85 protein-coding genes and 1 riboswitch are annotated in these 102,735 nt (G+C 65.1%); of the genes, 53 read left to right on the top strand and 32 right to left on the bottom strand.

Annotated elements, in window-relative coordinates:
* Window positions 1-73 precede the first annotated feature (73 nt).
* From AC3WJM_RS09255 to nirB, 3 genes are read right to left on the bottom strand one after another with little or no spacing between them, the layout of a single operon-like run.
* Window positions 74-1,234 (bottom strand): uroporphyrinogen-III synthase, encoded by a 1,161-nt coding sequence (locus AC3WJM_RS09255; RefSeq protein ID WP_306961261.1) that lies wholly within the window; start codon window positions 1,232-1,234, stop codon window positions 74-76.
* 10 nt (window positions 1,235-1,244) lie between these two features.
* Window positions 1,245-2,279, bottom strand: coding sequence for a uroporphyrinogen-III C-methyltransferase (cobA, locus tag AC3WJM_RS09250; RefSeq protein ID WP_492271713.1), 1,035 nt, complete (start codon window positions 2,277-2,279; stop codon window positions 1,245-1,247).
* Between the two features lie 12 nt (window positions 2,280-2,291).
* A complete protein-coding gene (nirB, locus tag AC3WJM_RS09245) occupies window positions 2,292-4,922 on the bottom strand; it encodes a nitrite reductase large subunit NirB (protein WP_492271712.1) in 2,631 nt (876 codons plus the stop codon).
* A 279-nt stretch (window positions 4,923-5,201) separates the two neighbouring features.
* Between nirB and nirD the strand changes: the two genes are divergently transcribed.
* Entirely contained in the window at window positions 5,202-5,573 is a 372-nt protein-coding gene (nirD, locus tag AC3WJM_RS09240) for a nitrite reductase small subunit NirD (protein ID WP_492271711.1), read from the top strand.
* A 51-nt stretch (window positions 5,574-5,624) separates the two neighbouring features.
* On the opposite strand, the gene AC3WJM_RS09235 is transcribed toward nirD, so the two are convergent.
* The 6 genes from AC3WJM_RS09235 to AC3WJM_RS09210 form a co-directional block, all read right to left on the bottom strand.
* On the bottom strand, window positions 5,625-7,373 hold the full coding sequence (locus tag AC3WJM_RS09235) for a phospho-sugar mutase (protein ID WP_492259679.1): 1,749 nt from the start codon (window positions 7,371-7,373) through the stop codon (window positions 5,625-5,627).
* Window positions 7,374-7,526: 153 nt separating this feature from the next.
* A complete protein-coding gene (locus AC3WJM_RS09230) occupies window positions 7,527-9,182 on the bottom strand; it encodes a glycoside hydrolase family 32 protein (protein ID WP_492271710.1) in 1,656 nt (551 codons plus the stop codon).
* A gap of 105 nt (window positions 9,183-9,287) precedes the next feature.
* Complete coding sequence (locus AC3WJM_RS09225; protein ID WP_059387908.1) at window positions 9,288-10,892, bottom strand: glycoside hydrolase family 68 protein; 1,605 nt, start codon at window positions 10,890-10,892, stop codon at window positions 9,288-9,290.
* Window positions 10,893-11,397: 505 nt separating this feature from the next.
* Window positions 11,398-12,132, bottom strand: coding sequence for a YcnI family copper-binding membrane protein (locus AC3WJM_RS09220; RefSeq protein WP_492271709.1), 735 nt, complete (start codon window positions 12,130-12,132; stop codon window positions 11,398-11,400).
* 117 nt (window positions 12,133-12,249) lie between these two features.
* Window positions 12,250-12,852, bottom strand: a complete 603-nt coding sequence (locus AC3WJM_RS09215; protein WP_492271708.1) for a hypothetical protein — start codon at window positions 12,850-12,852, stop codon at window positions 12,250-12,252.
* Between the two features lie 105 nt (window positions 12,853-12,957).
* Window positions 12,958-13,758 (bottom strand): purine-nucleoside phosphorylase, encoded by an 801-nt coding sequence (locus AC3WJM_RS09210; RefSeq protein ID WP_306961275.1) that lies wholly within the window; start codon window positions 13,756-13,758, stop codon window positions 12,958-12,960.
* A gap of 145 nt (window positions 13,759-13,903) precedes the next feature.
* On the opposite strand from AC3WJM_RS09210, the gene AC3WJM_RS09205 reads away from it, so the two are divergent.
* Entirely contained in the window at window positions 13,904-15,319 is a 1,416-nt protein-coding gene (locus AC3WJM_RS09205) for an NAD(P)H-quinone dehydrogenase (protein WP_059387905.1), read from the top strand.
* Window positions 15,320-15,419: 100 nt separating this feature from the next.
* Here the strand turns inward: AC3WJM_RS09205 and AC3WJM_RS09200 are convergent, their stop codons facing one another.
* The gene (locus AC3WJM_RS09200; RefSeq protein WP_492271707.1) at window positions 15,420-15,668 is read right to left on the bottom strand and encodes a type II toxin-antitoxin system RelE family toxin; all 249 of its coding nucleotides are present in this window, start codon (window positions 15,666-15,668) and stop codon (window positions 15,420-15,422) included.
* 58 nt (window positions 15,669-15,726) lie between these two features.
* Here AC3WJM_RS09200 and AC3WJM_RS09195 point away from each other — a divergent pair, with 58 nt between their 5' ends.
* Both AC3WJM_RS09195 and AC3WJM_RS09190 read left to right on the top strand, forming a co-directional pair.
* Window positions 15,727-17,550, top strand: a complete 1,824-nt coding sequence (locus AC3WJM_RS09195; protein ID WP_492271706.1) for an HNH endonuclease signature motif containing protein — start codon at window positions 15,727-15,729, stop codon at window positions 17,548-17,550.
* A gap of 156 nt (window positions 17,551-17,706) precedes the next feature.
* Complete coding sequence (locus AC3WJM_RS09190) at window positions 17,707-18,480, top strand: tyrosine-protein phosphatase (protein ID WP_492271705.1); 774 nt, start codon at window positions 17,707-17,709, stop codon at window positions 18,478-18,480.
* Here the strand turns inward: AC3WJM_RS09190 and AC3WJM_RS09185 are convergent.
* Genes AC3WJM_RS09185 through AC3WJM_RS09175 form a run of 3 tightly spaced genes read right to left on the bottom strand, consistent with a single transcriptional unit; the run spans window position 18,446 to window position 23,641 of the window.
* The gene (locus AC3WJM_RS09185) at window positions 18,446-20,008 is read right to left on the bottom strand and encodes an FAD-dependent oxidoreductase (protein ID WP_332601487.1); all 1,563 of its coding nucleotides are present in this window, start codon (window positions 20,006-20,008) and stop codon (window positions 18,446-18,448) included. The two genes, AC3WJM_RS09190 and AC3WJM_RS09185, sit on opposite strands and share 35 nt — an antisense overlap.
* The gene (locus AC3WJM_RS09180; protein WP_332601486.1) at window positions 20,005-22,233 is read right to left on the bottom strand and encodes a molybdopterin oxidoreductase family protein; all 2,229 of its coding nucleotides are present in this window, start codon (window positions 22,231-22,233) and stop codon (window positions 20,005-20,007) included. Before AC3WJM_RS09180 ends, AC3WJM_RS09185 begins: the two co-directional genes overlap by 4 nt.
* 1 nt (window position 22,234) lies before the next feature.
* Window positions 22,235-23,641 (bottom strand): MFS transporter, encoded by a 1,407-nt coding sequence (locus AC3WJM_RS09175; RefSeq protein ID WP_370872196.1) that lies wholly within the window; start codon window positions 23,639-23,641, stop codon window positions 22,235-22,237.
* Window positions 23,642-23,931: 290 nt separating this feature from the next.
* Here AC3WJM_RS09175 and AC3WJM_RS09170 point away from each other — a divergent pair, with 290 nt between their 5' ends.
* Window positions 23,932-25,341 carry an MFS transporter gene (locus tag AC3WJM_RS09170; protein WP_492271704.1) on the top strand — a complete coding sequence of 470 codons (1,410 nt, stop codon included), beginning with the start codon at window positions 23,932-23,934 and terminating at the stop codon, window positions 25,339-25,341.
* A gap of 189 nt (window positions 25,342-25,530) precedes the next feature.
* On the opposite strand, the gene AC3WJM_RS09165 is transcribed toward AC3WJM_RS09170, so the two are convergent.
* The 9 genes from AC3WJM_RS09165 to AC3WJM_RS09125 all read right to left on the bottom strand — a co-directional run bounded on the left by AC3WJM_RS09165 (window position 25,531) and on the right by AC3WJM_RS09125 (window position 37,462).
* A complete protein-coding gene (locus tag AC3WJM_RS09165; protein ID WP_492271703.1) occupies window positions 25,531-27,339 on the bottom strand; it encodes an acetyl/propionyl/methylcrotonyl-CoA carboxylase subunit alpha in 1,809 nt (602 codons plus the stop codon).
* Window positions 27,340-27,488: 149 nt separating this feature from the next.
* Window positions 27,489-28,163 (bottom strand): Maf family protein, encoded by a 675-nt coding sequence (locus AC3WJM_RS09160; RefSeq protein ID WP_059387898.1) that lies wholly within the window; start codon window positions 28,161-28,163, stop codon window positions 27,489-27,491.
* A 170-nt stretch (window positions 28,164-28,333) separates the two neighbouring features.
* Entirely contained in the window at window positions 28,334-30,856 is a 2,523-nt protein-coding gene (locus AC3WJM_RS09155; RefSeq protein ID WP_492271702.1) for an MMPL family transporter, read from the bottom strand.
* A gap of 26 nt (window positions 30,857-30,882) precedes the next feature.
* Window positions 30,883-31,569 carry a TetR/AcrR family transcriptional regulator gene (locus AC3WJM_RS09150; protein ID WP_059390275.1) on the bottom strand — a complete coding sequence of 229 codons (687 nt, stop codon included), beginning with the start codon at window positions 31,567-31,569 and terminating at the stop codon, window positions 30,883-30,885.
* 37 nt (window positions 31,570-31,606) lie between these two features.
* Window positions 31,607-32,059 carry a YbjQ family protein gene (locus AC3WJM_RS09145; RefSeq protein ID WP_492271701.1) on the bottom strand — a complete coding sequence of 151 codons (453 nt, stop codon included), beginning with the start codon at window positions 32,057-32,059 and terminating at the stop codon, window positions 31,607-31,609.
* A 99-nt stretch (window positions 32,060-32,158) separates the two neighbouring features.
* Complete coding sequence (locus AC3WJM_RS09140) at window positions 32,159-33,571, bottom strand: dicarboxylate/amino acid:cation symporter (protein WP_492271700.1); 1,413 nt, start codon at window positions 33,569-33,571, stop codon at window positions 32,159-32,161.
* 231 nt (window positions 33,572-33,802) lie between these two features.
* Window positions 33,803-35,488: a DUF885 domain-containing protein gene (locus tag AC3WJM_RS09135; protein ID WP_492271699.1), complete on the bottom strand. Its 1,686-nt coding sequence runs from the start codon at window positions 35,486-35,488 to the stop codon at window positions 33,803-33,805.
* Between the two features lie 142 nt (window positions 35,489-35,630).
* Complete coding sequence (locus AC3WJM_RS09130; protein WP_059387894.1) at window positions 35,631-35,882, bottom strand: acyl-CoA carboxylase subunit epsilon; 252 nt, start codon at window positions 35,880-35,882, stop codon at window positions 35,631-35,633.
* Window positions 35,879-37,462, bottom strand: a complete 1,584-nt coding sequence (locus AC3WJM_RS09125) for an acyl-CoA carboxylase subunit beta (RefSeq protein WP_284989782.1) — start codon at window positions 37,460-37,462, stop codon at window positions 35,879-35,881. The genes AC3WJM_RS09130 and AC3WJM_RS09125 overlap by 4 nt, the downstream gene beginning before the upstream one ends.
* 211 nt (window positions 37,463-37,673) lie before the next feature.
* Between AC3WJM_RS09125 and AC3WJM_RS09120 the strand changes: the two genes are divergently transcribed.
* The 8 genes from AC3WJM_RS09120 to AC3WJM_RS09085 all read left to right on the top strand — a co-directional run bounded on the left by AC3WJM_RS09120 (window position 37,674) and on the right by AC3WJM_RS09085 (window position 46,001).
* Window positions 37,674-38,573, top strand: coding sequence for an SDR family oxidoreductase (locus AC3WJM_RS09120; RefSeq protein WP_306961297.1), 900 nt, complete (start codon window positions 37,674-37,676; stop codon window positions 38,571-38,573).
* Window positions 38,574-38,620: 47 nt separating this feature from the next.
* Window positions 38,621-39,529: a biotin--[acetyl-CoA-carboxylase] ligase gene (locus AC3WJM_RS09115; RefSeq protein ID WP_059387892.1), complete on the top strand. Its 909-nt coding sequence runs from the start codon at window positions 38,621-38,623 to the stop codon at window positions 39,527-39,529.
* A complete protein-coding gene (locus AC3WJM_RS09110) occupies window positions 39,522-40,157 on the top strand; it encodes a PH domain-containing protein (RefSeq protein ID WP_492271698.1) in 636 nt (211 codons plus the stop codon). The genes AC3WJM_RS09115 and AC3WJM_RS09110 overlap by 8 nt, the downstream gene beginning before the upstream one ends.
* The gene (locus AC3WJM_RS09105) at window positions 40,147-41,310 is read left to right on the top strand and encodes an adenylate/guanylate cyclase domain-containing protein (protein ID WP_284989780.1); all 1,164 of its coding nucleotides are present in this window, start codon (window positions 40,147-40,149) and stop codon (window positions 41,308-41,310) included. Before AC3WJM_RS09110 ends, AC3WJM_RS09105 begins: the two co-directional genes overlap by 11 nt.
* Window positions 41,310-42,104 carry a PP2C family protein-serine/threonine phosphatase gene (locus AC3WJM_RS09100; RefSeq protein ID WP_492271697.1) on the top strand — a complete coding sequence of 265 codons (795 nt, stop codon included), beginning with the start codon at window positions 41,310-41,312 and terminating at the stop codon, window positions 42,102-42,104. The genes AC3WJM_RS09105 and AC3WJM_RS09100 overlap by 1 nt, the downstream gene beginning before the upstream one ends.
* 107 nt (window positions 42,105-42,211) lie before the next feature.
* Entirely contained in the window at window positions 42,212-42,835 is a 624-nt protein-coding gene (locus AC3WJM_RS09095; RefSeq protein ID WP_284989778.1) for a hypothetical protein, read from the top strand.
* A 65-nt stretch (window positions 42,836-42,900) separates the two neighbouring features.
* Window positions 42,901-45,177 (top strand): NAD-dependent DNA ligase LigA, encoded by a 2,277-nt coding sequence (ligA, locus tag AC3WJM_RS09090; protein WP_441437990.1) that lies wholly within the window; start codon window positions 42,901-42,903, stop codon window positions 45,175-45,177.
* Window positions 45,174-46,001: an inositol monophosphatase family protein gene (locus AC3WJM_RS09085; protein ID WP_307052598.1), complete on the top strand. Its 828-nt coding sequence runs from the start codon at window positions 45,174-45,176 to the stop codon at window positions 45,999-46,001. The genes ligA and AC3WJM_RS09085 overlap by 4 nt, the downstream gene beginning before the upstream one ends.
* An 84-nt stretch (window positions 46,002-46,085) precedes the next feature.
* On the opposite strand, the gene AC3WJM_RS09080 is transcribed toward AC3WJM_RS09085, so the two are convergent.
* Window positions 46,086-47,441 carry an LLM class flavin-dependent oxidoreductase gene (locus AC3WJM_RS09080; RefSeq protein WP_306961308.1) on the bottom strand — a complete coding sequence of 452 codons (1,356 nt, stop codon included), beginning with the start codon at window positions 47,439-47,441 and terminating at the stop codon, window positions 46,086-46,088.
* Between the two features lie 473 nt (window positions 47,442-47,914).
* On the opposite strand from AC3WJM_RS09080, the gene AC3WJM_RS09075 reads away from it, so the two are divergent.
* A complete protein-coding gene (locus AC3WJM_RS09075; RefSeq protein ID WP_492259667.1) occupies window positions 47,915-48,427 on the top strand; it encodes a GNAT family N-acetyltransferase in 513 nt (170 codons plus the stop codon).
* A gap of 57 nt (window positions 48,428-48,484) precedes the next feature.
* Window positions 48,485-48,865, top strand: coding sequence for a RidA family protein (locus AC3WJM_RS09070; RefSeq protein WP_284989773.1), 381 nt, complete (start codon window positions 48,485-48,487; stop codon window positions 48,863-48,865).
* Between the two features lie 93 nt (window positions 48,866-48,958).
* Here the strand turns inward: AC3WJM_RS09070 and AC3WJM_RS09065 are convergent, their stop codons facing one another.
* Complete coding sequence (locus tag AC3WJM_RS09065; RefSeq protein WP_492271696.1) at window positions 48,959-49,633, bottom strand: response regulator; 675 nt, start codon at window positions 49,631-49,633, stop codon at window positions 48,959-48,961.
* Window positions 49,630-51,483, bottom strand: a complete 1,854-nt coding sequence (locus AC3WJM_RS09060) for a sensor histidine kinase (protein WP_492271695.1) — start codon at window positions 51,481-51,483, stop codon at window positions 49,630-49,632. The genes AC3WJM_RS09065 and AC3WJM_RS09060 overlap by 4 nt, the downstream gene beginning before the upstream one ends.
* A 226-nt stretch (window positions 51,484-51,709) precedes the next feature.
* Between AC3WJM_RS09060 and AC3WJM_RS09055 the strand changes: the two genes are divergently transcribed.
* From AC3WJM_RS09055 to AC3WJM_RS09005, 11 genes are all read left to right on the top strand, one after another.
* Window positions 51,710-53,158 (top strand): CitMHS family transporter, encoded by a 1,449-nt coding sequence (locus AC3WJM_RS09055; RefSeq protein ID WP_306961317.1) that lies wholly within the window; start codon window positions 51,710-51,712, stop codon window positions 53,156-53,158.
* A gap of 136 nt (window positions 53,159-53,294) precedes the next feature.
* The gene (gene gatC / locus AC3WJM_RS09050) at window positions 53,295-53,591 is read left to right on the top strand and encodes an Asp-tRNA(Asn)/Glu-tRNA(Gln) amidotransferase subunit GatC (RefSeq protein WP_184736130.1); all 297 of its coding nucleotides are present in this window, start codon (window positions 53,295-53,297) and stop codon (window positions 53,589-53,591) included.
* Window positions 53,592-53,595: 4 nt separating this feature from the next.
* Window positions 53,596-55,167, top strand: a complete 1,572-nt coding sequence (gene gatA, locus AC3WJM_RS09045) for an Asp-tRNA(Asn)/Glu-tRNA(Gln) amidotransferase subunit GatA (protein WP_306961319.1) — start codon at window positions 53,596-53,598, stop codon at window positions 55,165-55,167.
* Window positions 55,167-56,675, top strand: a complete 1,509-nt coding sequence (gene gatB, locus AC3WJM_RS09040) for an Asp-tRNA(Asn)/Glu-tRNA(Gln) amidotransferase subunit GatB (RefSeq protein ID WP_492271694.1) — start codon at window positions 55,167-55,169, stop codon at window positions 56,673-56,675. Before gatA ends, gatB begins: the two co-directional genes overlap by 1 nt.
* 244 nt (window positions 56,676-56,919) lie before the next feature.
* Window positions 56,920-57,507: a DUF5666 domain-containing protein gene (locus AC3WJM_RS09035; protein WP_492271693.1), complete on the top strand. Its 588-nt coding sequence runs from the start codon at window positions 56,920-56,922 to the stop codon at window positions 57,505-57,507.
* Window positions 57,508-57,605: 98 nt separating this feature from the next.
* A complete protein-coding gene (locus AC3WJM_RS09030) occupies window positions 57,606-58,610 on the top strand; it encodes a LacI family DNA-binding transcriptional regulator (RefSeq protein WP_306961324.1) in 1,005 nt (334 codons plus the stop codon).
* Window positions 58,611-58,890: 280 nt separating this feature from the next.
* A complete protein-coding gene (locus AC3WJM_RS09025) occupies window positions 58,891-60,213 on the top strand; it encodes an extracellular solute-binding protein (RefSeq protein ID WP_306961326.1) in 1,323 nt (440 codons plus the stop codon).
* The gene (locus AC3WJM_RS09020; protein WP_284989764.1) at window positions 60,210-61,160 is read left to right on the top strand and encodes a carbohydrate ABC transporter permease; all 951 of its coding nucleotides are present in this window, start codon (window positions 60,210-60,212) and stop codon (window positions 61,158-61,160) included. Before AC3WJM_RS09025 ends, AC3WJM_RS09020 begins: the two co-directional genes overlap by 4 nt.
* The gene (locus tag AC3WJM_RS09015; protein ID WP_492271692.1) at window positions 61,153-62,124 is read left to right on the top strand and encodes a carbohydrate ABC transporter permease; all 972 of its coding nucleotides are present in this window, start codon (window positions 61,153-61,155) and stop codon (window positions 62,122-62,124) included. Before AC3WJM_RS09020 ends, AC3WJM_RS09015 begins: the two co-directional genes overlap by 8 nt.
* A 51-nt stretch (window positions 62,125-62,175) precedes the next feature.
* Window positions 62,176-63,894, top strand: coding sequence for a DUF4091 domain-containing protein (locus AC3WJM_RS09010; protein WP_492271691.1), 1,719 nt, complete (start codon window positions 62,176-62,178; stop codon window positions 63,892-63,894).
* A gap of 14 nt (window positions 63,895-63,908) precedes the next feature.
* Window positions 63,909-65,093: a Gfo/Idh/MocA family protein gene (locus tag AC3WJM_RS09005; protein ID WP_492271690.1), complete on the top strand. Its 1,185-nt coding sequence runs from the start codon at window positions 63,909-63,911 to the stop codon at window positions 65,091-65,093.
* Here AC3WJM_RS09005 and AC3WJM_RS09000 read toward each other — a convergent pair.
* Entirely contained in the window at window positions 65,090-66,028 is a 939-nt protein-coding gene (locus tag AC3WJM_RS09000; RefSeq protein WP_492271689.1) for a LysR family transcriptional regulator, read from the bottom strand. The two genes, AC3WJM_RS09005 and AC3WJM_RS09000, sit on opposite strands and share 4 nt — an antisense overlap.
* A gap of 115 nt (window positions 66,029-66,143) precedes the next feature.
* Between AC3WJM_RS09000 and tdh the strand changes: the two genes are divergently transcribed.
* From tdh to AC3WJM_RS08945, 11 genes are all read left to right on the top strand, one after another.
* Window positions 66,144-67,190 carry an L-threonine 3-dehydrogenase gene (tdh, locus tag AC3WJM_RS08995; RefSeq protein WP_284989759.1) on the top strand — a complete coding sequence of 349 codons (1,047 nt, stop codon included), beginning with the start codon at window positions 66,144-66,146 and terminating at the stop codon, window positions 67,188-67,190.
* Between the two features lie 59 nt (window positions 67,191-67,249).
* Window positions 67,250-68,458 (top strand): glycine C-acetyltransferase, encoded by a 1,209-nt coding sequence (locus AC3WJM_RS08990; RefSeq protein ID WP_307052588.1) that lies wholly within the window; start codon window positions 67,250-67,252, stop codon window positions 68,456-68,458.
* A gap of 6 nt (window positions 68,459-68,464) precedes the next feature.
* Window positions 68,465-69,865: a 6-phospho-beta-glucosidase gene (locus tag AC3WJM_RS08985; protein WP_492271688.1), complete on the top strand. Its 1,401-nt coding sequence runs from the start codon at window positions 68,465-68,467 to the stop codon at window positions 69,863-69,865.
* 54 nt (window positions 69,866-69,919) lie between these two features.
* Window positions 69,920-70,390 carry a pyridoxamine 5'-phosphate oxidase family protein gene (locus AC3WJM_RS08980; protein ID WP_059387879.1) on the top strand — a complete coding sequence of 157 codons (471 nt, stop codon included), beginning with the start codon at window positions 69,920-69,922 and terminating at the stop codon, window positions 70,388-70,390.
* A 68-nt stretch (window positions 70,391-70,458) separates the two neighbouring features.
* On the top strand, window positions 70,459-71,571 hold the full coding sequence (locus AC3WJM_RS08975) for an NAD(P)/FAD-dependent oxidoreductase (RefSeq protein ID WP_492271687.1): 1,113 nt from the start codon (window positions 70,459-70,461) through the stop codon (window positions 71,569-71,571).
* 11 nt (window positions 71,572-71,582) lie between these two features.
* The gene (gene hutI, locus AC3WJM_RS08970) at window positions 71,583-72,806 is read left to right on the top strand and encodes an imidazolonepropionase (protein ID WP_492271686.1); all 1,224 of its coding nucleotides are present in this window, start codon (window positions 71,583-71,585) and stop codon (window positions 72,804-72,806) included.
* Window positions 72,807-73,021: 215 nt separating this feature from the next.
* Complete coding sequence (locus AC3WJM_RS08965; RefSeq protein ID WP_307052585.1) at window positions 73,022-73,939, top strand: SIS domain-containing protein; 918 nt, start codon at window positions 73,022-73,024, stop codon at window positions 73,937-73,939.
* A gap of 8 nt (window positions 73,940-73,947) precedes the next feature.
* Window positions 73,948-74,898 carry an ROK family protein gene (locus tag AC3WJM_RS08960; protein ID WP_492271685.1) on the top strand — a complete coding sequence of 317 codons (951 nt, stop codon included), beginning with the start codon at window positions 73,948-73,950 and terminating at the stop codon, window positions 74,896-74,898.
* A complete protein-coding gene (locus AC3WJM_RS08955; RefSeq protein WP_492271684.1) occupies window positions 74,895-75,863 on the top strand; it encodes a 1-phosphofructokinase family hexose kinase in 969 nt (322 codons plus the stop codon). The genes AC3WJM_RS08960 and AC3WJM_RS08955 overlap by 4 nt, the downstream gene beginning before the upstream one ends.
* Window positions 75,860-76,699, top strand: a complete 840-nt coding sequence (locus AC3WJM_RS08950; protein WP_059387876.1) for a class II fructose-bisphosphate aldolase — start codon at window positions 75,860-75,862, stop codon at window positions 76,697-76,699. The genes AC3WJM_RS08955 and AC3WJM_RS08950 overlap by 4 nt, the downstream gene beginning before the upstream one ends.
* Window positions 76,700-76,722: 23 nt before the next feature.
* The gene (locus AC3WJM_RS08945; RefSeq protein WP_059387875.1) at window positions 76,723-77,514 is read left to right on the top strand and encodes a DeoR/GlpR family DNA-binding transcription regulator; all 792 of its coding nucleotides are present in this window, start codon (window positions 76,723-76,725) and stop codon (window positions 77,512-77,514) included.
* Window positions 77,515-77,530: 16 nt separating this feature from the next.
* Here the strand turns inward: AC3WJM_RS08945 and AC3WJM_RS08940 are convergent, their stop codons facing one another.
* Window positions 77,531-78,211 (bottom strand): histidine phosphatase family protein, encoded by a 681-nt coding sequence (locus AC3WJM_RS08940; RefSeq protein WP_059387874.1) that lies wholly within the window; start codon window positions 78,209-78,211, stop codon window positions 77,531-77,533.
* Window positions 78,212-78,311: 100 nt separating this feature from the next.
* Between AC3WJM_RS08940 and AC3WJM_RS08935 the strand changes: the two genes are divergently transcribed.
* Window positions 78,312-79,076, top strand: coding sequence for a CPBP family intramembrane glutamic endopeptidase (locus AC3WJM_RS08935; RefSeq protein ID WP_284989751.1), 765 nt, complete (start codon window positions 78,312-78,314; stop codon window positions 79,074-79,076).
* A gap of 100 nt (window positions 79,077-79,176) precedes the next feature.
* Here the strand turns inward: AC3WJM_RS08935 and AC3WJM_RS08930 are convergent, their stop codons facing one another.
* The gene (locus AC3WJM_RS08930) at window positions 79,177-79,815 is read right to left on the bottom strand and encodes a VOC family protein (RefSeq protein WP_028266517.1); all 639 of its coding nucleotides are present in this window, start codon (window positions 79,813-79,815) and stop codon (window positions 79,177-79,179) included.
* A 246-nt stretch (window positions 79,816-80,061) separates the two neighbouring features.
* Between AC3WJM_RS08930 and AC3WJM_RS08925 the strand changes: the two genes are divergently transcribed.
* Window positions 80,062-81,378 (top strand): bifunctional o-acetylhomoserine/o-acetylserine sulfhydrylase, encoded by a 1,317-nt coding sequence (locus AC3WJM_RS08925; RefSeq protein WP_492271683.1) that lies wholly within the window; start codon window positions 80,062-80,064, stop codon window positions 81,376-81,378.
* A gap of 60 nt (window positions 81,379-81,438) precedes the next feature.
* Here AC3WJM_RS08925 and AC3WJM_RS08920 read toward each other — a convergent pair whose 3' ends face one another.
* Window positions 81,439-83,796, bottom strand: coding sequence for a S8 family peptidase (locus AC3WJM_RS08920; RefSeq protein ID WP_492271682.1), 2,358 nt, complete (start codon window positions 83,794-83,796; stop codon window positions 81,439-81,441).
* A 215-nt stretch (window positions 83,797-84,011) separates the two neighbouring features.
* Window positions 84,012-84,127, top strand: a riboswitch (SAM riboswitch).
* Window positions 84,128-84,140: 13 nt separating this feature from the next.
* Between AC3WJM_RS08920 and metX the strand changes: the two genes are divergently transcribed.
* On the top strand, window positions 84,141-85,262 hold the full coding sequence (metX, locus tag AC3WJM_RS08915) for a homoserine O-acetyltransferase MetX (RefSeq protein ID WP_284989748.1): 1,122 nt from the start codon (window positions 84,141-84,143) through the stop codon (window positions 85,260-85,262).
* Between the two features lies 1 nt (window position 85,263).
* Here metX and AC3WJM_RS08910 read toward each other — a convergent pair whose 3' ends face one another.
* Together AC3WJM_RS08910 and AC3WJM_RS08905 are read right to left on the bottom strand one after the other, a co-directional pair.
* Complete coding sequence (locus tag AC3WJM_RS08910; protein ID WP_306961359.1) at window positions 85,264-85,656, bottom strand: hypothetical protein; 393 nt, start codon at window positions 85,654-85,656, stop codon at window positions 85,264-85,266.
* Window positions 85,657-85,721: 65 nt separating this feature from the next.
* Window positions 85,722-86,564, bottom strand: coding sequence for an SGNH/GDSL hydrolase family protein (locus tag AC3WJM_RS08905; RefSeq protein ID WP_306961361.1), 843 nt, complete (start codon window positions 86,562-86,564; stop codon window positions 85,722-85,724).
* A gap of 69 nt (window positions 86,565-86,633) precedes the next feature.
* On the opposite strand from AC3WJM_RS08905, the gene AC3WJM_RS08900 reads away from it, so the two are divergent.
* Complete coding sequence (locus AC3WJM_RS08900) at window positions 86,634-87,281, top strand: alpha/beta hydrolase (RefSeq protein WP_492271681.1); 648 nt, start codon at window positions 86,634-86,636, stop codon at window positions 87,279-87,281.
* A 65-nt stretch (window positions 87,282-87,346) separates the two neighbouring features.
* Here the strand turns inward: AC3WJM_RS08900 and AC3WJM_RS08895 are convergent, their stop codons facing one another.
* The gene (locus AC3WJM_RS08895; RefSeq protein WP_059387868.1) at window positions 87,347-87,577 is read right to left on the bottom strand and encodes an RNA-binding S4 domain-containing protein; all 231 of its coding nucleotides are present in this window, start codon (window positions 87,575-87,577) and stop codon (window positions 87,347-87,349) included.
* A gap of 33 nt (window positions 87,578-87,610) precedes the next feature.
* Between AC3WJM_RS08895 and AC3WJM_RS08890 the strand changes: the two genes are divergently transcribed.
* From AC3WJM_RS08890 to dnaG, 12 genes are all read left to right on the top strand, one after another.
* Complete coding sequence (locus AC3WJM_RS08890) at window positions 87,611-88,663, top strand: DMT family transporter (RefSeq protein WP_492271680.1); 1,053 nt, start codon at window positions 87,611-87,613, stop codon at window positions 88,661-88,663.
* An 82-nt stretch (window positions 88,664-88,745) separates the two neighbouring features.
* On the top strand, window positions 88,746-90,131 hold the full coding sequence (locus tag AC3WJM_RS08885; protein WP_059387867.1) for a glycine--tRNA ligase: 1,386 nt from the start codon (window positions 88,746-88,748) through the stop codon (window positions 90,129-90,131).
* A 2-nt stretch (window positions 90,132-90,133) separates the two neighbouring features.
* Window positions 90,134-91,108, top strand: coding sequence for a GNAT family N-acetyltransferase (locus tag AC3WJM_RS08880; protein ID WP_306961368.1), 975 nt, complete (start codon window positions 90,134-90,136; stop codon window positions 91,106-91,108).
* A 202-nt stretch (window positions 91,109-91,310) separates the two neighbouring features.
* Entirely contained in the window at window positions 91,311-92,684 is a 1,374-nt protein-coding gene (locus AC3WJM_RS08875; RefSeq protein ID WP_306961369.1) for an FAD-binding oxidoreductase, read from the top strand.
* Between the two features lie 195 nt (window positions 92,685-92,879).
* Window positions 92,880-94,313, top strand: coding sequence for a YibE/F family protein (locus tag AC3WJM_RS08870; RefSeq protein WP_284989742.1), 1,434 nt, complete (start codon window positions 92,880-92,882; stop codon window positions 94,311-94,313).
* A 104-nt stretch (window positions 94,314-94,417) separates the two neighbouring features.
* Window positions 94,418-95,356: an ABC transporter ATP-binding protein gene (locus AC3WJM_RS08865; RefSeq protein ID WP_492271679.1), complete on the top strand. Its 939-nt coding sequence runs from the start codon at window positions 94,418-94,420 to the stop codon at window positions 95,354-95,356.
* Complete coding sequence (locus tag AC3WJM_RS08860; protein ID WP_492271678.1) at window positions 95,353-96,129, top strand: ABC transporter permease; 777 nt, start codon at window positions 95,353-95,355, stop codon at window positions 96,127-96,129. The genes AC3WJM_RS08865 and AC3WJM_RS08860 overlap by 4 nt, the downstream gene beginning before the upstream one ends.
* A 22-nt stretch (window positions 96,130-96,151) precedes the next feature.
* Window positions 96,152-97,309, top strand: a complete 1,158-nt coding sequence (locus tag AC3WJM_RS08855; RefSeq protein ID WP_492271677.1) for a sensor histidine kinase — start codon at window positions 96,152-96,154, stop codon at window positions 97,307-97,309.
* The gene (locus AC3WJM_RS08850; protein WP_492271676.1) at window positions 97,306-97,917 is read left to right on the top strand and encodes a response regulator transcription factor; all 612 of its coding nucleotides are present in this window, start codon (window positions 97,306-97,308) and stop codon (window positions 97,915-97,917) included. The genes AC3WJM_RS08855 and AC3WJM_RS08850 overlap by 4 nt, the downstream gene beginning before the upstream one ends.
* Before the next feature lie 58 nt (window positions 97,918-97,975).
* Window positions 97,976-99,157 carry a tRNA dihydrouridine synthase DusB gene (gene dusB / locus AC3WJM_RS08845; RefSeq protein WP_492271675.1) on the top strand — a complete coding sequence of 394 codons (1,182 nt, stop codon included), beginning with the start codon at window positions 97,976-97,978 and terminating at the stop codon, window positions 99,155-99,157.
* 113 nt (window positions 99,158-99,270) lie between these two features.
* Window positions 99,271-100,581: a deoxyguanosinetriphosphate triphosphohydrolase gene (locus AC3WJM_RS08840; protein WP_370872192.1), complete on the top strand. Its 1,311-nt coding sequence runs from the start codon at window positions 99,271-99,273 to the stop codon at window positions 100,579-100,581.
* Between the two features lie 61 nt (window positions 100,582-100,642).
* Entirely contained in the window at window positions 100,643-102,604 is a 1,962-nt protein-coding gene (dnaG, locus tag AC3WJM_RS08835; protein ID WP_284989738.1) for a DNA primase, read from the top strand.
* Window positions 102,605-102,735: the final 131 nt, after the last annotated feature.

The raw sequence follows: 102,735 nt of genomic DNA, 5'->3' as shown, positions 1-102,735 counted from the left end.
CAAGCTCCGCAGCAACTGCTGCAGAGCCGCCAAATCATGCCCGGAAACGCAGGATTGACAATCCTATAGCCAGCTAGACGCGCAACCGGTAACCCCGCTTGACGACGGTTTCCACGAGCTTTCCGTCCGGCAGCGAGGACCGCAAGCGGCTCACCGTCATGTCCAGGGCGTGGACCGAGCCACGCAATTCCAGAAGGTCGGAAAGGGCCTCTCGGGACAGCACCGCGCCCCCGGCTCCCAAAAGCGCGCGCAGCAGGAGCAGCGGAGCCGGGGCCAGTTCCACGACGGAACCATCGATCCTCAAACAGCGGCCGCGCAGCTCGATGTGCCCTGCGGGGGTGTCGAGCCGGCGGACATGGTTCAGGGCCAGATGTTCGGTGACGAGCCGGATGAGCGCACCCATGCGGTAGCGGTCCGGGATGAGGGGGCTGAGCCCGGCGTCGACCAACGGCTGTGCGGTGACAGGCCCGACGGCGGCGACTGTCACCTGGGTCTTGAGGGCCTCGATCAGCTGACGGTACAGGCCCATCTCGTGGGCCGTGCTCCACATGGCGTCTACTGCGGGCGCGCTCGTAAAGGTGAGCACATCCAAGTCCCCGGAGCAGGCGGCTTCGATGAGGCGCGGAAGCTTGTCTTCGCCGTCGGGCTTTACCCAGCGGTACGGGGTGACAGTGAGGACCGTCGCGCCGGACATGCGGAGGCGCTCCAACTGGCGGACGTCGGTGTAGCCGTGCAATTGCACGGCGACGGTCTTCCCGCGGACTCCTTCCTGAAGGAGCATATCCACCAGTGTGGCGGTGGTTTCGTCACTGCTGATCCCGACGTCGGCAAGGCCTGCCGCGCGGACTGCACCCCGGGCTTTTGGCCCGCGCACGAACATGCGGCAGGCCCCCAGCACATCGAGAAGTTGCTCGCCGATGCCGAAGGAGTCCGCGGCTTCGCACCAGCGCCGCATGCCGTAGGCGGTGGTGGCGATGCAGATATCCGGCTTGGCCGCGATGATCGTTTTCGTGTCCTCGATGAGGGTGATGTCTTCCTGGACCGGCGCGATCTTCAAAGCCGGAGCGTGCAGCACGGAAGCGCCGCGCCGCTCGAGCGCCTCGATCAGGTCACGTGAACGCCGGTGTGAAGTCACTCCGATCCGGAAACCGTCCAGCGGCGCATCGTCGTTTGGTCCAGGGGTGGCCAGCGGCGAGCCTGCATCGATGGAATCAAGGGCATTCAGCGTAGTCATGTGTGTTCTTTCAGGCTTCAAGGAGGGAAGCCGCGAGGAGGTCAAGGTCTGCGGTGGCTTCGGTGTGATCGCGGTTGGCTTCGGCCACGCGGACCACCTCGCCGATGACCAGGACGGCCGGGTTGGTGCAGCCTGCGGCCGCGGTTTCAATGGTGCCGAGTTCGGCGATGGTGGTGCGCTGCCCGGGGCGGTAGCCGCGTTCGACGACGGCCATGGGCATCGCTGGATCCATCCCGGCCCGCCGGAGCCCGGCAGCGAGTTGGGGGAGGGTGCCGATGCCCATGAGGACCACGATGGTCCCGCCGAGTCCGGCCAGGTGCGTGTGTTCCTTCTCGGTCAGCGGTGCATGGCCGGAAACCACGGTGAACATGTGGCTGACCTCGCGGTGAGTGACGGGAATGCCCGCGGCCGCCGGGACCGAGATGGCGCTCGTGACGCCCGAGATGACGCGGACCGGGACCCCAGCCTGCACGCAGGCGCTGACTTCTTCGCCGCCACGGCCGAATACATAAGGGTCGCCGCCTTTGAGCCGGACTACGTTCTTGCCGGTCAACGCGGCGTCCACCATGAGCTTTTCGATGTCGCATTGGGTGACCTTGTGGTGCCCGGGGCGTTTGCCGACGTCCACCAGTTCCGCCGACGTCAGTCGCGCCAGTTCCGCGTAGGGGGCGAGCCGGTCGTAGAAGACGACGTCGGCGTCCCGCAGCGCGTTGACCGCGCCTATGGTCAGCAACTCGAGGGTGCCGGGACCGCCGCCGACCAGGGTGACGTGCCCGGACTCGCCAGCAGCCGGTTCGCTGGCGACGGGGATCCCCGCTTCCCGGCAGCGTGCGAGCAAGGGCTCCCAGCCGGGCTGGCCGTCGTCGACGGCCGCGACCAGGAAGGGGCGTTCGGGCAGCGGGCCGTCAGAGTCGGCGCCGTCGGGAGTGCTGAGCCGATGGACGACGGCGCCCGCGGCTTCGAAGCGCCGTACGGCTTGCCGCGCGGCGTGGGTAGAGCCTGTGACCAGAACGTCGCGGCCTGTGAGGTCGATGGTGAGCTGCATGGTTTGTGCTCCTTAGTCCTGGCCGCGAACGGGGATCGTGCTGGCGATGAGGACGCCGCCTTTTTCCTCGTTGGTGGCGGGGCGGATTTGGCCGCGTTCGGGGACGAAGGCGATGGCCTCGTCCTTCTGGTCGGGTGCGTTCACGAAGGAACGGAAGCGGCGCAGGCGCTCGGGGTCCTTGAGGGTCTCTGCCCATTCGTCCTGGTAGGTGTCGATGTGCCGGGCCATGGCGGCTTCGAGGTCGTCCGCGATGCCAAGGGAGTCGTGGATGATGACGTCTTCGATGTGTTTGAGTCCGCCGTCGAGTTCTTCCTGCCAGCGGGCGGTGCGCTGGAGGCGGTCGGCGGTGCGGATGTAGTACATGAGGTAGCGGTCGATGTATTTGATCAGGGTGTCGTCGTCCAGGTCCTGGGCGAGGAGCTGGGCGTGGGCGGGCAGGAAGCCGCCGTTGCCGCCGACGTAAAGGTTCCAGCCCTTGTCGGTGGCGATGACGCCGACGTCCTTGCCGCGGGCTTCGGCGCATTCGCGGGCGCAGCCGGAGACGCCCATTTTGAGTTTGTGCGGGCTGCGCAGGCCGCGGTAGCGCAGTTCCAGGTTGATGGCCATGGCGACGGAGTCCTGGACACCGAAGCGGCACCACGTAGATCCGACGCAGGATTTCACGGTGCGCAGGCTCTTGCCGTACGCCTGGCCGGACTCGAAGCCGGCGTCGACGAGTTCCTTCCAGATCTCCGGGAGCTGCTCAAGGCGGGCCCCGAACATGTCGATCCGCTGCCCGCCGGTGATCTTCGTGTAGAGGCCGTACTTCTCGGCAACGCGGGCAATGACACCCAGGCCCTTCGGCGTGATTTCGCCGCCGGCGATGCGGGGGACCACGGAGTAGGTGCCGTCCTTTTGCATGTTTGCCAAGGCGCGGTCGTTGGTGTCCTGCAGGGTACCGCGCCCGGCACCGAGCACGTATTCACTGTTCTGTGAGGCGAGGATCGACGCGATCGTCGGCTTGCAGATGTCGCAGCCCGCGCCGGTGCCGTATTTGGCCAGGATGTCCTCGAAGGAGGTCAGCTCCAGCACGCGGATGGCGTCGAAGAGTTCCTGGCGGGAGAGGCTGAAGTGCTCGCACAGGGCCTTGGAGACTTCGATGCCGGACTTCTTCAGTTCCCCTTCGAGGAGCTTCTTGATCATCGGCACGCACGAACCGCACTGGGTGCCGGCCCGCGAACATGTCTTTAGTTCGCCGAGTTCCTGGACGGGGGCGTTGCCCTCGCAGGAACCGCAGCCGTTGATGGCATCGCGGACGCTGCCTGCGGCGACGTTGTTGCAGGAGCAGAGGATCGCGTCGTCCGGCAGTTCGGTCTCGGGGGCGTCCCCGCCGCCCGCGGCGGTGAGATAAGCGCCTGGTTCGGCGGGGAGTTCGCGGCCGAGCAGGGGGCGCAGGCTCATGTAGGGGGTGGCGTCGCCGACGAAGATCCCGCCGAGCAGGGTCTTGGCATCGTCGGTGGTGACGATCTTCTGGTAGACGCCGCGGGCGGGGTCGGCGTACACGATCTCCAGGGAGTGCTCGGTTGTGGCGAACGCATCGCCGAAGCTGGCCACGTCCACACCGGAGAGCTTGAGCTTGGTCGCGGTGTCGAAACCCGGGAACGTCGCTTGGCCGCCGTGTAGCCGGTCGGCCACGATCTCAGCCATGGTGTTCGCCGGAGCCACGAGCCCCAGGCACATGCCATCGAAGTTCGCGACTTCGCCGATGGCCCAAATGCCGGGGACCGGGGTGGCGCAATGGTCGTTGATGACCACGCCGCCCTTCTTGCCGAGTTCGAACAGCTGTTCAGCGGTGGGGCCGTCCGCGTCGCCTTCCGTTCCGCGGAACAGTTCATCGCGGGGGCGGATGCCGATGGACGCGATAACCATGTCGGCGGGGATGACGCGGCCGTCCTTCATGAGGACGCCGGTGACCTGGCCGTCGTCGGACAATACTTCGGCGGGGTACGTTCCCGTCAGGACTTCGAGTCCCTTGGCGGTGACCAGCCGGCCCAGTGCCTGGCCGGCGCCCTCGTCCAGCTGGGCGTTCATGAGCCAGCGTGAACCGTTGATGACGGTGGCCTGTGCGCCCAACTCCATGGTGCCGGCCGCAGCTTCCAAGCCGAGGAGGCCGCCGCCGATGGTCACGGTCCGGACGGTCCGGCCAAGCTTCTCCGTGAGTTCGGCGATGGCCTTGTTGATGGCCCAGACGTCGTCGAGGGTGCGGTAGACATGGGCGAGCTCGCCGCCGGGGAAGGGGAGCTGTGCCGCGTCCGAGCCGGTGGCCACCACCAGGTGGTCGTAGTCGTAAGTGTTGCCGGCCGCCGTTTCCACGGACTTGGCTTCGGGGTTGATCTTGACTACCCGCTCGCCAGTGCGCAGGTCCAGGGCTTCGTGCTCCCACATGGACATGTCGCCCAAGGTGAGGTCATAGTCCACATCGGTCAGCGCCTTGCTCAGGGTGACCCGGTCATACGGAACGTGGGCTTCCTCGGTCAGGACCGTGACGTGCCAGCCCTCGAGACCGCGGGTATGCATGGCATCGGCAAAACGGTGGGCCGCAGGGCCTCCGCCGGCGACAACAATACGGCGCTGGTTTTCTGGGGTGGAAGTGTGTCCGGTCACTGGTGGCCTTTCGCATACGCCGCAGAACGTGCTCCGCAACTTGTCACTTCAGACTACGGACGGGCAGTTTCTCCTCAGTTTCCCTTTTGTTTCGTGATCTTAACTTCTGGGTCACGATTGGATGTCGGGACCCGTGAGGTCTCTTTTACGCACCCGACACATTGACTGCATTCGAGTGAAACACTCCCCGCCTACCTTGAAGATATGGCCGCTCGGCGGCCACCGCCTGAAGGAAAGGACAGCATTTGTCCGGCTGCAGGCATAGCGAGAGGGGTTGGCATGACCGTCATTCTGGAACGGGAAGAACAACTGACGAGCGCGCCGACCGAGTCCGGCTGGCACCCTGTATGCCCGTTGGACGAGCTGGAACCGGCTTGGGGCGAGGCGGCGTTGATCGACGGCGTGCAGGTGGCGCTCTTCCGCCTCGATGCCGACAATGTCTACGCAGTCGCCCAGCAGGACCCTGCAACCCTGGCCAATGTCATGGCCCGGGGGATCACCGGCTCCCGGGGATCACGCCCCACTATCGCCTCGCCGTTGCACAAGGAGGTCTACGACCTGCAGACCGGTGAGTGCTATTCCAACCCCGGGCTCCGGCTTCCGGCATTCAAGACCCGCATGGTTGACGGCTTCATCGAAGTCGAACTGTAGCCCGGAGCCCCCAGCCGCGCACCGCCGTCGTCCGTCGTGGAGCCGAAGCGCTCAGAGCCCGAGCGCCTCGCGGACATCGGCAAGAATGTGGTCCAAAGTGGTCCGCGCGGCGTGCCGGGTTTCGGCGAGTTCCGCCGCCGAACCGACCGACTTGATGACCTCCAGGTAGCACTTGAGCTTTGGCTCGGTGCCACTGGGCCGGATGATGACGCGGCTTAGGTCCTTGGTCAGGTAGAGGAGGCCGTCCGTCGGCGGCAGTTGCTCGCTTCCCTGGGCCAAATCCACAAAGGTCTCGATGGCGGAACCGCCAAAGGACTCCGGCGGATCGGCCCGGAGCCGGTTCATCATGGCGTCCAGCAAACCAAGGTCCGCCACCCGGATGCTGAGCTGGTCGCTCGCATGCAATCCATGCACCAGGTAGATCTCATCCAAGGTGTCGAAGATCGTCTTTCCTTCGGCGTTGGCCGCCGCCGCCAGTTCGGCGATGAGCAAGGAGGCGGAAATGCCGTCCTTGTCCCTGACGAGTTCGGGTGCAACGCAGTAGCCCAGGGCTTCCTCGTAGCCGTACACAAGTCCCGGCACCCGGGAAATCCACTTGAATCCCGTGAGCGTTTCCTCGTGGGCGAAGCCGGCCGCCGCCGCGATGCGGGAAAGCAGCCGGGACGAGACGATTGAGTTGGCGAAAACGCCCCGTGTTGAATCGCCTTGCCGCACATCCGCGGCGTGCCGGGCCACCACATGTGCCCCAAGTAAGGCGCCCACTTCGTCGCCCCGCAACATCCGCCAAGCACCCGTATCCGGGTCCTGTGCCGCTACGGCCGCGCGGTCGGCGTCGGGGTCGTTCGCCAGCACGATATCGGCACCCAAACGCGCCGCTGCCGCCAAAGCCAGGTCCAGTGCGCCGGGCTCTTCCGGGTTCGGAAAACTGACGGTGGGGAAGTCCGGATCCGGTTCTGCTTGCTCTTCCACGAGTGAGACGTCGGTGAAGCCTGCCGCATTCAGCACAGACACCGCAGTCTCACCACCCACGCCATGCATGGGGGTCAAAACGATCTTCAGTTGACGGGCCGGGAAATTCTCGACGTCGGCGAGGCCGGCCATCGCGGCCTCATACTCCCCGGTGATGGAAGCGGGCAGTTCAGTCCAGCCGGACTCGGCCAGTTGGATGGAATCCAAAGGGCCCACGGCTTCGATGCTTGCCGCGATCTGCGAATCGTAGGGTGCCACGATCTGGGACCCGCGGCCGCTTTCCTCCACGGCCCGGCCGCCCAAGTACACCTTGTAACCGTTGTCCTGCGGCGGGTTATGGCTCGCTGTGACCATGACACCGCCGTCGCAATCAAGCGAACGGACCGCGTAAGCCAACAACGGGGTGGGAAGCGCCGAAGGCATCAGGAAGGTCTCGATTCCCGCGGCCGTGAAGATGGCTGCGGACTCCCGTGCGAAGACGTCCGAGTTGTGCCTAGCGTCATAGCCGACGACGGCGCGCGGCCGCGTTCCCGGGGCAGCCGCCTCAACGGCGTCCTTGAGGAAGGCCGCCAAACCTGCCGCTGCCCGGCGCACCACTACGCGGTTCATCCTGTTGGGACCAGGACCGAGGGCGGCACGGAGCCCAGCGGTACCGAACTGCAGCGTTCCGCTGAAGCTGTCTTCAAGCTGTTGACGGGCCGCGGCGACGCCATTGGAGGCGAGTCCGGCCAGCTCGGACAGCGCTGCCGCAGTGACCGGGTCCGGGTCCTGGGCAGCCCACTCGCCGGCGTCGGATATCAGCTTTTCAAATTCGGCATCGCTCGATGTCATAGGGATAAAGCTATCGTCAAAGGGAATGAATGCCGAGGTCACCGGCTATGTCAGCCGTCACAGTCCGGCCCACGCCACCCAACTGACTCGCATTAGTTGTCGTTATGAGGCGTCTAAACGACAACTAATGCGAGTCAGTTGGGCTCCCCAGCGTCAGGGTCGCTGCCGCGTGGTGGTGAGGACGAAGCTCGCCGGGCCGCCTGCACTGAACGCTGCCGCACCCGTGTTCCCCCATTGCGGGAAGAAGATGTCCGAGATGACTACCGAGCCGTCTTGTGTGAAGACCTCCACCGACGAGGAATCCAAGAGGATGCGGAGACGGACCTTGCCGTCCTTCAGGGGCACGGAGGCTTGGTGGTAGGGGCTGAATTTCGGCGAGAAGTTGGAGGTCCCGGCTGCAGAGCGGTCCACTTTCAGGGTCTGGCTTGCGCGGTTGTACGAGATCCGGAGGCCTGCCTTCCCGTCCGCCGAAGCCCGCAGCACCAATCCGGCCTCGGAGGCGCCCGCCACGTCCATCTCGGCGTCGATCAGCTGGGTTCGGGTTCCGAAATCGCCGCCGAGGGGTTCCGTTGAATCGGTGACGGTGAGGTTTTTGCCATGTACTTCACTGGTCTTGGTGTCCGTGAGCGCATCCGCGGCAGCCTGGGCGATGCTCGAATGGAGCTCGAAACGGCTTCCTGTGGCTGCGAGGGTGAGCTGGCGGGGGATGGCCATTGACCCGCGCCATGGCGTGCTCGGGACGGATTGCGCATAGTCCCAGTTCCCCATCCAGCCGAGAAGCACCGGCTTTCCACCAGGAGCCCCGGTGATGGTATTGGCCGCATAGAAGTCCGCACCATGGTCAAGCCATTGCGATTCCGTCAGCGGGTCGCCCGGCTTTGCCGCGTTTTCCGCCGTGAACCGTGTGCCGTCGAAATTGCCCACGAAGTACTGCATGCCGGAGCCTCCTGCGATGCCTCCCGGGTTGATGCTCAGGATCATGACCCACTTCTTCAGGCCGTTGCCGCCGTCGACGTCCATCTGGAGCAGCTCGGGAACTTCCCAGAGCCCGCCCTGGGCGCCCACTCCCGAGAAGTCGCTGAGGAAGTCCCAGTGCAGCAGGTCGGTGGATTTGAAGAGTTTCACCACCTGGGCGTCAGCTACCACCGTGGTCATGACCCAGTATTTGCCGGGCTCGTACCAGGTAATCTTCGGATCCCGGAAGTTGTTCGACGCCGGATTCAGGCTGAGCACCGGATTGCCCTTGTACTTGGTCCAGGGCGTTCCATGGTCCAGGCTGTAGGCCACGGACTGGGCCTGGCTGCCCTTGGGCAGCGCCCCGCCGTCGCCGTACGAGCTGGTGTAGAGGGCTACCAACGGCGGGTTTTCAGCGGTGCCCAGGCCGGATGCGTTCTTGGTGTCCGGAACGATGGCGCCGGAAAAGATTTCCTCGCTGGCGGTGCCCTCCAGGGCCACGGGCTTCTGGGTCCAGTGCACCAGATCCGTGCTGGTGGAATGACCCCACGACATGTCTCCCCAGAAGTTGCCGTGCGGATTGTGCTGGTAGAACGCGTGATAGGTGCCGTTTTCGTAAACAAGCCCGTTGGGATCGTTGATCCAGTTTTGCGACGCCGTGAGGTGCGCGGCGGGCCGCCATGGGTCCGATTCGGACGGTGCGGGGGCAGCGGTTCCGACGGCGGTGCCGCCGGCGGATGGCGACGCGTCCGGAGTCGGGGTGCAGGAACTCGCGAACATTGCGATGACGGCGGCGACGACGGCGAGTGCCGGCTTGCGAGCGGGCCGGAACGGGCGTTGGGGAGAGTGGAGCATGGGACTTCCTGGGTTGTGGAGCAGGGCGCCCGGGGTGAACCGGGCGCCCCATGTTGCCGGGCAGGCAGCAAATCCCCTGCCTGCCCGGCTGGTTTTGACTGTGGCCTACTTGTAGAGGCCTTCCCCGCCGACGCGGACGTTGGTGGGGAGGTAGCCGAACGGGCCGAGGCCGTTCTTGCCGAAGCTGCGGTCAACCTGCGTGACGCCACCGGCGAAGTTGATCTTTACCGTAGGGGAGAGGGACCCTCCACGGACTCCGTCAACGTTGTCGATGAACGACTGCACCAGGCCGCCCGGCTGCACGTAGTGCGAGTAGGCCTGGAACTGACGGCCGTTCTGCTGTGCCGACTGGGTGCCGCTCGGGTTGTTCGCCGGCAGGTTCAAGTCGGTCGGCGAGCCGAGCGCGAGGCCCGAGTTGTTCACCGGCTGGAAGTCCGAACGGACACCGTTGCCAACAAAGCCGTAGACGCCGTCGGGACCACGCATGCCATCGGCGTAGGTGAACTGGTGGCTGATCGTGAACAGGTAGTACTTGTTCTTGCCGTTTTCATTCTGGATGAAGATCTGAGGGCGCTCGGTCTGGTCGTTGACGCAGTTGGCGGACAGGATCGGCGGCAGGAAGTGCCACTGGGTCAGGTCCTTGTTGTCTGCGACGGCCAGGCCCACGCTCGCGGTCTGGAACCAGGAACCGGTGGTGGTGTTGACCGTGTTGGTGTTTTCGGCGTGGGGATCGCCTGCCTGGTAACCGAGATCAGCATCGGTGCACTTGTAGGAGCCGCGGTTTCCGGCGGTGTTGCCCTCAAAGACCATGAAGGTCTGGCCCGGGTGGGCCGGGTCTTCGAACGTGTACGGGTCACGGAAGGCGAAGCCGGCGTTCTGGGCCTTGGTCTGGTACAGCTTTCCGTCCGGTTCGAGCAGCTTGGTGTGCTGGAAGCCGTCGAAGGTCACGCCGTTCTGGTCGGCGTGGATGTTGCCGAGGGCCTTGGCAATGACTGCGTCCGGAGCGATCCCGCCTCCGCCCGCGTTGCGCTCTGCACGGTCGTAGAACGTGGTGGCCGTGTAGAACACGTTGACGTGGTCACCCTGCATGAGGCGCGTGGAACCGGACCATTCGGTGTTGCCGATGGAGGTGTTGTCCAGGAACAGGTGTCCGCCGTAGTTCCACTTGTCCTTCGCGGGGTCTGCGTTGGTCTTGCGGAAGAAGTAGCCGATGCGGGCGTTCCAGTGGCGCTGGTCGAAGCCGTAACCCGCGTGGCGGTCGGCGACGAGGGAGAAGATGACATCCCAGCCCTTGTAGCTGATCTGGTTGGCGTTCTGGTCGGTCAGGGACCACGTGTCCCAGACCCACACGTCGTCGTTCATGGCCGGGAAGTCCTTCGGGATCTCCGGCATGGTGACGTTGGGGCTCATGGAGTTCTGGCCGGCGGTCACGTTCGGGTTGCTCTGGGCCATGATCTGCTTGGCATCCGCCCGCGTCCACTTGGACGTGAAGTTTGCGGCGGGATCAAAGGCTTGTTGCGTGTGGACCGTCGGAAGCGGGAATCCCGGCGTGGGAGCCGGCATTGTGGTGGCCGGCTTGTCGGCAGGCAGGTTTGCCTGGGCTGCCGGGGATGCCATGAGCACCGTCGCGGCCACACTGGCAGCGGCCGCAAAAGCGGCTACAGACCGCAGGCGTCGGCGTGGCCTGTTGGGGGTTGAGTGAGATTTCATGCTTGCTCTTCTCGCGGAGGTTGGACTACGTGGAATTGGCGCAAGGCCTGGTCCGCACTCCGGCGTTCCCGTAACACCAATGGCGTCGTCGGGAACGCCATCGTGTCGGGTGGACGGGGGATTCTTAGGAAGCCCCCATCCTTCGGTCCGGCACGTCGACTTGCCGGGACCGTTCAAAGCTTGACGTGCGCTTGATGCGGTTGCAAGCCGTGTTTCGAGTGCCGTTCCGGGCTCTGGAGCACATGTCAGACATATGTGCGCAAGCGTTTACATTTTTACACCGCGCGCGTGCCATGGAAAGCGCGGCGGGTCAAATGTTTCTGAATAAATCTGATTTATTCGAAAAGTTCACATGCCATTAACGCGGGGGCGAATTGACTTGACAGGAGTCGGAAAATTGCCTGGGGACGGCTGTCGTTGGTGGGATTCGTGGTCCGGCTGGAGCGGGATACAAAACTGCCCGCGCCGGGGTCCGGCGCGGGCAGTTCGCTCGTTCGAGGTGGGGCTATTTGGCCTTCGTGGAGCGGGTTCGCACCAAGGCGGTGACGCCCGCGGCCAGGCCGATGAGGCCGGCCGCGAGTCCGAACCAGCCAGCCGTGGATGCCGCGTCGGTGGATGTCGTCGATGCCGCAGCCGACGGCGCCGGGGTCACGGACGGGGAGGACGTGGGAACCGCCGATGCGGCTGCGTCGCTCGCGGTGGTGACGAACGAGGGAGCCGGGTGCTCCGGTTCAGGCTGCCCCTCAACGGTCTTCTCGTCCCACTTCACCACCGTGCCGTCGGTGTAGCTCTGTGTGGCTGGCAGCGTCACGGTGGTGCCGGCGTCGGGCAGTACACCCACCGAGATCGAGAACGCCTGGTATTCGTTCTGCCCGATCTGGTGTGCGGCGTCCGCGGTCCAGACGACCGAACTGACCGCCTTGGTCACCGTTGCCCCTCCGACCGTGACGGGTTTTGGCAGGGTGGTGGTGACGAGCTCGGCCGTCCAGCCCTCGACCGGCTTCACGGACACAGAGTTGAAGGGCGTATCCGTGGGGAGTGATACTTCGAGCTTGTTGGTCTTGGCCGTCGGGGACTCGTTGGGAACGTTGAAGGTCAGGTGGGTGTAGCCGCCTGCTGCGGGGTCGTCGGGATTGACGTTGACGTGTGCGGACGCTGCGGAGACGCCGAAGGCGAGCAGCCCGGCGGCCATCGTCGCGGCGCAGGCGGTTTTGAGGGTACGGCGGGAGGAGGTCTTCATGGCAATGATGCCCTTTCACAAAAGAAAAGCGGTTTGGGGACCGGGGCGGACGGAGGTCCGGACCGGTGAAGGCAGCGAGGTGCCGCCTGTCCCTGGCTATATGTGAAAGGGAGAGTCTCAGGCGGCGGGCACCGGGGCTGGCGGGCCGCGCAGGGAAGGAAGCCGAAGGCCGGGAAGGCTGCGTGGATGCACAACCGGGGTCGGGCACGGAGCGGAGGTTCGGAGTGGCTGAATCGCTGTTGGAGCAGGCAGTTGGACCAGCGGCCGCAGCCACGCTGCCAGTGCCCACAGTGCTTGTTCGCCGCGCGCGAGGACCAGGGCCGTGCCCAGGGTTGCGACTGAGTGCGCCCCGAGCATGTGCCAGTCGCTGGCGGCAGCGTGGGCTGAGGCGATGGTGCTTACGGTTTCCGGGGTTGACGCCAAGGGAACATGTCCTGCATGCCCGGACTGCAACGATGCCGCGGTGGACGTTCCGGACAGGGCGCAGAATGCCCAGTGAAGGCAGAGCTGTCCGGCTCCCAGCAGCCCTGCGACGACGGGAAGCGAAAGCCGGGCGCGCGTCAGGATGGCGACAGGGAGGATTGTCAGGGCACAGAGCGCCGTCAAAATGCCTGGTGCCGGAAGGTTTCCGCCGCCGGCAAGGTGCCCACCCGCGGCCAATCCAAGAATGATCGAGCCGACCAGGCTGGTCCGCAAGAACCGGAAAGGCGCGGATGTCATGATCGGCGGTCCTTTCGGTTCGAGCGCTTAGGGCGGAGAATCACTCAAATTCTACTGCGCTACGAACTCCGGAATAGCCGGGAGCCCGGGCTCCCGGCTATTCGATCAAAGCTTGGCGATGATGTCCGCCAGGAGGCGCGAAATGCGTGCGCCCGCCGTCTGGCCCGCCTCGATGACTTCCTGGTGGCTGAGCGGTACCGGGCTGATGCCTGCGGCGAGATTGGTCACGAGGGAGATGCCGAAGACCTCCATACCTGCGTGCCGGGCGGCGATGGCTTCCAGAGCGGTGGACATGCCCACCAAGTCCGCGCCGATTCGCTTGGCGTATTGGACCTCGGCCGGAGTTTCGTAGTGCGGGCCGGTGAACTGGGCGTAGACGCCTTCGTCGAGCGTCGGATCCACTTCGCGGGCCAGTCCGCGGATGCGCGAGGAGTACAGGTCCGTGAGGTCCACGAACGTGGCGCCTTCAAGGGGAGAAGCCGCCGTCAGGTTGATGTGGTCGCTGATCAGCACGGGTGTGCCGGGGGTCCAGGCTTCGTTCAGGCCACCGCAGCCGTTGGTCACCACCAGGGTCTGGCATCCGGCTGCCGCGGCTGTGCGTACGCCGTGGACTACAGCGCGGACGCCTTTGCCTTCGTAGTAGTGGGTACGCGCGCCGAGAACGAGGGCCCGCTTGCCTTCCTTGGTCAGGACCGAGCGGATGGTGCCCACATGCCCCTCAACGGCAGGAGCGTGGAAGCCGGGAACTTCCGACGCCGTGAGGGTCGCCGTCGTTTCGCCTATGAGATCCGCAGCGGCGCCCCAGCCTGAGCCGAGCACGAGTGCGACGTCGTGGGTTTCGACGCCGGTCTCCGCCGCGATGTAGTCGGCCGCAGCTTTGGCGGCCTCGAATGGGTCTGTATTCATCAGCTCTGTGTTACTCACTGGTACAAACTACAGTGCCACGCGCGCTGTTGAACAGGGCGCAGTTGGGCAGGTAAGCGGCCTCTACAGGCGTTCTCAGGTGGGGCTTAGTGGCAGGTCCGCCCGCATTAAGTGAGAATGGAACATTGTGACCATGCATCCTGACTTCAGCTCACCACGAATCGCGATCCTGGGCGGAGGTCCAGGCGGATATGAAGCGGCCATGGTCGCGGCGCACTTGGGAGCGAGGGTAACCCTCATCGAGCGCGCCGGACTCGGCGGCTCAGCCGTCCTCACCGACGTCGTACCCTCCAAAACCCTGATCGCGACGGCGGATCTCATGACCCGCGTCGGCGAGGCCGGGGAGCTGGGAGTCAAGTTCGCCGTCGACGGCAGCGATGTGGCGCCGGGCATGCGCGCGGACCTGGGCCACATCAACGACCGTGTCCTGCACCTCGCGCGGGAGCAATCGGACGACATCCGGGTGGGCCTTGAGCACCTTGGCGTGGAGATCCTGATGGGCTCCGGAAAACTCCTGGACAACCACACCATCGAGGTCATTACCTCGGAGGGTGTCAAGACAATTACCGCCGATGCCATTCTTCTCGCCGTCGGCGCCCACCCCCGCGAACTGCCCACGGCAAAGCCCGACGGTGAGCGCATCCTGAACTGGGCACAGATCTACAACCTCGAGGAACTTCCGGAAGACCTGATCGTCGTCGGTTCCGGCGTCACCGGCGCCGAATTCGCTTCGGCCTACAACGGCCTTGGCTCGAACGTCACCCTGATTTCGAGCCGCGACCAGGTCCTGCCCGGCTCGGACACGGACGCGGCCCAGGTCCTTGAAGGTGTCTTCAAGCGCCGCGGCGTGCGCGTCTTGTCCCGCTCACGCGCGGAGGCCGTTGAAAGGACCGACGGCGGTGTTAAGGTGACGCTTGGCGACGGCACCACCGTCTCGGGCAGCCACTGCCTCGTCTGTGTTGGCTCCATCCCCAACACGGCCGGAATCGGACTCGAAGAGGCGGGCGTGGCTGTCACTGAGTCCGGCCACATCAAGGTCGACGGCGTCTCCCGCACCACGGCGCCGAACATCTATGCCGCCGGTGATTGCACCGGAATCCTGGCCCTCGCCTCGGTCGCTGCCATGCAGGGCCGCATCGCTGTTGCGCACTTCCTGGGCGACGCCGTCATGCCGATCAAGCTCCACCAAGTGGCTTCCAACATCTTCACTTCACCCGAAATCGCCTCTGTGGGCGTCTCCGAGGCCGACCTCGAATCGGGCAAGTACCAGGGTGATGTGGTCATGCTGTCCCTGCTGAGCAATGCCCGCGCCAAGATGCGCAACACCAAGGACGGCTTCGTGAAGATCATTGCGCGCAAGGGCTCGGGCACCGTGATCGGTGGCGTCGTCATCGGTCCGAATGCCTCCGAGCTCATCTATCCGATCGCCGTTGCCGTGAAGCAGAAACTGCACGTCGACGACCTCGCAAGCACCTTCACGGTGTACCCATCGCTGACCGGTTCCATCTCGGAAGCGGCGCGGCGGCTGCACGTGCATATGTAGGGCTTGGCTCTCGACTCGCATTCGATCCTGCGACACAGAAAATGCCCCACGACGCGCGAATTCGCGTGTCGTGGGGCATTTTCCGTCGCGTGAAACCAGATCAAGCACTTTGGACGACGATGACGAGTCGGCCGTCGTCGATCCGGTAGAGCACCCGATAACCTCCCGTTCGGACGCGCCACTCGACCCGCCCTGCCAGCTTCTTGGCGCCGGGTGGGCGCGGAGTCTCGGCCAGCAACTCGATGGCTGCTTGGACCCGGCGGCGGCCCTCGGGAGGGAGCTTGCGCAGTTGCCGAAGGGCCGCTGGCAGGACCGTGATGTTGTAGCTCACGTCAGGCCCAGATCGCATGTGCGTTCCAGATCAGTGGGTCGGCTATTTTGTCAGAGCCTCCTGAGATGCTTTGGGTATGGAAGCGATCGGACACCTCACTACCCGCCAGGCCGCTGCGCCCGGCGGCGGGTTCGTCGTGTTCCATAAGGTGCGCGAGCCGCGGATGGTGACGGCGGCTGCTCAAGCGGCGGGTCAAATGCCGGGGCCGCGTCGGCTCGCTCTGCTGGATCCGCCCGAGGATCGCGACAGCCGTCACGACGGCGGTCGCGGTGGTCCGCAGGGTGTTCTTGAGGGCGCACTCGCGGCGTTGCGCTCGCTGGCACGGACGGCTGTGGACGACGTCGGGACGCTGGGGTTGCAGGACTCCGCCGCGTTTGCCTCAGGCGTGGAGGAACTCTCCCGCACCCTGGACTACTTGCAGCTCGTCGCCGCGGGGCAGTTGCACCGGGTCCGGCAGCAGGAGCCGGCCTGGGGGACCGGCTGGACGACGGGCTGGGGAGCCGACGCCGGGGAGGGCGGCTCCAGCGATGGTCCCCGCAGCGCCGAACCTGAAGCTCGAGCAGCCGGGGCCAGGGTCGACGTCGACGGCGGCGGGCTCGCTGCCGGTGACGCCCGGGCCGCGGTCAGGGAGTTCCGGAACACGGGCGAGCACCTGCGCTCGCTGCTGCGGATCGGCTCGGCGGAGGCCCGTCGCCGCCTTGCCCTGGCGGAGGATCTGCTGCCGGGCCGCTCACTTACAGGTCAAAGGATCCAGCCGCGATATGGGGAAGTGGCCGCGGCCCTGGCCTGCGGGAGCATCGCGGCCCGGCCGGCGACCACCATTACGATGGCCCTGGACCGGGTCCGGCCACGGTGCAGCGCGGAGACAGCCGCGGACATGGAACACGCGCTGACCATGACGGCGGCCGAGAACGACGCCGATTTCCTGGCCAGGATCGCCCGCCGCTGGACCGACGCGATCGACCAGGACGGGGCCGAGCCCAGCGAAGAAGCCCTGCGCCACCTCCAGGGCGCTTTCCTACGTAAACCCAAACACGGTCTGCAGCATCTGGAAATCTTCGCCACCCAGGACCAGTACGAGCACCTGCTCACCGTCATGAACACCGCCACCAATCCCCGGACCCGCACGTCCGCGGAGCCCGGACCCGGGGACCATGCGGTGGACGCGGGCGGCGGAGACGGCGGGAGCGGGCCGGCAAACGCTCCGACGGACGGCCGGGCGGATGCTCTGCCGGGTGGTTCAGGTGATGATGCCGCGTCCCTGGACCGCCGCACGAGGGCGCAAAAACTCCTGGACGGGTTGCTGGGCGCCTGCAAGATTGCCCTCGCCACGGGTGCACTGCCTGCGGCCGGAGGCCAACGCCCCCAGATCATGGCCACCATCGATCACCGGGAGCTCCTGGCAGCGCTGAAAGACGCGGAGCAGCTCACGTTCCTCGGGCAATCTGGACAAGCCGGGCGCTCCGGCGGGTCGCAACGCGGCACGGGGAGCTTTACGTTCACAGGCCCGGTCCCGGCGGCCACGCTGCGGAAGATCGCCTGCGACGCCGACATCATTCCCGTCGTCCTCGGCGGTGACGGGCAGGTGCTGGACATCGGCCGGTCCTCCAGGATCTTCCCGGCGCACATCCGTAAGGCCATTACCACCCGGGACAAAGGCTGCGCGTTCCCTTCGTGCACGATGCCGGCCCCGTGGTGCGAAGCCCACCACATCGAGTACTGGTCGCGGGGTGGACCAAGCAGTGTCGACAATGGTGTCTTGCTGTGCAGCCACCACCACCATCTGATCCACAACGAAGAATGGCACATCCAAGTCCAAACAGGCGTGCCCTGGTTCATCCCGCCACCCCACATCGACCCACGCCAACAACCACGCAAGAACCGCTACTTCCATGTGTGATCGCGCGTGTCGGTGTTACCTGCCTTGAGAGTCTGATGTGCCGGGGCCGATCGACCAGAAGGCGACCACGCGCCCGCGAGGTGACCTAGCTGCAATGATGCGCGCGTGGGTGATTATCCAGAAGGGCGACTTGCACGCTCTGGTTTACTAGGGCACATGGGGGATCTGACAGAAAACAAGGATCGCACACTCAGAGTTGAAGGCCTGGTCAACGGACGTGACCTCGGTGGTCTACGGCGCGCAGACGGGGCACTTACTCCGCGAGGCGTGTTGTTCCGGAGCGAGAACGTCGATTGGATCACCGGGAACGGATGGCAACAGATCCATGATGCCGGGATCCGCACTGTGGTGGACCTCCGTCAGCAAGGCGAACGGGACACGGATACCAAGGAACGGCCCAGTTGGCTCACCACAATCCACGTTGATCTTGACGGCCTGGAAAACAAGGAATTCTGGGCCGACTACTGGGACAGCGGTCTGGTGGGCACAGCGATGTATTTCCAGCCGCACCTCGCCGCCATGCCCGAACGGGCCGGCGCCGCTATATCCGCCGTGATCAACGCGCCGGCAGGAGGGGTCCTCTTCCATTGCATGGGCGGCAGGGACCGGACTGGCCTGCTCGCCATGGCTCTGCTTCACGCAATCGGCACAGACCCCGAATGCATCGTCGATGACTATCTGGAAACCGTCAGGCTTGGCGATGCGCGGGCGGCCAGAGGCGAGCGAAACAACGTCGAACCTAGGCTTGAGGAACTATGCCGGCAACACGGCACAACAACTGAAGGCGCCTTCCGGGATGCCTTGGAAAAATTCGATCTCCACACCTTCCTCGACGCCGCGAAGCTCACCGACAGGGACCGGGAGGGCCTGTTCACGTGGCGCGGCGCGGCAACCCCTACGCCGCAACGCCCTGGAAATGCTTCTCGATAATCCCCTTGATGTCCCCATGGCACCCTCCGCACCCCGTCCCCGCGCGGGTCGCCTTGGAAACTTCCGGCACGGACGAGCAGCCATCCAACACGGCTTCCTCGATGCTCGCGCCGCTGACGCCTGCGCAGCGACACACTGTGCGCTGCGGATCATCATTCGAAGCGGAAGAGCCGAGCTGGTCCGGCCCGTCCAGGCGTAGGAGGAGTGAACGGTCTGCTGGCAACTCGGAGCCGCGTTCGAACAGCATCACGAGCTCCGCGGCCGTGCGCGGCATGCCTACGGTGACGAGTCCTTCGAGCGCGCCGCCCCGCGTCGTCATTTTGACGTAGCGGCCGTGTTCGGGATCGGCCCACTGGGCGACCTGGCGCCGGGGCGTTCCCTCGGAGACACCCACGGACAACAGCTCGTCATCCCACGGCTCAGCGCTGTTGTCGCCAGCGACCGCCAGGTTGATGCCTCGCGCCTTCAACACCACGACGCCGGGCTTCTCCTGCGGCAGCGGTGCCAAGGTGTCGGCAGCGTCCTGGCCGCCTTCGGCAAGAAGGATCAGGTACTCGGCAAGCCACTCGGCCTGCCGCCAACCCGGTCCCACAAGCCCGGAGGGGCCAAGTGCTGTGCGGCATTCGGCGCACTCGGCATCGGCGCAGCGGACTTCGGCGCAGTCCCCGATGGCGAACATGTGCGGCTCGTGATAGGTCCGCAAATGGTGATCCACAAGGATGCCGGTGGCCGCGGGCAGCCCGCAGCCTTCGGCCAGTTCGATCCGGGGGCGCACGCCGCAGGAAAGGACAAGAAGGTCGCCTTCGATCCGCGACCCGTCGTTGAGGACGAGGGCCGAAAACATGCCGTCGGGGCCATTGTGCTCCACCGCCGTGGAACGGGCGTTGCCCACCATGGTGATCCCGCTGTTGCGCAAGCTCGCCGCGAGAACGGCTCCACCGCCGCGGTCGATGTTGCGGCCCAGCGGGAAGGAACCGTTGTGCACCACCGTGGCCAGGGCGCCTTCTTCGGCTGCGGCCAAGGCCGTTTCAAGGCCGAGTACACCGCCACCGAGCACGATCACGCGCTTGCCGGCAGTCACGGCGTCGCGCAATTGAGCGGCGTCGCGGAGGTCCCGGAGGGCGGTCACCCCTGGAGGGAGGACAGGGTGTGAAGGGTCGGGGTTGATACCCGTGAGGTTCGGAATGACGGGTCGCGAACCCGTGGCGAACACCAAACGGTCGTAGCCAGGCGTGGTCCCGTCCGAAAGGACAAGCTGCTGGCGTGCGCGGTCGATGCGTTTGACGGTGACACCCAGCCGGACTTCGACGCCGTCCGCCGCCAAATCGGCAGCGTCCGCCATCGCGAGGGCTGCCGCGGTAGTACGACCCACGCCGAGTTCTGCCACCATGACACGGTTGTAGGCCGCTTCGCTTTCCTGCCCGACGACGAGCAGCTGGACAAGGCCGCCGCGCACGGCGGGCAACAGCTCGTCCACCAGCCGGGCTGCGACCGGTCCGAATCCGACCACCACAATTCGCTCGCTCACGATGCCTCCTTGACCTGCGTTGACAAGCCGGCGCCCGCTGGAACAGCCAACTGGCCAGCCAACGCCGATTCGATATTTGGTAGTGCTGCCTTCCGGACCCAGACCGTGCTGGTCTTGAACTCCGGCATGCCCGAGATGGGATCCGTGACCGCTTCCGTGAGCAGGTTGGCGCTGCCCAGTCCCGGGAAATGGAAGGGGAGGAAGACGGTGTCCGTCCGGATGCTGTTGCTGAGCTCCACCCTGCACAGGACCTCTCCGCGTTCGTTGGAGACCCGGACAAAGTCGCCGTCGGTGATGTCCCTGACGGCCGCCGTCGCGGGGTGGATCTGCAAGAGCGCCTCCGGCTGCGCGGCGGCGAGTTCGGCCACGCGGCGGGTCTGGGCGCCCGATTGGTAATGTTCCAGCAACCGCCCGGTGACAAGCGTCAGCGGGTCAGGATCAGAGCCGACGACGGCGGATCGCCGGGACCGCGTCCGCGGTGCCACCGGGACCATCACCGCGCGTCCGCTGGCGTGCGCGAAACCGTCGAGGAAGAGTCGCGGCGTTCCCGAACTACCGGTGGGATAAGGCCAGTAGGCAGCCTCTCCTCGATCCAGCATGGCGTAGTCGATTCCGGAGTAGTCGGCCAGGCCGCCCGCCGAGGCGAGCCGGAGCTCCTCGAAGACGGTCTCGGGATCGTCGCTGAACGTGGACGGAGCGTCGAGCGATTCGGCGAGCCGGGCCATGAGCCACAATTCGCTGCGGACGCCGGGGGGAGGGGTGAGCGCCTTACGACGGCGGAGCACGCGGCCCTCGAGGTTGGTCAGGGTACCTTCTTCCTCGGCCCACTGGGTGACCGGGAGGACCAGGTCGGCTTCCAGCGCCGTCTCGGACATGAAGAAGTCGCAGACAACCAGGAAGTCCAGGCTCCGCAGGCCCTCGATCACCGCGCCGGCGTCGGGGGCTGACACCGCAACATTGGCGCCGTGCACGAAGAGGCAACGGACGCCGTCGGGCTGTCCCAAAGACTTCAACAGCTCCACGGCGGGAAGACCGGGGCCGGGGATGAGTGATTCGTCGACGCCCCACACCTTGGCGACGTGGGCGCGGGCGGCGGGATCGGTGATCTTGCGGTAGCCGGGGAGCTGGTCGGCCTTTTGGCCGTGCTCGCGGCCGCCCTGGCCGTTTCCCTGGCCGGTCAGTGTGCCGTAGCCGCTGCGGGAGGATCCCGGCAGGCCGAGGAGGAGGCTGAGGTTGATGGCGGCGGTGGCGGTGTCCGTGCCGTCGACGTGCTGTTCGACGCCGCGGCCGGTGAGGATGTAGCTGCCGCCGCGCCGGGCGCCGTCGGCGAGGCGGCGGGCGGTTTCCCGGATAAGTGTGGCGGGCACGCCGGTGATTGACTGGACGCGCTCCGGCCAGAAAGCGGAGAGGCTACGAACTATCGCAGGGTACCCGGTGGTGCGATCCTCGAGGTATTCGGCGTCGGCGAGGCCTTCGTGGACCACCACGTGGGAGATACCCAACAGCAGGGCCAGGTCTGTTCCGGGGGTCGGCTGCAAGTGGATGCCGCCGCCGTCGCCGGTGAATGCGGCCGTCGCGGAACGGCGGGGATCGGCCACGATCAACCCGCCGGAATCGCGCGCGCCCTGCAGGTGCTGGACGAATGGTGGCATGGTCTCGGCGACGTTGGAGCCGAGAAGGAAAATGACGTTTGCCGAATCGAGGTCTTCCACGGGGAACGGGAGGCCGCGGTCCACACCGAACGCGCGGTTTCCGGCCGCCGCGGCGGAGGACATGCAGAAACGTCCGTTGTAGTCGATGCGCGAGGTTCCCAGCGCCAAGCGGGCGAACTTGCCCAACTGGTAGGCCTTCTCATTGGTGAGTCCGCCGCCGCCGAACACGCCGACGGCGTCGGGCCCGTACTGCTCGCGGGTCTGCTTGACGGCGCCGGTGACCAGCATGAGTGCCTGGTCCCACGTGACTGGCCGGTGGACGCCGTCGGACCCTTTGAGCATGGGTTCCGTGACGCGTCCGGTGTGGTTCAACAACGACGCCGATGTCCAGCCCTTGCGGCACAGCCCGCCCCGGTTGGTGGGGAAGTCGCGGCCGGACACGTCCAGGAGCGGAAGTGCCTTAGCCGCGGGAGCGGGGTCTGACCCCGGCTGCGCCGAGGGCGCCGCCGGGGTCAGGGTCATGGCGCACTGCAGCGCACAATACGGGCAGTGGGTGTTGGCGCCATTGGGCATATTAGATGTGTCCCATCGCGGTACGGTTGGCCTTCCGGAGGTAGCAGACCCAGCAAACGATGAGCATCAGCACGTAGGCGCCGACGAAGCCATAGAACGCGGGGGTGTAGGAGCCGGAAGCGCTGGATGCATTGAGTACCTGGGGGATGACGAATCCGCCGTAGGCGCCGATCGCGGAGATCAGGCCGAGGGAGGAAGACGCGAGGCGTGCCGTGCTGGCGGCGCTCGCACCGGAGCGAGCTGCGCGGCTGGAGGTGGCGAAGATGACCGGAATCATGCGGTACGTGGCGCCGTTTCCGAAGCCGCTCGCCGTGAAGAGGAACAGGAACAGGACCAGGAAGAGCCAGAAGTTCTTGAGCGGAAGGGTCCAGATCATGGTCAAGGTGATGACGGCCATCGCTGCGAACGCCGTGACGGTCATGCGGGCTCCGCCCATGCGGTCAGCCATGCGTCCACCGTAGGGGCGGGCGAGGGAACCGACCAGCGGGCCAAGGAAGGCGAGCGAGAGGACAACCGCGCCGAGGTGCATGGAGGAGAATGCCGGGAAGTAGTCCTTGATGAGCTTGGGGAAGACGCCGGAGAAGCCGATGAACGAGCCGAAGGTACCGATGTACAGGAAGGCCATGATCCACAGGTGCGGTTCCTTGAGCGCGGCGATGGAGCCTGCGACGTCACCCTTGGCGCTGGTGAGGTTGTTCATGTACTTCCAGGCGCCGAACGCGGCGACGAGGATGAGCGGAATCCAGATGAGGCCGGCCATGGGCAGGTTGACGGTGCCGGCGGCAAGGAGCGTGACGGCGATCGGGACGATGAGCTGCGCGACGGCGGCACCAAGGTTTCCGCCCGCGGCGTTCAGGCCCAGTGCCCAGCCCTTTTCACGGGCGGGGTAGAAGAAAGTGATGTTTGCCATCGAGCTGGCGAAGTTGCCGCCGCCGAAGCCTGCAAGGCCCGCAACCAGCAGCATGACGCCGAAGGGGGTGCCGGGGTTTGAGACACAGAGGGCGAGGCCCGCCGTCGGGATCAGCAGCAGGAGGGCCGAGACGATGGTCCAGTTGCGGCCGCCGAACCTCGGGACCATGAAGGTGTACGGGATGCGCAGTGTGGCACCGACCAGGCTGGGGATCGAGATGAGCCAGAAGATCTGGTTGGTGTCGAACTTGAAGCCTGCTGCCGGGAGCTGGACGACGACGATCGACCAGAGCTGCCAGACGACGAAGCCGAGGAACTCGGCGAAGATGGACCAGTACAGGTTGCGCTTGGCGATGGAACGGCCAACGGCGTCCCACTGCTCCTTGTTCTCTGCATCCCAGTTGGCAATCCAGCGGCCAGGGCGGTGTTCAAGCTCGGGGACGAGGGCGGTGGGCGCCTGCTCGTTGGTGAGGATTTCGGTGCTTCGGTCAACTGTCACGGAGTGCCTCCTTTGTGGGGACGTTGTCCTTACACGTTAGGTACGGCGCGTTTCGCGGACCGTCGCGGTTTGTAAACGTGCTGTGACATTCACCTATCGGAGGGGGTCACCACTGCGTGAGGCGATGGTGAGGTTGTTGTGGCGCGGACCACAGAGTGAGACTTTTCCGGGCGTCCGCATCTTGGACTTGATTGTCCATTTGGTGGATACCGGGAACTATTATTGAACTCTCAATAATCTGCCGGCAGGCTCAGCGACGCCGGGCCGGCGTGAACGAAAGCATCCACTACATGTCTTCCATCGCTGAATCCAAGGAAAGCGAGTCAGTCAAGCCGGTCAACTCGCGGGGCCGGGTGATCTTCGCCAGCCTCATCGGAACGTCCATCGAGTTCTACGATTTCTACGTTTACGCCACGGCAGCTGTGCTCGTCTTCCCTAAACTCTTCTTCCCGACGGCGGACGAGACCACCCAGCTGTTGAGCTCCTTCGCGGTGTTCGGTGTCGCCTTCGTCGCCCGACCGCTCGGCTCTATAGTTTTCGGCCACTTCGGTGACAAATTCGGTCGCAAGGGAACCCTGGTTGCGTCCCTCCTGACCATGGGTATTGCCACGTTCCTGATCGGTTGCCTCCCCACGGCACAGGTTCCGGGCTGGACCTTCCTGGCTCCCACATTGTTGGTTGTGCTGCGGTTCGCCCAGGGCCTGGCCCTCGGGGGAGAGTGGAGCGGCGCCGCGCTGCTCGCAACGGAGAACGCGCCGGCCAATAAACGCGCCATCTATGGAACATTCCCGCAGATGGGTGCGCCGATCGGCTTCATCCTGGCCAACATCATCTTCCTGGTCTTCAGCTACACCTTGACTCCCGAGGCCTTCGCCGCCTGGGGCTGGCGCGTGCCGTTCCTGCTCAGCGCCGTCATGGTGATCCTTGGCCTCTACGTGCGCCTCAAGCTCATTGAAACTCCCGCATTCACCAAGGTGCTGGAGTCCAACGAAGTGGCCAAGCTGCCCATCGGACGCGTGTTCAAGAAGAGCTGGCGCCCGCTGATCCTCGGTACCTTCATCATGCTTGCGACGTACGTGCTGTTCTACCTGATGACCACGTTCACCCTGAAGTACGGAACGCAACCCACCCTGACAGGCGCGCAGGCCGCGGCGGTCAAGGCCGGAAAGCCCATGACCGACGCTGCAGCCGCGGCGTTCGTCCCGGGCTTGGGGTTCAGCAACAGCGAGTTTCTCTGGATGTTGATTGCCGGCGTCGTCTTCTTCGGCATTTTCACCTTGGTTGCCGGTCCGCTGGCCGAAAAGTACGGCCGTCGCAAGATGCTCCTGGCCGTGACCGCGGGAATCCTGGTGTTCGGCTTGCTCTTCGTGCCGTTGTTCAGTGGCGGCTTTGTTGGCACCATGGCGTTGCTGATCATTGGCTTCACGCTGATGGGCCTTACCTTCGGCCCCATGGGTGCGCTGCTTCCGGAACTGTTCCCGACCAACGTCCGATACACCGGATCCGCCGTCAGTTACAACATGTCCAGCATCCTCGGTGCGGCTGTGGCTCCGTTCATCGCGGTCTGGCTCTGGGAGTCGGCCAAGGGCAGCACGGTCCTGGTGGGCGTCTACCTCAGCGCCATGGCGGTACTGACGCTCGTGGCACTATTCCTGTCCAGGGAAACCAAGGACTCGGACTACGAAAACAACGTAGCTTGAGCTTGAATTAACAGGCTCGGGTTAAATGGCTCCGGCCCCGCACCCATGGTGCGGGGCCGGAGCTCTCTAATTGGGCCCACGCTGCCCGGGTTCCCTGGCCGAGCGAAGCGAGGCTAGGGGGGCAGTGGGTGGGCCCACGCTGCCCGGGTTCCCTGGCCGAGCGAAGCGAGGCTAGGGGGGCAGTGGGGACTAGTCTTCGATCGTCGCGATGACGGCGCCCGCGGAGACGGTCTCGCCTGCCTTTGCCACCAAGCCATGAATGGTGCCGGCTTTGTGGGCGGTGAGGGGCTGTTCCATCTTCATGGCTTCGAGGACCACGATCAGATCGCCTTCTGCAACCACGTCGCCGGCGGCTACTGCCACCTTGACGATGGTGCCCTGCATCGGCGAGGTGAGGGCGTTGCCGCCCGCGACTGCGGCTGTGGCGCCCGCAGAGCGGGAACGCTTCTTGACCTTGGCGCCCTTGGTGCCCGCGTTGGCGACAGACGAAACCGAGCCGAGGGTCGCCGGAAGGACAACTTCCAGCCGCTTGCCGCCAACCTCGACGACGACGCGCTGGCGCTCAACGGCGTCGGCGGCTTCTGTTCCGGTTCCGGTAGGCGTCCACGCGGGGACGTTGTTGACGAACTCGGTCTCGATCCAGCGGGTGTGCACCTTGAACGGGCCTTCGGCCGGAGCGAACGCGGGATCGGTCACCACTGCGAGGTCGAAAGGAATGACGGTGGGGATGCCTTCAACCACCATTTCCTCAAGGGCGCGGCGGGAACGCTGGAGGGCCTGTTCGCGGGTAGCGCCGGTGACAATCAGCTTCGACAGCATGGAATCGAAGTTCCCGCTGACGACGTCGCCCTGCTCCACGCCGGAATCGATGCGGATGCCCGGACCCGTCGGGTTCTTCAGGGTGCTGATGGTTCCCGGTGCGGGCATGAAGTTGCGGCCCGGGTCTTCGCCGGTGATGCGGAATTCGAAGGAGTGGCCGCGGACCTCGGGATCGCCATAGCCGAGTTTCTCGCCACGGGCGATGCGGAACTGCTCGCGGACCAGGTCGAGGCCTGTGACTTCCTCCGAAACGCAGTGCTCCACCTGAAGACGCGTGTTGACTTCGAGGAATGAGATGATGCCGTCCTGGCCCACCAGGAATTCGCACGTTCCAGCGCCGAGGTAGCCTGCCTCTTTCAGGATGGCCTTGGAGGATTCGTAGAGGCGCTCGTTCTGCTCCGGGCTCAGGAACGGCGCGGGGGCCTCTTCCACAAGCTTCTGGTTGCGGCGCTGGAGGGAGCAGTCGCGAGTGGACACCACAACGACGTTTCCGTAGGCGTCAGCGAGGCACTGGGTCTCGACGTGGCGGGGGGAATCCAGGAAGCGCTCGATGAAGCACTCGCCGCGGCCGAAGGCGGCAATGGCTTCACGTACTGCGGACTCGAAAAGCTCGGGGATTTCCTCGATGGTGCGGGCCACCTTGATGCCGCGTCCGCCGCCGCCGTAGGCGGCTTTGATGGCGATCGGGAGCCCGAACTCCTTGGCGAAGGCCAGGATCTCGTCAGCGGACTCGACCGGGTCGGCCGTACCGGGAACCAAGGGGGCGCCGACCTTTTCGGCGATGTGGCGGGCCTGCACCTTGTCGCCCAATGCGGAGATGGCGTCCGGGGACGGGCCGATCCAGGTGATGCCGGCGTTGATGACCTTGGCGGCAAACTCGGCGTTCTCTGCGAGGAAGCCATAGCCCGGGTGGATGGCGTCCGCGCCCGACTGCTTGGCGACGTCGATCAACTTGTCCATCACGAGGTACGACTCGGCAGCGGTGTTGCCGCCCAGTGCGTAGGCCTCATCTGCCAGCCTGACGTGCAGTGCGTCGCGGTCGGGGTCCGCGTAGACGGCCACGGATGCGATGCCTTCGTCCCGGGCTGCGCGGATGATGCGGACCGCGATTTCGCCTCGGTTGGCGATCAAGACCTTGGTGAGAGGGCTGGAAATGGGCTGCGCCGGATTAGCTGACAAGTTGACTCCTTCTGTCCTTCAGGGAGCCTAGCGTGATTTTGAGGGTTCCGCCCATATTGATGGGGGATTCCGTGTGTGAGACGGCCTGTCTTTGTAGGGTTGCTACAAAGGCTGGAAATTGGCCGCCGGGCCGGCGACCCAGACCGCCGCTATTCGCTGCCCGCTTCGGAGCCGTTGTGGGTCCAGAGTTCGGTGATCCCGACGTTCGCTTGCCCGAGCAGATCGCGGAGGGTCGAGATGGAGAGCCCGACGACGGCGTGCGGGTCGCCGTCGACCTTGCGGATGAAGGCCCCGCCCAAGCCGTCGATCGTGAACGAACCGGCGCAGTGCAGGGGCTCGCCGGTTGCGATGTAGGCGTCGATGTCCTTCTCGCTCATCTCCGCAAAGTGGACCTCTGCGCTGGACACCGCACCGACCGTTGCTCCGGTGCCGACGGCCGTCTCGCCGTCGTTCATGTCCGCTGCGGTTTCGCGGCAGTCCACGAGCCAGTGCCCGGTGTGGAGGACGCCCTTGGAGCCGCTCATGCGCAGCATTCGTTCCTTGGCAATGTCTACTGTGTACGGCTTACCGTGCGATTCGCCGTCGAACTCGAACACGGAATCGCAGCCGATCACCAGGGCCCCCTCGGCGTCGGGCAGGGAAGCGACAGCCTCGGCCTTGGCGCGGGCGAGGAGGAGAGCGGTGTCATGCGCATCGGTGACGCCGTACCGGGCTTGCACGGCGTCCTCGTCCACGTCCGAGACGAGTACCTCGTGGTGGATGCCGGCCTCCGTGAGGAGCTTGGTGCGGGCGGGGGACTGGGAAGCCAGGATCAATCGGGTCACGGCTCAAGCGTAGTACGCGCTGCCTTCCCACGACGCTCGCTCACTTATATGGGTGTTTGGCCGGACGCTCGCTCACTTGGGTGAGCGGGCGTTTGGGGAAAGGGCCTTAAAGGTGAGCGGGGGTCGGTTCTGGACACAGAACCGACGCCCGCTGATAGGCAACCAGGCGCTTAGTGGACCAGCTCCTTGGCGCCGCCCGCCGCCGTCGTGCGCTGGAGATTTGCACCCTCGACGTCGACGTCGGGCAGGACCCGGGACAGCCACCGCGGCAGCCACCAGGCTTTCTCGCCCAACAGGTACATCACGGCCGGAACAATGGTCATCCGCACCACGAACGCATCCACGAGCACGCCGAACGCCATCGCGAAACCGAGAGGCCGGACCATAGTCAGGTGGCTGAAGATGAAGCCGGCGAACACGCTGACCATGATGATGGCGGCGGCCGTGACCACCGCTGCGGCATGGCTGAAGCCGCTTCGGACGGCCTGCTTCGCGTTCTCACCGTGCATGAACGATTCACGCATGCCTGAGGTGATGAACACCTGGTAGTCCATGGCCAGGCCGAACAGCACACCAATGAGGATGATTGGCAGGAAGCTCAGCACGGCTCCGGGGTTGGGCACGTCGAACACGGTGCCCAGCCAGCCCCACTGGTACACGGCCACCACGGCGCCGAACGCTGCCGCGAGCGAGAGCAGGAAACCGCCGGTGGCGAGCAGCGGGACGACGATCGAGCGGAACACCAGGAGCAGGAGGACCAGCGAGAGCCCGACGACGATCGCCAAGTACGGCGGCAAGGCGGCACCGAGCTTCGCGGAGACGTCGATGTTGCCGGCCGTCTGCCCCGTCAATCCGATGGTGGCGCCTGTGGCCTGCTGGATTTCGGAACCCTTGCCCCGCAGTTCCGAGACCACCTGGACGGTGCTGGCGCTCGCGGGCCCGTCCTTGGGGATGACCTGGAAAACGGCCGTGCGGTGATCCTGGCTGAGGGCTACCGGAACGGCCGCCACGACGTTGTCGACACTGCGCAGCTTGTCCGCGACGTCGAACTGCTTCGTCTTGGCCTGATCGTCGCTGAGCCCGTCCGGGAAGGTGCCGACAACCACGATGGGACCGGTCATTCCCTCGCCGAAGCTGGTCCGGGTGAGGTCGTACGCCTTGAACGCTTGCGAATCGACCGGCTCCGAACCGCCGTCGGGCAAAGCGAGGCGCAGCTGGGAGGCCGGGAGGGCCAGCACCCCGAGCAGCACGACGCCGGCAAGCAGCGAGACCACCGGATGCCGGGTCACAAGCCCGCCCCAACCACGGCTGCTTCGCTGCTGGTCCGCCGCGCGGTCCGCCGAGGCGTGGTCAGGCTCGGCGTTGTGGCGCTCTGCCTTGGCCCAGGCCCGCTTGGAGATCAGTTTGCGGCCCACCAACGAGAGGACTGCCGGAGTCAGAGTGAGGGAGACGACGACGGCGACTGCCACCGTCGCGGCGGCCGACAGACCCATGACCGCAAGGAATGGCAGCCCGGGAACCACCAGTGCCGCAAGCGCGATGACGACAGTGAGGCCGGCGAAAAGGACGGCGTTGCCTGAAGTGCCGGTGGCGAGGGCCACTGATTCCTCGGCGTCCATCCCCGAAAGCAATTGCCCGCGGTGGCGGTTGACGATGAAGAGCGAGTAGTCGATCCCGACGGCGAGTCCCAGCATGAGCGCGAGCATCGGGGAGATGGAACTCATGTCAATGACGCCGGTGAGGGCAAAGGTACCGCCGACGCCCACCGCCACGCCGACGATCGCCATCAGCAGGGGAAGGCCGGCGGCGACGAGCGTTCCCAGCATCACAATCAGGGCAATGGCCGCGACGGCGATACCGATGATTTCGGAGACACCGAACAATTGGGAGACGTCCTCGGTGATTTCCTTGCTGGCCAAGGCTGTGACGCCTGCCGAAGAGACCCCATGGACAATGTCCTGGACTTGCTGCCGGACGGCGGGGGTCAGGCCATTGATCGAGGTCTTGAACTGGACCTGCGCGATCGCCGCTTTACCGTCCGTGGAGACAAAGCGCATCCCTTGGGAAGCGGTCACTTGGCGTTTGGCCAGGGCGAGGGTGGCGGCGCCGTCGGCCGCTTGCTTCTGGCCGGCATCGAGCTTCTGGCGTCCGGCCAGGAGTTCGGCCTTTTGAGGGGCAAGCTGGGCCTGGATCTGCGCCGCGGGCATACCGACGGCGGTCATTTGCTGCTCGGCGGCCTTGAGTTGGGCATCGCCTGCGTCGAGCGTGGCCCGCGCCTTGTCCAGCTCAGCTTGCCCGGCGGCAGCTTTCTGTTCCCCGGCAGCAAGATCGGACGGTGCCTTGTCCAAGGCGGCTTGGGTCGTGAACGGGTTGACCGTGGACTGCACATCCGGCAGCTTTTCCAGCCGGGCGAGGGCCGACGCAATGGCGTCCTTGCCGGCTTGGTTGAATCCGGCGTCGCCGGCTTCGAAGACGATCCCTGCGGAACCGCCCGAGGAGGCAGGAAGGTCCTTCTTGAGTTTGTCCAGCATCTGCTGGGTCTCAGTGCCGGGGATCTGGAAATTGTTGGACATGGTGCCGTGGAAGGCGGCTGCAGAACCGCCGACGGCCACGAGCACAGCCAGCCAGAGGGAGATCACCAGCCAGCGGTGACGGTAGGAGAACTTGCCAAGGCGGTAGAGCAGGAGTGCCATATCGGAACCGATCTGTCGGTGTGTGGTTATGCCGAGTGTTGGGAGTCTGCCGCGGGCTGAGGGCTGTGCGCCGACGGGGTTTGAGGGGCGGGTGCCGTGAAGCCTGAACCGAGCAGGCCGATAGCGTCGATCAAGTGCTGCCGCAAGCTCGCGAGGGATTCAGCGGATAGATCCGGGCCGTGTTGTTCGAACCAGACGCTCATGGCTGCCTTGCCGCAGGAAATGATGGACCCTGCCAGAGCCCGCAGATAGAGCTCGTTGACATCCGGGCCGAGGCGACGACGGGCAGCGTCGATGATCTGAGTGGTGCAGTGGTCCCAGGCTTCCAGTTCGGAACGCACCAAGGCACGGTTGTCGTGGGTGAGGCTGAAGAGTTCGGCCATGGGGGAAACCGTCATAGGGTCAGCCAGCGCCGTGAGGGCGGCCCGGGCGGAATCGAGGATGGGTTCGTCCGAAGGGCGCAATCGGAACTGTTCCAAGGCATGGTCCAGGAAGCCTTCGGTCACGGACGCCAAGGCTGCTTCGAGGCTGGGGAAGTAGTTGAAGAAGGTGCGCCGGGATACGCCGGCTTCTTCCGCGATGTCTTCCACGGTGAAATTGCCGGCCCCCTTGCTGCGCAACACGGCGAGGGCCGCGTCGGCGATCGCTTGGCGGGTGGCCAGTTTGTTCTGTTCGCGGCGCGACGGGAGGGCGATAGTGTCGGAAGGCGTCACATAGTTACACTAAGTGCAACTTTGCACTCAGGGCAAGTTAAATCTCCGGTGGGGTCTCGTGTTCCTGGGGCGCGGCCGACGTCGCGGCCTGCGTGGATTGCTGGGTGGGCTGTTGGGCTGCCGCGCTGGTGAGGTAGATCGACTGGCCTGTGGCGCCTGGCTCGCCTTCGGCCAGGGGAATGGCGAAAACGGCAGTCCCGTAGGCGCACACTTCGGTCCAGTTGCCGCCCATCTCGGACGTGTCGAAGCGCATCGCGACGATTGCGTTGGCACCGCGCTGCTGTGCCTCGTTGACCATGCGGGCCATGACTTCCTGGCGGCTCTCATAGAGCGCCTTGGTCATTTCGGGCAGCTCGCCGCCGCCGAGGGAACGGAAGCCGGCCATTACCTGGGCGCCGATATCCCGTGAGCGGACGGTGAGGCCCATGACTTCGCCGAAGACGGCGTCGATCTTGTGGCCCGGAATCTTGTTTGAGGTGACTATGAGCATGGACAGAGCCTATCCAGAATCCACCCCGTTAAAAGGACAAATCCCCGGGGCATTTTGAACTGGCCCCCGGGGATTTGTCCGCGCGACGATGTGCCGTCGCTAGGCCTTGGCGCCAGCGAGCTCGCGGGTCTCCTCGGATGCCTCCGGGGACTCACCCTCGGCCGCGAATGCCGTTCCCTTGCGGGGCGCGTTGTAGAGCGATTCGTCCAGGATTCCCTGCCGCTTGGCGACGATGGCCGGAACCAGCGCCTGTCCTGCCACGTTGACGGCCGTGCGGCCCATGTCCAGGATGGGGTCGATCGCCAGGAGGAGTCCGACGCCGGCCAGCGGCAGTCCCAGCGTGGAAAGTGTCAGCGTGAGCATGACGACGGCGCCCGTGGTGCCTGCCGTTGCCGCGGAACCAAGGACGGAAACCACCACGATCAGCAAGTACTGGCTGAAGTCCAGGTTGATGCCGAAGAACTGGGCAACGAAGATCGCGGCGACGGCCGGGTAGATGGCGGCGCAACCGTCCATCTTGGTAGTCGCGCCGAGCGGCACGGCGAACGATGCGTAACCCTGGGGGACGCCCAGGTTGCGTTCGGTGACGCGCTGCGTGAGCGGCAGCGTGCCGATCGAGGAACGCGAGACGAATGCCAACTGCACGGCGGGCCACACGCCCGAGAAGTACTGCTTGACGGACAGTCCATGGGTCTTGACCAGGATGGGGTAGACGACGAACAGCACAAGGGCGAGGCCCGCGTAGATGGCCACCGTGAACTTGCCGAGCGAACCGATGGTATCCCACCCGTAGACGGCCACTGCGTTGCCGATCAGGCCGATGGTGCCCAGCGGGGCAATGCGGATGATCCACCAGAGGACCTTCTGGATGACGGCCAGGGCGGAAGCGTTGAGGTTCAGGAACGGTTCGGCCTGCTTGCCCACCTTGAGGGCTGCGACGCCGACGGCGATGGCGATCACCAGGATCTGCAGCACGTTGAAGGTGATCGACGTGCTGGCGACGCCGTCCGTGACGGTGGTGCTCGCTCCCAGGCCCAGGAAGTTCTTGGGGAAAAGACCTGTCAGGAACGCCCACCAGTCGCCGGTCTTTCCGGCGTACTCGGCCTTCTTGGTGATGCCGGTGCCGGAGCCTGGCTGCAAGAGCACTCCAAGTCCGATGCCGATCGTCACGGCGATGAGTGACGTGATGGCGAACCAGAGCAGAGTGTTCCACGCCAATTTCGCGGCATTGGACACTTGGCGCAGGTTCGCGATGGAGCTCACCACGGCTGTGAAGATCAAGGGCACGACGGCGGTCTGCAGCAGCGAGACGTAGCTCGAGCCGATGGTCTGCAGCGTGGCGCCGAGCCCGTTGGGAGCTTTCGTGGTGCTGCCGGTGGCTTTGGCCAGGAGGCCGAGGGCCAGGCCGATCACGAGGGCCGCGATGATCTGGACGCCGAAGGACGTTGCCCACTTGGGAAGCCGGGACGAAGTCTTTCCGGCGGAAGTCACAGTGTTGGATGAATTGCTCACCGGAACAAACTAGGCCCCGAAAAATACCACCGCGACCCGACGTTGAGAAATGTTACGGTCTCACATTCGACCCACTCCCAAAAAAGGCCCGCGAATTCGCCGCCAATCCACCCATTTATGAAGTTATTCCCGGACAGAATGTGGGGAATGTCTCGTACGTCTCAGCCCATCTGACTCGCATTTGTTGTCGTTATGAGCCTCCAAAACGACAACAAATGCGAGTCAGTTGGGTCACCCGAGCAGCGCCCGGCGAAGCGTATCCAGGCCGACAGAGCCGATGTTCAGGGCATCCGTGTGGAAGGACTTCAAGTCGAATCCGTCGCGGCGTTCGAGTTCAGCCCGGATTTCTTCCCACAGCCGTTGCCCCACCTTGTACGACGGAGCCTGCCCCGGCCATCCGAGGTAGCGGGTGAATTCGAACTGGAGCTGGCCCGCGCTGATGGGGAGGTTGGCCTTGAGGAATTCGAAGCCCTTCTCCGAGGTCCAGGTACCGCTGCCCCAGCGTTCCGGAACTTCCAGCTCGAGGTGGACGCCGATATCGAACACCACGCGGGCCGCGCGCATGCGCTGCATGTCCAGCATGCCCATGTGGTCGCCCGGGTCCTTGAGGTAGCCGAGCTCGAGCATGAGCTTTTCTGCATAGAGTGCCCAGCCTTCGCCGTGCCCGGACACCCAGCAGACGTTCCGCCGCCAGTTGTTGAGGAGCTCGCGGCGGTAGACGGCGGTGGCCACCTGGAGGTGGTGGCCGGGGACGCCTTCGTGGAACACTGTGGTGGTTTCGGCCCAGGTGGTGAAGGTGTCTTCGCCGGCGGGGACGGACCACCACATGCGGCCTGGCCGGGAGAAGTCGTCCGAAGGGCCCGTGTAGTAGATGCCGCCTTCGTCCGTGGGGGCGATGCGGCATTCGAGCGTCTTCATGATGTCCGGGATGTCGAAGTGGACGTCGGCCAATTCGGACACTGCCCGGTCTGAGAGTTCCTGCATCCAGGCTTTGAGGGCGTCGGTGCCCTTGATTTGCCGTGCGGGATCGTTGTCGAGGATGGCTTTGGCTTCCTCGATGGACGCGCTGGGCTTGATTTGCTCGGCCACCTGTTCCTGTTCGGCAATGAGCCGCTCGAGTTCCTGCACGCCCCAGGCGTATGTTTCCTCGAGGTCCACGGTTGCGCCAAGGAACAAGCGTGAGGCCAGGGCGTAGCGTTCGCGGCCCACGGCGTCCTTTTCGGGAGCAAAGGGCAGAAGTTCCGCTTCGAGGAAGGCGGCAAGACGCAAGTAAGCGGAGCGCGCGACGGCGGCACCGGCGTCGAGCTTTTCCTGCAGTTCCGCCGGCAGCGGCTGGCCGTCGATGGTGGCTTCGGCGGCGAGCTTGGCGAAGAAGCCGTCTTCGGCCGCGTATTTGCTGGTCTGTTCGATGACGATCTTGACTTGGCGGGCCGCGGAGACTTTCCCTGCGTCCTTCGCCGAGCGAAGGGAAACGATGTACCCGTCGATCGCTTCCGCAACGTTGGCAGCGCGGCCGGCGATGTGCTCCCAGTGTTCGGCCGTGTCGGTGGGCATAAGGTCGAAGATCGCGCGGATGGTTTGGGCGGGAGATTCGATATTGTTCAGGTCCGCGGCGTCCCAGCCGGACTCGTGGATCTCAATCGCCAGGCCGAGCCGTTCCCGCATCGCGTCCAGCGTGACGACGTCGGAGGCGTCCGTGGGTTCGAGGGTGGCGAGCTCGTCGAGGGTGTCCCGTGCTGCCTTGGCGAAGGCCGCGGCGCCTGAGGGCGAGAAATCCTGGTATTCGGTTTCGTGTCCGGGCAGGCCGAGGGTGGTGGCGAGGCTCGGGTTGAGGGCAAGAAGGGTGTCCGTGTAGGCATCGGCGACCGCGTCGATGGCAGTCTGGAGGCGTGCCGGAGCTGTGTTAGAGGTAGTCACCCCACGAGCCTAACCGCGTCCAGGCGCCTTATGAAAGGGTTGTTGCAGAAGATCCGGCCGCCAACCCAACTTGCTCGCATTTAATGTCGTTCCGGGCCTTCAAAACGGCATTAAATGCGAGTCGGTTGGGTGACCACAAAACTCAGCCCCGGCTGCGCTTCCAGGCGCCTGGACCCGGTGTGGGATCCATGCGCAGTTGCTGCCGGCGCAGCCAGTGCCGCGTGCTCGGTTTTGGAGCTTCGGCTTCCTCGGACGCTCCAAGGGAGGCGACGACGGCGGCAAGCGCCGCGAGCTCTTCCGGCGTCGGGTCTCCCTTGACCACCGAAAGCAAGGGCTCGGCGGGCACCGCGTCCGTGGAACCGGGCCCGGAGCCTGGGTTCTGTTCGACGCTCACAGGGGGATGTTTCCGTGCTTCTTGGTGGGCAGGCTGGCCCGCTTGTCGCGGAGGGCGCGGAGGCCCTTGATGATCTGCAAGCGGGTCTCCGACGGCGCGATGACGGCGTCGACGTAGCCCAGCTCGGCCGCCTGGTAGGGGTTGAGGAGTTCTTCCTCGTACTGGCGGATGATCTCGGCGCGCTTGGCTTCGACGTCGCCACCGGCCTCGGCGACCGCGGCAAGATCGCGGCGGTACAGGATGTTGACGGCACCTTGGGCGCCCATGACGCCGATTTGCGCCGTGGGCCAGGCCAGGTTGAGGTCGGCGCCGAGCTTCTTGGAGCCCATCACGATGTACGCTCCGCCGTAGGCCTTGCGCGTGATGACCGTCAGCTTGGGCACGGTGGCTTCGGCGTAGGCGTAAAGCAGCTTGGCTCCGCGGCGGATGATGCCCTGGAATTCCTGGTCCTTGCCGGGCAGGAAGCCGGGGACGTCCACCAAGGTGATGATGGGAACGTTGAAGGCGTCGCAGTGGCGGACAAAGCGGGCGGCCTTTTCCGAAGCCGAGATGTCCAGCGTGCCCGCGAACTGCATGGGCTGGTTGGCCACGATCCCGACCGTGTGGCCTTCAACCCGGCCATAGCCGATGATCACGTTGGGGGCGTAGAGCGACTGCATTTCGAGGAAATGGGCGTCATCCACGATCTGCTCGATGACCTTGCGCATGTCGTACGGCTGGTTGGCCGAGTCCGGGATGAGCGTGTCGAGGGCGAGGTCGTCGTCGTCGAGCTCCAGTTCCTGCTCGTGCTCCAGGACGGGCGCCTCGGACAGGTTGTTGGACGGCAGGAAGTCCAGGAGTTCGCGGACGAACTCGATCGCGTCGGCTTCGTCATTGGCGAGGTATGTTGCAGTACCGGTGGTGGCGTTGTGCTGGCGTGCGCCGCCAAGGGTTTCCATGTCCACGTCTTCGCCGGTGACGGTCTTGATGACGTCGGGGCCGGTGATGAACATGTGGGAGGTCTTGTCCACCATCACGATGTAGTCGGTGAGGGCGGGGGAGTAGGCCGCCCCGCCGGCGCACGGGCCCATGATGAGGGAAATCTGCGGGACGACGCCGGAAGAATGGACGTTGTTGCGGAAGATGTCAGCGAACATCGCCAGCGAGGCGACGCCTTCCTGGATACGCGCGCCGCCGCCGTCGTTGATGCCCACCATCGGGCAACCGTTGCGGAGGGCGAATTCCTGGACCTTGACGATCTTCTCGCCGTTGACTTGGCTCAGGGAGCCACCGTAGACGCTGAATTCCTGGCTGTAGATGGCTACGAGGCGGCCGTCGACGGTGCCGTAGCCTGAGACCACGCCGTCGCCGAGGGGCTTCTTCTTTTCCATGCCGAACGCGGTGGAGCGGTGGACGGCCAAAGCATCGAACTCTATGAAGGAGTCTTCGTCGAGGAGCATGTCGATGCGTTCGCGGGCGGTGTTCTTGCCGCGGGCATGTTGCTTCTCGATGGCTTCGGGGCCGGACGGTTGTTCTGCACGGGCCTGGCGGTCGCGGAAGTCGGCAATCTTTCCCGCTGTCGTTGTCAGATCGTGGCTCATCAAATGTCTCCGGCTCTGTAGCTGATTTACGCTGGCACTGCTTTGTTAGGCATGCGCTCTTAAGTAGCATCCGTACAAAGTGCGGGCCCTGTTGGCTAGTCTAATGACGCAAAAGCCACAGACCGCTGTAGAAACCCTACAATTTTCCGACTTCAAGTCGAGCATCGAGTGATGTTACTCGCCAGTAACATAGTTGGGCTACAGTGTCCTCATGACCTCAAGCAACGATGCTTCTGCAAGCCCTGCCCTTCCCTACCAGGCACGTGGATCACTGAAGGGCCGCACCATTCTGATGTCCGGCGGCAGCCGCGGCATCGGCCTGGCAATCGCTACCCGTGCGGCACGTGACGGCGCCAACATCGTCATCATGGCCAAGACCGGGGAGCCACACCCCAAGCTTGAAGGAACGGTCTTCACGGCCGCCGAACAACTGGAAGCGGCGGGCGGCCAAGCGCTGCCGCTGGTGGGTGATGTCCGCAACGACGGCGACGTTGCCGCGGCGGTTGCCGCCGCCGTCGAACACTTTGGCGGAATCGACGTCGTGGTCAACAACGCCTCGGCGATAGACCTCTCCCGCACTGACGCGATTGACATGAAACGCTATGACCTCATGCAGGACATCAACGTCCGAGGCACCTTCCTGCTGTCCAAGCTCGCGCTTCCGGCCCTGCGGACATCGAACAACGCCCACATCCTGACGCTCTCGCCGCCGCTGAACCTTGACCCGAAGTGGGCAGGCATGCATCTGGCCTACACCATGGCCAAGTACGGCATGAGCCTCACCACGCTGGGCCTGGCCGAAGAACTCAAGAACGACGGCGTGTCGGTCAACTCGCTGTGGCCCTGCACGCTGATCGACACTGCCGCCATTCGGAATATGCCCGGTGGGGCACAGATCGTCCAAGCGGCCAGGGGCCCGGAAATCATGGCCGATGCGGCCCACGCTGTCCTGACCGGGGCGAACCTGTCCGCAGACTCAGGCGCTTCAGCAAGCAATACAGGCAACTTCTATACGGACGAACAGGTGTTGAGGGCTGCCGGAGTTTCCGACTTCAGGCCCTACAGTCTGGGTGCCCCGGAGGAGAAGCTGGTACCGGATATCTTCCTCTAAGCGGACAACTTCTTCCCGGACCGGCCTGGCTGGATAGGATTCTGTCTATGGACGTCGAACAGCCTGCCAGCAGCGAACCACGTGCCCCGCGCTTGGGCCTGGACCGCGATGCCCTGCTTCACCCCGACTTCCTCGCGGCCGCCGGTATTTCGCAATTGAAGATCGTGGAGACCACAGGCTCCACGAACGCCGATCTGCTGCGCGCCGTCACCATCGAGCCTAAGGAATGGGCAGACCTCGCCGTCCTAACCGCCGAGCACCAGACGGCGGCCCGGGGCCGGCTCGACCGTCACTGGGAGTCTCCCGAACGTTCGGCGATTTCCGTTTCGATCGTCCTGCGTCCCGTGAATTCCCAAGGCCTCCCCGTTCCCACCCAGAGCTATTCCTGGCTGTCCCTCCTGGGCGCGCTGGCCTTGCGCGAGACCCTCCTGGAAACCGCCGGCCTGCCCGCCGAGATCAAGTGGCCCAACGATGTCCTGGTCCGAGGCAAGAAGATCGCCGGGATCCTGGCCCAGATGGGACCGATGGGGGATGGATCCGTTCCGGCCGTGATCCTGGGCACCGGCCTCAACGTGACGCTCAGCGAAGATGAGTTGCCTGTCCCGACAGCGACGTCCCTTGTGCTCGAGGGTGCCACGACCACGGACCGCACCGTGCTTCTGCGGAACTACCTGTCACGCTTCGCGGCGCTCTACCGCAGTTTCTGCAATGCCGACGGCGACCCCACCGCGGGATTGGCCGGCGGCTCGTCCCTGCACAAGCGGGTTGAAGCTGTCATGGTCACCTTGGGACGAGAAGTGAAGGCGCATTTGCCGGGCGACCACGAATTGGTGGGGCATGCGTCCAGGTTGGATGAGTATGGTTCCCTTTTGGTGGTGGACCATGGTGGCCGCGAGCACGTCGTGACTGCCGGCGACGTCGTCCATCTGAGGGCTACCGAAAGCGGTTATGCGTAAAGAGCTCCTGCGCGGGGAGCAAGTCATCGTGATTACGCGGCAGCAGCCCAGGGCGCTTTTCGGTCCCGTCCTGGCGTTCATCTTGGTCCCCGCCGCGGCCGCCTTCGCCTGTGCATGGATAGTCAAGGGCGGACCGGGTAACTTGCTTCCGGTCATCACGAGTGATTGGACCCAATGGTTGGTGGCCGCATGCCTGGCCATCGTGGCGATCGTGCTGCTTGGCTACAGCCTTCCGCGATTCATCCGCTGGCGCGGCGTACGGTACATCCTGACAAGCGGCCGGATAGTTGCCCGTTTCGGAATGCTTCGCCGGGGAGACTGGCAGGTCCCGCTGGCCGCGGTGCGCAGCGTGGGGATCAAACAATCGCTGCTCCAACGGATATTGCGCTCCGGGAATATATCCTTGGATACCGGGCACCCCGGCGAGGCCGTTCTCGCGGATGTTCCGGAGGTCGGCAAGTTTCGAAGTTTCATCCTGGATGCCATGGCCGAGCTTCCGACAAATGTCGGGTTCGGCCCGGGCGCCGTACCGGAGCATGGCGACTTTGACGGTTTTGTTGGACCAGTTGACTACTCTGGTGCCGCGTTGCCCTGGGATGTGAGAGAAGGTGGAAGAGATGAGCGTTGACGAGCAGGAGCCTGAGTACATGGACCACGAGCCCGACGCCGTGCCCGAACCTTCCGTGGACCAAGCACCTACGGGGGTCCTCCCCGTGGTGTCCCCGCCCACCGGCGCATTGTCAGCAGAACGGCTTGCCATCAAAGCGCTGGAAACGCGGCTCTTGGGCGGCGAACGCAAACTCCGGCGGCGCGAAGTGGCGGCCGGAGCAGGCGTCTCGCTGTTGTCAGCCCGCAAACTGTGGCGGGCGCTGGGATTCCCGAATTTCGGTGACCAGGATGTAGCGTTCACCGAGCGCGACCTCGCGGCGCTTTCCACCATCCTCGACCTGGTCCGCGCCGGAAAGCTCACCGAGGAAGCTGCCATCTCCGTGACGCGCGCCATCGGTCAGATGACCGACCGCATGGTGGTGTGGCAAGTCGAGGCGCTGATTGAAGACATGGTGGTGCAGCAAGGCATCCCCGATGCCGTTGCCCGCAAGCAGCTGGTCAATGAACTGCCCAACCTTGTGGACGCCATGGAAGAGATCCTGCTGTACTCATGGCGACGCCAGATGAACGCCGGTGTGCAGCGCCTGGCCGTCCGTGCAGAGGCAGGTTTGCAGGCGAGCGAAGCAGGCCGCGAAGGAGATGAAGACGACGCTCCTTTGCCTTTGGCGCGCGCCGTAGGTTTTGCCGACCTCGTCTCCTACACGAGCCTGTCCCGCCGCATGAACGAGAAAACCCTGGCCCAGTTGGTCCAGCGCTTCGAGAACAAGTGCGCGGAGATCATCTCCATCGGCGGCGGACGCCTGGTCAAGACCGTCGGCGACGAAGTCCTCTACATCGCCGAGACGCCAGCCGCTGGTGCCGAGATCTCCTTGGCGCTCGCCCAAGCCTTCACGGAAGACGAAATCCTCCCGGAAGCCCGCGTGGCCATGGTCTGGGGACGGATCCTTTCCCGTCTCGGCGATATTTACGGCCCCACCGTCAACCTGGCGGCCCGCCTCACGGCCTTGGCTGAACCCGGCACGGTCCTCGTGGACGAGATGACGGCGGCAGCGCTGGGCCAGGACGAACGCTTCGTCCTGGTTCCGCAGACGGCCGAAAACGTTCGTGGTTTCGGGGAAATCCTTCCCGTCCGGCTTGCCCGCGGACTTGGCAAGGGACTGGTCCTCGACTGATGAATTCACCGTCCGCAGCAACCGCCCCTGAGCCGGGATTCACGTTGAGCTATGGCTTCGGGACGGACCGTGGACTCAGCCGGGAACTCAACGAAGACTCGCTCATCGCAAAGGATCCGGTCTTCGCGGTGGCTGACGGCATGGGCGGGCATGAGGCAGGCGAGATTGCCAGCGCGTTGTGCGTGCGTACCCTCGGCAGCATGCCGCAATTGGCGCCGGGAGTCCGCTCGGCAACTGCCGTTGCCCTGCAAAGGTGCATCCTGGCTGCCGACTCCCAGATCCGGAATGCCACGGGTGGCCGCGCTGGAACAACGCTCACCGGCGTCGTCGTCGCCGAGCATATGGGCGTCCCGTATTGGCTGGTCATGAACATCGGCGATTCACGGACGTATCGGGTGAACGGGGGCGAATTCAGGCAGATCAGCGTGGACCATTCGGAAGTCCAGGAACTCGTGGAGGCCGGAAGCATCACGCGGGAAGAAGCCACGGTGCATCCGCGCCGCAATGTGGTGACCCGCGCCCTCGGCACAGGGGGCGAAAACGAAGCGGACTTCTGGTTGCTGCCCATCCAGGACGGGGATCGGATGCTGATCTGCTCGGACGGACTCACCGGGGAGCTGGGCGACGAGCACATGTTCCGGATCTTGAGCACGGTTGAGAAGCCCCAGGACGCGGTGGATGCCCTCATCCACGAGGCGTTGCTGAGTGGTGGGCGGGACAATGTGACCGCGATTGTGGTTGATGCCAGGATCGAGTTGAACGACGCCGCAAGGACCGGCCCCGGCTCTTCCTGATGGCCTTTGCAGGGAACGGGATTTGCGACATGCCCGGACTATGTAGGAAGATTCCGGTCAATACCACCCCAACTCCGGGCGGCCCGTGCCGTCCTGCAGAGGTAAACATGACCCAACGCTCCTCAGCGCGCTCTGGCGGCGCGACCCGTGCCGCCGTGCGACGCCCGTTCTCCGTTGCCCTCGCGGGCATTGCCATGGCCGTGGTGATGTGCGCCTTCCCGTTGCTTTCGGCCCATGCCGAGACCACTCTGGCTCCTCAGAATAGCCAATCGACCACTGCGCCGACCCCGGCCCCGGACCCAGCACCAACCGAGCCCACGCCAACCCAGCCGATAATCGTGGACCCGGCGCCCTCCAAGCCACCCGTCGTCGTGCCGGTGGCCCCGGCACCAGCCCCGGTGGCGCCCGCGCCCGCCGCGCCCGAACCGGCCCCCATGACTCAGGTGACCGTGGAACCGGAACCCAGCGTGGCGCCGTCGGAGGCTTCTGTCGCCTCCAGCCCGGCGACCCCGTCGAACAGCCCGACGGCGAGCGCCTCGCCGTCGGCATCGTCCAATTGGAATACCCCCATCCAGGACGGGCTCAAGGCCACGCAAGCTGCCTCGGTGAGCGGCACCAAAGGACCGGGCTCGGACATGTTCGCCGTGATCGCGATCATGGGCGGCGTGCTTTTGGTGGCGGCCGGAGGCATTGCCTTCGCCTTGTGGAGCCGCCATCGCTTTACGCACTGATACCCGCTTGTGATTCCTGCTTGTGATCCCTGCTTCCCGTCCGGGGGCCGTATTTTGTCGCGGCTTTGCGGCAAGATAGGTACGTGAGCACAGCAGAGAGCGAAACCGCAGTTCCAACGGAAGCCGTACGGGAAGAGTACGAAAACCTCGCAGACCTCGTCCGCAAGTACCGCTACGCGTACTACCAGGAAGATGCGCCGACGGTTTCGGATGCCGAGTTCGACTCCCTGTACCGCCGCCTCGAGGAGCTCGAGGCCCTGCATCCCGAGCTCGTGTCCAACGATTCGCCCACACAGGAAGTAGGCGGCGAGGTGTCGGCTGCTTTCGCCGCCGTCGAGCACCTCCAGAGGATGTACAGCCTGGAGGACGTCTTCTCGCTCGACGAGTTGGAAGCGTGGGTCCGCAAGGCCGAGGCTTCGGTCGAAAAGCTGGGCACGGCGGCTTCCCGCATTGCGTGGCTGACGGAGCTGAAGATCGACGGCCTGGCAGTGAACCTGCTGTACCGCGACGGCAAGCTGGTCCGTGCCGCCACGCGCGGAGACGGCACCACGGGCGAGGACATCACCCACAACGTGCTCACCATCAAGGAGATCCCGCGCCAGCTCAGCGGCAGCGGATATCCGTCCGAGGTGGAAATCCGGGGCGAAGTCTTCATTCCGTCCAAGGCATTCACCGAATTCAACGAAGCGCTGATCGAGGCCGGCAAGGCGCCGTTGGCCAACCCCCGCAACGCCGCCGCCGGCTCCCTGCGCCAGAAAGACCCCGCGGAAACCGCCAAGCGTCCGTTGCGGATGTTCGTCCACGGCATCGGGGCACGCGAAGGCCTCGACTCCACGAGCCAGTCGGAAACGTACAAGCTGCTGGAGGAATGGGGCTTGCCGGTCAGCCCCTACCTGAAGGTCCTGGACTCCTTCGAGGAGGTCCTCGACTTCATCAAGCACTTCGGCGAACACCGGCACGACCTCCTGCACGAGATCGACGGCATCGTGGTCAAAATCGACGACTTCGCCACGCAGCGTGCCCTCGGTTACACCTCGCGCGTGCCGCGATGGGCCGTTGCCTACAAATACCCGCCGGAGGAAGTCCACACCAAGCTGCTGGACATCCAAGTCAACGTCGGCCGCACCGGCCGCGTCACTCCCTACGGGGTAATGGAACCGGTCAAAGTGGCCGGATCCACTGTGGAGATGGCCACCCTGCACAACCAGGACGTGGTCAAGGCCAAGGGCGTCATGATCGGCGACATCGTGATTCTCCGGAAGGCCGGAGACGTCATTCCTGAGATCGTCGGGCCGGTATTGGCGCTGCGCGATCAGCAGGATCCTCCTGTGCGCGAGTTCGTGATGCCCACGGAATGCCCCTCCTGCCACACGCCCCTTGCTCCGGCGAAGGAGGGCGACGTCGATATCCGCTGCCCCAACGCGAAGTCGTGCCCCTCCCAGCTGCGCGAGCGTGTCTTCCACGTCGCGAGCAGGGGAGCCTTCGACATCGAGGCTCTCGGGTGGGAGGCAGCCATCGCACTCACCCAGCCTGCGGAACCGGAAACTCCGCCCCTGCGCAGCGAGGCGGCCTTGTTCAGCCTCACGCCGGAGGACCTCGCCGACGTCCGCATCCACCGCGAGAAGCGCTCCAAAGGCGTGGGCACGGGAACGTTCGAATTGGTGCCCTACTTCTATTCCAAGGCCACCGCCAAGACCCCTTCCAAACCCACCGCCACCACCGAGAAACTGTTCAAGGAACTTGAGAAAGCCAAGACGCAACCTCTCTGGCGCGTCCTGGTTGCCCTTTCCATCCGGCACGTCGGCCCCACTGCGTCCCGTGCCCTGGCCACGGCCCTCGGGAGCATGGACGCCATCCGGGCCGCCTCCGAGGAGGAACTGGCCAACGTTGACGGGGTGGGACCGACCATCGCCGCGGCACTCAAGGAATGGTTCGCCGTTGACTGGCACCAGGAAATCGTGGATAGCTGGGCAGCTGCCGGGGTGCGCATGGTTGACGAGCGCGACGCCGGCATCCAGCGGAACCTGGAAGGCCTCACCATCGTGGTGACAGGCTCTTTGCCCACCCTGAGCCGGGACGAAGCCAAGGAAGCCATCATCATCAGGGGCGGCAAAGCGGCGGGCTCGGTTTCCAAGAACACCAGTTACGTCGTGGCCGGCGAGAACGCAGGCTCCAAGCTGGACAAGGCTGAGCAACTCGGCATCCGGGTACTGGACGAGGACGGCTTCAAGGCATTGCTCGACGGCGTCCTGGAACCCGCCGGCGGCACGGCTCCGGATGATGAAGACGCAGCCGTTGCCCTGGCGGGCGCTGCGGCGGCGGAAGTGGACGCTGCCGAATGACGGCCGATGTCTTGGAGCTTCTCGCTGTTGCCCGCGTGGCGGCGGCGGCAGGAGCGGAGGTGCTCGCCGCCCGGCCAGCCGGCCCCGGCTCGGCGCGGAACCTCGGCGTCGTGAACAAGGGTGACGCCGGCGACTGGGTGACGGCCTTCGACGTCGCGGCGGAGAACGCTGTGCGGGACGCAATTACCGCAGCACGCCCGCACGACACCATCACGGGCGAGGAGCACGGCACCACCCGGCCCGAGCAGCCCAGCGGCTACCGATGGTCCATCGATCCTTTGGACGGCACCACCAACTTCATCCGGAACATCGTCTACTACGCCACGTCCGTGGCCGTTGCGGATGCCGACGGCGTCTGGCTGGCCGGCGTCGTCAACGCCCCCGCGCTGGGACGCATCTACTCGGCGGCACGCGGCCATGGGGCATGGCTTGAAGAGAACGGGCAGCGCACCCAGCTGAGCGGACCGCTCCTGGGCCGGACGGGACTGATTGTGGCCTCCGGGTTCAGCTACGATCCCGCCACGAGGGCTGAGCAGTTCGCCGGTCTCGGGAACCTCATGGAAGGCTTCGCCGATCTCCGGCGGCTCGGCTCCGCCGCATTGGATCTCTGCCTCGTGGCGGATGGAACGCACGACGCCTTCGGAGAACGCGGGCTCAACGAACACGACTACGCGGCTGGTGCGTTGATCGCTGAGGAGGCCGGATGCTGGGTCCGCCGCCCACGGCTGGCCAGCCCCCTGGATGGCGGCCCCACGGATGCGGATCGTTTGGAAGCGTGGACCTGCGCGGGAACCCTCGAGCTCTCGGGCAAGTTCCCGCTCTAAGGCCCTTCACCTTGGCCCCGACGACGCGGGATGACCGCCGTCGTCGGGGCTTTGTGGCTGGCTGCGCGTCTGGACCCTTCGTCGTTAGGCCCCGGCCGCGGCGAGCGACCCAAGCTCCGAGAAGCGGTTCGCCGGGCGGTCCAGGCCGTAGTGGTCCCGCAGCGTGCTGCCCGTGTATTCGGTGCGGAACAGCCCCCGGTGGCGCAGCACCGGCACCACGCGGTCAACAAAGGTTTCGAGACCCGACGGTAGAACGGCCGGCATGATGTTGAAGCCGTCGGCCGCGCCGTTTTCGAACCATAGTTGGATCGCGTCGGCCACTTGCTCCGGCGTTCCCGCGAAAGTCAGGTGGCCGCGGCCTCCTCCCAGCCTGCCGATCAGTTGGCGTACCGTGAGTTTCTCGCGGCGGGCAAGCTCCACAATGAGGGTGTAGCGGCTCTTTGCGCCTTCGATCGAGTCCTCGTCCGGAAGATCGGCGGGAAGTTGGCGGTCGAGGGGCAGGTCCTCTGGGTTCACGCGGAGCGTCTTGGCCAGCTCGGCCCTCGCGTATTCGGGCCGGATCAGCTCATCCAGTTCGCGTTCCAGGCGCAGCGCTTCGGCATGCGTGGAGGCGATCACCGGGACAATACCCGGCAGGATCTTGATGCTCTCGGCCGCCCGGCCAAGCGCGACCGTCCGGGCCTTGAGGTCTCCGTAGAACGCCTGGGCATCTTCCAGGGTTTGCTGGGCCGTGAACACGGCCTCGGCGTACCTGGCGGCCAGGCCCTTGCCGTTCTCGGAGGAACCGGCCTGGACAATCAAGGGATGGCCTTGGGGGGAGCGCGGCACGTTGAGCGGTCCGCGGACCCGGAAATGCTTGCCCACGTGGTTGATGGGCCGGACCTTGGTTGAGTCTGCCCAGACGCCAGCTTCCTTGTCGGCAATGACCGCGTCGTCCTCCCAGCTGTCCCAGAGCTTGGCGGCCACCTCCAGGAACTCGGCCGCTCGTTCATAGCGGGCGGCATGGGCGGGCTGATCGTCGATGCCGAAGTTCCGGGCGGCTTCCGGTCCGGCTGTGGTCACCACATTCCAGCCGGCCCGTCCGCCGCTGACGAAGTCCACCGAGGCGAAGCGCCTAGCCAGGTTGAAGGGATCGTTATACGTGGTGGACGCCGTGGCGATGAGGCCGATTTTCTCGGTGGCAGCCGCAATCGCTGTGAGCAGCACCGTCGGTTCCAGCTTGCCCGCGGGACGGCGTCCGACGTCGCCGAAGATCACGGGGGAGTCTGCGAAGAAGATGGAGTCGAACGTGCCGCGCTCTGCGATCCGTGCGAGGTTTTGGTAGTGCCGGATGTCGGTGCTGGCGCGCGGGTTGCTTTCCGGCAGCCGCCACGAAGCCTCGTGGTGTCCGGTGCTCATGAGGAATGCGTTGAGGTGGAGTGTGCGTTGCTGGGGGCTCATCTGTGTTCCTTTCGTTGTCTCCTGGCCGCCAATCAACCACGAGACAACCGCCCCGCGCCAGCATCGCGAAACCTTCCCGCAACAGCAGGAAACCGGGCTTCACAGCCGGAAACCGGACTCAATCTGGCGCCACGCGAAGCAATGTTTGAGCGGCCTCCGACGCTCGCTCACTTATGTGGGGTTTCTCGCCGACGCTCGCTCACATATATCTGAGCGGGCGTTGGGGGATTGGGGTGGATATCTGAGCGAGCGTCCGAGGCTGGCGGGACGACGCAAAGCCGCCCACCGCCGTCGTACTTTAAGACGCTCGCTCACTTATGTGGGGTTTCCACCCAACGCTCGCTCACTTAAGTGAGCGGGCGTTGGGTGGAACGGCCTTGTATCTGAGCGGGCGTTAGGCCCCGGGTGATAGTTCGGTCACGGAAACACCGCTTTGGCACCCCGGGCACCTCGGGCGCGACTACCATGGATCAGTGCATTCGCAGATTACCGTCCGACCCGCCCTGCCCGAAGACTACGACGCCGTAGCCCGTATCACGATGTCGTCTTACGTGACCGCTGGCTACTATGGCAGCCCGGACCACCCATACCTGGAGAAGCTGCGCGACGTGGCCGGCCGCGCCCGGTACGCCGACGTTTTCGTCGCCGAACGCGACGGCCAGGTTATCGGATCCGTCACGTCGGCGAAGGCCGGAGGCGACTTCTCGGACATCGGCCTTCCGGACGAACTCGAAATGCGTACGTTGGTGGTTGATCCGGAGGTTCAGCGCTCCGGCGCGGGACGGGCACTGGTCCAGGCCGTCGTCGACCAAGCCCGCTCAATGGAAGGCATCAACGCCGTCTCCCTCACCACGGGCGCAACGTGGGAAAGCGCCAACGCCCTCTACGCCAAAACCGGATTCGAGCGCGAACCGGAGCGAGATTGGTTCGTACCCGGGACCGACATAAAACTGTTCGTTTATCGGCAGGATGTGCGCCAGCAATAAAGTTTCCTCGTAAACCCCGGTCATCGGGCCGGGTGCGGAAACTGAGAAAGGCGCGGCATGCGCAAGACATTCGGCACGGGCTCGGTCTGGGAACAGGCACTTGGATACTCCCGAGCGGTCCAGGTGGACAACACGCTCTTCATTTCGGCCACGGCGGCGTCGGGACCTGATGGCATCGTCGGTGACGACTTCTACTCGCAGACCAAATACATCCTCGAAAAGCTGGGTGCGGTCCTGGCCGACGCCGGCTTCGACTACGAGGACGTCGTGCAGTCCAAGCTCTATCTGACCGACATCACCAAATGGGAAGACGCCGGCCGCGCGCACGGCGAGGTCTTCGGCGAGATCCGGCCCACCCTTTCCCTGGTCCACGTCTTGCCGTTCCTCGACCCGGAGATGCTGGTCGAAATCGAGCTGGTAGCCCAGAAGAGCGCCTGAACAGCCCAACTGACTAGCAGTAAGTGTCGTTTTGACGCCTCATAACGACACTTACTGCGAGTCAGTTGGGTGGGAACTACTTGGGTGGGCGAGTCAGTTGGGGGAGAGTCGCGCGGGGACGCCGTAGCGGTGTTCCGGGCGGCCGGTGCTGCCGTAGCGCAGTTGGATTTCGACGGCGCCGTCGTCGGCCAGCGAGGACAGGTACCGTTGCGCCGTGGCGCGTGAGACGCCCACCCGTTCCGCTACTTCCGTGGCCGAGTATTGTTCCCCCGGCGCCAAGGATTCCAGTACCGATGCTTCGGTCGCCGATCGCGGCTTTCCCGACGGCGCCACGTCCCCCGCGACGAGCGCCCGCTTGGCCCGTTCGATTGTGTCCTGGTCCACCGCATGCTGCCGGCCCAGGATCCGCCGGTATCTGGCATAGGAGCGCAATTGCTGCGACAGCGATTCGGCGGCGAACGGTTTGAGCAGGTATGCCAAGGCACCCCGCCGGAGGGCTGTCCTGATGGACACGGCGTCGGAAGCCGCGGTCAGCATCATGGCATCCACATCGAGTTGCCCCAGGAGATCCAGGCCCGAACCGTCCGGCAGGTAGACATCCAGCAACACGAGGTCCGGCCGAAGGCTATGCACGGACTGCAGTGCCTGCGCGGTCGAACCCACCGGGGCCAGGGCCAGGAAACCGGCCACGGAGTCCACGTAGGCGGCATGGAGCTTGGCGACGTGGAAATCGTCATCCACAATCAACACCCTGAAGTCTTCGCTCATTGGTTTCCTTCCTTGCGTTCAGCTGCGGGTGGTTCGGCTGCTGCGGAGGATTCTGCTGGCGGGGCATCCCCCGGCGAGCCGGTAACCCCCGGCGAGCCGGTAACCCCTGGCGAGCCGGTAACCCCCGGCATCGTGGCCATGAAGACGGCGCCCGGGCCGCCGGACGAGCCGGGGTCCAGGACGCGCACGTCGCCACCGCGACGCCGGGCGAGTTGCCGGACCAGCGCGAGCCCGAGTCCCTGCCCGCCTGCCCTGGCGATGACGCCTTCGGCGGGTTCCGCCGTCGTGAACCCCTCCACGAAAACCCTTTCGGGCTCGACACCGCCGAGGCCGTCGCCGGAGTCCGCGACGACGATGTGCAGCGTGCCGCCGTCGGGCCCTGGTTCGTCGAGCAGCTCAAGCTCCACCCAGCGTTGCGTCGAAGAGCCGGCGACGGCGGCATTGACGGCGTTGTCGATCAGGTTGCCAAGCACGGTGGTGACGTCCTGTGGCTCGGTGACATGCTCCCGCACCAGCGTCTCCGGGCCGATCCGCAACGCCACCCCTCGCTCGTCCGCTTCCACGCTCTTCGCGCCGACGAACGCCTGCAGATAGGGATCCTGGAGGAGTTCGGCTTGCTGCACGGGAAACTTCAGGGGGCCGGTGGCGGAGATCGTGGCGAGATAGTCCTTGGCCTGGCCGTGCTGGCCGATGCTCATGAATCCGGCGATCGTATGGAGCTGGTTCGCGAATTCGTGGCGCTGGGCCCGGAGCGCGGCGGACATGGTGCCAACGGCGTCGAGCTGGCGCGTCAGCTGCTGCAGCTCGGTACGGTCCCTGAGCATGACCACCCAGCCGAGATCCTCTTTGCGGTGCAGCGCCTTGCGGGCGTTGGCAACCAAGACCCGCCCGCCCGCGACGATTTCCACGGCTTCGGCGTCGTGCGCGGAGGGTTGCGTGAGGGCTTTGAGCTGCGCGGGGACGGGGGCATTCTCCCAATCGGTGCCCGCCAAGTCCGTGCCGGACCAGTCCGAGCCCGCCGCGGCAGGGGAGCCGGGAGTTCCCGACGCTTCGGGCATACGAAGCAGCCGCCTGGCCGCGGCATTGAAGACCGTGATGCGGCCATCGGCGGAAATGCCGATCACGCCGTCGTCCACTCCTTGAAGCACGGCAACCTGGTCATGAACCAGGGTGCTGATTTCTTCGGGTTCGAGGCCCAACGTCAGGCGTTGCAAACGGCGGCGGAGGAGGAATGACGCCAGAACCCCGGCAACCAGGGAGCCTGCCGCGGTCACGGCAATCGGGACGATGTCCTTGGCAAGGCTCTGGCTGAGCGACTCCATCGAATAGCCCACACTGACTTCGCCCACCACCGTGGCTGCGGAACCCGTCCCTGCGGAACCCGGAGCGAAGACCGGGACCTTGGCACCTGCGGATGGTCCCAGAGTGCCTGTGTTCCGGGTGGTGACTTCCTTCCCCGACAGCGCATCCGAGGGATCCGTGCTGACCCGTTCGCCCAGCCGGACCAAGTCCGGGTGGGCAAGCCGCAAGCCGGTCTCGTCGGTGACCACCACGAACAAAGCACCAGTGCGGCTCCTGGCGGCCTCGGCAGCAGCCTGGATGGGGCCGACCGCGAGCACTGCGGGAGGCGGCGTTCCCGGCTCGTTGCTGATGGCTTGGACCTGGGAACGGAGCGCGGGATCCGAAGCCACGGTGCGTGCCAAAGTCAGCGCCTGGTTTTCCGCCTCCGTGCCGATCCGCCCATAGACGAGCCACGCATGCACGGTGCCGCTAAGCAGCACGACCAAGAGAACGACCCCAAGTTGCAAGAGCAGGGTCTGCGTCGAGAACCGCAGGGCAAGCCTGGGCATGCTGCCTCCTTCCGGCGGGGATTGGCCGGCTGGAGCTGGGCAGCAGCGGCGCTGTACTTCTACGTCTACCTCTCCATTGAAGCACTGAGCACAATGAGCAAAATGCTCTCAATCAGCAGTATGTCCATCAAATCCCACAAACGCCTTGCTGTGAGCGTCGCCACTATAGGTTCTGTATCGCGCATCACATCGACGTGATGCCGTTCACTGTAGTAAGGAGCCGGCTGTGCTGGTATTGCTTGGATTCGCAATGATTGCGGTGTTCATGATCCTGATCATGACAAAGAAGTTGACGCCCGTTCTGGCGCTGATCATCGTTCCCACCATCTTCGGCCTGTTTGCCGGTGCCGGTCTTGGCATCGGGCCAATGGTTATGGATTCGATGAAGTCCATGACGTCCACGGCCGCACTCCTGATGTTCGCGATCGTTTACTTCGGACTCATGATCGACGTCGGACTGTTCGACCCGTTGGTGAAGTTCATTCTCCGCAAGCTGGGCAACGACCCCGCCAAAGTGGTCCTGGGCACTGCCATCCTCGCGGCCGCCGTATCGCTCGACGGCGACGGCTCCACCACCTTCATCCTCACCACCGCGGCGATGCTGCCTGTCTACCTCCGTTTGAAGATGAGCCCCGTGGTCCTGACCTGTGTGGCCGGCCTCGCCAACGGCACCATGAACATCCTGCCGTGGGGTGGTCCCACTGCCCGCGCGGCCACAGCCCTCAAGATCGACGTCAACGACGTGTTTGTTCCGATGGTCCCGTCCCTCATCGCCGGCCTCGTCGTCGTCTTCGTGTTCTCCTGGCTCCTGGGCCTGCAGGAACGCAACCGCCTCCGCGCCACCGCTCCCGAGATCTGGGGCGACGTCGCCGACGCAGGGGACGTGTTCGACGGCGGCACGCGCCGCGGCGCTGGCGGCACCGGATCCTCGGGCCGCGGCGGGACTGGCACCGGCGGAGGCTCCGGCGTCGTGGTCCTGGAACGCACCGAAACCTTGGTTGACCTGGCCGACATCGGCTTGACCGACACCGCACTCGATCCCCACCGCAAGACCCTGCGCCCGAAGCTCTTCTGGTTCAACCTCGGCCTCACCGTCGCCGTGATGGTCATGCTCGTGGCCAACCTTGTGCCGCTGCCCTACGTCTTCATGGTGGGCTCCGCGATTGCCCTGCTGGTGAACTTCCCGAAGGTCAAGGAACAAGGCGCGCAGTTGGTGGCCCACGCACCGTCCATCGTGGCGGTGGTCAGCATGGTCATGGCGGCGGCTGTCCTCACGGGTGTCCTCAACGGCACGGGCATGGTCAAGGAAATGTCCGCGTGGCTGGTCCACATCATCCCCGCCGAGATGGGTCCGTTCATGGGCGTCATCACCGGCCTGCTCAGCATCCCCATGACGTTCTTCATGAGCAACGACGCCTTCTACTTCGGCGTCCTGCCGGTCCTGAGTGAAACCGCCGCGCACTACGGCATCAGCGGCGCGGAAATGGCCCGGGCCTCCATCACCGGCCAGCCTTTCCACCTCCAGAGCCCCTTGGTCCCCGCGATCCTGTTGCTCGTCTCGCTTGCCAAGGTGGAACTGGGCGACCACCACAAGAAGGTCCTGTGGCGCACAGCGGTCATCTCGGTCGTCATGCTCGCAGTGGGCATGCTGACGGGAGCCATCGGCATCGGGTAACAAAGCACCCAGCAACGCGGGGTCACTTGCGGCCCATTCGGGACCTCCGGATGGGCCGTAAGTGACCCCGCGTTGTTCGTCGTCCAACCCACGTAGACTAGTCCGGAAAACCATTTGAACTTTGCAGGGGAGATCCATGGCTGCGATCAACCGTGACGACGTCGCGCATCTTGCGCGTCTGGCTCACATTGAAATGAGTGCCGAAGAGCTGGACAGGATGGCGGGCGAGCTCGCCGTCATCGTCGATTCGGTGAAGTCCGTCAGCGAAGCCGCCGGGGACGATGTCCCGGCTACGTCCCACCCGATTCCGTTGAACAACGTGTTCCGCGAAGACGTTGTGGGCCACACGTTCACGGCCGAACAGGCGCTGTCCGGGGCTCCGGATTCCTTCGAGGGCCGCTTCAAGGTTCCGGCAATCCTGGATGAGGACTAAGCGAATGACTGAATTGAACAACTCCGAACTCATCCGCTTGTCCGCGGCTCAGCTGGCCGCCAAGCTGGCCGCGCGCGAGGTCACGTCCGTCGAGGTCACCCAGGCGTACCTGGACCGGATTGCCGACGTTGACGGGCAAGTCAACGCATTCCTGCACGTCAACGCTGAAGAGGCGCTCGCCGTAGCCGCCGAGGTGGACGCGATACGCGCCGCCGGAGGTGCCGAAGCCGAAGCGCTGCACGAACTCGCCGGCGTACCCATCGCCGTCAAGGACCTCATCGTCACCATCGGCCAGCCCACCACGGCCGGCTCCAAGATCCTCGAGGGCTGGCACAGCCCCTACGACGCCACCGTCATCAAGAAGCTGCGCGCAGCGAAGATGCCCATCCTGGGCAAGACCAACCTGGACGAATTCGCCATGGGTTCCTCCACGGAACACTCGGCGTACGGCCCCACCCGCAACCCGTGGGACCTGGACCGCATCCCCGGCGGCTCGGGCGGTGGCTCCGCGGCCGCCGTCGCGGCCTTCGAAGCTCCGCTGGCCCTCGGCACGGACACCGGCGGATCCATCCGCCAGCCTGGCGCCGTCACCGGCACGGTCGGCATGAAGCCCACCTACGGTGCCGTTTCCCGCTACGGCGCCATTGCCATGGCGTCGTCGCTGGACCAAATCGGCCCGGTTTCGCGGACCGTGCTGGACTCGGCCCTGCTGCAGGAAGTCATCGGTGGACACGACCCCTTCGACTCCACCTCACTGACGGACCCCTTCGACACGCTCGTTGCCGCAGCCAAGACGGGCAACGTCACCGGCATGAAGATCGGCATCGTCAAGGAACTCCACGGCGAGGGCTACCAGGCCGGCGTCGAGAACCGTTTCAACGAGTCCCTTGAGCTGCTCAAGGAGGCCGGCGCGGAAATCGTCGAGGTTTCCTGCCCCAATTTCAAGTACGCGCTGGGCGCCTACTACCTGATCATGCCGTCCGAGGTTTCGAGCAACCTGGCCAAGTTCGACGGCGTCCGCTACGGCTTGCGTGTCCTGCCCAAGGACGGTCCCATGACGATCGAACGTGTCATGGGTGCCACTCGCGCCGCCGGTTTCGGCGATGAGGTCAAGCGCCGCATCATCCTGGGCACCTACGCCCTGAGCGCCGGCTACTACGACGCCTACTACGGTTCGGCGCAGAAGGTCCGCACGCTGATCCAGCGCGACTTCGACGCCGCGTTCGCGCAGGCCGACGTCCTGATTTCGCCGACGGCTCCCACGACGGCCTTCAAGCTGGGGGAGAAGCTGGACGATCCGCTGGCCATGTACCTCAACGACGTCGCCACCATCCCGGCGAACATGGCCGGTATCCCGGGCTTGTCCCTGCCTGGCGGCCTGGCCGACGAAGACGGCCTGCCCGTAGGCATCCAGCTGCTGGCGCCTGCCCGCGAGGACGCCCGCCTGTACCGCGTGGGCGCTGTCCTTGAATCCTTGCTTGAAGAGAAGTGGGGTGGCCCGCTGTTGGCGAAGGCACCTGAATTGAAAAACGCAGGTCTCGGTACCGCATTCAACACCGCCGGAGGTTCCAACTGATGTCTACCGACGCCATCGTCAGCTTCGAAGAGGCCATGGAGAAGTACGACCCCGTCCTTGGCTTCGAGGTCCACGTGGAGCTCAACACCAAGACCAAGATGTTCTCCTCCGCTCCGAATGTCTTCGGCGACGAGCCGAACACCAACGTCAACGAGGTTGACCTTGGCATGCCCGGCGTCCTGCCCGTGGTGAACAAGACGGCGGTAGAGTCTTCCATCAAGATCGGCCTTGCCCTGAACTGCAAGATCGCCGAGTCCTGCCGCTTCGCCCGGAAGAACTACTTCTACCCGGACACCCCGAAGAACTTCCAGACGTCGCAGTACGACGAGCCCATCGCGTACGACGGCTACCTGGACATCGAGCTCTCGGACGGCACTGTGTTCCGCGTCGAGATCGAGCGTGCGCACATGGAGGAGGACGCCGGCAAGCTGACCCACATGGGTGGCGCCACGGGTCGCATCCAGGGCGCCGACTATTCGTTGGTGGACTACAACCGTTCCGGTGTTCCGCTCGTCGAAATCGTCACCAAGCCGATCGAGGGCGCGGGTAGCCGGGCACCTGAGCTCGCCAAGGCCTACGTGGCCGCAGTACGCGAAATCGTCAAGAACCTCGGCGTTTCCGACGCCAAGATGGAACGCGGCAACGTCCGCTGCGATGCCAACGTCTCGCTGCGCCCGCACGGTCGCGAACGTTTCGGCATCCGTTCCGAAACGAAGAACGTGAACTCGCTGCGCGCCGTCGAGCACGCCGTCCGTTACGAAATCCAGCGCCACGCAGCCGTCCTGGACTCCGGCGAGCCGGTCATCCAGGAAACGCGCCACTGGCACGAGGACACGCGCACGACGACGTCGGGCCGGGCCAAGTCCGACGCCGACGACTACCGCTACTTCCCGGAGCCGGACCTCGTTCCGGTCCTGGCATCCCGCGAATGGGTCGAAGAACTCCGCGCCACGCTGCCCGAGCCGCCCGCGGCGCGCCGCAAGCGGCTCCAGGCCGACTGGGGCTATTCGGACCTCGAGTTCCGCGACGTCGTGAACGCCGGCGTCATGGACTCCATCGAGGAGACCATCGCCGCCGGTGCCAGCGCCTCCGTGGCCCGCAAGTGGTGGATGGGCGAGATCGTCGGACGCGCCAAGACGGCCGACGTCGATCCTTCCGAACTCGGCGTCACGCCGGAAACCATCGTGGAGCTCAACAAGCTCGTCGAGGGCGGCAAGATCAACAACAAGATGGCTTCCCAGGTGCTCGACGGCGTCCTCGCCGGCGAGGGCACCCCGGCCGAGATCGTGGAGAAGCGCGGCCTCGCGGTCGTGTCCGACGACGGCCCCCTGCTGGAAGCGATCGACGCCGCACTGGCGGCCCAGCCCGACGTTGCGGAGAAGATCCGCGGCGGCAAGCTTCAGGCCATCGGTGCGATCGTCGGCGGAGTCATGAAGGCCACCCGAGGGCAGGCCGACGCGGGACGCGTCAAGCAGCTGATCCTGGAGCGGCTCGGCGTCGAAGGCTGACCACCGCCGCCTCCCTGACCTCGCTTCGCTCGGCCAGGGAACCCGGGCGGCGTGGGCCCAACCCGCGCCTCACCCAACTGGGTCGCAGTTAATGTCGTTCTGAGCCGTCAAAACGACAACAACTGCGACTCAGTTGTGTCTGGATCCACAGCCCCCACACAGCTTCAAGCGTCATCATGGAGTCATCAGTTCTTTGCTGCCCGCCCCTTACCGGCCCGGGGAGGAGCGGAGAAAGGATTCGGCCATGTCCACCATGACTCCGGGGGTTCGTAAGGCCCTCATCGCCGGCGGTATTGCCGTCGTCTTGAGCGGCGGTGGTGTGGCCGCAGTCTGGGCTGCCGGCCAGATCATCCCCGCGTACGTGGTAAGCGCGACACCGACAAGTACGGCGTCGCCCGCCACGCCGTCGCCCGGCAAGGCCAGGCCGTTCCCCGTGCTTCCCCGCGGCATCGCAGGTCCGGGGATCCACGGTGAGTTCACGGTCAAGAACAAGGACGGCAGCTACACGACGCTCGTGTCGCAGCGAGGCACCGTGCAGTCCGTCAGCGATTCGAGCATTTCCGTCAAGAGCGATGACGGCTTCACGCAGAGCTACGCGATCACATCGTCGACCACCATCGTCAAGCTCCCCGCTTCCGGAACGGGCACGCAAGGCCGGCGGCCATCGCCCCAAACCATCAAGGCCACCGACCTGAAGACGGGCGACACTGTCGCAGTCTCCGGCACGAAGAGCGGCACCACAGTCACGGCCACACGCATTATCGCAGGTACCTTGCCTGCTGGGCCCAGTGATGGCGGACGGCGGTTGGGCTACGGGAGCGTCTCTTCCTGAACGCTGTTCGAGCTGACCCTGCGCCCGCTCGTCTGGCTATGATGCTACTACCGCCGCACCACGCCCGTGGTCCGGCGGCTTAGCCACGAAGGAGACGAATGCGCCCCACGATCAAGTCCGTGGCGGCGGCAGCCGGGGTCTCGACGGCGACCGTGTCCTATGTGCTTTCAGGCAGGAGCGGCAAAGACGGCAGCAGGAGCGGTTCCGGGGTGGCCCCCGCTACCGTGCTTCGGGTTCAAGAGGCTGCCCTCGCCCTCGGATATCGCCCCAACCAATCGGCACGGGCAATCCGAACCGGACGAACGAACCTGCTCATGTTGTCGCTCACCATGATCTCGGATCCGTGGGCATTGGATGTGAGCCGCGCTGTTGGTACGGCTGCGGCCCGACGAGGCATTACGCCGATGATCCTGGCCGATACCGACTGGCGGGTGGCCCTCAAACGGCAAAACGCGGACGTGACATTCATTGACGGCGCCGACGAGCCCGGCGATGTCGAACTGCTGGCACAGGCGGCAAGGTTGCAGCGCCTGGTGGTCTTCAGCGACACCATGGAACCTGAGGGATTCGACGTCGTGCGGCCGGTGGTTGGTTCGTCGTGCGATCTGGCAGTGGAGCACCTCACCGCGCGGCACCGCCGCGTGGCTTGCCTGATCTCCTCAGCACCGTCGATGAGCACCCTGGACATCCGCTTGGGTGCCTACACCCGCGGCCTTGCCAAGGCTGGTTTGGAGTACCGGGACGACTACGTCGAGGCGTATGACCGCGACGGACTCAGCGCGTTCGACGCAGCGTTTCGGCTCCTGCAGCGTGCGGACCGACCGACCGCGATCTATGCGACCACCGACTTCGCCGCGATCGCAGCCATCCATGCGGCCCAACGCCTGCAACTCCGCATTCCGGAAGACGTCGAAGTGATCGGGATCGGCAACACCACGGAAGGCGAGCGCATGACGCCGTCGTTGACCACCGTTGGTCCTGAGGGCTTTTTCGATGGCTTGGCCGCATTCCTGCTCGACCGCGCAGAGAATCCCGATGTGCCTGCCGGCATTCTGGAATTCCCGTGGAAGCTCATCGTGAGGGACTCAGCGCCCTCGGCGTGAATCCGACCCTCCGATGAGAAACCCGACGCTCCCGGCGTGAGCCGGGGCTGTCCCTTTGGCAGGTCGAGGCATGCGCCCGGTGATCGCTCTAACTGCCCTCCATGCACTTTGGTGACGTTTTGTGCCCGAAAAAGTTAAGAAAAGATCATTCGAAATCTTGCCTTTAAACGATTAACATGATGTGATCAACTGCACAACGCCAGTTGGGTTGGCTGTTCGCCGAATGCGGGCCCGCCCCGAAGGACCGTCGGTCTTCTGACCAAGACATCGGAGAATTCTTATGAACCACAACGTGACCCGCAGGTCATTCCTTTCCTTTGCGGCTGCCGGTGCTGCCGTCGTTTCGCTCGCTGCCTGCGGCGGGAACAGTGCCGCAGGGGGTAGCGCAGCCAAGGCCGCCTACGCTGCTCCCGCGAAGGACCTGAGCGCGGAGCTGAGCTACGCCATCTGGGACGCTGCGCAAAAGCCCGCGATGCAGAAGATCGTGACCGAATTCAACAAGCAATACCCGAACATCAAAGTCACCATCGACGTCACGCCGTCCAAGGGCTCGGCCTACTGGACGAAGATCCAGACCCAGGCAAGCAGCAACACCCTTCCGGACGTTTTCTGGATGAACGGCCCGCACATCAAGCTTTACGCGCAAAACAACCAGCTGTTGTCCCTGGACGGCCTGGTGTCCGGCAAAGCAGTGGACACGGCCAATTACCCCAAGGCACTCGTGGATTTGTACACCGTCAACGGGGCGTTCTACGGGGTCCCCAAGGACTTCGACACCAGTGCGCTCTTCTACAACAAGGCCCTCTTCAAGGAGGCCGGCGTGTCCGAACCGACGTCCACCTGGACGTGGGACGACGTGAAATCGGCCGGCGCGAAACTATCCAAGTTCTACCAGGGCAAAGGCATCTACGGCTATGCCGGCGACCTCACGGGTGGCCAGACCAGCTACTACAACACGATGATTGAAGCCGGCGGGACCATCATCTCGACCGACGGCAAGAAGTCCGGATACGACTCCGCCGGATCAATCGCCGGCCTCCAGTTCTGGCGCGACCTGATCGAGTCCGGGGTTTCACCCTCGATGCAGCAATTGACGGACACGTCCTCGAGCGACATGTTCACGTCCAGGAAATTGGCTATGACCATGGACGGTTCCTGGACCGTCGGGCCAGCCCAAAAGGCACTCGGTGACGATCTGGGCATTGTCAGCCTCCCGAAGGGGCCGAAGAGCAACCAGAGCGTGATCCACGGACTTGCCAACGTGATTCCCGCCAATGCGAAGAACCCTGCCGCGGCGCAGGCATTCGTGGCCTTCCTGGGAACCCAGGATGCTGCCAAGATCCAGGCGGAAACGGGAACCGTCATCCCGGCCTTCAACGGCACCCAGGACGCCTGGGTAAAGTCTGTTCCCTCCGTTGACCTCAGCGTCTTCCTTGACCTGGCCAAGGATGCCTCGCCCTACCCGGCGTCGGCCAATACAGCCGCCTGGAACGAACTCGAGAACACCCTGCTGCCGCAGGCGTTCGCCGGGACCAAGCCGGTTGCCGACGTCGCAAAGGACCTTGCCAGCCAGATGAATGCCGCCCTGGCCAAAGAATCATGAAAGCCCAGACCCTGACGCCGGCAGCCAAGGGCGTCCGTGCAGCCCTACCAGCGGGGCATCGCCGCAAAGGAAAATCGAAATCGGATGGCTGGTGGCCATGGTTGTTCGTGGTGCCTACTGTCGCGGGCATCGGCGTGTTCTACCTTTGGCCGATCGTCCAGACGTTCTACTACAGCTTCACCAAGTGGGGAGTCTTCGGCGGAACCAAGTTCATCGGCCTGGACAACTATGTGCGGATGTTCGCGGATTCGACCATTCCGCAGTCAATCGTCAATACGCTGGTCTACACGGTGGTCGTGCTGCTGGGAATTCCCATCGCGGTCATCCTTGCGTCCTTGATCGAGCGTCCCGGCCTGCGCTTCGCGGCCCTGTACCGGACGCTGTACTTCATTCCCTACATCACCATGCCGGCCGCCGTCGGGATCGTATGGAGGTTGATCTACAACGGTGACTTCGGACCCATCAACTGGTTCCTGGGCTTGTTCGGGATCCAGGGCCCCTACTGGACATCGACGCCGGGGTTCGCGCTGCTTGCCGTGGCTACCGTGGGGCTTTGGATGTCGCTGGGATTCAACCTCATCATCATCAGCGCGGGACTGCGCGAGATTCCGCGGGAGCTCTTCGAAGCCGCAGAAATGGACGGGGCCAGCCGGGTCCGCCAATTCTTCAGCATTACCGTTCCGCTGTTGACGCCCAGCATCTTCTTCGTCACGATCGTCACCGTGATCAGCGGTTTCCAGCTGTTCGATCTGCTGTACGTGATGATGGGGAAAGCGAACCTGGCCATGCCGCAGACGCAAAGCCTCGTGTACATCTTCTACAACCAGGCCTTCCTGCAGAACGACAAGGGCTATGCGGCAGCCATCGGCATCTTGATCCTGCTGATCATCGCTCTTCTGACCGCTTTCCAATTCCGCATCCAGAAGAGGTGGGTCAACTATGTCTGAATCGATGCTCTCAACAAAAAGCGGCGTCGAATCGCGGCAGAGCGGAACAGCTGCATTCAGCCCCTCTCGCGCCGGGGGCAAACCACCGGGACCCTCAAGCCGCGGCACCAAGGGCAGCAACGGCAAGAGCCGAGGCGGCGCCACAGGCGGCAAGCAAGGCTCGAACGTGCTGGCACATTGTGTACTGGGCATTGGCGGTTTGGCCATGATCTCGCCGCTCCTGTACCAGATCGTCATGTCGCTTTCGACGAACGCAGAAGTCCAAAGCACGCCGCCCATGCTGTGGCCCAGTGTCGTCCAATGGCACAACTTCGTGGACGTCTTCACCTCCATGAATTTCGGTTCACAGCTCTGGGTGACCGTAGCAATCACCGTGATCCGGGTGATCGGGCAAGTGCTCCTCTGCTCGATGGCGGGCTACGCCTTCGCGCGGATGCAGTTCCGCTTCAAAGGGCTCATCCTGGCCGTCGTCTTGTCGATCATCATGGTGCCGTCCCAGTTGTTCCTGATCCCGCAGTACCAGATCATCCAAAACCTGGGGTGGCTGAACAGCATTGCCGGCATCGTGGCTCCGGGCATCTTCAGCGCTTTCGGCCTGTTCCTGATGCGCCAGTTCTTCATGGGGCTCCCGGACGAACTCGAAGACGCGGCACGGCTCGACGGCGCCAATCCGTTCCAGATCTTCTTCCGGGTCATGCTGCCACTCGCGGCCAACGGCCTGTGGGCCCTCGTCATCATCACTGTGCTGTGGTCCTGGAATGACCTCTTATGGCCTTTGGTGGTGACGTCGACGGCGAACGCCGCACCGTTGAGCGTCGGGCTTTCGAACCTCCAGGGTGAGCACGCCAACAATTACCCGATCCTCATGGCGGCCTCGCTCATGGCCATGGCGCCGATCCTGATCATGTTCCTGCTCATGCAGAAGCGTGTCATGGCGGGCATCGGCCGCTCCGGACTCAAGTAGGGACTCACATGGACACCCACGTAGACACTCACTTAGGAAAGGACCGCAGCCTTGACGGAACAGAACCCGGCCCCGGAAGACGGTTGGTCGTTCGTGCTGGTGGATGCCCTGGAAAAGGTCTACCCGGACGCTCCACCCCGGCCGTTCGACAGGACCATTCCGATGTCCGTTTTCTCCGGCGAGACCGCCTCGGTGCAGGTGGCCCTCAGGCCGCCCATGAAGCACGACTTCCGGCTGTCGGGGGCGTTGGAAGTCTCAGTCGATGGTCCGGCGGCAGGATTTACCTCCATTTCGCAGGTTGAGCTGGTGCCATGTTCATTGGCGGCATTCCCGGAGCATGATGCCGGGTACGACCGCGACACCCCCGGACTGTATCCGGACCTATTGCGGCCAGCCCCGGACGGGATGATCAAGCCCCTCTACGGGCAATGGACCTCCGCATGGATCGACTTCGTGGTGCCATCCGCGGAGAACGCCGGTGAGCATGAACTCGGGATCTCGGTACGGGACGCGGAAGGCAACACGCTCTTCGCCACCCACCTCTGCGTCACTGTGGTGCATGCGCACGCCCCGGAACTGGAGATCGTGAACGCCCATTGGTTCCACTGCGACGGCTTGGCGAGCCATTACGACGTCGAGGTCTTCAGTGAGCAGCATTGGTCGATCATCGATGCCTTCATGGGGTCCGCGGCAAGGATGGGCGCCAACTCGCTGCTGACACCCACGTGGACCCCTCCACTGGACACGGCCATGGGGGGAACGCGGCTGGCCACCCAACTGATCGGGATCCGCGATGATTCCGGCTACCACTTTGATTTCAGCAGGCTGGAGCGCTGGGTTGGCCTTTGCGCCAAACACGGCATCGAGTACCTGGAAATAGCTCACTTGTTTACCCAATGGGGGGCCAAAGCGACTCCGGCGATCTATGTCGAAACCGCGGAAGGCCTGGAGCGGCGGTTTGGCTGGGACGTGCCGTCGACGTCGTCCTCGTACCGGGAGCTCATGGCCGAGCTGCTGCCGGCCCTGCGGTCCTTCTTGGCAAAGCATTGGTCGCTTGACCGGGTCATTTTCCACATTTCCGATGAACCGGAGGGTGCCGGAGCCCTGGCGGGATACCAACAGGCAAAGGGCGTCGTTGCGGATCTCCTGGACGGTCTGACGGTGGTTGACGCCCTGAGCGACTTTGAGTTCTACAGCAGCGGGGCCGTGCCGAATCCCGTGGTGGCAAGCGACGCCGTGGCACCGTTCCTGGCCGCCGGAGTGAAGGACCTGTGGGTCTATTACTGCGTCGCCCAGGACACCGGCGTCGCCAACCGGTTCATTTCCATGCCCTCGGTGCGAAACAGGGTGTTGGGTCATCAGCTCTTCGCCCTGGAATGTGCGGGGTTCCTGCATTGGGGATTCAACTTCTACAACTCGGCCCATTCGTTGGCGCCCGTGGACCCGTTCAAGGACACGTGTGCCGGGGGAGCCTTCCCGGGCGGCGATGCCTTCCTGGTCTACCCGGGACCGGAAGGGGTGCCGTGGGAGTCGATCCGTTACAAGGTGTTCGCCCAGGCCATGTGGGACCACCGGGCTCTCTCGCTCCTGGCCAAGCTGGCCGGTCGCGAGGAGGTGCTGGCGCTCATCGATACGAACGGCTCCGGCGGCAGCCTCGCTATGGACAGTTTCAGCTACGACCCCCTTCATTACCGGAGGGTTCGCGAGCTGGTCAACCAGGGAATCGTGCAGCGCGTGGGTCAAACACCGCGCGCGCATCAACTTATCTAGTTAGGAAAGTACTTATGGACCTCAAAGTAGGCATCGTCGGATTCGGCTTGCGGTCGTCGCTGTGGCGCCACGCGCACAAGCCCGGCCACGGTTCGGAAGTTACGGTTGTGTGCGATCTGGGCGAGCGCGGCAGGGCTGACGCAGCAGAGAAGATCCCGACGGCGGTCATCACCGAGGACCTGGACGTCTTGTTGGCCTCAGGCCTGGACGCGGTGCTGGTCCTGACCCCGGACAACCAGCACGCCGCCGTCGCGGTCCGGACGCTTAGAGCGGGCATTCCCACCTTCTGCGAGAAACCGCTCGATGTCACGCTCGAAGCAGCCGACCTCATCCTCCAGACGGCCTTCGACACCGGGACACGACTGTACGTGGGCCACAACATGCGGCACATGCCGGTGGTGGTGCAGATGCGGGACATCATCCAGGCCGGGACCATCGGTGACGTCAAGGCCGTTTGGTGCCGGCACTTCGTGGGAAACGGCGGGGACTACTATTTCAAGGATTGGCATGCCCAGCGCGCCAACACCACCGGGCTGCTGCTGCAAAAGGGCGCGCACGATATCGACGTCATCCACTGGCTCGCCGGGGGGTACAGCACCAAGGTGCAGGCAATCGGGGATCTGGCCGTCTACGGGGACGTCGCGTCCCGCCGCGACAACACGGGCCGCCGGATGGGGGATTGGTTTTCGGTGGACAATTGGCCCCCCACCGAGCAGACGGACCTCGCCGAGACGATCGACGTCGAGGACATCTCGATGATGAACATGGTCCTGGACAACGGTGTGCTTGCCTCGTACCAGCAGTGCCATTTCACCCCGGACTATTGGCGGAACTACACCGTGATCGGCACCAAGGGCAGGATCGAGAACTTCGGTGACGGGGCCGGCGATCAGATCTATGTATGGACCACCCGGACAACCTCAGGTTTCGCCGAGCCCGACCAGAAGGTCTTGGTCCGTGACGGCGAAGGCGGCCATGGCGGTGCGGACCCTTTGCTGATTGCAGAGTTCCTGCGGTTCGCCAAGGACGGGGGAACCACAGCGACCTCGCCGATCGCGGCCCGGGAGGCCGTGGCCGCGGGAGTGCTTGCCACCGAGTCCCTCCGCGGCGACGGTTGCGCGAAGCTGGTTCCGGCCTTGCCGGAAGAGCTCGTGGAGTATTTCAACGCAGGGCAGCCGGCCCGGGTCCGGGAACTCTAGAGCCGCGTGCCCCCGGCGAGTTCGGTCATGACGGTCTGTAGTGCTTCGCAGACCGTCATGACCGATTTCCGTTTCAGGGTCTCCGGCCTCGCCAGGATGTCGATCTTGCGCACGGAATTCACCCCCGCGAGAGGTCGCAGCACCACGCCGGCGTCCAGGACGCGCTGGGCGGTGAACCGCGGGAGCAAACCTATCGCGCCACCGTCCGCCACGAGCGAGGCCACGGTGGAATAGTCGTTGATGCGGTGCAGGACATCGGCCGGGCGCCCGCTGACAGCGACGACGGCGGCCAGCACGTCCGCGGGGGAGTATCCGTCGCGGCTGGTCACCCAGGGCTGCCCGACGACGTCGGCCGGCATGAGTTCGCGGCGCGCCGCGAGCGGGTGCCCGGCAGGCAACGCGACGTCGAGCGGTTCGTCGGCGAGCGGAATGACGGCCACTTTGTCGGTGGGCCAGCCGGGACTGTGCTCCATCCGGTGAGCCAGCACGAGGTCGTAGCGCGCGGCGAGGCCCGGAAAGTCTTCCTGTGCGACGTCTTCGTCGGCGAGCTTCACGCGGGGAACGCTGTTTTCCGGACCCGCGGTGCGCGCGGTCGTCAACAAGGCCGCGAGCGGAGCGAACAAAGCCTGCCCCGCACTGTGGAAGGCGCTCACGGTGACGGTGGAGCCCGGGGAGTCATGGTACGCGCCGATCGCCGCCTGGGCGTCGGCCATGGCGCTCACGACGGCGGCTCCGGCGTCGGCGAGGACCCGGCCCGCATCGGTGAGCACCAAGGCGCGGCCTTCCTTGCGGGTCAAGGGCACGTCCACCGACTTCTGCAGGAGGGCGAGCTGCTGGGAAACGGCCGAGGGAGTGACCATGAGCGTCTCGGCCACGGCCTTGACACTGCCGAGATCTCCTAGTTCCCTGAGCATTTGGAGCTGATGTACTTCCATTTAGCAAATGCTAAATCGTTGATTGAGAAAAACCTAGTTGTGCTAAACCGTCCGTGGGGCTTCAATGAAGTGAAACGGCACACAAACGGCCCAATCCCTTGAGTTAGGAAGACCCATGAAGGCTCTCTACAAGTCCGGTCCCCACGCTGGTTTTGAACTCGTCGAACGGCCCGAACCGGAGGCAGGTCCCAGCGACGTCAAGATCCGCGTCATGACCACCGGTATCTGCGGAACGGACCTGCACATCCAGTCCTGGGACGCTTGGGCGCAGAGCATCATCGAGACTCCCTTGATCGCGGGACACGAGTTCTACGGCGAAGTGGTGTCTGTGGGCGAGGACGTCCGCGACGTCAAGGTCGGCGACCGCGTCTCCGGTGAAGGCCACGTGGTCTGCGGCATCTGCCGCAATTGCCGCGCAGGCCGCCGCCAGATGTGCATCCACACAGTGTCCGTGGGCGTGCAGCGCGACGGCGCCTTCGCCGAATACGTTGTCATCCCGGAGACCAACGTCTGGGTCCACCACGATCCCTCCGTCACCCCGGAGCTTGGCGCCATCTTCGACCCCTTCGGCAACGCCGTCCACACCGCACTGAGCTTCCCCCTCGTCGGCGAGGACGTGCTCATCACAGGCGCCGGCCCCATCGGGCTCATGGCAATCGCCGTCGCGCGCCACGCCGGTGCCCGCAAGATCGCCATCACGGACGTGTCCGCTCCCCGCCTCGAACTCGCCCGGAAGATGGGCGTGGACCTCGCCGTCGACGTGTCGAAGATGCGCGTCAAGGATGCCCAGCTCGAGCTCGGCATGCGCGAAGGATTCGACATCGGCCTGGAAATGTCCGGGCATCCGACGGCCCTGCCTGAGATGATCAACAACATGAACCACGGCGGACGCATCGCCATGCTTGGCTTGCCCAGCCAGTCCATCGACATCGACTGGGGCAAAGTGGTCACCCACATGCTGACCCTCAAGGGCATCTACGGCCGCGAAATGTACGAAACCTGGTACGCCATGAGTGCCATGCTGTCCTCCAACCCCGTGCTGCACAGCCACATCTCCGCCGTCGTCACGGACAAGCTGTCCGCCACCGACTGGGAAAAGGGCTTCGAAATCGCCCGCGCCGGCACAGGCGGCAAGGTTGTCCTCGACTGGACTGAACTCTAGAACGCCGAATTCTAAGACACCGTAAAGTCCTCCCCAAGACCCCAGTACCAGGAGCCACCATGTACTCAAGCATCAAAGACCAGCTGCAGGGCGAACTTGAAGAGATCCGCACCGCAGGCCTCTTCAAGACCGAGCGGCACATCGACTCGCCGCAGGCCAGCCACATCTCCGCAGGCCAGCTCGGCCAGCCGGCGAACACCGTGCTGAACTTCTGCGCCAACAACTACCTGGGCCTGGCAGACCACGCGGACATCATCGCTGCCGCCAAGTCCGCCATGGACGAGCGCGGCTTCGGCATGGCCTCCGTCCGTTTCATCTGCGGCACCCAGGACCTGCACCTTGAGCTCGAAGCCCGGGTCTCACAGTTCCTCGGAACCGAGGACACCATCCTCTTCTCCAGCTGCTTCGACGCCAACGGAGGTGTCTTTGAGTCCCTGTTCGGGGCCGAGGACGCCATCATCTCGGATTCCCTGAACCACGCCTCGATCATCGACGGCATCCGGCTCAGCAAGGCCAAGCGCTTCCGCTACGCCAACCAGGACATGGCTGACCTCGAAGCCAAGCTGATCGAAGCCTCGAGCGGCGAAGCTCCGGCCCGGCGCAAGATCATCGTGACGGACGGCGTCTTCTCCATGGACGGCTACCTCGCGCCGCTCGAAGCCATCTGCGATCTCGCCGAAAAGCACGACGCCCTGGTCATGGTGGACGATTCCCACGCCGTCGGCTTCATGGGAGCCACCGGTGCCGGAACCCCGGAACACGCGGGTGTTTCGGACAGGATCGACATCTACACCGGCACGTTCGGCAAGGCCCTTGGCGGCGCCTCCGGAGGCTACGTCTCCGGCCGCAGCGAAATCGTCGCCATGCTGCGCCAGAAGGCCCGCCCTTACCTGTTCTCCAACTCCCTGGCCCCGGCAATCGTCGCAGCCACCATCAAGGCCATTGAGCTGGTCCAGGGTTCGGGCGAGCTCCGCTCCAGGCTCTTCGAGAACGCTGCCTTGTTCCGGCGCCGCATGAGCGAGGAAGGCTTCGAGCTGCTCGACGGCGAACACGCCATCATTCCGGTGATGTTCGGCGACGCCGTGCTTGCCGCGAAGGTTGCCGACGAGATGCTCCACCACGGAGTGTTCGTCACCGCGTTCAGCTACCCCGTGGTACCCAAGGGAGCGGCCCGGATCCGCGTGCAGCTCTCGGCCGCGCACAGCTCCGAGGACGTCGAGGCGTGTGTCCAGGCCTTCGTGAAGAGCCGCGCAGCCGCGGGGCTCTGAGTTCCCATGATCCTCACCATCCTGGGCGGCGGGGGATTCCGGGTACCCCTGGTCTATTCAGCGTTGCTGTCCGACCATGGGCCCGGCCGGGTCACCGAACTGAGGCTGTTCGACGCCGACCCCGCGCGCCTGGGCGTGGTGGCCAGGGTCCTCGCCGACATGGCCGAGGGGGTGCCCGACGCACCAGCTGTGAGGACGTTCACGGCGCTGCCGGCAGCCTTGCCCGGCACCGACTTCATCTTCTCCGCCATCCGGGTGGGTGGACTCGAGGGGCGCGCCGCCGATGAGCGGATCGCACTGGAACACGGAGTCATCGGGCAGGAGACCGTCGGTGCAGGGGGGATTTCCTACGCCCTCCGGACCATTCCCGTGGTCCTGGATATCGCCGAGTCGGTGAAGAAGCATGCTCCGCACGCCTGGTTCATCAACTTCACCAACCCGGCCGGCGTCATCACCGAGGTCATGACGCGGGTCCTTGGCAACAAGGTGGTGGGGATTTGCGATTCGCCGGTGGGGCTCGCCAGGCGATGCTTGCTCGCGGCCGGGATCCACCGCGGCGCGGCTGCCTTTCGGGATGGCTCCGTGCAGATCGACTACATCGGCCTGAACCACCTGGGCTGGTTGCGCGGGCTCGTGGTCGACGGTGCGGATGTCTTGCCGCGGCTCCTGGCCGACGACGGCGCCATCGAGTCCTTTGAGGAGGGCCGGCTGTTCGGCGCTTCGTGGATCAAAGCCCTAGGTGCGGTTCCCAACGAATATCTGCACTACTACTACTTCAGGCGGGAAGCGCTCGACGCCGACCGGCGCGCCCATACTACCCGCGGCGCCTACCTGGCGCGCCAACAGTCGTCCTTCTACAGCGGGCTCGCGGCAGCAAACGACGGCGGTGCGGAGCCCGCCCAGGGGGTCCCGTCGTCGAAAGCGGCTTTCAGGCTCTGGGAGAAGACCAAGCTCGATCGCGAAGAGACATACATGCAGAGCAACAGGGACGCGGCAGGCACGTTCGAACGCGACGCCGAAGACCTGGTTTCCGGCGGCTACGAGGCCGTGGCCTTGGCGATCATGCGCGCCATCAGCCAGGGCGAATCGGCCCGACTGATCCTGAATGTCCCCAATAAAGGCACCCTGGCGGAACTCGACGCCGACGCCGTCATCGAGGCGCCGTGCCTCGTGGATGCGGGTGGAGCCCGCGTGCTCCCGGCCAAGCCCCTTCCGGACTACGCGCGCGGGCTCGTCGTCAACGCCAAGGCGGTGGAACGCGCCACCATCGACGCTGCGCTCACGGGTTCCCGGCGCTCCGCCTACAAGGCGATGGCCATGAACCCGCTCGTGGACTCGGTCAGGGTGGCAGAAGCGCTCCTGGCCGACTACATCGGCCATTTCAAGGAACTCCAATACCTGCGCTGAACCCCTTCGCCTAAGCCCTGTCCCGAGGGGGAGAGGAGGCCTAGTATCTGCAGCATGGACAAAGATGCAGCACCTTCCGTGACCGAAGTGTTGGATTCGCAGCAATGCTGGAATCTCCTGAGGGGCGTGTCCGTCGGCAGGCTGGCCGTGTGGCTGGGAGACCACCCTGACATTTTTCCGATCAATTACACCGTGGACCAGGGGACGGTGGTCTTCAGGACCGGAGCGGGCACAAAGCTCGCCGCGGCCTTGGGCGAATTCCCGGTGGCCATGGAGGTGGACGGCGTCGACGCCAACACGGGCGTCGCGTGGAGCGTTGTGCTCCATGGCAAGGCGGCGCCCGTCAAACAGCTCGACGACGTCATCAACACGTTCTCCCTGCCCCTGTTTCCTTGGGAATCAGGCAAGAAGGACCATTTCGTGCGGGTTCCCGCGGATTCGATCTCCGGACGGCGCTTCACTGTCACGGAACCACTCACGTGGTGGACCCCCTACAGCGGCATCAAGCCGTCCGCGTTGGAATAGCCGGCACCGGCGCTGTTCGGCACCGGGCGCTACTCGCATCTGGGCCTGCGCGCTGACAGGATGGGGGGATGGCTGCACATTATGATGTGGTAATTGTCGGTGGAGGAATCGCCGGGTTGTCGCTGGCCTCAGCGCTGGCCGGCCAGTGTTCGGTAGCCCTCGTGGAAGCCGAACAGACACTGGCGTACCACACGTCCTCCCGCTCGGCCCGGCAGCTCATCCCCAGCTATGGACCCGCCGTCGTGCAGGAACTCACCGTCCGCACGCTGGAGCTGATGGCAGCCCGCGACGCCGGATTGCCGGTACCGGTCCTGGAACCGCGCTCGTTCATGCTGGTGGGCGACGAAGCCACCGTCAAGGCGGAAGCCAGCGGACACATGCACCCCATCACGCACGCCGAAGCCCTTGAGCTGTGCCCGGCACTGAATCCGGAGGCCTTCACGGCCGCCGGCCTGGACACGGGGTCATTCGCCTGCAATGCGCCCGTGCTGTTGGAAGACCACCGGCAGCGCGCCGAGGCCGGGGGAGTGGACATCATTACCGGCGCCCGGGTCCATTCTGCCCAACGGCTTGGTTCCGGCTGGCAATTGGGCGCCGGGCTGGAAGGCTTCCAGTCCGCCGTCGTCGTCAACGCGGCAGGTGCCTGGGCGGACGAGCTCGCGGTGCTCAGCGGCGTGGAGAAGCTCGGCTTGCAGCCGTTCCGGCGCACGGCGGCCATCGTCGACGTCGAGCGCCCGCTTCGGCCGGGCACCCCGATGGTGGCGGCGGCCGATGACGCCTACTACTTCCGGCGCGAGGGGGAACAGGTGCTCATTTCCCCGTCGGAAACGGTGCCGAGCGGTCCCGAGGACGCGCGGCCGCGGCCCGGCGACGTGGAGGAGCTGGTGGCCCGGCTGAATTCGATCACGTCGCTGGGCATCCGCTCGGTGGCAAAAGCCTGGACGGGGTTGCGCACCGAGGCTGCCGACGGCGTTCCGGTGGTGGGATTCGACGCCGAGGCTCCCGGTTTCTACTGGCTTGCCGGACAGGGCGGCTACGGATTCCAGACCTCTTCCGCCATCGCCGAACTCGCTGCCGCGGAGATCCTGGGTTCGGGGACTGTTGGCACCGCACCGGGCATCAGTCCGGCATCCCGGACACCGAGGGAGCTGGCAGCGGCCCGTTGGTCCATCCGCCGTTGAACAATAGGTTCATGAGCGGGCAGACGAGCACACTGATCAGCAACATCGGCGAACTGATGACCCAGGACGCGGAGCATCGCGTCCTCAAGGATGCCGCCGTAGTAATCGAGGGTGAGCGGATTGCCTGGATCGGTCCGGCGTCGGAGGCTCCCTCGGCTGATGGGCACATGGACGCGGAAGGCCGCGCCGTGCTCCCGGGGTGGGTTGACTCGCACTCGCACCTGATTTTCGCCGGGGACCGGACCGCCGAATTCGAGGCCAGAATGGCCGGCCAGAGCTACAGCGCCGGCGGTATCGCCGTCACCACGGGCGCCACGCGCGCAGCGAGCGACGAGGAACTGACCCGGCTCGCTGCCGGGCGCGTGGCAGAAGCCGTTTCCCAGGGCACCACCTACCTCGAGAGCAAGACCGGCTACGGACTGGACCTTGAGAACGAGGCCCGCAGTGCCCGCATCGCGGCAGCGACCGTGGACGAAGTCACCTACCTCGGCGCGCACTTGGTCCCGGCCGGAGCCGACGCCGAGGAATACACGGACCTCGTCTGCGGTCCGATGCTCGACGCCGTCCGGCCGTACGTGAAGTGGGCCGATGTCTTCTGCGAGCGCGGCGCTTTCACCGAAGAGCAGTCGCGCCGCGTCCTGACCGCGTGCCGCGACGCGGGCCTGGGCCTGCGCGTCCACGGCAACCAACTGGGTGAAGGACCTGGCGTGCAGTTGGCCGTGGAGTTCGGTGCGGCCAGCGTCGACCACGTCAACTACCTCTCGGCGGCAGACATCGGGGCGCTCGCCGGGACCTGGAGCGGCTGGGATGCCTCCACCGGAACGGGCACGCGCGGCACGGTTGCCACTTGCCTGCCTGCTTGCGATCTCTCCACCCGCCAGCCGCTCGCCCCGGGCCGGGCACTGATCGACGCTGGGGTGCAGATTGCCTTGGCCGCGAACTGCAACCCCGGCACCTCCTACACGAGCTCCATCGCCTTCTGCGTCACCACGGCGGTGCTGCAGATGCACCTAAGCGTCCATGAAGCTGTCCGGGCGGCTACGTATGGCGGTGCGCTTGCGCTCGGCAGGGAGTCAGGCAATGACGTCGACGGCGAACGGGCGGTGGGCTCGATCGCCGTCGGGCACCGCGCCGACCTGCACATGCTCAAGGCGCCGTCGGCGACCCACCTGGCGTACCGGCCCGGTATCCCGCTGACTTTCGCCGTGTGGCGGGCGGGCGTCCGCGCTGTCTAGCGGCGCCTCCGCAACGCTTCTCCCCACAGCTTTCGCAGCACAGGCAGGGCCTCTCCAGATGGAGGGGCCCTGCTTTTGCTTGGGCGTGTCCGAGGTGCCGCACGATCCTTGTGCGATTGAATATGATCGTTTAGTGTTTATATGGATCATAAAACGTCAAATGGTTGAGTGTTGAAGAGCGCGTCGAAGTAGCGCGGACAGGAATGGTAAGTGCGATGAGTAACAACACCCTCGGGGCCTTCATGGAAGAAGAGCTTGTTTCGCAGCCCGAGGTCTGGCAGCGGGCCGTCGAGCAATCCAAAGCGGAGCACCTGCTTCCCGCCGACGGCGAGCGGATCGCCGTCGTCGGTTGCGGTACCTCATGGTTCATGGCGCAAAGCTATGCCGCCGCCCGCGAAGCCGCAGGCAAGGGCGTCACCGACGCGTTCGCAGCGTCCGAAGCCTTCCTCAATCACAACAGCGCGGGCCGCCAGTACGACGCCGTCATCGCCATTACCCGCTCCGGCACCACCACCGAGGTGCTTGAGCTCCTGGAAGCCTTGCGTGGAAAAGTCCGCACTATCGCGGTGATCGGCGACGTGAATTCGCCCATCACCACCCTTGCCGACGCCGTGATCGGCCTTCCCTACGCGGACGAGAAATCGGTGGTCCAGACCCGCTTCGCCACGACCGCCCTCGTGTACCTCCTGACGAGCCTGGGCATCGAACTCGGCACGGCAATCGAGGACGCCCGTCCGGCAGTGGCCGAGCCCGTTTCCCAGGAGTTGCTCGACGCCGAACAGTTCACCTTCCTCGGTACCGGCTGGACCGTTGGCCTGGCCCACGAAGCAGGCCTCAAGATGCGCGAAGCAGTTCAGGGCTGGACCGAATCCTACCCGGCAATGGAATACCGGCACGGTCCCATTTCCATCGCCGCCCCTGGCCGGGTGACGTGGATCTTCGGCCCGCAGCCCGAGGGCTTGGACGCCGACATGGGCCGCACCGGCGCCCTTTACGTCAATACCGGCAAGCACCCGCTCGCCGAGCTGGCCCGGGTCCATAAGGTCACGCTGGAGAGGGCACGCGTACGCGGCCTCAATCCCGACCTCCCGCGTAACCTCACGCGCTCTGTTGTCCTGAACGCCACGGCCTAGGCAATCCCATGGTTCTCGGAGCCGCTGAATCCGCAGTCCTGGCCTTCGATGTCGGAGGGACCGATCTGAAGGCAGGCCTGGTCGACACAGCCGGGAATGTCCTGGGTTTACGCCGCAGGGCTACGCCGCATGATCCTTTGCGGCCGGGCGAGGCGATCCTGGACGCCGTTGAGGCATTGGCCTCGGAATTTGCCGCTGAATTCCCCGCCCACCCGGCGAAGGCAGCATGCATTGTGGTCCCGGGAATCGTGGACTCCGACACCGGAGTGGGGATCTATTCGGCGAACCTGGGCTGGCGGAACTTTCCCTTTGGGGAAAAGGCCGCGCAACGCCTCGGACTGCCGGTCTCCTTCGGGCACGATGTCAGCACGGCCGCCGAAGCCGAATTCCGTTTCGGAGCGGCCCGGGATTTTCGCAACGTCGTGGTGATGGTGGTCGGCACCGGGATCGCCGCCGCTGTCATCTCCGACGGGTACCCGGTACGCGCAGGCGGCTTCGCCGGGGAACTGGGGCACGCCCTCGTTCCGGACCCCGACGGTCCGGGCCACACGATCCTCGAGGCCGTCGGCTCCGCCGGAGCGATCGCCCGGCGTTACAGCGACAAAGCCGGCACTCAGCGCGCCGGTGCCCGCGAAGTCCTCGAACGGGCCACGGCCGGCGATGCCCTTGCGGCCCGGATCTGGGCCGACGCCGTGGACGCCCTCGCTTTCAGCCTCAGCCAATGCGTCAGCATCATCGGCACCGAAGCAGTGGTAGTTGGAGGCGGGCTTGCCGAAGCCGGAGAAGGACTCCTGCAGCCACTGCGTTCCCGCCTCGATGAGCTGCTCGATTTCCAACGCCGACCCATCATCATGCCCGCCCAACTGGGCCAGGATGCGGGTTTGCTCGGCGCCGCCATGAGGGCCCGGGCCCTGCTCCCGGCCGCGAAGGCCGCCTCCGGCACGGGGACGGGGCGATGAACCAGCCGATGAACCAGGCCATGAAACGGGTCATCACCGTTACCCCCAATCCGGCCATCGACCTGAGCTACCACGTCGCCGGGATCACCCCCGGAGCAAGCCATCGCGTTGCCGCGCCCCTCAGCCGCGCCGGCGGAAAAGGCCTCAACGTTGCGCGCGTGGCCCACCAGATGGGCCATCCTGTGCTGGCACTCGCGCCCTCGGGGGGCACGGCCGGTGCCGAGTTTGCTGCCGAGCTGCTCAGCAGCGGCGTGCCGCATCGCCTGGTTCCAGTCGCCGCGGACACTCGGCGCAGCATCGCCCTCGTCGATACGGTGGGCGGTGAAACGTCCATCTTCAATGAAGAGGGCAGTCCACTCCAACCGTCAGAATGGCAGGCGCTGGCCGCCGCCGTCGTCGACGCCCTGGACGGTCAAAGCGCGGGAGTGCTTGTCGGATCCGGGAGCCTGCCGCCCGGCGCGCCGGCCGACTTCTACCCGGCGCTGGTGCGCCTGGCGCACGACGCCGGGATTCCCGCCGTCGTCGATACCTCCGGTCCCGGGATCATCGCCGCCGCACGCGCCGGGGCGGACCTCCTCAAGCCCAACAACCACGAGCTCCTCGAAGCAACAGGGGAAAGCAGCCTGGACGTAGCAGCAGAGCGTTTGATCGGGCTCGGGGCCAAGACGGTCCTGGTCAGTGCCGGCGCCGACGGCATGCTCGCGTTCCACCATGCCGCCCCCGGAGGGTACTGGGCCGCCCGGCTCCCGGAACCACTCAGCGGCAACCCCACAGGAGCCGGCGACGCCGGAGTGGCGGCGGCCGCCGTCGCGCTCGCCGACGGCATCACCGACATCCCCACGATCCTCCGCCGGGCTACAGCCTGGTCCGCCGCCGCGGTGCTCATGCCGGCCGCCGGCGAGATCTCGCCGCTCTACGCGGACCTCGAAGACCAACTCATTCTCAGCTGGAAGGAGACCCTGTGACGCTCGTCAGTACACGGGAACTCATGGACACCGCCACGGCCAACGGAATCGGACAGGGCGCCTTCAATGTCATCCACCTCGAAACCGCGGAAGGCCTGGTTGCCGGGGCGGAGTCGGCTGGTGTTCCGTTGATCCTGCAGATCTCGGAGAACTGTGTCCGTTTCCACGGCGGACTCGTACCGATCGCCCGGGGTGCCATGTCCATTGCCCGGGACTCTTCGGTGCCCGTGGCCCTGCACCTGGACCACGCCGAATCCGAAGAACTTGCCCTGCAGGCTGTCGACCTCGGCTTCGGGTCCGTCATGTACGACGGCGCGCACTTGCCTTACGACGCGAACGTCGAAGTCACGCGTCGGGTCGCCACCTACGCCCAGGACCACGGGGTCTACGTCGAGGCCGAGCTCGGGAAGGTGGGAGGCAAGGACGGTGCCCATGCCCCGGGGGTCCGCACCGATCCGGCCGAAGCCCGTTCCTTCGTGGAAGCCACCGGCGTCGACGCCCTCGCCGTCGCCGTTGGTTCCTCGCACGCCATGACCGAACGCAGCGCAGCCCTGGACCTGGCCCTGATCACCCGGCTCAAGGAAGCCGTCCGGCTGCCGCTCGTCCTGCACGGGTCCTCCGGCGTAGCAGATGAAACGCTGGTGGCGGCAATCCGGGCCGGTATGACTAAGATCAACGTATCCACACACTTGAACGGGTTCTTCACCCGCGCCGTCCGTGAGTACCTGGATGCCAACCCTTCCGTGGTGGACTCCCGCAAGTACATCAAGGCCGGACGTGACGCCCTGGTGTTGGAAACCGCACGTCTGCTGACGCTGTTCGCGAAAGTGAACTAGTCCCAATTTCCGGAAGGTTCGTGATGACCCGCAACGATCGACTGACAGCCATCCTTGATCTCCTCGCCGAGTCAGGGCATGTTGAGGTCGAGGATATCGTGACCCGCTTGGCCGTCTCGCCGGCGACGGCCCGCCGTGACCTGGACAGCCTCGCCAAGCAGCGGCTCCTGAGCCGAACCCGCGGGGGTGCGACCACGGGATCCGTGGCGTACGAACTTCCGGGGCGCTACAACAGGGATGACCACGCCGAGGCCAAGCAGCAGATTGCCTTGGCCGCTTCGGAGCTCATCATGCCCGGGGCCGTGATCGGACTCAGCGGAGGCACCACCAACACGGCTTTGGCCCAGGTGCTTTCTACCCGCGAAGACCTGAACGCGCCCTCCAACCGGCCCATGCTGACGGTGGTCACCAACGCCATCAACATCGCAGCCCAGCTTGCCGTGCGCCCCAACATCAAGATCATGGTCACCGGCGGCATCCTGAACCCGCGTTCCTACGAACTTGTGGGGCCCTACACCGATGTCATCATGCAGAAGGTTGCCTTGGACATCGCCTTCATCGGGGTCAACGGCGTCGATCCCAAGATCGGGCCCACCATCACCGACGAAGGAGAAGCGATGGTGAACACCGTCATGGCCCGGCGTGCCACCGACTCCTATGTCCTGGCCGACTCCACGAAGATCGGCAAGCGTGCCTTCGCGGCAATGGCAGGGTACGACTTCCGGCGGCTCATCACCGATTCGGGCATCACGGCAGAAGACAAGGCTGCGTTTGAAGCAAGCGGCACCGAAGTGATCGTGGCCAAGGACGACTAGCTTCGATAAGTGCCCGTCAGAAGACCATCGGGGGAGCGTTCAGCACGGTTTCATCGGTGCTGCGCTGCACCCACTGGCTGAACGGCGTGTCCAGATCGTACTTGTCCTGGTCGTTGCGGATCAGTGTCCGTAGCTCCGCGTTGCCCGGGTTGTTGAGCGATTCGAAGTACTCCACCGACCAGTGGAACCACCGCATGCAGAAGAGCCGCATGGTGAGGCCATGGGTCACCAGCAGGGTGTTGGGCGCGTAGTCGGGTTTTTCCCAATGCCGGTACAGGGTTTCCATGAAGGACGAAATCCGGTCGTACACATCGGAGCCTGATTCGCCCTCGCGGAACCGGTAGAAGAAATGCCCGTAGAGGTTGCGGAGCTCCTTCTGGTCCCCGATGTCTCCGGCGATCTGGAAGTTGGCCCAGTCCTGTTCACGCAGCCGGGGCTCCTCGATGACTCTTTCCGTGAGGCTGCCCAGATTCAGTGCCTCAAGGGTCTGGTAGGCCCGAAGGTACGGAGAGACGTAAACGCATACGGGTTCGCCGTCGAGCTTCCTGCGCAGCGCCTCACCCGCAGCCCGTGCCTGCTCTACGCCAAGCTCCGTCAACGGGATGCGGTAATCGGGCACACGGTTGTAGATGGAAGTGTCGGCGTTGGCGGCGGACTGGCCGTGCCGGATCATGAAGATTCGTGCTGGCGCGCTCATCCCACCAAGCATAGGCTCAGGAGTGGCCCGGCCCGCGCAGGCGGACACTGGTGGACCCGCCTCAGGGGAAACCTCAGGCAAATGAAGGCAAGATAGGAGCATGCTCCTAGCCTCAACGCGCCGGTTGCGCGCCGAAGTACTGATCGTCCTTGGCCTGTCCCTGGGCCAATCGGCCGTGTACTCCGTGGTGCAGTTGTTGGACAAGATGACCCAAGGGCCTTTGGCCCATGCGACGTCCACGCTCAACCGCTCGCAGAGCACGCGCGAGTACTTCGATCTCACCTACCAGCTGCTGGACATCGCGTTCGCCCTGGTCCCGGTGGTGTTGGTGTTCTACTTCCTGTCCTTGCACCGCCAAACCGCGGAGAGTCCCTCGGGCTTCACCCGGCTGGGCTTCAACTTCGCCCGCCCGGGCCGTGACGCGTTGCAAGGACTGGGCCTCGCCGCGCTGATCGGGATCCCGTCGCTGGGCCTCTACGCGGCCGGCCGCGCCCTCGGGATTACGACGGCGATCATCCCCAGCGGCCTGGACTCCTACTGGTGGACAGTGCCCGTCCTGGTCCTCTCCGCGGTGCGGCACGCGGTCGTCGAAGAAGTCATCGTGGTGGGCTACCTTCTGGACCGGTTCGGGAAGTTCGGGTGGAGCACCACGCTGGCGATCGTGCTCAGCGCGCTCCTTCGCGGCAGCTACCACCTGTACCAAGGCTTCGGGCCCTTCATCGGCAATGCCGTCATGGGCCTCGTGTTCGGCTGGATCTACACCAAGACCAAGAGGGTCATGCCGCTGGTGGTGGCCCATGCTCTCCTGGACATCGTGGCGTTCGTCGGCTTCAGCGTCTTCGGCAAGGCAATCGGGCTGGGCTGAAGCGCGTTAAAAGGTTTCGGCCGCCACTGCGGGGTGACGTCATTGGCACCCGCATATGGCGGCCGAAGTTTTTCCCGGGCACTCCTGGCCCGATGGTCCGTCAGATGGTGACGGCTCCGTTGGCGGTTTCGAACGTTACCGACATGATTCCCGGCGTTCCGTGCGGAGCCATCCATTGGACTGCAACGTCCTCGAGAGGCTTCTCCACGGGTTCCCCTAGCCACTCGGTGACACGCTCCGCGGAGCCGGCGATGGTGAGGCTGGACATCTTGACGTCGCTTGGGTAGACGAGGGACGGGTGAAGTGCAGGGTCGCCCTCCCACCGCAGCAAGTAGGGAACCTGGGGATCGGCGATGAGCCCCAGGATGCCGATTTGCGACCAGACGAGTTCGCGGCCGTCCGGGAACTTGCGGTTGCCAGGAACGGCGGCGCGTCCAAGCCGCTGTTCGAACGGGCTCAGGTCGTCCACAGCGACGCACCAGCCCATCCAACCACCTCCCGCGGCGGAGCGTGCACGGACGGCTTGTCCAAAAGGTGCCTTGTCGGATGCCGGGTGGTCAAGGACCTCGACAACTTCCAGGTATTTGTGGTCAGCAAGGGGAATGATCATGTTCCGGGTACCGAAGCGCGGGTGCACTCCGCCCCGGACTGCGTCCACTCCCAATGCTGCGGAAATCCGCTCGGTGGTGGCCAAAAGGCCATCTCGTTCACAAGCGTAAGAGACGTGATCCATGCGCATGGCTTCATCTTGGCACTTTGTGATGGAGCTCTCAGCTAAGTCAAGCCTAACCAAGGTGGGATGTATCGAAAAGGCAGCTCAGAGTCACTTCAGGACGCGCCGGGACCGAAAACTACTGTGTTCGTCACAAAGCTTCCGGAGCCCGCAACACCATCCCTAGACTGGCGGCAACCGAACGCCGGCAGGCTGAATACTTCGGCCCGGCAAGCTGAAGCACGGCAAGAGCCCAGACAACCAGGAGTCCGCATGTCCCAAGGATGGTCATTCGAAACGCGCCAGATCCACGCCGGCCAGGAGCCGGACTCCGCCACCGGAGCCCGGGCACTCCCCATCTACCAGACCACCTCGTTCGTGTTTCCCAGCGCGGAAAGCGCTGCCAACCGCTTTGCGCTCGCCGAGCTGGCGCCCATCTACACCCGGATCGGCAACCCCACGCAGGATGCTGTGGAACAGCGCATTGCGAGCCTGGAAGGCGGCGTGGCCGCGCTCCTGCTGAGCTCCGGCCAGGCCGCGGAAACGTTCGCCATCCTCAACGTCGCCGAGGCCGGTGACCACGTGGTGGCCAGCCCGAGCCTCTACGGCGGCACCTACAACCTGCTGGCGCATACGCTGAAGAAATTCGGAATCTCGGTGACCTTCGTCGAGGACCCGGACAACCTCGACCACTGGCGCGAGGCCGTGCAGCCAAACACCAAGCTGTTCTTCGCGGAAGTCGTCTCCAACCCCCGCCAGGACGTTTTGGACATCGAAGGCGTCTCCCGCGCCGCGCACGAGGCTGGAGTCCCGCTCGTCGTGGACAACACCCTCGCCACGCCCTACCTGATCCGGCCCATCGAGTGGGGCGCTGACATCGTGGTGCATTCGGCCACCAAATACCTGGGCGGGCACGGATCCGCCATTGCCGGTGTCATCGTGGACTCCGGCAACTTCGATTTCGGCAAGGACCCCGAGCGGTTCCCCAACTTCAACACCCCGGACCCGAGCTACAACGGCCTGGTCTATGCCCGCGACCTCGGCAAGGACGGTGCCCTCGGCGCGAACCTCTCCTACATCCTCAAGGCCCGGGTCCAGCTTTTGCGCGACCTCGGCTCGGCAGTTTCACCGTTCAACGCTTTCCTGATCTCCCAAGGAATCGAAACCCTCAGCCTGCGGGTGGAACGCCACGTGGACAACGCCACCAAAGTGGCGCAATGGCTCGAAGGGCGCGACGACGTCGAATCGGTCGCGTATGCGGGGCTGCCATCCAGCCCGTGGTTCGAACGAGGACGGAAGTACGGGCCACGGGGAACCGGCGCCGTGGTGTCCTTCACCATCCGGGGCGGGATCGACGCCGGCAAGCGCTTCGTGGACGCCCTGGAGCTGCATTCCCATGTGGCAAACATCGGCGACGTCCGTTCCCTGGTCATCCACCCCGCGTCCACGACGCACAGCCAGCTGACGCCTGAACAGCAGGCCGTGGCCGGCGTGAGCCCGGGACTGGTGCGGCTGTCCGTCGGGATCGAGCACATCGACGACATCCTCGCGGACCTCGAGTCAGGATTCCGGGCGGCCAAGGGCAGCTAGGCCAGCCGCCGGTTCGTTCCGTGATGGGTCGCCCACTCCGGTGGGCGCCCCATCTCGCGGTTAGCCCGCGATGTAGTACCCGGAAGTGTCGGCTATGAGCTGCACTGTGCCGTTGGAGTTGTTGGTGAAGGAAATCGTACCGTCCGGAGCAACGGGCGTAATGGCGAAGTTCGGGATGATCTGTCCCGTCGCGTAGTTCACGTTCGAGGTGCTCGGCTGCGGGCTTCCTCCGGCGTAGGCGGTGATGAACCCGAACGACGTCGGGTTGGCCACGGTGATGTTCATCGCGACAGCGGAAACACCGGACGCTGGAATGCCACCCTGTCCCGCGACCTTGACGTTGATGGTCTGTCCGGGGGCAACAGGTCCGTTGATCCCGCCGGTGCCGTTACGGGTATCCAATTGGCGGAACGGGGCCTGCGCGGAAAACGCCCCGGCGGTTGACGGTGTGCCCGCAAGGTAATAGCCCGAGGTATCGGCGATGATCTGGACGGTTCCGCCGGAGGTGTTCGTGAATGAAATCGTCCCGTCGGGAGCGACCGGCGTAATGGCGAAATTCGGAACGATCTGTCCCGCCGCGTAATTCACGTTCGAGGCGTTCGGACGCGGAGTCCCGCCTGCGTAAGCGGTGATGAAGCCGAACGACGAGGGATTGGCCACCGTGATGTTCATCGCGACGGCGGAAACACCGGAAGAGGGAATACCGCCGCGGCCTGTGACTTTGACGTTGATGGTCTGTCCGGGGGTAACGGGTCCGCCGACGCCGCCGGTGCCGTCACGGGTATCCAGCTGCCGGAACGGGGCCTGGGCGGAGAACGTCCCGGGAGCGGGCGACGCGCCAGGCGTGAGGGAGTAACCGGTGATGTCGGCGATGAGCTGGACCGTGCCGTTGGAGCTGTTCGTGAAGGAAATCGTGCCATCGGACCCCACCGGCGTGATCGCGAAATTCGGGACGATCTGCCCTGGGGCAAAATTCAGGTTCGAGGTCGCCGGACGATTTGTTCCGCCGGCGTACGCGGTGATGAAGCCGTTCGACGTCGGGTTGGCCACCGTGATGTTCATTGCGACAGCGGAAACTCCGGTCGCCGGGAGGCCGCCGCGTCCCGCAACCTTGACGCTGATCGTCTGTCCGGGGGCGACCGGCCCGTTGACGCCACCGGTCCCGTCCCGCGTGTCAAGCTGCCTGCAGGGGGTTGTAGCCGCAAATCCGCCCAACGGGTCTTGCGACGGCGAAAAGAGCGACGGGCTGACGTACAGCAGCCGGTTAGGCATGCAGTTTCCGGTCGACTGGACTATTCCGGCTGTTGCGCCGACGGTCAACGTTGCCGAGACCTGCGCGGGGCTCCACGAGGGATGCATGGCGAGGAGCATCGCGGCCGCTCCTGCCGCATGCGGAGAGGCCATCGAGGTTCCGTTCAGGACAGCCGTTGCGGTATTTGACGTCTGCCAATCCGAGGTGATCTGGACTCCTGGTGCGTACAGGTCGACGCAGGGACCGTAGTTGGAGAACGATGCCTGCCGGTCGAAGCTGTCGCTCGCGGCCACCGTGATCGCGGCAGGCACTCGGCTGGGGGACAGCGTGCACGCGTCCGTGCTGGAATTGCCGGCCGCCAAGGTGACGGTAATGCCGTTATTGATCGCGCCCTGGACAGCGTCGTCCAGGCTCTGGTTCGCAGGTCCGGAGAGGCTGAGGTTGGCGACGGCGGGTTGGCCGGGCTGGTGCTGCTGGACCATCCAATCGAGGCCGGCTATGACGTCGGAGGAGTATCCCGTACCGTCGCAACCAAGGACCCGCACCGGCACGATGGTTGCCGACTTGGCCATGCCGTAGGTGCTGCCGGCCGTGATGCCTGCTACGTGCGTCCCGTGGCCGGCGTCGGGCATTGCCGGATCGGTGCAGGGGGCATTGGCGGGCTGCCCCGAGAAGGCACTCCACCCCGCGGTCACCCGACCGCCGAAGTCCACATGGGTGCCAAGCACCCCGTTGTCCACAATGTAGACCTGAACCCCGGCGCCGCTCGAAGGCGGGGTGTAGCTCCCGGACAAAGGGAGGGTGCGCTGATCGGTCCGGTCGAGGTTCCAGGGTGCCGGCGCTTGGGTGTCCGAAATCCGAACCGGTGTGTCCCGCTCGACCGATGCCACGTGGCTCGACTTCGCCAACGCAGCGGCCTTCGCTGGCGTCGCCGTGACGACCGCGGCCTTCACGGCATGCGTGAACGTTTTGTCCACCGAGACTCCCTGCGAGCGCAGCTCCGCGGTCTTCCCGTCAACGTCGGTGCCTTCGGCGTAGTGGACCACGTATCTGTCTTCGCGTGCTGCCGGAGTCGTGTCGGCGTGCGCCGGCAGCGGCACTCCCACGGTGAAACCTGATACCAGCAAGAACAGGGCTATTGGAACGACGCCGGATGGCTTTTTCACGAGCTTCAATCTTCCTGTGACGCACAGTGGCGGCGGAGACATCCGAAGGATGCAGACTGCTGCGCCCAATTCTATCTCCAGTCACACAGGCATCACCCGTCTCTTCAATTTCAGACATCCACAACCCCGGCTTCGTGAACAAAACGCGGCCAAGTGTCACAAAGCTGTCATAATCTTCGTCAGAAGGGGTCCGGTTTTCCTAGACTCTTCCCATAGGTCATGAGTGCCAGCGACAGCCCCGGCTTGCTGGCCGGCAACCCTCCTTTCGCGGCGGGGTGCCCCGGGTGAAGACCTGGCCCTTCGCTGTGTTGGCGGCGGGCAAGCGCGATGTGAGGTGTCGACGAATGACAATTGCTGCAACAGCCATACCCCTTTCAGGTACCCAGGACGGAACCCTCAAGTATGTTTCCGTAGGAGGGCTCGAACTGGAGGCCGGGGGTTTCCTCCCTGAGGTCGTCCTTGCGTACGAGACCTGGGGCCGGCTCAACGCCGACGCTTCCAACGCCGTCCTCGTGGAGCATGCACTGACCGGCAGCACCCATGTGGCCCGTGGCGAGAGCGACGAAGAAGGCTGGTGGGAGCAACTCGTTGGTCCCGGCGCCACCATCGACACGGACCGCTACTTCGTGGTCTCCGTCAACATCGTGGGAGGCTGCTACGGCAGCACCGGGCCGTCGTCGAGCGCTCCTGACGGCAAGCCGTGGGGCTCCCGCTTCCCGCTTGTGACCTTGCGGGACAGCACTGTAGCCGAAGCCCGGCTGGCCGACGCCTTGGGGATCCACAGCTGGCACACCGTGGTGGGCGGGTCCATGGGCGGTGCCCGCGCACTGGAATGGGCCGTCAGCTATCCGGACCGCGTCAAGCGATGTGCCGTGATTTCGATCGGGGCGTACAGCACTGCCGAACAGATTGCGTTCGCGCAGGCCCAGACGCTCGCCATCCGGCAGGACGCCGACTTCAAGGGCGGCGACTACTATGGCCAGGCCGCGCCCGAGGCGGGGCTGGCCCTCGCCCGGCGGATCGCCCACATCACCTACCGTTCGGCGGATGAACTGGACTTCCGCTTCGGCAGGAACGCCCAAGGCGGCGAGGCGCCCCTGCAGGCTGCGGCCTTAGGGGACCGGGGCCGCTACCAGGTGGAGAGCTACCTCGACCACCAGGGACGAAAGCTGGTCCAGCGCTTCGACGCCAACAGCTACATCGCCATCACCGAGGCGCTCATGAGCCACGACATCACTCGCGGCCGGGGCTCGTTGGAGGACGCGTTGTCCGTGGCCACGGCGAAGTTCTTCGTTGCCTCGGTGGACTCGGACCGGCTCTATTTCCCGGAACAATCGCACGAGCTGGCCAAGGCCTTGCCCGGAGAAGTCCCCGTTCATGTGATCGAGGCGCCCATCGGGCACGACGGTTTCCTCACCGAGATCGGCCAGCTCGGCCCCCAGCTGCGGGAGGCGTTCTTCGGCTGAATCAGCCGTTCATGATCTCCTGGCGGAGCTTCATGTAGTCCTCCATGGCAATTTTCCCGTCGCTGTACTCCTGGTCGAGTTCGGCCAGTTTCCGTGCCCGGTAGCCTTGCGGCGCGCTGTCCGGCTGGGGCGCGCTGTTCGCTTGCGGAGTAGCCGACGACGGCGGAGCGGCCTGAGGTGCGGGCATTCCCACCGGGGGTTGCGGCTCAGCCGGGAAGATGACCGGGGGTTGCTCCGGGTATCCGACGGGGTAGTGCTGTGGAGGATAGGGCTGCCCGGGGTAATCCTGCGGAGGGAAGTCCCGGAGCCTGCGCTGGCGCGATCGGTTGTACATGCGGATCCCCATGGGAATCAGCCAAGAGCAGACGATGATCCAGAAGATCACATTGTTCACGGTGGAGGGCCTCCCTAGTCTTTCACCAGCTTAGCCCCGCTCCCTGTGACCCACACGGCTCCGGTTCAGCTCCGGGGCAGGATGGTGTCGGCAGGACCGAAGACGGGTCCCGGCGTCGGGCGTTTCGGCAGGATGCCGTCGCCGGAGGAGCGGTGCCGGATCCGGCGGATGACCCACGGGACAAAATACTCCCGGGCCCATACGAGGTCGCCCGAGCGGGCCTCGCGCCAGCTGCGCTGGGGGAGCGGCTTGGGGAACAGCGGCTCGAGGTTGTGGGGCACATTGAGTGAATCGAGGACCATCGCCGCGATGGTGTGATGGCCGAGCGGCGAGAAGTGCAGGCGGTCTTCGTCCCACATCTGGGAGTTGGAGAGTTGCCGCAGGGACCACATATCGGCGATCACGGCATCGTGGCGGGCGGCCACCGTGCGGAGGTTTTCGTTGTAGATGGCCACTTTGCCGCGGATCCGGCCGAGGACCGATGACGCGGTGTCCGGACCGTTGAAGAGAACCACGGTGGCGCCGTCGGAACTCAGGGTCTGCACTGCGGCATCGAGTTTCTCGGCCAAGGCGTCGGGATCGCCGCCGGGACGGATGAGGTCGTTGCCGCCTGCGGAGATGCTCACGAGGTCCGGCTTGAGGTCCATGCACGGGCCAAGTTGTTCGTCGAGGATCTGCTGGAGCAACCGCCCGCGGATGGCCAGGTTGGCGTAGGCGAAATCCCGGTGTCCCCGGCTCAGTTCCTCGGCTACGCGGTCGGCCCAGCCGCGATGTCCCCCGGGGTTGTTGGGCTCGGGGTCGCCGATCCCTTCGGTAAAGGAATCACCCAATGCCACATAGCGGGTCCACGGATGAATCCTTTCGTCCGGCTTTGGTCCCACCGTGGGATCAATGTCACTCACGTCCATATCCTGCCTCTTGCTGCAACGCCACGCGCCCGTAGCTTGTTACTCATGGGTAACTGCAAGAATAGTCCCATGAGTCAAGCTTCCGCCTTTCCTGCCCCGGTCGTTTTGTGGTCCCACGAAGAGGAGGAGCGGGCTGGCAAGCCATTGCTGGTTCTGTTGCACGGTTACGGGTCCAACGAGCAGGACCTCTTCAGCCTTGCAGGCTTGTTGCCCCAGGACTTCGTCGTCGCTTCGCTCCGTGCGCCGATCGCGACGGGCCCGGGCTTCACGTGGTTCCCGCTCACGGCGTCCATCGACTATTCCCTCGATGCCGTCAAGGACGCCGCGGAGTATGTATTTTCCTGGTTGGACTCCTTCAAGTCCCACCACAGCTCGGTGACGCTTCTCGGGTTTTCCATGGGCATGGCCATGGCCACCTCGCTGTTGCGGCAGCGCCCGGCGGACTTTGCCGCCGTCGTCGGGCTTTCAGGCTTCGCCGTCGACGCCGATGCGGACCCCGCATTCCGCGACGCCGAACTGGACGGTTCCGTGCCGCTCTTCTGGGGACGGGACCAGCAGGATCCTGTTATCACCCCGGACAAGATCGAATACACCATGGACTGGGTCCGAAAGCACACAGACCTCACCAAGGTGCTCTACACAGGCATGTGGCACGGCATCAACCAGCAGGAAATCGGCCACGTTGGCGAATTCCTGGAGCACAAGGTCCTCTCGTAGCAACGCGGGGTCACTTACGGCCCATTCCGAGGTACGTTATAGGCCGTAAGTGACCCCGCGTTGCCCTAGGAAGCGGCCGCGATCCGCACCGTCTGTCCGTTGACGGTCACCGTATCGCCGACATGGAGTTGGCGGCCGCGCCGATCGTCGATCTCGCCGTTGACTTTGACCAGGCCGTTCTTGATGAGTTCCGTGGCTTCCACGCCGTCCTCCACCAGGTTGGCGAGCTTCAGGAGCTGGCCGAGTCGGATCATGTCGTCGCGGATGGGGATTTCTTCGATTTCCGGGTTGCTCATACAAGCAATGATGCCTGAAGTAAGGTGGTGAAAATGCCGCAATCGTCCCGTCCCGCCATCCGAAGCACCTCCCGTCCGTTGCTCACCGGCCTGCTTCTCGCGGTGGCCAACGGTACGCTGCTTCCGGTCCAAGGCCGGATCAACAGTGCGCTGGGGGCAAAGCTCGACGACGGCGTGGCGGCCGCCGTCGTCAGCTTCACTACCGGGCTGGTACTGATCGCCGTGATCGGCCTTGCGCTGCCGAAAGGCCGCGCTGGTTTGCGCCGGATAGTGCCTGCCGTCAAGGAGCGCAGCTTTCCGCGGTTCTATGTGGTGGCTGGCGGGATCGGCGCCCTCTACGTGATTGCCCAATCGTTCACCATTGGCCTTCTTGGAGTCGCGTTGTTCACGGTAGCCGTGATCACAGGGCAGACCATGAGCGGCCTGTTCGTGGACCGGCTCGGCATCGGTCCCGGCGGGAAACGCTCGATCACGGGGGTCAGGATTTTGGGAAGCATCCTGACGATCGCCGCCGTCGCCTGGGCCGTGTCGCCGCGCCTCGGGGCTGCGGCCGACGTCGGGTCCTTGCTGTTCCCGATCCTGTTGCCAGTCGTGGCGGGTTGCCTCATGAGTTTCCAACAAGCCATGAACGGGACTGCCACGGTGCACTACGGCAGCCCCATCGCCGCGACGCTGGTGAATTTCGTGGCCGGAACGGTCATTCTCTGGATCGCCTGGCTCATCAAGGTGTCGTTGCTTGGTCCCGGGCACGCCCTTCCTGCTGAGTGGTGGTATTACGTGGGCGGCCCGATGGGGTGCGTCTTTATCGGCCTGGCTGCTTTGTTGGTCCGCAGCCTCGGTGTTTTGGTGACGGGGCTGGGGATGATTGCCGGGCAGCTGCTCGGATCCCTCGCGCTTGACCTGGTCCTGCCGGCTCCGGGAACCGTGGTGGCTTTCCCCACGATCCTTGGCACCTTGCTGACCCTGTTCGCCATCATCGTTGCCACGCTGCCTTGGCCGAAGGGCGCGCTCTCTCCCCGCCGTCCCGCCAAGCGCCATTCGGGCCAGTCCCTGAGGCAGGACAGCGGCCAAAGGCCGGTAGGCTAGGACACGCAGCTTCCTGCACAGCATTACCTTCGCGCACAACCACGGACCGCACCCAGCGGCCCTGTAGAACATTGGAGTACCCATGGCAGCAAAATCCGTCCTCGACCAGGTCATTTCCCTCTCCAAGCGGAGGGGCTTCGTGTTCCAGGCCGGTGAAATCTATGGTGGCTCCCGGTCCGCGTGGGACTACGGCCCCCTCGGTGCCGAGCTCAAGGAAAACATCAAGCGCCAGTGGTGGCAGAGCGTTGTCCGCGGCCGCGAAGACGTGGTGGGCCTGGATTCCTCCGTGATCCTGCCCCGCCAGGTATGGGAAGCCTCCGGCCACGTCGAGGTGTTCTCCGACCCCCTGGTCGAGTGCCTTTCCTGCCACAAGCGCTACCGCGCCGACCACCTCGAGGAAGAGTACGAGGAAAAGAAGGGCCGTCCCGCCGAAAACGGCCTCAAGGACATCGCCTGCGCCAACTGCGGCACCCGCGGCCAGTGGACCGAACCGCAGGAGTTCTCCGGCCTGCTCAAGACGTTCCTGGGCCCCGTGGCCAGCGAAGAAGGCCTGCACTACCTGCGCCCGGAAACCGCGCAAGGCATCTTCGTCAACTTCAGCAACGTGCTCACCACGTCCCGCAAGAAGCCGCCGTTCGGCATCGGCCAGATCGGCAAGTCCTTCCGCAACGAGATCACGCCGGGCAACTTCATCTTCCGCACCCGCGAGTTCGAACAGATGGAAATGGAATTCTTCGTCGAGCCGGGCACGGATGAGGAATGGCACCAGTACTGGATGAAAGAACGCATGTCCTGGTACACCGATCTGGGCATCCGGCCGGAGAACCTGCGTTTCTTCGAGCACCCGCAGGACAAGCTCAGCCACTACTCCAAGGGCACCACGGACATCGAGTACCGCTTCGGTTTCCAGGGCTCCGAGTGGGGCGAGCTCGAGGGCATCGCCAACCGCACCGACTTCGACCTCTCCACCCACTCGAAGGCCTCCGGTCAGGACCTCAGCTACTTCAACCAGGCCACCAACGAGCGCTACACGCCGTACGTCATTGAACCGGCCGCCGGCCTGACGCGCTCCTTCATGGCCTTCCTTGTGGACGCCTACACGGAAGACGAGGCACCCAACGCCAAGGGCGGCGTCGACGTCCGTACCGTCCTGAAGCTTGACCCGCGCCTGGCGCCGGTCAAGGCAGCCGTGCTGCCCCTGAGCCGCAACGAGGACCTGTCCCCGAAAGCCAAGGACTTGGGCACCCAGCTGCGCAAGAACTGGAACATCGACTTCGACGACGCCGGCGCCATCGGCCGCCGCTACCGTCGCCAGGACGAGATCGGTACCCCGTTCTGCATCACCGTGGACTTCGACACCCTCGATGACCAGGCCGTCACCATTCGTGAGCGCGACACCATGAGCCAGGAACGTGTGTCCCTGGACAAGGTGGAGGGCTACCTGGCCGCACGACTGATCGGCGCCTAAGCGTGTCCATCGAGTACCGCGAATGGCGTGAGGGCGACGACCTCGCGCTCCTGGAAATGTGGGGTGGGCCGGAGACCCTGCCGGCCCAGCAATTCCGCGCCGCCCTTGCGCCGTCGAGCAACAGCGGCCAGGGCCAGCCTTGGCGCCGGTGCATCGTGGCGGAAGACGTCGTTGACGGCATCGGAATTCCGGTGGCCGCGGGGGTGGTCCACGAGGCGTCCCTGCACGCGGAACGTCTCTGGGCCTACATCGAGGTTGCCAAGGACCACCGCCGGAGCGGGATCGGGGCCACGCTCCTGACCATGCTGCGGCGCGAAGCCGGGCAGTCGCCGTCGGGCGTCACCAAGCTGCGCAGCAAAGTGGAGCCCGGCACGGCCGGTGCCGCCTTCGCCGAGTGGGCAGGGCTTGCACCCATCCAGCGTTCCCGGCTTGTGGTGGTGGATCCCGAGCCGCTCAGGCTGCCTGTGTTTGGTGACGGCTCCGAAGAAGCCGCTTCCGAGCGGGTGGAGGACCTCGCCACGGGATCGGTGGAACTGAGCGACGTCGTCGGCCGGTACTACACAGCCGTGCACCACTGGGACAACCCCGGCGAGCTGGGCATCCCCACCGTGCAGCGGCTGTTCCTCGACGATCTGACAGGGGCCCACGGAGCCGTCGTGCTGCGAGCGCCCAAGGCGAGTGCCTTTGGCGCCGGCGTTCCGGCCACCCGCAAGGGCAAGCTGCAGGCCTTCGCCATCAGCTATGCCCAGGGCAGCTCGGACGAGCCCTCGGAAGTGTTCCTTGGCCACGACCCGCTTTTGCCGGATGACGAGGCGCGGGAGGCGGTCCGCGACCTGCTGGCGCTTATTGCTTACCAGCACCCCGTGCTCCTTGAAGTGGACGATTCCATGACGGCCGTGTGCGCCGTCGTCGATCCCTTGCTCGAGCAGGGCAAGGCGAAGCTCCGCGGTGCGGACACCCTGGTGGTCAGCGAATAGCTTGCGGCTGGCCCAACTGACTCGCAGTTGTTGTCGTTTTGAGCCCTCATAACGACAACAACTGCGAGCCAGTTGGGTGAACCCTTGACGGCGCCGCTGCCCTGGGTGTAGGCATGACGACGTAAGCCCCGGCGGTTGCTCTGGTGGGGTAGCGGCGGGTGGAACGAATCCGGTCTCATGAAGAGAATCGGCGGTAACACCCATGAATGGAACAGCCCTCGACGGACTCCGTGAACAGCTCCGTGGGCAACTCGTCACTCCCAGCGATCCTGACTATGACTCCGCCCGTGCCGTCTTTAACGGGATGATCGACAAGCGTCCGGCGGGAGTCGTCCGGGTGGCCCAAGTGGCGGACGTCATCGCGAGCGTGAACTTCGCCCGGGACAATTCCCTGCCATTGGCTATCCGCGGCGGCGGCCACAGCGCCCCCGGTTTCGGGACCTGGGACGATGCCCTTGTCATAGATTTCGTCAACCGTACCGGGGTCCGTGTTGACCCCGACGCCGGTACGGCCCGTGCCGAGGCGGGAACAACCTGGGCAGATTTCAACCACGCCACCCACGCCTTCGGACTCGCTACCACTGGCGGGATTGTGGGATCCACCGGCATCGCAGGCCTGACCCTGGGTGGCGGCATCGGCTATCTTGCCCGCAAGCACGGCCTGTCCTGTGACAACTTGATCTCCGCCGACGTGGTGACTGCGGACGGCAAGTTCCTGACTGCGAGCGAAACCCGGAACGAGGATCTCTTCTGGGCCTTGCGGGGTGGCGGGGGAAATTTCGGTGTGGTGACGTCGCTGGAGTACAAGCTGCACCCGGTGGACATGGTCCATGTGGGCATTGTCATCTACGGAGCGGAGAACACCGAGACGGTGGCGAAGTTCTACCGGGATTACATGGACTCCGCTCCCGAAGAGTTCGGCGCGTTCCTCGGCTTCCATCAAGGCCCGCCGGTGCCGTTCCTTCCCGAAGAATGGCACGGCAAGCCAGTGTGCGTCGTGGTCGGGATGTGGACGGGAGACATGGCCGAAGGCGAATCCCGCTGGGCGCCGTTCCTCGAAGCCGCACCCGTAGCCGGATCCCTGATCACCCCGATGCCGTACCCGGCACTCAACGTGGCATTTGACGGGCTCAATCCCAAGGGGCTGCAAGGATACTGGAAAGCCAACTTCATCAGTGAACTCAACGATGGCGTCATTGGTGCGCATGCGGAGTTCGGGTCCACGGTGACCAGCCTCAACACCGCCGTCCATGTCTACCCGATCGACGGCGCGGCGGCCCGGGTCGGAGCCCAGGACACCGCCTTCGCGAACCGCGGCATGAAGTTCGCCCCGGTGATCGCGGCACAATGGCCGGACCCCGCGGACAACGAAGCCAACATTGCCTGGGCCCGCAACTACGCGGAGGCGCTCCGTCCGCACTCTGCTGCCAGCGGCTACATCAACTTCATGGATGCGGAAGACCAGAGCAGGATCAGTGACAACTACGGGGTCAACTACGAGCGGCTGCAAGCCATCAAGGGCAAGTACGATCCAGGAAACCTCTTCCACGTCAACCAAAACATCAAACCCGCCTGAGCACCCGGGTATCAAGCGAGCCCAACTGATCCCCACCGCCACCCTCGCCTCGCAAGCTCGGCCAGGGAACCCTGGCGGCGTGGGCCCACGCATTTGTTGTCGTTCTGAGCCCTCATAACGACACCAACTGCGAGCTAGTTGGGTGGGACACAGCGCTGCCCCACGTAGGCTTGTGGGCATGAGGTTTTGCAGCTAATGGGTCACGGCCATTCACACGGACACGCAGAGCATTTCGAGCCAAGCCCGACGGCGCTCGCGTCACGCAGGCGGGCCAACTGGCTCCTCGTGGCCGTGCTGGCTCCGATCGCGGTACTCACGATCGTTGCCATGGTGGTCATGTGGCCATCGGGGAGCAAAGAGGGCATCACGTTCGCGAGCCCCTACACGGCCGCTCCCGGGGTGACGTTCGATACGGGCAAGATCCAGGCGGTTACTCAGGAAAGCTGCACGCAAGGTACGCAGGCGCCGAGTACGAACGGCACGAACCAAAGCAGCGGCGCACAGCCGCAGGGCTCCCAATGCACCTTCGCGTCCACGCAACCGGATAACGGCGGCAGCCCGGTGAAAGTGGTCATCAACCCGGACGTGGCCAAGTCCCACGGCGTCAAAGTGGGGGACAGCATCCGCTACCTGAACCTCTCCGGGGTGCAGGGCGCAGCGGCAGGCAACGGCTCGCCGTCGTACGTTTTCCTCGACTTCGTGCGGACCGTTCCCATGGCACTTCTGGCGATCCTGTATGCCGTGGTGGTCATTGCGGTGGCGCGCTGGCGCGGCTTCAGGGCGCTCCTCGGGCTGGCCGGAGCCTACGTGGTGATGGTGAGCTTCATGCTTCCTGGACTGGTGGAAGGCAAGCCGCCGCTGCTCGTGGCTTTGGTCGGCTCCACCGCCATCATGATGGGGGTGCTCTATTTCGCCCACGGATTCTCGGCCAAGACCTCCACCGCGTTGCTGGGTACGATCTTCGGCCTCGGCATTACGGCGCTGCTGGCGGCCTGGGCCACGGATGCGGCCAACCTGACCGGGATCGCGAGCAGCGAGGGCGCCACGCTCGTGAACATGTCGGACAAGATCTCGCTCTCCGGAATCATTCTCTGCGGTCTGATCATTTCCGGGCTCGGAGTGCTCAACGACGTGACGATCACCCAGTCCGCGGCCGTGTGGGAACTCTACGAGCTCGCACCCGAGACTGGCGCGCGAAAGCTGTTCACCTCGGCCATGAGGATCGGCCGGGACCACATCGCCTCCACGGTCTACACCATCGCCTTTGCCTACGCCGGCGCAGCGCTACCCCTCCTAATCATCGTCATGCTGTACGACCGTCCGCTGGTCGATGCCCTCACGAGTGCCGAGTTGTCCGAGGAAGTCATCCGTACACTGGTGGGCTCCATCGGCCTGGTGCTGGCCATCCCCGTGACCACCTTGATCGCCGTGCTGGTGGTGAAGGCGACCGGTCCGAGGCGGCTCGCGGCTGCCGTCGCGGCGGATGCGGCGCCAGCTCTCGACGACGACGGGAAGGTCCGCGAGCTTGAAAACGCCGGTTCCACCGATGCCTTCGAGTCCTTCGATACTGGCGAGCTTGCCGCCGTCGTCATGACCAGGCGGGCACGCAGGGAAGCCGAGCGCCGCTAGCCTCCGATGACATTTGTCATCCTTCATTGGTGACACACGCCCGGGCGCCGGACACGGATCCCGGCTTTGATGGGTAGTGGAGCAAACCAAAGCCAAGGAGAGTCATGACAACAGCGAGTGTGCCGGCCGTCCAAGCCGCCGGACTGCACAAGAGCTTCGGGAAGGTCCACGCCGTCCGCGGCCTGGACCTCACCGTGCAACCGGGGGAGGTGGTTGCGTTCCTCGGTCCCAACGGAGCCGGCAAGACCACGACGATCGACATGATCCTAGGATTGAGCGCTCCGGACCAGGGAAGCGTCTCCATCTTCGGCCACACTCCCCGGGGAGCCATCGCCCGCGGCCAGGTGGCAGCCGTGATGCAGACCGGCGGCTTGCTGCGGGACATCAGCGTCCGCGAGACCGTGCAGCTCAACGCTGCCATGTTCGATTCCTCCCGGCCCGTGGACGAAGTCCTGGCGCGGGCGGGCATCCTGGAGATCGCCGACCGCAAGGTGGAGAAGTGTTCCGGTGGCCAGCAGCAGCGGCTGCGCTTCGCCATGGCCCTCGTCTCCGATCCCGGTTTGCTGATCCTGGACGAGCCCACCACCGGCATGGATGTGGCGGGACGACGGGACTTCTGGACCGCGATCAGGAGCGACGCCCAGCGCGGACGGACCGTCATCTTCGCCACCCATTACCTCGAAGAAGCCGACGCCTACGCGGACAGGATTGTGCTGGTCCGGCAAGGCAGCATCGTGGCGGACGGCACCGCCGCCCAGATCAAGAACCTTGCCTCGGGCCGAACCGTCAAGGCTTCGCTTCCGGCGGCAGAGCGCGGGCTCCTGGCCGGGATGCCGCCCGTCGAAAGCATGGATTACGACGGCGGCCGCCTCACCGTCCGCACGGGCGACTCGGACGCCGTCGTGCGCTTCCTGCTCAACAACACGGGCGCCCACGACGTGGAAGTGGCGGCCAACAACCTCGAGGAGGCCTTCGTGGCCCTCACCGGAGACGATGCGGTGCCCGAATCCACGAGCATCACTTTTGAAGGAGACCTCGTATGAGCGCGGCAACAGTCCTCCAGGAACGGAAAGCGTCCGCCGGCGGGGTCAACCGCACGTTCCTGTGGATCGAAATCAAGCGGATGCTCCGGAACCGCCGGACCATCATGTTCACGGTATTCATGCCGGCCGTCTTCTTCTTCATTTTCGGCTTGTCCAACAAGGACAAGCTCCTGCCCAACGGGCACAGCTACGGCCAGTACATCCTCATCAGCCTCACGGTCTATGCCGCGATGACCGCCGCCACGGGCGCCGGCAGCCAGGTGGCGGTGGAGCGTGCCCAAGGGTGGAGCCGCCAGCTTCGGCTCACGCCCCTCCTGCCCGGTGCGTACATCGCGGTGAAGGCCATGGCCGCGCTCACGCTGTCCCTCGTTGCCGTCGTGGCCCAGTTCGTCATCGGCGCCCTTGCAGGTGTCACCATGGATGCCCAGACCTGGCTGACCGCGGGGTTGGTCGCTTGGCTGGGTTCCCTGGTCTTCGCGGCCCTCGGTTTGTTCGTCGGATACCTTATGCCGAGCCAGAACGTCATGCAGATCCTCGGCCCGGCCCTGGCCATCCTTGCCATGCTCGGTGGACTGTTCATGCCGATCGAGATCATGGGGGAGACCTTCGGGAACATCGCCAAGTTCACGCCCGCGTACGGGATCGGGCAATTGGCCCGAAGCCCCATCACCGGCGAGTTCGACTGGGCGTGGATCGTCAACGTCCTCATCTGGCTCGCGATCTTCGTGGCCGGGGCTGCAATGGCGTTCCGCCGCGACACGAAACGTGTCTGAACAGGCCGCTAGGGTGGGCACCATGACCAGCAGCCAAAGCCGAACCTCCTTCAGGGACATGCTCGTCGGCAACATGTTCCGCGGTGCCATGTTCCGCGGTCCTGGGCCGCGGGGCTGGTTCATCGGCGCGGGACTCTCCATCCTGCTCTGGGCCTGGCCGACGTGGAACATCGTGTGGTCCGTGGACGAGCCGCTGGCCTGGAAAACGGCGGCGTCGGCGTCCCTGATCGTGTTCTTCGCGGCCTACGTCTTCCTGCCACAGATCAGTTGGCGCCTGGGCGTCCGGGCGGGGATCGTGTCCGTCTTCATCCTGCTGGCGCTGAACGGGCTGATGATCCTCATCATCGGACGGGAAGCCTTGTGGACCTGGACGTTCCTGGCCTGCGCCATCGCCATGACGTCCCTTCCGCCGCGCGCGGATTTCTTCCTCATCGTCGGATTGGCCCTCGCTTCCTTCACCACCCAGTTGGTGACGGGCAACGGGGAGCAGGCCTTGCTCCAGGCCGGGATCATCGTGTCCCTCGGCCTCATGATGTCCGCCTTCGCGCGGCTGATCAGGCAGACCGCACGGCTCCGGGAAGCGCAGACTGAACTGGCCGATGCAGCCGTGGCGGCGGAGCGTAGCCGCGTCGCCCGGGACATGCACGACATCCTGGGGCACTCCCTGACCGTCATAGCAGTGAAGGCCGAATTGGCCGGCAGGATGCTGGACACCGTCCCCGGCGAGTACCCGGCCCGCGACCGGGCCGCCGCCGAGATCTCCGCGGTGCAGGACTTGGCCCGTGGCGCGCTCGCCGACGTCCGCGCCACGGTGGCCGGTTACCGCGGCGTCAACGTCCTGGCGGAACTCGCAGTCGCCCGGACGGCCCTGGAATCGGCAGGGATCGACGCCGAATTGCCGGGAACCGTCGAACAGGTTCCGGCGCGTCACCGGGAGCTCTTCGGCTGGGTGCTGCGCGAAGGCGTCACCAACGTTGTGCGGCACTCCGGCGCCGCGCGCTGCCGCGTCCGGTTGACGGCGTCGAGCGTTCTAGTCGAGGACGACGGCGTCGGTCCGGCCTCCGGGGGCCGCTCCGGGAACGGACTGGCCGGGATCCGCGAACGCGTGGGTGCCGCCGGGGGAACGGTCAGCATTGGCCCGAGCGACCTGGGAGGGTTCAGATTGGCGGTGGAGGTATGAGTATCCGATTGGTGATCGCAGACGACCAGGCGCTCGTGCGCGGAGCATTGGCCGCGTTGCTGGGGCTGGAGCCGGACATCGAGGTGGTCGCCGAACTGGGCGACGGGACAGGGGTGGCGGCCGCCGTCGTCGAACACTCCGCCGACGTGGCAATGCTCGACGTCGACATGCCTGGCCTGGACGGGATCAGCGCGGCAGCCGCCGTGCGGCGGGCCGCGCCGTCCTGCCGGGTCCTCATGGTGACCACCTTCGGACGGCCCGGCTACCTCAAGCGCGCCATGCAGGCCGGCGCCTCCGGATTCGTCGTCAAGGACACGCCCGCCCGGCAACTGGCCGAAGCGGTACGCCGCGTACACCAAGGGCTCAGGGTGGTGGACCCGGTGCTTGCCGCGGAATCGTTGACCGCGGGAGACAGCCCTTTGACCGAACGCGAGGGGGAGGTGCTCAAGGCAGCGTACGACGGCGGAACGGTAGCCGACATCGCGAAGTCGGCAATGCTTTCCGAAGGGACCGTCCGGAACTACCTGTCCGCCGCGATGGCCAAGACCGGCGGCCGTACACGTGCCGAGGCCGTGCGGATCGCCGAAGACAACGGCTGGCTGCTCTAGCGGCCAGGCACGTATTCGACCGTCCCGTCGATTTGCCCCGCTTTGAGACAATGGACGGGTGACTGTAGTAGCAACGCCCCCTTCGCCCAAGCTCGAACTGCCCCCGCTGCAGCTCGGCCGGATCACGGTGGACACCCCAGTGATCCTCGCCCCGATGGCCGGAATCACCAACTCGGCCTTCCGTCGGCTGTGCCGTGAATACGGCGGCGGCCTGTACGTGGCGGAGATGGTGACCTCCCGTGCCTTAGTGGAGCGCACCCCGGAATCGTTGCGCATCATCTCCCATGACGACGATGAAAAAGTCCGTTCCGTGCAGTTGTACGGCGTGGACCCCGTCACCGTTGGCCAGGCAGTGCGCATGCTCGTCGAAGAAGACCGGGCGGACCACATCGACCTCAACTTCGGCTGCCCCGTGCCCAAGGTCACCCGGCGCGGCGGCGGATCCGCCCTCCCCTGGAAGATCGACCTTTTCACCTCGATCGTCCAGACGGCTGTCAAGGAAGCCTCCAAGGGCGACGTCCCGCTGACCATCAAGATGCGCAAGGGCATTGACGAGGACCACCTCACGTACCTCGACGCCGGCCGGATCGCCCGCGATTCGGGCGTTGCCGCCGTCGCGCTCCACGGCCGCACAGCCGCGCAGTTCTACTCCGGCCAGGCCGACTGGTCCGCCATCGCACGCCTGCGCGAAGCCCTCCCGGACATTCCCGTCCTGGGCAACGGGGATATCTGGTCCGCCGAAGACGCAGTCCGCATGGTGCGCGAAACCGGGATCGACGGCGTCGTAGTGGGCCGCGGTTGCCAAGGTCGCCCGTGGCTCTTCGGCGACCTCCAAGCCGCGTTTGAAGGAAGCGACCAGCGCCACCGTCCGGGCCTGCGCGAAGTAGCCGAGGGCGTCTACCGCCACGCCGAGCTCATGATCGAAACCTTCGGCAACGACGAGTACAAGGCGCTGCGTGAGATCCGCAAGCACATGGCCTGGTACTTCAAGGGCTACGTGGTGGGAGGGGAGCTGCGTGCCAAACTGGCCACGGTGCCGACGCTCGAGGTCCTGCGCGAGCTGCTGGACCAGCTGGACATGGACCTGCCGTACCCAGGCATCGATTCGGAAGGCCCGCGCGGACGCGCAGGTTCCCCCAAAAAGCCGGCGTTGCCCAAGGATTGGCTTCTCAGCCGGCAGATGGACGCGGACCAGACGCGCGATATCGCCGCAGCCGAACTCGACGTCTCAGGCGGCTAGAGCGCCGCCCGGACCGGCGCGTGCACGCGCACGGCCCGAGTCGTGGAAAACTGGCTGCATAGGCACGGGCTGAAGAGACGCCGGTGCACGGCAAGCGGAGGAGGCAGATACCCATGGGAACTGAAGCGATGTCTGCAGCACGCCCGGCCGAAAACGCAACGGGCATTCCAGGCTACGTGGAGGCCGACTCGGCACGCTGGGTCCAGGAACCCCGCAAGAATACCTACCGCTCGGACTTCGAGAGGGACCGGGCACGGGTGCTGCATTCGTCAGCCCTCCGGCGGCTCGGGGCCAAGACCCAAGTGGTGGCCCCGGATACCGATGACTTCGTGCGCACCCGGTTGACGCACAGCCTTGAAGTGGCCCAGGTGGGCCGCGAATTGGGCCGCGCTCTCGGTTGCGATCCGGATGTTGTGGACACGGCGTGCCTGAGCCACGATCTTGGCCATCCGCCTTTCGGGCACAACGGGGAATCGGCGCTCAACGAGGTCGCCCATGGAATCGGTGGCTTCGAAGGCAACGCCCAGACCCTGCGCCTGCTGACCCGGCTTGAACCCAAGGTCCTTGCCCCCGACGGCCGGCCCGCGGGCCTGAACCTGACCCGGGCCAGCCTTGACGCCGCGTCCAAGTATCCGTGGTCCGCCGTCGATGCCCCCGTCATCCACGGACAGCGGAGCAGCAAATTCGGCGCTTACGAGGACGATCTGCCCGTGTTTGCCTGGCTTCGTGACGGAGCGCCGGGGAACCGTTCCTGCATCGAGGCCCAGGTGATGGACCTGGCCGACGATATTTCGTACTCCGTCCACGACGTCGAGGACGCCATTGTTGCCGGCCATTTCCAGCTGAAGTGGCTGGACAACCCGGACCACCGCGCGCGCGTGGTGGGCTACACCAAGCAGTGGTACTTGCCCCACAACGATCCCGCTGAAATCGACGCCGCACTGGCCCGCCTCGAAGCCACGAGCGTGTGGGTCCGCGAAGCCGACGGCAGCCGCAAGTCGATGGCCGCGCTGAAGGACATGACCAGCCAGTTGATCGGCCGGTTCTGCCAGAGTGCCTTGGAGACCACGAGGGCGCACTTCGGCCCGGACCACCTCACCCGGTACGCTGCGGAACTCATGGTCCCCGAGGAAACCGTCACCGAGATCGCGGCCATGAAGGGCCTTGCCACGACGTTCGTGATCTCCACGGACCATCGGCAGCCCGTTTATGAGCGCCAGCGCGAAGTCCTGCACGCCCTCGTCGGCGTGCTCAACGCGAGCGGAGACCGGCATCTGGAACCGATGTTCGCCGCGGACTGGCGGGACGCCCCCGACGACGGCGCCCGGCTTCGCGTTGTCATCGACCAGGTGGCGTCCCTGACGGACGCTTCGGCGCTGGCGATGTACGAACGCCTCGTGGGCAGCCTCCCCTCGCTCTGGTAGCCCGACGGCGGCCCACGACGGCGGCCCGCGGCTGCCCGTGCGGAGCGACTAGGATGGTGACGTGGCTGGCCTGATCAAACGTGAAGATATCGACGAAGTACGCCAGCGCACCGATATCAAGGAAGTAGTGGACGGCTACGTCACCCTCAAGGGCGCCGGCCTGGGGACCTTCAAAGGCCTGTGTCCCTTCCACGACGAGCGCTCGCCGTCGTTCACTGTCCGTCCGCAAGTGGGCCGGTACCATTGCTTCGGCTGCGGCGAAGACGGCGATGCCATCTCCTTCGTCCAGAAAATGGACCACAGCTCCTTCCACGAAGCCGTGGAAAAGCTCGCAGCCCGGATTGGCTACGAGCTCCGCTATGAAGACGGCGGCACGGGTCCCAACCGCGAAGAGGTCGGCAAGCGCCAACGGCTGCTGGATGCCCACAAAATCGCCGACGAGTTCTTCCGTGCCCAACTGCTCACGGCAGGTGCCGCAGAGGGCCGCAACTTCCTCCACGGCCGCGGCTTCGATCGGACCGCGGCCGAACAGTTCGGCGTCGGCTACGCGCCCCAGGGTTGGGACTCGCTGCTGAAGCACCTGCGCGGACGCGGGTTCACGGACGCCGAATTGAAGCTGACGGGGATGTTTTCCGAAGGCAACCGGGGCATTTACGACCGCTTCCGGGGCCGGCTCATCTGGCCCATCCGGGACATCGCCGGCGACACCATCGGCTTCGGCGCCCGCAAGCTCTACGAGGACGACCAAGGACCGAAGTACCTGAACACTCCGGAGACCGTGCTCTACAAGAAGTCCCAAGTCCTCTACGGCATCGACCTCGCCAAGCGGAACATCGCCAAGGACCGGCAACTGGTGGTGGTGGAGGGGTACACGGACGTCATGGCCTGCCACCTTGCCGGCGTCGGTACCGCTGTGGCCACGTGCGGTACGGCCTTCGGTACGGACCACATCAAGATCGCCCGCCGCTTGCTGTCCGACGACGGCACCGGGGGAGAGGTCATCTTCACCTTCGACGGCGACGCCGCCGGGCAGAAGGCCGCATTGCGCGCCTTTGAAGAAGACCAGCGTTTCGTCGCGCAGACGTACGTGGCCGTGGAACCGAGCGGAGCGGACCCCTGTGATCTTCGCCAGCTCAAGGGCGACGCGGCTGTCCGGGACCTGATCGGCACCCGTCGGCCCCTCTTTGAATTCGCCATCCGGGCCTCACTCAAACGCCACAACCTGGACACCGTGGAAGGCCGGGTCGCCGCCCTGCGGGAATCGGCCCCCGTCGTGGCGCAGATTCGTGATTCCGGTATCCGTCCCGCCTATGTCCGCGAGCTGGCAGGCTGGCTCGGCATGCCCATCGAGGAAGTCAGCCGGGCCGTGGGCTTGGCCGCCAAACGCGCTGCTTCCGGCGCGGCGGGCAATACAGGAACTGCGGGATCTGCAGGCACTCCAGGAACCCCGGGGCACGGGCAAGGCGCAGCGCCGGGCCAGTCCGGCCAGCCGGCGGCAGCACCGCCGTCGAACGCTCCCATCGCGTTCATGCGCCCGGATCCGCGGGATCCCATTGCCGCCATGGAACGGCAGGCCCTCGAAGTGGTCATCCAGAACCCGGCCGTACTGGGTGGCGAAGCTGCGCTTAGCGGCGGAGCATGGGAACGGTTTGAAGCGTCCCATTTCGTCACTCCGGCCTACTCAGCCGTGCACACCGCCATCCGGGCCGCCGGGCTGGCACACGCGGGAGACCCTGTGGCCTGGGTGGAAGGGATTCGCCAGGAGGTTCCGGAACCGCTCCAAGGCCTGGTCTCCGAGCTTGCCGTCGTCCCACTGCCGGCCAGCACGCCCGAAGCGCTTCAGCGCTATTGCCGCGACATTTTGGCCCGGCTTTTCGAGCTGCAGATCACCAGGGTCAAGGCGGACAAGATGGGCCAGTTGCAGCGACTGGACGCCTCGGCCCAGCCGGAGGAGTTCCAGCGCCTCAACCGGGAACTCATGCAGCTGGAAATGCAGCGCCGCGCGCTCCGCATGGACAGCTGAGGGCCGCCCTGGCGCCGATTTCGTTTCCCGGCAGCCCTTTGTTAGGCTTGTACACGCTTCATTCCTCCGTAGCTCAATTGGCAGAGCATTCGACTGTTAATCGAAGGGTTACTGGTTCAAGTCCAGTCGGA

Source organism: Arthrobacter sp. FW306-1B-G06A, from assembly GCF_058781765.1.
Note: the sequence above shows the minus strand (reverse complement) of the source record. Positions and strands in the feature narration are given on the sequence as shown.

Excerpts from the sequence above, each read along its gene's own strand:
- AC3WJM_RS09255 (WP_306961261.1), bottom strand. The coding sequence starts at position 1,234 with ATGACTACGCTGAATGCCCTTGATTCCATCGATGCAGGCTCGCCGCTG.
- cobA (WP_492271713.1), bottom strand. The coding sequence starts at position 2,279 with ATGCAGCTCACCATCGACCTCACAGGCCGCGACGTTCTGGTCACAGGC.
- nirD (WP_492271711.1), top strand. The coding sequence starts at position 5,202 with ATGACCGTCATTCTGGAACGGGAAGAACAACTGACGAGCGCGCCGACC.
- AC3WJM_RS09235 (WP_492259679.1), bottom strand. The coding sequence starts at position 7,373 with ATGACATCGAGCGATGCCGAATTTGAAAAGCTGATATCCGACGCCGGC.
- AC3WJM_RS09230 (WP_492271710.1), bottom strand. The coding sequence starts at position 9,182 with ATGCTCCACTCTCCCCAACGCCCGTTCCGGCCCGCTCGCAAGCCGGCA.
- AC3WJM_RS09225 (WP_059387908.1), bottom strand. The coding sequence starts at position 10,892 with ATGAAATCTCACTCAACCCCCAACAGGCCACGCCGACGCCTGCGGTCT.
- AC3WJM_RS09220 (WP_492271709.1), bottom strand. The coding sequence starts at position 12,132 with ATGAAGACCTCCTCCCGCCGTACCCTCAAAACCGCCTGCGCCGCGACG.
- AC3WJM_RS09215 (WP_492271708.1), bottom strand. The coding sequence starts at position 12,852 with ATGACATCCGCGCCTTTCCGGTTCTTGCGGACCAGCCTGGTCGGCTCG.
- AC3WJM_RS09210 (WP_306961275.1), bottom strand. The coding sequence starts at position 13,758 with ATGAATACAGACCCATTCGAGGCCGCCAAAGCTGCGGCCGACTACATC.
- AC3WJM_RS09200 (WP_492271707.1), bottom strand. The coding sequence starts at position 15,668 with ATGCGATCTGGGCCTGACGTGAGCTACAACATCACGGTCCTGCCAGCG.
- AC3WJM_RS09195 (WP_492271706.1), top strand. The coding sequence starts at position 15,727 with ATGGAAGCGATCGGACACCTCACTACCCGCCAGGCCGCTGCGCCCGGC.
- AC3WJM_RS09190 (WP_492271705.1), top strand. The coding sequence starts at position 17,707 with ATGGGGGATCTGACAGAAAACAAGGATCGCACACTCAGAGTTGAAGGC.
- AC3WJM_RS09180 (WP_332601486.1), bottom strand. The coding sequence starts at position 22,233 with ATGCCCAATGGCGCCAACACCCACTGCCCGTATTGTGCGCTGCAGTGC.
- AC3WJM_RS09170 (WP_492271704.1), top strand. The coding sequence starts at position 23,932 with ATGTCTTCCATCGCTGAATCCAAGGAAAGCGAGTCAGTCAAGCCGGTC.
- AC3WJM_RS09155 (WP_492271702.1), bottom strand. The coding sequence starts at position 30,856 with ATGGCACTCCTGCTCTACCGCCTTGGCAAGTTCTCCTACCGTCACCGC.
- AC3WJM_RS09145 (WP_492271701.1), bottom strand. The coding sequence starts at position 32,059 with ATGCTCATAGTCACCTCAAACAAGATTCCGGGCCACAAGATCGACGCC.
- AC3WJM_RS09125 (WP_284989782.1), bottom strand. The coding sequence starts at position 37,462 with ATGAGCCACGATCTGACAACGACAGCGGGAAAGATTGCCGACTTCCGC.
- AC3WJM_RS09120 (WP_306961297.1), top strand. The coding sequence starts at position 37,674 with ATGACCTCAAGCAACGATGCTTCTGCAAGCCCTGCCCTTCCCTACCAG.
- AC3WJM_RS09115 (WP_059387892.1), top strand. The coding sequence starts at position 38,621 with ATGGACGTCGAACAGCCTGCCAGCAGCGAACCACGTGCCCCGCGCTTG.
- AC3WJM_RS09110 (WP_492271698.1), top strand. The coding sequence starts at position 39,522 with ATGCGTAAAGAGCTCCTGCGCGGGGAGCAAGTCATCGTGATTACGCGG.
- AC3WJM_RS09105 (WP_284989780.1), top strand. The coding sequence starts at position 40,147 with ATGAGCGTTGACGAGCAGGAGCCTGAGTACATGGACCACGAGCCCGAC.
- AC3WJM_RS09100 (WP_492271697.1), top strand. The coding sequence starts at position 41,310 with ATGAATTCACCGTCCGCAGCAACCGCCCCTGAGCCGGGATTCACGTTG.
- AC3WJM_RS09095 (WP_284989778.1), top strand. The coding sequence starts at position 42,212 with ATGACCCAACGCTCCTCAGCGCGCTCTGGCGGCGCGACCCGTGCCGCC.
- AC3WJM_RS09085 (WP_307052598.1), top strand. The coding sequence starts at position 45,174 with ATGACGGCCGATGTCTTGGAGCTTCTCGCTGTTGCCCGCGTGGCGGCG.
- AC3WJM_RS09080 (WP_306961308.1), bottom strand. The coding sequence starts at position 47,441 with ATGAGCCCCCAGCAACGCACACTCCACCTCAACGCATTCCTCATGAGC.
- AC3WJM_RS09070 (WP_284989773.1), top strand. The coding sequence starts at position 48,485 with ATGCGCAAGACATTCGGCACGGGCTCGGTCTGGGAACAGGCACTTGGA.
- AC3WJM_RS09065 (WP_492271696.1), bottom strand. The coding sequence starts at position 49,633 with ATGAGCGAAGACTTCAGGGTGTTGATTGTGGATGACGATTTCCACGTC.
- AC3WJM_RS09060 (WP_492271695.1), bottom strand. The coding sequence starts at position 51,483 with ATGCCCAGGCTTGCCCTGCGGTTCTCGACGCAGACCCTGCTCTTGCAA.
- gatC (WP_184736130.1), top strand. The coding sequence starts at position 53,295 with ATGGCTGCGATCAACCGTGACGACGTCGCGCATCTTGCGCGTCTGGCT.
- gatA (WP_306961319.1), top strand. The coding sequence starts at position 53,596 with ATGACTGAATTGAACAACTCCGAACTCATCCGCTTGTCCGCGGCTCAG.
- gatB (WP_492271694.1), top strand. The coding sequence starts at position 55,167 with ATGTCTACCGACGCCATCGTCAGCTTCGAAGAGGCCATGGAGAAGTAC.
- AC3WJM_RS09035 (WP_492271693.1), top strand. The coding sequence starts at position 56,920 with ATGTCCACCATGACTCCGGGGGTTCGTAAGGCCCTCATCGCCGGCGGT.
- AC3WJM_RS09030 (WP_306961324.1), top strand. The coding sequence starts at position 57,606 with ATGCGCCCCACGATCAAGTCCGTGGCGGCGGCAGCCGGGGTCTCGACG.
- AC3WJM_RS09025 (WP_306961326.1), top strand. The coding sequence starts at position 58,891 with ATGAACCACAACGTGACCCGCAGGTCATTCCTTTCCTTTGCGGCTGCC.
- AC3WJM_RS09020 (WP_284989764.1), top strand. The coding sequence starts at position 60,210 with ATGAAAGCCCAGACCCTGACGCCGGCAGCCAAGGGCGTCCGTGCAGCC.
- AC3WJM_RS09015 (WP_492271692.1), top strand. The coding sequence starts at position 61,153 with ATGTCTGAATCGATGCTCTCAACAAAAAGCGGCGTCGAATCGCGGCAG.
- AC3WJM_RS09005 (WP_492271690.1), top strand. The coding sequence starts at position 63,909 with ATGGACCTCAAAGTAGGCATCGTCGGATTCGGCTTGCGGTCGTCGCTG.
- AC3WJM_RS09000 (WP_492271689.1), bottom strand. The coding sequence starts at position 66,028 with ATGGAAGTACATCAGCTCCAAATGCTCAGGGAACTAGGAGATCTCGGC.
- tdh (WP_284989759.1), top strand. The coding sequence starts at position 66,144 with ATGAAGGCTCTCTACAAGTCCGGTCCCCACGCTGGTTTTGAACTCGTC.
- AC3WJM_RS08990 (WP_307052588.1), top strand. The coding sequence starts at position 67,250 with ATGTACTCAAGCATCAAAGACCAGCTGCAGGGCGAACTTGAAGAGATC.
- AC3WJM_RS08985 (WP_492271688.1), top strand. The coding sequence starts at position 68,465 with ATGATCCTCACCATCCTGGGCGGCGGGGGATTCCGGGTACCCCTGGTC.
- AC3WJM_RS08980 (WP_059387879.1), top strand. The coding sequence starts at position 69,920 with ATGGACAAAGATGCAGCACCTTCCGTGACCGAAGTGTTGGATTCGCAG.
- AC3WJM_RS08975 (WP_492271687.1), top strand. The coding sequence starts at position 70,459 with ATGGCTGCACATTATGATGTGGTAATTGTCGGTGGAGGAATCGCCGGG.
- hutI (WP_492271686.1), top strand. The coding sequence starts at position 71,583 with ATGAGCGGGCAGACGAGCACACTGATCAGCAACATCGGCGAACTGATG.
- AC3WJM_RS08965 (WP_307052585.1), top strand. The coding sequence starts at position 73,022 with ATGAGTAACAACACCCTCGGGGCCTTCATGGAAGAAGAGCTTGTTTCG.
- AC3WJM_RS08960 (WP_492271685.1), top strand. The coding sequence starts at position 73,948 with ATGGTTCTCGGAGCCGCTGAATCCGCAGTCCTGGCCTTCGATGTCGGA.
- AC3WJM_RS08955 (WP_492271684.1), top strand. The coding sequence starts at position 74,895 with ATGAACCAGCCGATGAACCAGGCCATGAAACGGGTCATCACCGTTACC.
- AC3WJM_RS08945 (WP_059387875.1), top strand. The coding sequence starts at position 76,723 with ATGACCCGCAACGATCGACTGACAGCCATCCTTGATCTCCTCGCCGAG.
- AC3WJM_RS08940 (WP_059387874.1), bottom strand. The coding sequence starts at position 78,211 with ATGAGCGCGCCAGCACGAATCTTCATGATCCGGCACGGCCAGTCCGCC.
- AC3WJM_RS08935 (WP_284989751.1), top strand. The coding sequence starts at position 78,312 with ATGCTCCTAGCCTCAACGCGCCGGTTGCGCGCCGAAGTACTGATCGTC.
- AC3WJM_RS08930 (WP_028266517.1), bottom strand. The coding sequence starts at position 79,815 with ATGCGCATGGATCACGTCTCTTACGCTTGTGAACGAGATGGCCTTTTG.
- AC3WJM_RS08925 (WP_492271683.1), top strand. The coding sequence starts at position 80,062 with ATGTCCCAAGGATGGTCATTCGAAACGCGCCAGATCCACGCCGGCCAG.
- metX (WP_284989748.1), top strand. The coding sequence starts at position 84,141 with ATGACAATTGCTGCAACAGCCATACCCCTTTCAGGTACCCAGGACGGA.
- AC3WJM_RS08905 (WP_306961361.1), bottom strand. The coding sequence starts at position 86,564 with ATGGACGTGAGTGACATTGATCCCACGGTGGGACCAAAGCCGGACGAA.
- AC3WJM_RS08900 (WP_492271681.1), top strand. The coding sequence starts at position 86,634 with ATGAGTCAAGCTTCCGCCTTTCCTGCCCCGGTCGTTTTGTGGTCCCAC.
- AC3WJM_RS08895 (WP_059387868.1), bottom strand. The coding sequence starts at position 87,577 with ATGAGCAACCCGGAAATCGAAGAAATCCCCATCCGCGACGACATGATC.
- AC3WJM_RS08890 (WP_492271680.1), top strand. The coding sequence starts at position 87,611 with ATGCCGCAATCGTCCCGTCCCGCCATCCGAAGCACCTCCCGTCCGTTG.
- AC3WJM_RS08885 (WP_059387867.1), top strand. The coding sequence starts at position 88,746 with ATGGCAGCAAAATCCGTCCTCGACCAGGTCATTTCCCTCTCCAAGCGG.
- AC3WJM_RS08875 (WP_306961369.1), top strand. The coding sequence starts at position 91,311 with ATGAATGGAACAGCCCTCGACGGACTCCGTGAACAGCTCCGTGGGCAA.
- AC3WJM_RS08870 (WP_284989742.1), top strand. The coding sequence starts at position 92,880 with ATGGGTCACGGCCATTCACACGGACACGCAGAGCATTTCGAGCCAAGC.
- AC3WJM_RS08865 (WP_492271679.1), top strand. The coding sequence starts at position 94,418 with ATGACAACAGCGAGTGTGCCGGCCGTCCAAGCCGCCGGACTGCACAAG.
- AC3WJM_RS08860 (WP_492271678.1), top strand. The coding sequence starts at position 95,353 with ATGAGCGCGGCAACAGTCCTCCAGGAACGGAAAGCGTCCGCCGGCGGG.
- AC3WJM_RS08855 (WP_492271677.1), top strand. The coding sequence starts at position 96,152 with ATGACCAGCAGCCAAAGCCGAACCTCCTTCAGGGACATGCTCGTCGGC.
- AC3WJM_RS08850 (WP_492271676.1), top strand. The coding sequence starts at position 97,306 with ATGAGTATCCGATTGGTGATCGCAGACGACCAGGCGCTCGTGCGCGGA.
- AC3WJM_RS08840 (WP_370872192.1), top strand. The coding sequence starts at position 99,271 with ATGGGAACTGAAGCGATGTCTGCAGCACGCCCGGCCGAAAACGCAACG.